140 protein-coding genes and 1 pseudogene (1 of these 141 only partly in view) are annotated in these 109224 nt (G+C 61.8%); 71 read left to right on the forward strand and 70 right to left on the reverse strand.

Annotated features, from left to right (window positions below; genetic code table 11):
* Window positions 1–800, reverse strand: partial view of an indolepyruvate ferredoxin oxidoreductase family protein gene (locus L5014_RS02180; protein ID WP_238461928.1) — the 5' portion only. Its footprint begins 2776 nt before the window's first position; only the first 800 of its 3576 coding nucleotides appear in the window; its start codon is at window positions 798–800; its stop codon lies beyond the left edge, outside the window.
* Between the two features lie 101 nt (window positions 801–901).
* Between L5014_RS02180 and L5014_RS02185 the strand changes: the two genes are divergently transcribed.
* Both L5014_RS02185 and L5014_RS02190 read left to right on the forward strand, forming a co-directional pair.
* Entirely contained in the window at window positions 902–1807 is a 906-nt protein-coding gene (locus L5014_RS02185) for a LysR family transcriptional regulator (RefSeq protein WP_238461929.1), read from the forward strand.
* On the forward strand, window positions 1808–2050 hold the full coding sequence (locus L5014_RS02190; protein ID WP_238461930.1) for a hypothetical protein: 243 nt from the start codon (window positions 1808–1810) through the stop codon (window positions 2048–2050).
* A 141-nt stretch (window positions 2051–2191) separates the two neighbouring features.
* On the opposite strand, the gene L5014_RS02195 is transcribed toward L5014_RS02190, so the two are convergent.
* From L5014_RS02195 to L5014_RS39190, 7 genes are all read right to left on the reverse strand, one after another.
* Complete coding sequence (locus L5014_RS02195; RefSeq protein ID WP_238461931.1) at window positions 2192–3400, reverse strand: nitrate/nitrite transporter; 1209 nt, start codon at window positions 3398–3400, stop codon at window positions 2192–2194.
* A 328-nt stretch (window positions 3401–3728) separates the two neighbouring features.
* Window positions 3729–6422 (reverse strand): nitrate reductase, encoded by a 2694-nt coding sequence (locus L5014_RS02200; protein WP_238461932.1) that lies wholly within the window; start codon window positions 6420–6422, stop codon window positions 3729–3731.
* A gap of 69 nt (window positions 6423–6491) precedes the next feature.
* Window positions 6492–6818, reverse strand: coding sequence for a nitrite reductase small subunit NirD (nirD, locus tag L5014_RS02205; protein ID WP_238461934.1), 327 nt, complete (start codon window positions 6816–6818; stop codon window positions 6492–6494).
* 14 nt (window positions 6819–6832) lie between these two features.
* Window positions 6833–9265 carry a nitrite reductase large subunit NirB gene (nirB, locus tag L5014_RS02210; RefSeq protein WP_238461935.1) on the reverse strand — a complete coding sequence of 811 codons (2433 nt, stop codon included), beginning with the start codon at window positions 9263–9265 and terminating at the stop codon, window positions 6833–6835.
* A gap of 403 nt (window positions 9266–9668) precedes the next feature.
* The gene (locus L5014_RS02215) at window positions 9669–10118 is read right to left on the reverse strand and encodes a hypothetical protein (protein ID WP_238461936.1); all 450 of its coding nucleotides are present in this window, start codon (window positions 10116–10118) and stop codon (window positions 9669–9671) included.
* Between the two features lie 89 nt (window positions 10119–10207).
* Window positions 10208–10669 carry a hypothetical protein gene (locus tag L5014_RS02220; RefSeq protein ID WP_238461938.1) on the reverse strand — a complete coding sequence of 154 codons (462 nt, stop codon included), beginning with the start codon at window positions 10667–10669 and terminating at the stop codon, window positions 10208–10210.
* 58 nt (window positions 10670–10727) lie between these two features.
* Window positions 10728–11648 (reverse strand): LuxR family transcriptional regulator, encoded by a 921-nt coding sequence (locus L5014_RS39190; RefSeq protein ID WP_476638953.1) that lies wholly within the window; start codon window positions 11646–11648, stop codon window positions 10728–10730.
* 563 nt (window positions 11649–12211) lie between these two features.
* Here L5014_RS39190 and L5014_RS02235 point away from each other — a divergent pair.
* Together L5014_RS02235 and L5014_RS02240 are read left to right on the forward strand one after the other, a co-directional pair.
* The gene (locus L5014_RS02235) at window positions 12212–12571 is read left to right on the forward strand and encodes a hypothetical protein (RefSeq protein WP_238461941.1); all 360 of its coding nucleotides are present in this window, start codon (window positions 12212–12214) and stop codon (window positions 12569–12571) included.
* Complete coding sequence (locus tag L5014_RS02240; RefSeq protein ID WP_238461942.1) at window positions 12568–12879, forward strand: hypothetical protein; 312 nt, start codon at window positions 12568–12570, stop codon at window positions 12877–12879. Before L5014_RS02235 ends, L5014_RS02240 begins: the two co-directional genes overlap by 4 nt.
* A gap of 34 nt (window positions 12880–12913) precedes the next feature.
* Here the strand turns inward: L5014_RS02240 and L5014_RS02245 are convergent, their stop codons facing one another.
* The 5 genes from L5014_RS02245 to L5014_RS02265 form a co-directional block, all read right to left on the reverse strand.
* Window positions 12914–14650 carry an MFS transporter gene (locus tag L5014_RS02245; RefSeq protein WP_238461943.1) on the reverse strand — a complete coding sequence of 579 codons (1737 nt, stop codon included), beginning with the start codon at window positions 14648–14650 and terminating at the stop codon, window positions 12914–12916.
* Between the two features lie 95 nt (window positions 14651–14745).
* Complete coding sequence (locus L5014_RS02250) at window positions 14746–15639, reverse strand: LysR family transcriptional regulator (protein WP_238461944.1); 894 nt, start codon at window positions 15637–15639, stop codon at window positions 14746–14748.
* A gap of 56 nt (window positions 15640–15695) precedes the next feature.
* Window positions 15696–15944, reverse strand: a complete 249-nt coding sequence (locus L5014_RS02255) for a hypothetical protein (RefSeq protein WP_238461945.1) — start codon at window positions 15942–15944, stop codon at window positions 15696–15698.
* Between the two features lie 119 nt (window positions 15945–16063).
* The gene (locus L5014_RS02260) at window positions 16064–16225 is read right to left on the reverse strand and encodes a hypothetical protein (RefSeq protein WP_238461946.1); all 162 of its coding nucleotides are present in this window, start codon (window positions 16223–16225) and stop codon (window positions 16064–16066) included.
* Between the two features lie 114 nt (window positions 16226–16339).
* Window positions 16340–16537: a hypothetical protein gene (locus L5014_RS02265; protein ID WP_213308335.1), complete on the reverse strand. Its 198-nt coding sequence runs from the start codon at window positions 16535–16537 to the stop codon at window positions 16340–16342.
* A gap of 731 nt (window positions 16538–17268) precedes the next feature.
* Between L5014_RS02265 and L5014_RS02270 the strand changes: the two genes are divergently transcribed.
* The 4 genes from L5014_RS02270 to L5014_RS02285 all read left to right on the forward strand — a co-directional run bounded on the left by L5014_RS02270 (window position 17269) and on the right by L5014_RS02285 (window position 23622).
* On the forward strand, window positions 17269–18837 hold the full coding sequence (locus L5014_RS02270; RefSeq protein ID WP_238461947.1) for a methyl-accepting chemotaxis protein: 1569 nt from the start codon (window positions 17269–17271) through the stop codon (window positions 18835–18837).
* Between the two features lie 195 nt (window positions 18838–19032).
* A complete protein-coding gene (locus L5014_RS02275) occupies window positions 19033–20187 on the forward strand; it encodes a branched-chain amino acid ABC transporter substrate-binding protein (RefSeq protein ID WP_238461948.1) in 1155 nt (384 codons plus the stop codon).
* A gap of 288 nt (window positions 20188–20475) precedes the next feature.
* Entirely contained in the window at window positions 20476–22038 is a 1563-nt protein-coding gene (gene hutH / locus L5014_RS02280) for a histidine ammonia-lyase (RefSeq protein ID WP_238461949.1), read from the forward strand.
* 186 nt (window positions 22039–22224) lie between these two features.
* Window positions 22225–23622 carry an amino acid permease gene (locus L5014_RS02285; RefSeq protein WP_238461950.1) on the forward strand — a complete coding sequence of 466 codons (1398 nt, stop codon included), beginning with the start codon at window positions 22225–22227 and terminating at the stop codon, window positions 23620–23622.
* A 460-nt stretch (window positions 23623–24082) separates the two neighbouring features.
* On the opposite strand, the gene wrbA is transcribed toward L5014_RS02285, so the two are convergent.
* From wrbA to L5014_RS02325, 8 genes are all read right to left on the reverse strand, one after another.
* Entirely contained in the window at window positions 24083–24682 is a 600-nt protein-coding gene (gene wrbA, locus L5014_RS02290; protein WP_238461951.1) for an NAD(P)H:quinone oxidoreductase, read from the reverse strand.
* 53 nt (window positions 24683–24735) lie between these two features.
* A complete protein-coding gene (locus L5014_RS02295) occupies window positions 24736–27681 on the reverse strand; it encodes a bifunctional diguanylate cyclase/phosphodiesterase (protein ID WP_238461952.1) in 2946 nt (981 codons plus the stop codon).
* Entirely contained in the window at window positions 27678–28913 is a 1236-nt protein-coding gene (locus L5014_RS02300) for an ABC transporter substrate-binding protein (protein WP_420800002.1), read from the reverse strand. The genes L5014_RS02295 and L5014_RS02300 overlap by 4 nt, the downstream gene beginning before the upstream one ends.
* Window positions 28914–29100: 187 nt before the next feature.
* Window positions 29101–30432 carry a protein kinase gene (locus L5014_RS02305; protein ID WP_238461953.1) on the reverse strand — a complete coding sequence of 444 codons (1332 nt, stop codon included), beginning with the start codon at window positions 30430–30432 and terminating at the stop codon, window positions 29101–29103.
* 731 nt (window positions 30433–31163) lie between these two features.
* On the reverse strand, window positions 31164–32288 hold the full coding sequence (locus tag L5014_RS02310) for a dihydrolipoamide acetyltransferase family protein (RefSeq protein ID WP_238461954.1): 1125 nt from the start codon (window positions 32286–32288) through the stop codon (window positions 31164–31166).
* Between the two features lie 4 nt (window positions 32289–32292).
* The gene (locus L5014_RS02315; protein ID WP_238461956.1) at window positions 32293–33273 is read right to left on the reverse strand and encodes an alpha-ketoacid dehydrogenase subunit beta; all 981 of its coding nucleotides are present in this window, start codon (window positions 33271–33273) and stop codon (window positions 32293–32295) included.
* The gene (gene pdhA / locus L5014_RS02320) at window positions 33266–34372 is read right to left on the reverse strand and encodes a pyruvate dehydrogenase (acetyl-transferring) E1 component subunit alpha (RefSeq protein WP_238461957.1); all 1107 of its coding nucleotides are present in this window, start codon (window positions 34370–34372) and stop codon (window positions 33266–33268) included. The genes L5014_RS02315 and pdhA overlap by 8 nt, the downstream gene beginning before the upstream one ends.
* Window positions 34373–34485: 113 nt before the next feature.
* Complete coding sequence (locus tag L5014_RS02325; protein WP_238461958.1) at window positions 34486–34812, reverse strand: hypothetical protein; 327 nt, start codon at window positions 34810–34812, stop codon at window positions 34486–34488.
* Window positions 34813–35004: 192 nt separating this feature from the next.
* Between L5014_RS02325 and L5014_RS02330 the strand changes: the two genes are divergently transcribed.
* Window positions 35005–35514: a DUF1269 domain-containing protein gene (locus tag L5014_RS02330; RefSeq protein WP_238461959.1), complete on the forward strand. Its 510-nt coding sequence runs from the start codon at window positions 35005–35007 to the stop codon at window positions 35512–35514.
* 71 nt (window positions 35515–35585) lie between these two features.
* Here the strand turns inward: L5014_RS02330 and L5014_RS02335 are convergent, their stop codons facing one another.
* Window positions 35586–35789, reverse strand: coding sequence for a hypothetical protein (locus L5014_RS02335; RefSeq protein WP_238461960.1), 204 nt, complete (start codon window positions 35787–35789; stop codon window positions 35586–35588).
* A 31-nt stretch (window positions 35790–35820) separates the two neighbouring features.
* Here L5014_RS02335 and L5014_RS02340 point away from each other — a divergent pair, with 31 nt between their 5' ends.
* Window positions 35821–36222, forward strand: coding sequence for a hypothetical protein (locus L5014_RS02340; protein WP_238461961.1), 402 nt, complete (start codon window positions 35821–35823; stop codon window positions 36220–36222).
* A 19-nt stretch (window positions 36223–36241) separates the two neighbouring features.
* Here L5014_RS02340 and L5014_RS02345 read toward each other — a convergent pair whose 3' ends face one another.
* On the reverse strand, window positions 36242–36454 hold the full coding sequence (locus L5014_RS02345) for a DUF1059 domain-containing protein (protein ID WP_238461962.1): 213 nt from the start codon (window positions 36452–36454) through the stop codon (window positions 36242–36244).
* A gap of 263 nt (window positions 36455–36717) precedes the next feature.
* Here L5014_RS02345 and L5014_RS02350 point away from each other — a divergent pair, with 263 nt between their 5' ends.
* Together L5014_RS02350 and L5014_RS02355 are read left to right on the forward strand one after the other, a co-directional pair.
* Window positions 36718–36798: a BBE domain-containing protein gene (locus L5014_RS02350; protein ID WP_238462135.1), complete on the forward strand. Its 81-nt coding sequence runs from the start codon at window positions 36718–36720 to the stop codon at window positions 36796–36798.
* Between the two features lie 50 nt (window positions 36799–36848).
* Window positions 36849–37142, forward strand: a complete 294-nt coding sequence (locus tag L5014_RS02355) for a GYD domain-containing protein (protein WP_238462136.1) — start codon at window positions 36849–36851, stop codon at window positions 37140–37142.
* Window positions 37143–37211: 69 nt separating this feature from the next.
* On the opposite strand, the gene L5014_RS02360 is transcribed toward L5014_RS02355, so the two are convergent.
* The 5 genes from L5014_RS02360 to L5014_RS02380 all read right to left on the reverse strand — a co-directional run bounded on the left by L5014_RS02360 (window position 37212) and on the right by L5014_RS02380 (window position 40340).
* The gene (locus tag L5014_RS02360; RefSeq protein WP_238461963.1) at window positions 37212–37589 is read right to left on the reverse strand and encodes a hypothetical protein; all 378 of its coding nucleotides are present in this window, start codon (window positions 37587–37589) and stop codon (window positions 37212–37214) included.
* Between the two features lie 175 nt (window positions 37590–37764).
* Entirely contained in the window at window positions 37765–38382 is a 618-nt protein-coding gene (locus L5014_RS02365) for a J domain-containing protein (RefSeq protein WP_238461964.1), read from the reverse strand.
* An 89-nt stretch (window positions 38383–38471) separates the two neighbouring features.
* The gene (locus tag L5014_RS02370; RefSeq protein ID WP_238461965.1) at window positions 38472–38735 is read right to left on the reverse strand and encodes a hypothetical protein; all 264 of its coding nucleotides are present in this window, start codon (window positions 38733–38735) and stop codon (window positions 38472–38474) included.
* 234 nt (window positions 38736–38969) lie between these two features.
* The gene (locus L5014_RS02375) at window positions 38970–39629 is read right to left on the reverse strand and encodes a response regulator transcription factor (RefSeq protein WP_238461966.1); all 660 of its coding nucleotides are present in this window, start codon (window positions 39627–39629) and stop codon (window positions 38970–38972) included.
* Between the two features lie 48 nt (window positions 39630–39677).
* Window positions 39678–40340, reverse strand: coding sequence for a response regulator (locus L5014_RS02380; protein ID WP_238461967.1), 663 nt, complete (start codon window positions 40338–40340; stop codon window positions 39678–39680).
* 821 nt (window positions 40341–41161) lie between these two features.
* Here L5014_RS02380 and L5014_RS02385 point away from each other — a divergent pair.
* From L5014_RS02385 to oxlT, 3 genes are all read left to right on the forward strand, one after another.
* The gene (locus L5014_RS02385) at window positions 41162–42310 is read left to right on the forward strand and encodes a porin (protein WP_238461968.1); all 1149 of its coding nucleotides are present in this window, start codon (window positions 41162–41164) and stop codon (window positions 42308–42310) included.
* 65 nt (window positions 42311–42375) lie between these two features.
* Window positions 42376–43368, forward strand: a complete 993-nt coding sequence (locus L5014_RS02390) for a YncE family protein (RefSeq protein ID WP_238461969.1) — start codon at window positions 42376–42378, stop codon at window positions 43366–43368.
* Between the two features lie 155 nt (window positions 43369–43523).
* Complete coding sequence (oxlT, locus tag L5014_RS02395; protein ID WP_238461970.1) at window positions 43524–44816, forward strand: oxalate/formate MFS antiporter; 1293 nt, start codon at window positions 43524–43526, stop codon at window positions 44814–44816.
* 155 nt (window positions 44817–44971) lie between these two features.
* Here oxlT and L5014_RS02400 read toward each other — a convergent pair whose 3' ends face one another.
* The 32 genes and pseudogenes from L5014_RS02400 to L5014_RS02540 all read right to left on the reverse strand — a co-directional run bounded on the left by L5014_RS02400 (window position 44972) and on the right by L5014_RS02540 (window position 63356).
* Window positions 44972–45181, reverse strand: a complete 210-nt coding sequence (locus L5014_RS02400) for a helix-turn-helix transcriptional regulator (protein ID WP_238461971.1) — start codon at window positions 45179–45181, stop codon at window positions 44972–44974.
* 54 nt (window positions 45182–45235) lie between these two features.
* Window positions 45236–45769, reverse strand: a complete 534-nt coding sequence (locus L5014_RS02405; protein ID WP_238461972.1) for a DUF1643 domain-containing protein — start codon at window positions 45767–45769, stop codon at window positions 45236–45238.
* Window positions 45757–46188 (reverse strand): ASCH domain-containing protein, encoded by a 432-nt coding sequence (locus tag L5014_RS02410; protein ID WP_238461973.1) that lies wholly within the window; start codon window positions 46186–46188, stop codon window positions 45757–45759. The genes L5014_RS02405 and L5014_RS02410 overlap by 13 nt, the downstream gene beginning before the upstream one ends.
* Complete coding sequence (locus tag L5014_RS02415) at window positions 46185–47279, reverse strand: phage Gp37/Gp68 family protein (protein ID WP_238461974.1); 1095 nt, start codon at window positions 47277–47279, stop codon at window positions 46185–46187. The genes L5014_RS02410 and L5014_RS02415 overlap by 4 nt, the downstream gene beginning before the upstream one ends.
* Window positions 47276–47566: a hypothetical protein gene (locus L5014_RS02420; protein ID WP_238461975.1), complete on the reverse strand. Its 291-nt coding sequence runs from the start codon at window positions 47564–47566 to the stop codon at window positions 47276–47278. The genes L5014_RS02415 and L5014_RS02420 overlap by 4 nt, the downstream gene beginning before the upstream one ends.
* Window positions 47556–48974, reverse strand: coding sequence for a phiTE_015 family protein (locus tag L5014_RS02425; protein WP_238461976.1), 1419 nt, complete (start codon window positions 48972–48974; stop codon window positions 47556–47558). The genes L5014_RS02420 and L5014_RS02425 overlap by 11 nt, the downstream gene beginning before the upstream one ends.
* Window positions 48975–48984: 10 nt before the next feature.
* Window positions 48985–49239 carry a hypothetical protein gene (locus L5014_RS02430; RefSeq protein WP_238461977.1) on the reverse strand — a complete coding sequence of 85 codons (255 nt, stop codon included), beginning with the start codon at window positions 49237–49239 and terminating at the stop codon, window positions 48985–48987.
* A 1-nt stretch (window position 49240) separates the two neighbouring features.
* The gene (locus L5014_RS02435) at window positions 49241–50467 is read right to left on the reverse strand and encodes a phosphoadenosine phosphosulfate reductase domain-containing protein (protein WP_238461978.1); all 1227 of its coding nucleotides are present in this window, start codon (window positions 50465–50467) and stop codon (window positions 49241–49243) included.
* 16 nt (window positions 50468–50483) lie between these two features.
* Window positions 50484–50666 (reverse strand): hypothetical protein, encoded by a 183-nt coding sequence (locus L5014_RS02440; RefSeq protein ID WP_238461979.1) that lies wholly within the window; start codon window positions 50664–50666, stop codon window positions 50484–50486.
* The gene (locus L5014_RS02445) at window positions 50663–52033 is read right to left on the reverse strand and encodes an RNA-directed DNA polymerase (protein WP_476638954.1); all 1371 of its coding nucleotides are present in this window, start codon (window positions 52031–52033) and stop codon (window positions 50663–50665) included. The genes L5014_RS02440 and L5014_RS02445 overlap by 4 nt, the downstream gene beginning before the upstream one ends.
* Window positions 52008–52304 carry a four helix bundle protein gene (locus tag L5014_RS02450; protein WP_338019253.1) on the reverse strand — a complete coding sequence of 99 codons (297 nt, stop codon included), beginning with the start codon at window positions 52302–52304 and terminating at the stop codon, window positions 52008–52010. Before L5014_RS02450 ends, L5014_RS02445 begins: the two co-directional genes overlap by 26 nt.
* A 97-nt stretch (window positions 52305–52401) precedes the next feature.
* Complete coding sequence (locus L5014_RS02455; protein ID WP_238461981.1) at window positions 52402–52863, reverse strand: DUF1566 domain-containing protein; 462 nt, start codon at window positions 52861–52863, stop codon at window positions 52402–52404.
* A 27-nt stretch (window positions 52864–52890) separates the two neighbouring features.
* Window positions 52891–53253, reverse strand: coding sequence for a DUF1566 domain-containing protein (locus L5014_RS02460; protein ID WP_238461982.1), 363 nt, complete (start codon window positions 53251–53253; stop codon window positions 52891–52893).
* 80 nt (window positions 53254–53333) lie between these two features.
* On the reverse strand, window positions 53334–54008 hold the full coding sequence (locus L5014_RS02465; RefSeq protein WP_238461983.1) for a 1-pyrroline-5-carboxylate dehydrogenase: 675 nt from the start codon (window positions 54006–54008) through the stop codon (window positions 53334–53336).
* Window positions 54005–54502, reverse strand: a complete 498-nt coding sequence (locus tag L5014_RS02470; protein ID WP_238461984.1) for a hypothetical protein — start codon at window positions 54500–54502, stop codon at window positions 54005–54007. The genes L5014_RS02465 and L5014_RS02470 overlap by 4 nt, the downstream gene beginning before the upstream one ends.
* Window positions 54502–55212 (reverse strand): beta clamp domain-containing protein, encoded by a 711-nt coding sequence (locus L5014_RS02475; RefSeq protein ID WP_238461985.1) that lies wholly within the window; start codon window positions 55210–55212, stop codon window positions 54502–54504. The genes L5014_RS02470 and L5014_RS02475 overlap by 1 nt, the downstream gene beginning before the upstream one ends.
* Before the next feature lie 34 nt (window positions 55213–55246).
* Window positions 55247–55864: a 3'-5' exonuclease gene (locus tag L5014_RS02480; protein ID WP_238461986.1), complete on the reverse strand. Its 618-nt coding sequence runs from the start codon at window positions 55862–55864 to the stop codon at window positions 55247–55249.
* A gap of 33 nt (window positions 55865–55897) precedes the next feature.
* Entirely contained in the window at window positions 55898–57379 is a 1482-nt protein-coding gene (locus L5014_RS02485) for a recombinase RecF (RefSeq protein WP_238461987.1), read from the reverse strand.
* A 168-nt stretch (window positions 57380–57547) separates the two neighbouring features.
* Window positions 57548–57715: pseudogene (locus tag L5014_RS38950) on the reverse strand (AAA family ATPase); the annotation flags it as partial.
* Between the two features lie 98 nt (window positions 57716–57813).
* Window positions 57814–59031, reverse strand: a complete 1218-nt coding sequence (locus L5014_RS02495) for a hypothetical protein (protein WP_238461989.1) — start codon at window positions 59029–59031, stop codon at window positions 57814–57816.
* 11 nt (window positions 59032–59042) lie between these two features.
* Window positions 59043–59843 carry a PD-(D/E)XK nuclease family protein gene (locus L5014_RS02500; RefSeq protein WP_238461990.1) on the reverse strand — a complete coding sequence of 267 codons (801 nt, stop codon included), beginning with the start codon at window positions 59841–59843 and terminating at the stop codon, window positions 59043–59045.
* Window positions 59840–60007, reverse strand: a complete 168-nt coding sequence (locus L5014_RS02505; RefSeq protein ID WP_238461991.1) for a hypothetical protein — start codon at window positions 60005–60007, stop codon at window positions 59840–59842. The genes L5014_RS02500 and L5014_RS02505 overlap by 4 nt, the downstream gene beginning before the upstream one ends.
* Entirely contained in the window at window positions 60004–60234 is a 231-nt protein-coding gene (locus tag L5014_RS02510) for a hypothetical protein (RefSeq protein ID WP_238461992.1), read from the reverse strand. The genes L5014_RS02505 and L5014_RS02510 overlap by 4 nt, the downstream gene beginning before the upstream one ends.
* A 1-nt stretch (window position 60235) precedes the next feature.
* Complete coding sequence (locus tag L5014_RS02515; RefSeq protein ID WP_238461993.1) at window positions 60236–60385, reverse strand: hypothetical protein; 150 nt, start codon at window positions 60383–60385, stop codon at window positions 60236–60238.
* Window positions 60385–60513, reverse strand: coding sequence for a hypothetical protein (locus L5014_RS38530; protein WP_274389185.1), 129 nt, complete (start codon window positions 60511–60513; stop codon window positions 60385–60387). The genes L5014_RS02515 and L5014_RS38530 overlap by 1 nt, the downstream gene beginning before the upstream one ends.
* A gap of 1 nt (window position 60514) precedes the next feature.
* A complete protein-coding gene (locus tag L5014_RS02520; RefSeq protein ID WP_238461994.1) occupies window positions 60515–60775 on the reverse strand; it encodes a hypothetical protein in 261 nt (86 codons plus the stop codon).
* 349 nt (window positions 60776–61124) lie between these two features.
* Window positions 61125–61505 carry an Lcl C-terminal domain-containing protein gene (locus L5014_RS02525; protein ID WP_238461995.1) on the reverse strand — a complete coding sequence of 127 codons (381 nt, stop codon included), beginning with the start codon at window positions 61503–61505 and terminating at the stop codon, window positions 61125–61127.
* Between the two features lie 52 nt (window positions 61506–61557).
* Window positions 61558–61680 carry a hypothetical protein gene (locus tag L5014_RS38535; protein ID WP_274389186.1) on the reverse strand — a complete coding sequence of 41 codons (123 nt, stop codon included), beginning with the start codon at window positions 61678–61680 and terminating at the stop codon, window positions 61558–61560.
* Window positions 61677–61850: a hypothetical protein gene (locus L5014_RS02530; RefSeq protein ID WP_238461996.1), complete on the reverse strand. Its 174-nt coding sequence runs from the start codon at window positions 61848–61850 to the stop codon at window positions 61677–61679. The genes L5014_RS38535 and L5014_RS02530 overlap by 4 nt, the downstream gene beginning before the upstream one ends.
* Window positions 61847–62161 carry a hypothetical protein gene (locus L5014_RS02535; RefSeq protein ID WP_238461997.1) on the reverse strand — a complete coding sequence of 105 codons (315 nt, stop codon included), beginning with the start codon at window positions 62159–62161 and terminating at the stop codon, window positions 61847–61849. The genes L5014_RS02530 and L5014_RS02535 overlap by 4 nt, the downstream gene beginning before the upstream one ends.
* Before the next feature lie 177 nt (window positions 62162–62338).
* A complete protein-coding gene (locus tag L5014_RS38955; protein ID WP_420800003.1) occupies window positions 62339–62596 on the reverse strand; it encodes a zinc-ribbon domain-containing protein in 258 nt (85 codons plus the stop codon).
* A complete protein-coding gene (locus L5014_RS02540) occupies window positions 62562–63356 on the reverse strand; it encodes a S24 family peptidase (RefSeq protein WP_238461998.1) in 795 nt (264 codons plus the stop codon). The genes L5014_RS38955 and L5014_RS02540 overlap by 35 nt, the downstream gene beginning before the upstream one ends.
* 32 nt (window positions 63357–63388) lie before the next feature.
* Here L5014_RS02540 and L5014_RS02545 point away from each other — a divergent pair, with 32 nt between their 5' ends.
* Window positions 63389–63814 carry a YdaS family helix-turn-helix protein gene (locus L5014_RS02545; RefSeq protein WP_238461999.1) on the forward strand — a complete coding sequence of 142 codons (426 nt, stop codon included), beginning with the start codon at window positions 63389–63391 and terminating at the stop codon, window positions 63812–63814.
* A gap of 11 nt (window positions 63815–63825) precedes the next feature.
* Here the strand turns inward: L5014_RS02545 and L5014_RS02550 are convergent, their stop codons facing one another.
* A complete protein-coding gene (locus L5014_RS02550) occupies window positions 63826–64161 on the reverse strand; it encodes a hypothetical protein (protein ID WP_238462000.1) in 336 nt (111 codons plus the stop codon).
* Between the two features lie 207 nt (window positions 64162–64368).
* Between L5014_RS02550 and L5014_RS02555 the strand changes: the two genes are divergently transcribed.
* The 44 genes from L5014_RS02555 to L5014_RS02770 all read left to right on the forward strand — a co-directional run bounded on the left by L5014_RS02555 (window position 64369) and on the right by L5014_RS02770 (window position 98343).
* A complete protein-coding gene (locus L5014_RS02555; RefSeq protein WP_238462001.1) occupies window positions 64369–64749 on the forward strand; it encodes a hypothetical protein in 381 nt (126 codons plus the stop codon).
* The gene (locus L5014_RS02560; RefSeq protein ID WP_238462002.1) at window positions 64746–67442 is read left to right on the forward strand and encodes a DEAD/DEAH box helicase; all 2697 of its coding nucleotides are present in this window, start codon (window positions 64746–64748) and stop codon (window positions 67440–67442) included. The genes L5014_RS02555 and L5014_RS02560 overlap by 4 nt, the downstream gene beginning before the upstream one ends.
* Entirely contained in the window at window positions 67439–68374 is a 936-nt protein-coding gene (locus tag L5014_RS02565; protein ID WP_238462003.1) for a hypothetical protein, read from the forward strand. The genes L5014_RS02560 and L5014_RS02565 overlap by 4 nt, the downstream gene beginning before the upstream one ends.
* Window positions 68371–69354 (forward strand): DUF1376 domain-containing protein, encoded by a 984-nt coding sequence (locus L5014_RS02570; RefSeq protein WP_238462004.1) that lies wholly within the window; start codon window positions 68371–68373, stop codon window positions 69352–69354. The genes L5014_RS02565 and L5014_RS02570 overlap by 4 nt, the downstream gene beginning before the upstream one ends.
* Entirely contained in the window at window positions 69347–70138 is a 792-nt protein-coding gene (locus tag L5014_RS02575) for a hypothetical protein (protein WP_238462005.1), read from the forward strand. The genes L5014_RS02570 and L5014_RS02575 overlap by 8 nt, the downstream gene beginning before the upstream one ends.
* Window positions 70135–70584 (forward strand): RusA family crossover junction endodeoxyribonuclease, encoded by a 450-nt coding sequence (locus L5014_RS02580; RefSeq protein WP_238462006.1) that lies wholly within the window; start codon window positions 70135–70137, stop codon window positions 70582–70584. The genes L5014_RS02575 and L5014_RS02580 overlap by 4 nt, the downstream gene beginning before the upstream one ends.
* Window positions 70581–71141 carry a hypothetical protein gene (locus L5014_RS02585; protein ID WP_238462007.1) on the forward strand — a complete coding sequence of 187 codons (561 nt, stop codon included), beginning with the start codon at window positions 70581–70583 and terminating at the stop codon, window positions 71139–71141. The genes L5014_RS02580 and L5014_RS02585 overlap by 4 nt, the downstream gene beginning before the upstream one ends.
* Entirely contained in the window at window positions 71138–71473 is a 336-nt protein-coding gene (locus tag L5014_RS02590) for a hypothetical protein (protein ID WP_238462008.1), read from the forward strand. The genes L5014_RS02585 and L5014_RS02590 overlap by 4 nt, the downstream gene beginning before the upstream one ends.
* On the forward strand, window positions 71470–71895 hold the full coding sequence (locus L5014_RS02595) for a recombination protein NinB (RefSeq protein WP_238462009.1): 426 nt from the start codon (window positions 71470–71472) through the stop codon (window positions 71893–71895). The genes L5014_RS02590 and L5014_RS02595 overlap by 4 nt, the downstream gene beginning before the upstream one ends.
* Window positions 71892–72236: a nuclease domain-containing protein gene (locus L5014_RS02600; protein WP_238462010.1), complete on the forward strand. Its 345-nt coding sequence runs from the start codon at window positions 71892–71894 to the stop codon at window positions 72234–72236. Before L5014_RS02595 ends, L5014_RS02600 begins: the two co-directional genes overlap by 4 nt.
* Complete coding sequence (locus tag L5014_RS02605; RefSeq protein ID WP_238462011.1) at window positions 72233–72448, forward strand: hypothetical protein; 216 nt, start codon at window positions 72233–72235, stop codon at window positions 72446–72448. The genes L5014_RS02600 and L5014_RS02605 overlap by 4 nt, the downstream gene beginning before the upstream one ends.
* Window positions 72445–72639: a hypothetical protein gene (locus tag L5014_RS02610; RefSeq protein WP_238462012.1), complete on the forward strand. Its 195-nt coding sequence runs from the start codon at window positions 72445–72447 to the stop codon at window positions 72637–72639. Before L5014_RS02605 ends, L5014_RS02610 begins: the two co-directional genes overlap by 4 nt.
* 45 nt (window positions 72640–72684) lie before the next feature.
* On the forward strand, window positions 72685–73275 hold the full coding sequence (locus L5014_RS02615; protein WP_238462013.1) for a DNA-binding protein: 591 nt from the start codon (window positions 72685–72687) through the stop codon (window positions 73273–73275).
* A 198-nt stretch (window positions 73276–73473) separates the two neighbouring features.
* Window positions 73474–73680 carry a hypothetical protein gene (locus tag L5014_RS02620; protein WP_238462014.1) on the forward strand — a complete coding sequence of 69 codons (207 nt, stop codon included), beginning with the start codon at window positions 73474–73476 and terminating at the stop codon, window positions 73678–73680.
* Between the two features lie 329 nt (window positions 73681–74009).
* Window positions 74010–74582, forward strand: coding sequence for a hypothetical protein (locus L5014_RS02625; RefSeq protein WP_238462015.1), 573 nt, complete (start codon window positions 74010–74012; stop codon window positions 74580–74582).
* 127 nt (window positions 74583–74709) lie between these two features.
* Window positions 74710–74934 carry a hypothetical protein gene (locus L5014_RS02630; RefSeq protein WP_238462016.1) on the forward strand — a complete coding sequence of 75 codons (225 nt, stop codon included), beginning with the start codon at window positions 74710–74712 and terminating at the stop codon, window positions 74932–74934.
* A 56-nt stretch (window positions 74935–74990) separates the two neighbouring features.
* Complete coding sequence (locus L5014_RS02635; protein ID WP_238462017.1) at window positions 74991–75767, forward strand: terminase small subunit; 777 nt, start codon at window positions 74991–74993, stop codon at window positions 75765–75767.
* Entirely contained in the window at window positions 75700–77187 is a 1488-nt protein-coding gene (locus tag L5014_RS02640; protein ID WP_238462018.1) for a terminase, read from the forward strand. Before L5014_RS02635 ends, L5014_RS02640 begins: the two co-directional genes overlap by 68 nt.
* Before the next feature lie 61 nt (window positions 77188–77248).
* Window positions 77249–78547: a phage portal protein gene (locus L5014_RS02645; RefSeq protein WP_238462019.1), complete on the forward strand. Its 1299-nt coding sequence runs from the start codon at window positions 77249–77251 to the stop codon at window positions 78545–78547.
* 66 nt (window positions 78548–78613) lie between these two features.
* The gene (locus L5014_RS02650; RefSeq protein WP_238462020.1) at window positions 78614–78922 is read left to right on the forward strand and encodes a hypothetical protein; all 309 of its coding nucleotides are present in this window, start codon (window positions 78614–78616) and stop codon (window positions 78920–78922) included.
* A gap of 55 nt (window positions 78923–78977) precedes the next feature.
* Complete coding sequence (locus L5014_RS02655) at window positions 78978–79187, forward strand: hypothetical protein (RefSeq protein ID WP_238462021.1); 210 nt, start codon at window positions 78978–78980, stop codon at window positions 79185–79187.
* Between the two features lie 53 nt (window positions 79188–79240).
* Window positions 79241–79495 (forward strand): hypothetical protein, encoded by a 255-nt coding sequence (locus L5014_RS02660; RefSeq protein ID WP_238462022.1) that lies wholly within the window; start codon window positions 79241–79243, stop codon window positions 79493–79495.
* 10 nt (window positions 79496–79505) lie between these two features.
* Window positions 79506–80930 carry a DUF6582 domain-containing protein gene (locus L5014_RS02665; RefSeq protein ID WP_238462023.1) on the forward strand — a complete coding sequence of 475 codons (1425 nt, stop codon included), beginning with the start codon at window positions 79506–79508 and terminating at the stop codon, window positions 80928–80930.
* 45 nt (window positions 80931–80975) lie between these two features.
* A complete protein-coding gene (locus L5014_RS02670; RefSeq protein WP_238462024.1) occupies window positions 80976–82034 on the forward strand; it encodes a hypothetical protein in 1059 nt (352 codons plus the stop codon).
* 94 nt (window positions 82035–82128) lie between these two features.
* Entirely contained in the window at window positions 82129–82413 is a 285-nt protein-coding gene (locus L5014_RS02675) for a hypothetical protein (protein WP_238462025.1), read from the forward strand.
* Window positions 82410–82802, forward strand: coding sequence for a hypothetical protein (locus L5014_RS02680; RefSeq protein ID WP_238462026.1), 393 nt, complete (start codon window positions 82410–82412; stop codon window positions 82800–82802). Before L5014_RS02675 ends, L5014_RS02680 begins: the two co-directional genes overlap by 4 nt.
* A 1-nt stretch (window position 82803) precedes the next feature.
* On the forward strand, window positions 82804–83742 hold the full coding sequence (locus tag L5014_RS02685; protein WP_238462027.1) for a hypothetical protein: 939 nt from the start codon (window positions 82804–82806) through the stop codon (window positions 83740–83742).
* Window positions 83739–84092 carry a hypothetical protein gene (locus L5014_RS02690; protein WP_238462028.1) on the forward strand — a complete coding sequence of 118 codons (354 nt, stop codon included), beginning with the start codon at window positions 83739–83741 and terminating at the stop codon, window positions 84090–84092. The genes L5014_RS02685 and L5014_RS02690 overlap by 4 nt, the downstream gene beginning before the upstream one ends.
* Window positions 84092–84913: a hypothetical protein gene (locus L5014_RS02695; protein WP_238462029.1), complete on the forward strand. Its 822-nt coding sequence runs from the start codon at window positions 84092–84094 to the stop codon at window positions 84911–84913. The genes L5014_RS02690 and L5014_RS02695 overlap by 1 nt, the downstream gene beginning before the upstream one ends.
* A 7-nt stretch (window positions 84914–84920) precedes the next feature.
* Window positions 84921–85100 carry a hypothetical protein gene (locus L5014_RS02700; RefSeq protein WP_238462030.1) on the forward strand — a complete coding sequence of 60 codons (180 nt, stop codon included), beginning with the start codon at window positions 84921–84923 and terminating at the stop codon, window positions 85098–85100.
* The gene (locus tag L5014_RS02705) at window positions 85097–85330 is read left to right on the forward strand and encodes a hypothetical protein (RefSeq protein ID WP_238462031.1); all 234 of its coding nucleotides are present in this window, start codon (window positions 85097–85099) and stop codon (window positions 85328–85330) included. The genes L5014_RS02700 and L5014_RS02705 overlap by 4 nt, the downstream gene beginning before the upstream one ends.
* Before the next feature lie 91 nt (window positions 85331–85421).
* Complete coding sequence (locus tag L5014_RS02710; RefSeq protein WP_238462032.1) at window positions 85422–87404, forward strand: hypothetical protein; 1983 nt, start codon at window positions 85422–85424, stop codon at window positions 87402–87404.
* Between the two features lie 56 nt (window positions 87405–87460).
* Window positions 87461–87895, forward strand: coding sequence for a hypothetical protein (locus L5014_RS02715; protein ID WP_238462033.1), 435 nt, complete (start codon window positions 87461–87463; stop codon window positions 87893–87895).
* Window positions 87896–87897: 2 nt separating this feature from the next.
* A complete protein-coding gene (locus L5014_RS02720) occupies window positions 87898–88275 on the forward strand; it encodes a hypothetical protein (RefSeq protein WP_238462034.1) in 378 nt (125 codons plus the stop codon).
* Between the two features lie 169 nt (window positions 88276–88444).
* A complete protein-coding gene (locus tag L5014_RS02725) occupies window positions 88445–88924 on the forward strand; it encodes a phage virion morphogenesis protein (RefSeq protein ID WP_238462035.1) in 480 nt (159 codons plus the stop codon).
* The gene (locus L5014_RS02730) at window positions 88921–91128 is read left to right on the forward strand and encodes a phage tail tape measure protein (protein WP_238462036.1); all 2208 of its coding nucleotides are present in this window, start codon (window positions 88921–88923) and stop codon (window positions 91126–91128) included. The genes L5014_RS02725 and L5014_RS02730 overlap by 4 nt, the downstream gene beginning before the upstream one ends.
* A complete protein-coding gene (locus L5014_RS02735; RefSeq protein ID WP_238462037.1) occupies window positions 91125–92132 on the forward strand; it encodes a LysM peptidoglycan-binding domain-containing protein in 1008 nt (335 codons plus the stop codon). Before L5014_RS02730 ends, L5014_RS02735 begins: the two co-directional genes overlap by 4 nt.
* Before the next feature lies 1 nt (window position 92133).
* Window positions 92134–93252 carry a hypothetical protein gene (locus tag L5014_RS02740; RefSeq protein ID WP_238462038.1) on the forward strand — a complete coding sequence of 373 codons (1119 nt, stop codon included), beginning with the start codon at window positions 92134–92136 and terminating at the stop codon, window positions 93250–93252.
* Entirely contained in the window at window positions 93249–93875 is a 627-nt protein-coding gene (locus L5014_RS02745) for a hypothetical protein (protein WP_238462039.1), read from the forward strand. The genes L5014_RS02740 and L5014_RS02745 overlap by 4 nt, the downstream gene beginning before the upstream one ends.
* 8 nt (window positions 93876–93883) lie before the next feature.
* Window positions 93884–94270, forward strand: a complete 387-nt coding sequence (locus L5014_RS02750; protein ID WP_238462040.1) for a hypothetical protein — start codon at window positions 93884–93886, stop codon at window positions 94268–94270.
* Window positions 94260–95435 (forward strand): baseplate J/gp47 family protein, encoded by a 1176-nt coding sequence (locus L5014_RS02755; protein ID WP_238462041.1) that lies wholly within the window; start codon window positions 94260–94262, stop codon window positions 95433–95435. Before L5014_RS02750 ends, L5014_RS02755 begins: the two co-directional genes overlap by 11 nt.
* Window positions 95435–96094 (forward strand): hypothetical protein, encoded by a 660-nt coding sequence (locus tag L5014_RS02760; RefSeq protein ID WP_238462042.1) that lies wholly within the window; start codon window positions 95435–95437, stop codon window positions 96092–96094. The genes L5014_RS02755 and L5014_RS02760 overlap by 1 nt, the downstream gene beginning before the upstream one ends.
* A gap of 63 nt (window positions 96095–96157) precedes the next feature.
* Window positions 96158–97786: a glycine-rich domain-containing protein gene (locus L5014_RS02765; protein WP_238462043.1), complete on the forward strand. Its 1629-nt coding sequence runs from the start codon at window positions 96158–96160 to the stop codon at window positions 97784–97786.
* An 8-nt stretch (window positions 97787–97794) separates the two neighbouring features.
* Window positions 97795–98343, forward strand: coding sequence for a hypothetical protein (locus L5014_RS02770; RefSeq protein WP_238462044.1), 549 nt, complete (start codon window positions 97795–97797; stop codon window positions 98341–98343).
* On the opposite strand, the gene L5014_RS02775 is transcribed toward L5014_RS02770, so the two are convergent.
* From L5014_RS02775 to L5014_RS02785, 3 genes are read right to left on the reverse strand one after another with little or no spacing between them, the layout of a single operon-like run.
* Window positions 98340–99467, reverse strand: a complete 1128-nt coding sequence (locus tag L5014_RS02775; protein WP_238462045.1) for an acyltransferase family protein — start codon at window positions 99465–99467, stop codon at window positions 98340–98342. The two genes, L5014_RS02770 and L5014_RS02775, sit on opposite strands and share 4 nt — an antisense overlap.
* Window positions 99468–99525: 58 nt before the next feature.
* Window positions 99526–100197: a hypothetical protein gene (locus tag L5014_RS02780; protein ID WP_238462046.1), complete on the reverse strand. Its 672-nt coding sequence runs from the start codon at window positions 100195–100197 to the stop codon at window positions 99526–99528.
* Between the two features lie 2 nt (window positions 100198–100199).
* Window positions 100200–100481 (reverse strand): XRE family transcriptional regulator, encoded by a 282-nt coding sequence (locus tag L5014_RS02785; protein ID WP_238462047.1) that lies wholly within the window; start codon window positions 100479–100481, stop codon window positions 100200–100202.
* Window positions 100482–100655: 174 nt separating this feature from the next.
* Between L5014_RS02785 and L5014_RS02790 the strand changes: the two genes are divergently transcribed.
* The 9 genes from L5014_RS02790 to L5014_RS02830 all read left to right on the forward strand — a co-directional run bounded on the left by L5014_RS02790 (window position 100656) and on the right by L5014_RS02830 (window position 104469).
* A complete protein-coding gene (locus tag L5014_RS02790; protein ID WP_238462048.1) occupies window positions 100656–100916 on the forward strand; it encodes a hypothetical protein in 261 nt (86 codons plus the stop codon).
* A gap of 2 nt (window positions 100917–100918) precedes the next feature.
* Window positions 100919–101275, forward strand: a complete 357-nt coding sequence (locus tag L5014_RS02795; RefSeq protein WP_238462049.1) for a hypothetical protein — start codon at window positions 100919–100921, stop codon at window positions 101273–101275.
* 2 nt (window positions 101276–101277) lie between these two features.
* Window positions 101278–101832, forward strand: a complete 555-nt coding sequence (locus tag L5014_RS02800; RefSeq protein ID WP_238462050.1) for a glycoside hydrolase family 19 protein — start codon at window positions 101278–101280, stop codon at window positions 101830–101832.
* Between the two features lie 73 nt (window positions 101833–101905).
* The gene (locus L5014_RS02805) at window positions 101906–102532 is read left to right on the forward strand and encodes a hypothetical protein (protein WP_338019254.1); all 627 of its coding nucleotides are present in this window, start codon (window positions 101906–101908) and stop codon (window positions 102530–102532) included.
* Window positions 102529–102741, forward strand: coding sequence for a hypothetical protein (locus tag L5014_RS02810; protein ID WP_238462052.1), 213 nt, complete (start codon window positions 102529–102531; stop codon window positions 102739–102741). The genes L5014_RS02805 and L5014_RS02810 overlap by 4 nt, the downstream gene beginning before the upstream one ends.
* Window positions 102738–103046 (forward strand): hypothetical protein, encoded by a 309-nt coding sequence (locus L5014_RS02815; RefSeq protein WP_238462053.1) that lies wholly within the window; start codon window positions 102738–102740, stop codon window positions 103044–103046. The genes L5014_RS02810 and L5014_RS02815 overlap by 4 nt, the downstream gene beginning before the upstream one ends.
* A 9-nt stretch (window positions 103047–103055) precedes the next feature.
* The gene (locus tag L5014_RS02820; protein WP_238462054.1) at window positions 103056–103517 is read left to right on the forward strand and encodes a hypothetical protein; all 462 of its coding nucleotides are present in this window, start codon (window positions 103056–103058) and stop codon (window positions 103515–103517) included.
* Window positions 103514–103885, forward strand: coding sequence for a ubiquitination-like system serine protease family protein (locus L5014_RS02825; RefSeq protein ID WP_238462055.1), 372 nt, complete (start codon window positions 103514–103516; stop codon window positions 103883–103885). Before L5014_RS02820 ends, L5014_RS02825 begins: the two co-directional genes overlap by 4 nt.
* Window positions 103882–104469: a lipase family protein gene (locus L5014_RS02830; protein WP_238462056.1), complete on the forward strand. Its 588-nt coding sequence runs from the start codon at window positions 103882–103884 to the stop codon at window positions 104467–104469. The genes L5014_RS02825 and L5014_RS02830 overlap by 4 nt, the downstream gene beginning before the upstream one ends.
* Window positions 104470–104481: 12 nt before the next feature.
* Here the strand turns inward: L5014_RS02830 and L5014_RS02835 are convergent, their stop codons facing one another.
* Together L5014_RS02835 and L5014_RS02840 are read right to left on the reverse strand one after the other, a co-directional pair.
* Window positions 104482–104643, reverse strand: a complete 162-nt coding sequence (locus tag L5014_RS02835; RefSeq protein ID WP_238462057.1) for a hypothetical protein — start codon at window positions 104641–104643, stop codon at window positions 104482–104484.
* A gap of 48 nt (window positions 104644–104691) precedes the next feature.
* The gene (locus L5014_RS02840; protein ID WP_238462058.1) at window positions 104692–105957 is read right to left on the reverse strand and encodes a tyrosine-type recombinase/integrase; all 1266 of its coding nucleotides are present in this window, start codon (window positions 105955–105957) and stop codon (window positions 104692–104694) included.
* 279 nt (window positions 105958–106236) lie between these two features.
* Here L5014_RS02840 and L5014_RS02845 point away from each other — a divergent pair, with 279 nt between their 5' ends.
* A complete protein-coding gene (locus L5014_RS02845; protein ID WP_238462059.1) occupies window positions 106237–106497 on the forward strand; it encodes a DUF4148 domain-containing protein in 261 nt (86 codons plus the stop codon).
* A gap of 127 nt (window positions 106498–106624) precedes the next feature.
* On the opposite strand, the gene L5014_RS02850 is transcribed toward L5014_RS02845, so the two are convergent.
* A complete protein-coding gene (locus tag L5014_RS02850) occupies window positions 106625–107242 on the reverse strand; it encodes a glutathione S-transferase family protein (protein ID WP_238462060.1) in 618 nt (205 codons plus the stop codon).
* Between the two features lie 93 nt (window positions 107243–107335).
* Window positions 107336–107701, reverse strand: a complete 366-nt coding sequence (locus L5014_RS02855; RefSeq protein ID WP_238462061.1) for a YciI family protein — start codon at window positions 107699–107701, stop codon at window positions 107336–107338.
* Between the two features lie 83 nt (window positions 107702–107784).
* Here L5014_RS02855 and L5014_RS02860 point away from each other — a divergent pair, with 83 nt between their 5' ends.
* Window positions 107785–108231 (forward strand): MarR family winged helix-turn-helix transcriptional regulator, encoded by a 447-nt coding sequence (locus tag L5014_RS02860; RefSeq protein ID WP_238462062.1) that lies wholly within the window; start codon window positions 107785–107787, stop codon window positions 108229–108231.
* A 113-nt stretch (window positions 108232–108344) separates the two neighbouring features.
* Here the strand turns inward: L5014_RS02860 and L5014_RS02865 are convergent, their stop codons facing one another.
* Both L5014_RS02865 and L5014_RS02870 read right to left on the reverse strand, forming a co-directional pair.
* Window positions 108345–108713, reverse strand: coding sequence for a DUF190 domain-containing protein (locus L5014_RS02865; RefSeq protein ID WP_238462063.1), 369 nt, complete (start codon window positions 108711–108713; stop codon window positions 108345–108347).
* Window positions 108710–109066 (reverse strand): DUF190 domain-containing protein, encoded by a 357-nt coding sequence (locus L5014_RS02870; RefSeq protein ID WP_238462064.1) that lies wholly within the window; start codon window positions 109064–109066, stop codon window positions 108710–108712. The genes L5014_RS02865 and L5014_RS02870 overlap by 4 nt, the downstream gene beginning before the upstream one ends.
* Window positions 109067–109224 lie beyond the last annotated feature (158 nt).

Below are 109224 nucleotides of genomic sequence, written 5' to 3' on the forward strand. Positions count from 1 at the left end.
TTCTCGTCCAGCAAGCGGGCTTCCTGCACCAGCGGGGTATCGGGCCAGCGGATATTGAGGCCGCCCGCCGGCATCGTGTAGTCGTCCGGCGTGACGATCTCCACGCGCCCCGGATCGAGATCGATCGACGCCGTGGATTCGATCACATCGGTCACGCACTTCATGGCCACCCAGAGGCCCGAGTAGCGGCTCATCGCCCAGCCGTGCAAACCGTAGTCGATGTATTCCTGCACGTTGGAGGGATAAAGCACGGGAATGCCGGCCGCGATAAACGCGTGCTCGGATTGATGCGCAACCGTGGACGACTTCGCCGCGTGGTCGTCACCCGCCAGCACGAGCACGCCGCCGTGAGCCGAACTGCCCGCCGAGTTCGCATGCTTGAACACGTCGCCCGTGCGGTCGACGCCCGGGCCCTTGCCGTACCACATGCCGAATACGCCGTCGCGCGTCGCGCCCGGCCACAGGTTGACCTGCTGCGAGCCCCACACGGCAGTTGCCGCGAGGTCCTCGTTCACGCCCGGCTGAAAAACAATGTCGTTGTCCTGCAGATGCTTTTTGGCTTTCCACAGCGACTGATCGAGCGCGCCCAGCGGCGAGCCGCGATAGCCCGAAATAAAGCCTGCGGTATTCAGGCCAGCCTGGCGGTCGCGTGCCTTCTGCAGCATCGGTAACCGAACCAGCGCCTGCGTGCCACTGATGTAAACCCGCCCGCGTTCGAGCGTGTACTTGTCGTCGAGCGAAACCGGGGTGGCCGGCGAGTCGGTCGTTACGTCCTGTGCAACAGGGTCGCGCGCATTCATGGGGATTTTGTCTCCGCGTGATGATCGTTTTCAGGCGAGTATAGAAAGCCCTGTTCGTATCGTAAAATCACAAATAGACAACTCTGATATGCGAAAAACAGATGGCGTTCGATCTCACTCTGCGGCAGCTCCGCTACTTCGTGGCGGCAGCGCAAACGGGCCAGTTCTCGATGGCGGCGGCCAACGAGCACGTCTCGCAATCGGCGATCACCAACGCCGTTCTCGCGCTCGAAAGCGGGCTCGATACGCGGCTGTTCGAGCGCCTGCCTCACGGCGTCGTGCTCACACCGGACGGTCAGGATTTTTATAATCACGCGCGCCGCGTGCTGGACGCCGCGCGTGATGCAGTGCACAAACCGCCGTTCCGGGCGCACGACATGCGCGGGACCGTGCGCATCGCCGCGACCTATACGCTGCTCGGCTATTTCCTGCCCGAATTGCTCGCGCGTTTTCGCGCGACTTATCCATTCGTGGATTTCGACTTGCAGGACCGCGAGCGTCCCGACATCGAAAAAGCGGTCCTGAACGGCGAGGTGGAAATTGGCGTGGTGCTGCTATCGAACGTCGAGCGCCTGAGCCGCTTCGGCAGCCAGGTGCTCAACCGCTCGCGGCGGCAGTTGTGGGTGGCGCCCTCGCATCCGCTCGCGCAGATCGACGCGCCGTCGCTCAAGGATATCGCCGCGCATCCCTACATTCTGATTACGGTGGACGAGGCCGAGCAGTCGACACTGCGCTACTGGAAAAAGAAAAGCGCCAAGCCGAATATCGCGTTTCGCACGTCTTCGATGGAAGCGCTGCGCGGGCTCGTCGCCCATGGCTTTGGCGTAACGGTGCTATCGGATATGGTGTTTCGCCCGTGGTCGCTCGAAGGCAAACGCATCGAGGCGCGGCCCGTGCTCGACGCGATTCCGCATATGGAGGCCGGCATGATCTGGCAAAAGGGCGTGCAAATGAGCGGGCCCGCCGCCGCGCTGCAACAGTTTCTGATTCATGCGTGCGGGACGTAAGTGCACAAGCGATGGCTGACGCCTTCAGCCACGGATGCCGTCGGCGCGATCGGCAGCAGCAAATCGATAGCACCGCTTTCTGTTTGCTTCCGATCAGCGCTGCCTTCTGCGGAAGTCCAGGGCAAGCGCGAACAGCATGACAAAAACAATGAAAACCGCCTTGGCGAAGCACTCAGCCTCTTTGGAAAATGGGCTGAAAGCAAAAACGGCCGAAACGACTGCAATAAGGAAAAATGCAATTGAATATATCACTTAGCGATCCAAAATTAAGGCTTCGCCTTTCCTATCGCGCGAATACCCGCCATGCCGTTGCAGATGACGACAAGACGGGGCTTGTTCGATGAGGATTGCCTTGGTTGCGATCCGGTTGTTTCGGGTTACGTACTAAATCCGTGCGGTCGCGCCCGTCCACGCTGCGCGCCAGCGCCCCTTGACATACACCAGGCCGAGTCCGCCGGCGAGCGCGAGGCCCGCGAACAGCCAGAGGCCCTCGGCATAGGAGCCGGTCGCCTGCCTGATGGCGCCGAGGCTCGAGGCAAGCGCGAAACCGCCCACGCCGCCTGCCATGCCGATCAGGCCGGTCATCACGCCAATGTCCTTGCCGAAGCATTGCGGCACGAGCTGAAACACCGCGCCGTTACCGGCCCCAAGGCACAGCATCGCGACCAGAAACAGCGCAAGCGCGAGCGATGGCGTGCCGACGCCGTAACCGGCGATGCCGATCAACAACGCGACCACGCCATACACGCCGAGCAGCGAGCGCGTGCCGCCAACCCGGTCGGCCAGCACGCCGCCGATGGGGCGCATGGCGGAACCCGCGAACACGCAGGCGGCCGTAGCCCAGCCGGCCGTCTTCGGATCGAAGCCGAACTGGTCGTGGAAGTAGCCCGGCAGCGAGCTGGCAAAGCCTGCGAAACCGCCGAATGTGAGCGCGTAGAAGAACATGAACCACCATGCGTCGCGGTTGCCGAGCATGCGCAGGTAGTCGCCAACGCGCTTGTGCTGTATGGCGCCGGGCGCGTCCTTCGCGCAGGCGGCGTAGAAGAGGAAGACGGCCGCGAGCGGGATGCAGGCGAGGCCGAACACGGTCTGCCAGCCGAACACGGTCGCGAGGACCGGCGCGAACAGCGCGGCCATCACCGTCCCCGAATTGCCGGCACCGGCGATGCCCATTGCCGTGCCCTGGTGGCGCGGCGGATACCAGCGCGAGGCCAGCGGCAGCGCGACCGCAAACGAGGCGCCCGCAACGCCGAGGAACACACCGAACACGAACGCCTGATGCAGACTGTGGATGCCGACCCGCCAGGTCACCAGCAGCGTGGCGATCACCACGGCCTGGCCGAGCAGACCGGTGCGGCGCGCGCCGATGCGATCGGCCAGCATGCCCATCGGCAGGCGGATGAGCGCGCCCGCGAGAATCGGCACGGCGACCATCATCGCGCGCTGCTGCGTGGTGAGCGCGAGCGTCGTCGCGACCTGGATCTGCAGGGGGCCGAGCAGATACCAGACCATGAAGCTGAAGTCGAAGTAGAAAAAGGCCGAGGCGAGCGTCGGGAGATGGCCACTCCGCCAGAAACTGCGGTCTACATCCATGAGGGGAAATCCATCGTCAGGCATGGCCGTTTTCATCGCAAACGGCTTGGCCGGCTGTCGAGCCACCGTTGCTCGACCCATTAAAAAACGACGTGCCCTCGCGCCGGTGCACGAGGGGACGTCGTTGTCCGTTAAGGGCCTGCGCGCCTTCGTCAGCCGCGCAAGCGGGTTGTGTTTCCTGCACCCGGCACCATTGCCGTGCGCCCCTAACATCAAGCAATATTCGCGCCAATGACGATAAATCGCTTATCGACAAGAGACCTCCCGGAAATGCACCGCTGTAAATGCATTTGCCGCACCGAAACCGTGCAAAGTGGCTCGATGCCGATTACAGCGCGGTACTGGGCACCCTTTCGTAAATGCGGCGGATTTCAGGCACACACGAACCGCATACGCTACCGCAGCCCAGCACCGACTTCAGCGCGGAGAGATCCGCTCCCGATGCGATCGCCTCCACAATCTGTTTCTCGGTTATCAGCTTGCAGTTACAGACGACGCGCTCCCGCTGCACGCGCGGCCCTTCGACGAACACCGCGTGACGCGGTCCCTGCCAGGGTGCCGCCTCACGCAGTCGCGCAAGCATGCTGGCTGCGCCATTCGCATCGCCCGACAGCAGGTAGCCATCGATCAGCGTATCGCGCCACGCGACGCGCTTCTGGTGCCCCCGCCTGGCGTCGCGGTACTCCAGCAAATCCTGGTCGCGCGCGAGGCCCAGCGCATCGTGCACACGTTCGACCCAATCTGGCGGTGGTCCGATGTCAGCAGCGGTGATCACCAAAATTTCGCAACCATCGTCGGCAGTCTCGATGCGCAGCGACGCATAACGTCGCTCCGCCAGCAGTGGCTGCACCGCAGCCTGCATATTGAGCGCGTCGCCGCTACGCCGGGCGGCCGAGAATCGCCAGGGCAGATCAACAGCCTGTACCGATACCGCCGAATGCTTTAATTCGGGCTGCCTGGAATAAGGATCGACGGCTGGAATCGTCGTCTCGTTGATGCCGCCGCTGCCGAGGAACTGGGCGTTCCAGTGCATGGGCGCGAACACGGTGCCAGACGCAACATCGTCGGACATCTGCACTGGCAGCACGAGCGCGCCACGCCGGCTCGCGATGCTCACAAGCGCGCCTTCGTGAATGCCTCGGCGCGCCGCATCAGCCCTGTTCATCGCGAGAGCGGGTTCCGGGGCATGCGCGAACAGCGCGCCCACGCGACCGGTACGGCTCATGCCGTGCCATTGATCGCGCAGACGCCCGGTGACGAGCCGGAACGGATACGGCGCATCCACCGGCTCGGCCACGGGCCGATATGGCGTGACAGTAAAGCGTGCCCGGCCATCTTCGGTGGCGTACCGGCCGGTTTCAAAACGGCGCGCATCGCCATGCGTTGCGCCCGCAGCATAGGGCCATTGCTGCGGGCCATCGCGCTCGAGCTTCTCGTACGAGAGCCCGCCGATATCCAGATCGCGGCCAACCGTGAGTTGGCGATGCTCGTCGAAAATGGCTTCTGGCGTATCGAACGCAAACAGATTTTCATCGGCCTGCAAGCGCTGTGCGAGCCTGCGGGCAACTTCATTCGCGATCCACCAGTCCGGCCTCGCCTCGCCCGGCGCCTCGACCGCCGCTCGCACGCGAGAGATGCGCCGTTCCGAATTGGTGACCGTGCCGGTCTTCTCGCCCCAGCTCGAAGCGGGAAGCAAAACGTCTGCGTAAGGAACGGTATCGGTGTGGGTGAAGGCCTCCTGCACGACCACGAACTCGGCCTTGTCGAGTGCTTCCCGCACGCGCGCGATGTCGGGCATGGAGTGGACCGGGTTGGTACACGCAATCCAGACCGCCTTGACCTCGCCGCGCCGCACGGCATCGAACAGCTCGACCGCAGGCAGGCCGGGACGCTCGGACAACCCGCTCACGCGCCACAATCCTTCGACTTCCTTACGATGTGCGGCGTTGGCGATGTCGCGGTGCGCCGCCAGCATCGTCGCCATGCCGCCCACCTCGCGGCCTCCCATCGCATTCGGCTGACCCGTCAACGAAAACGGACCCGCACCAGGCCGGCCAATCTGTCCCGTGGCCAAATGCAGATTGATGAGCGCCAGGCTTTTCTCGGTGCCGTGGCTCGACTGGTTCAGACCCATGCAGTAAAGCGAGAGCGCAGCCGGACTGGCCGCAAACCATTCGGCCGCACGCATCAAGTCCTGTTCTTCGATGCCGCAGATTTGCGCCGCCATACGGGGCGTGTACTCGCGCACGAGTGTCTTGAGCGCGTCGAACCCCGTCGTGTTCGCCTCGATATAGTCACGCTCGATCAGCCCTTCCCAGATGATGTGATGGAGCATGCCGTTGAACAACGCAACGTCGGTGCCGGGCTCTATCGCCAGATGCAAGTCGGCCATCGCGGCCATGTCGGTGCGGCGCGGATCGACCACGATCCAGCGCACGGAAGGATCGGACGCCTTCGCCTCCTCCAGCCGCCGAAACAACACCGGATGCGCATACGCCATATTGCTGCCGGCGAACAGCACCGTGCGGGCGATTTCCAGATCCTCGTAGCACGTGGGCGGACCGTCCGCACCAAAGGCCATCTTGTAGCTCGTCACCGCGCTCGACATGCACAACCGCGAGTTCGTGTCGATATTGTTGGTTCGGACAAGCCCTTTCGCCAGCTTGTTGAAGACGTAATAGTCCTCGGTCAGTAACTGACCGGAGATGTAGAAAGCCACTGCGTCCGGACCATGTTGTTCGATCACGTCGGCAAATCGCGAAGCGACGAAATCGAGCGCACTGGCCCAGTCGGTCTGTTCGCGCGTTGCGGTGCGTGTCCGGCGCATCTCCGGATGCAGCGCGCGGCCCGTTATGCTGCGCACGGTTAGCGGCAGCGTGCGCCCCTTCGTGCAAAGCCGCCCAAAGTTGGCAGGATGATCGGGGTCGCCTTCGATACCGGTAATGCGCCCCGCCTCGGCTTCGATCAGCACGCCGCAGCCCACGCCGCAATAGCAACAGGTGGAACGGGTCACTGTTTTCATGGGACGGCTCTCGTCAAGCGCAGGGTCATACTGAATACGGCAACGCGAAAATGCGGACATGCGGTGGGTTCAGTCAAGGGCGATAAACACCGCGCCGCCATCGAGCTTGATCGGGAAGCTTTGCGTGCAGCCATTGTCGGGGGCACACGCATGCCCCGTATCGAGCGCAATATTCCAGCCATGCAGCGGACAGGTGACGGTATTGCCATGCACGATGCCCTGCGAGAGTGCACCGGCTTTGTGCGGACATCGGTCGAGCAGCGCGAAAACCTGGTCCTGCGCGCCGCGAAAAAGCGCAACGTTGCCGAGCGCGCGTTCAAGTACGCGGCTGCCCAGACGCGGGATTTCCTCGACCTCGCACACGCGCGTCCAGTTGTCGGTAAGGGGCACATTCATGTCCGGTCCTCGGCTCAGGCAATGGATTTGATGGGGATATATTCGCGCTGCTGGACGCCGCCGATGCGGGCCTCCCACGGATCGGGCAATCCCTCGAGCGCGTACAGCAGACGTTCATAAAGCGCCCGACGTCCGGCTGCATCCTCAACCACGCGGCGCTTCACGTATTCCAGACCGACGCGCTCCAGGTAGTGCACCGTGCGGTCGAGGTAATGTGCCTCCTCGCGATAGAGTTGCAGAAATGCGCCGGTGTACTCCTTCACCTCCTCCGCCGTTTTCACCTTGACGAGGAATTGCGCGACCTCGGTCTTGATGCCTCCATTGCCGCCAACGTAGAGCTCCCATCCGCTCTCCACTGCGATCACGCCAACGTCCTTGATGCCCGCCTCCGCACAATTGCGCGGACAACCGGATACGGCAAGCTTGACCTTATGGGGGGACCACATGTTGGCCAGCATGGTTTCAAGGTCGATGCCCATCTGTGTGCTGTTCTGCGTGCCGAATCGGCAGAACTCGCTGCCTACGCACGTCTTCACGGTTCGGATCGATTTGCCATACGCATGCCCCGATTTCATCCCGAGGTCCTTCCATACGTTCACGAGGTCTTCCTTCTTGACGCCAAGCAGGTCAATACGCTGACCGCCCGTCACCTTGACCATCGGAATATCGTACTTCTCCGCGACATCAGCGATACGGCGCAGCTCGGCCGGCGTCGTGACGCCACCCTTCATCTGCGGCACGACGGAGAACGTGTTGTCCTTCTGGATGTTCGCGTGTACACGCTCGTTGACGAAACGGCTCTGCGGATCGTCAACGGCATCGCGCGGCCAGGTCGAAACCAGGTAATAGTTGACCGCCGGGCGGCAGGTCGCGCAGCCGTTCGGTGTGCGCCATTCGAGGAAGGCATAGACCGCCTCGTGAGTGAGCAGCTTGTGCTCACGGATCGCTCGGCGCACCTCGTCATGGCTTCGGTCAGTGCAGCTACACAAAGCCTTCGTGGTGGAAGGCTGCTGGAAATCCGTGCCGACCGTGCTCATCAGGATCTGCTCGCACAGCCCCGCGCAGGAACCGCATGAACTCGCGGCCTTGGTATGCTTTTTAACGTCGTCGAGTGTAAACAGACCTTTTTCCGTGATGGCCTTGACGATCGCGCCTTTGCTCACACCATTGCAGCCGCACACTTCGTCTGTGTCCGCCATCGACGCGGCCCGGTTGTGCCCGGCCACGCCCACATCGCCAACGCTGGTCTCACCGAACATGATGTGGTCGCGCAGTTCGCCAAGCTTGCGGCCTTCGCGCAGCAGCTTGAAGTACCATGCGCCGTCGGCGGTGTCCCCATAGAGGCAAGCGCCCACGAGCTGGTCATCCCTGATCACGAGCTTCTTGTATACGCCACCCGCTGGATCGGACAGCACGATCTCCTCCGTGCCTTCGCCACCGAGGAAATCGCCGGCGGAAAAGAGGTCGATGCCCGTCACCTTGAGCTTGGTCGAGAGCACTGAACCCTTGTATGTGCCAATGCCCATGAGCGCGAGGTGATTCGCGCAAACCTTGGCTTGCTCGAACAGTGGAGCAACCAGTCCGTAAGCGACGCCACGGTGGCTCACACACTCGCCCACCGCATAGATGCGCGGATCGTAGGTTTGCAGCGTGTCGTTGACGATGATGCCGCGGTTGCAATGCAGGCCAGCACGCTCGGCAAGCGTCGAATTCGGGCGGATGCCAACGGCCATCACTACGAGGTCTGCCAGAATCTCGCTACCGTCATTGAAGCGCACGCCCGCAACTTCTCCGAGATCATTGCCAACAATTTCCGTGGTTGCTGCCGACAGCAGAAACTTGAGCCCTCGATCCTCGAGCGATTTCTGCAGCAACGTTCCCGCTGTTGCATCCAGTTGCCGTTCCAGCAACGTCTCGGCCAGATGCACGACCGTCACTTCCATCCCGCGCAGCTTGAGGCCATTGGCCGCTTCGAGCCCGAGCAGACCACCCCCGATAACAACCGCATGACGCTTCACCTTTGCGGCGTCGATCATCGCCTCGGTATCGTAGATGTCGCGATAGGTAATGACGCCTTTCAGGTCCTTGCCGGGAACGGGCAGAATAAAAGGCGAAGAGCCGGTCGCAATCAGAAGCCGGTCGTAGGGTGCTTGCGTGCCGTCGGAAGCAACCACGGTGCGGCCGCTGCGATCGATCCTCTCGATCGTCTTGCCGAGGTGCAGGTGCAGGCCGTTTTCCTCATACCATGACAGCGGATTGAGCACGATGTCGTTGAAGCTCTGCTCTCCTGCAAGCACCGGCGAAAGCAGGATGCGGTTGTAGTTCGGATGCGGCTCAGCACCGAACACGGTGATGTCATAGAGATCAGGCGATAGCGCGAGCAACTCTTCGATCGTGCGAATACCGGCCATGCCGTTGCCGATCACGACGAGACGAGGCTTGTTCATGGTGAGGATCCTTACGTGCGCGACCTGAACGACAACGGCGTCAGCCGGTGCGAAAGCGCAAGGGGGGCGCCGCTATCCGGGTGACCGATTGCGCTACCGGGGAGGTGACGCAGTTATTTTGCCGTTCGTGATCTCGGCACCATTGCCGAGCACCGTGTACGTTAAGCAACACCTATGCCATAGACGTGCAGGCCGCTATCCGTGGAGGATCATTGAAAAGCTCTTACCAACTTGAACGCATTTTTGCACCGCAGCAGTGCCCGCCCAGGCGGCAGGCGCACTCTTTTAGCGCAGTCTCTTTTGCACAAACGAAGTGGGGTCACCATGAATCCCAGGACGCGGTCGATTTGAGCATGTGAGTGTTTCGTCACACCATTCGTCCCGCGCACGGCAACCGGGAACCTTACCCGCGGTCGTCGCAGTCGATTTTTTCAACTACGGCCAACCCGGCCCAGTGATGGGGCGAACTGGCCGGCGCATTACCGGTCGCTTGCCCGCGTGCGACTGCTGCAAAATCCGGTGTACTGGAACGCGTTCCCACCTTGGCGCTCCACGCGACAGGCATTTGCCGACGCCGGGTGAAAATGACTGCAAACGTGAGCAAACACATGAGCGTGTTGCCACCGTTCATCCAGAACATCCGATCTGGAATGCCATGATTCTGTTCAAGCAGCATCAGGGCGAACGTGGCGTTGCTCAGTGCCCAGCCCCCCCACGTCAGCAAGCTGTGACTGCGTACGTCAGCATCCTTTTTCAGCAGCATGACGATGGCCGGCACGTAGGTCAGCAGTCGCGCCGAGTTCCAGAACAGGAACATTGCCGTCAGCGACTGGACGTAGGTTTCATGAAGCATGATGAGTCCTGTTACCGTCCAACCGGGGAGGTTCGACGATACGGCATGCTGCGCAGGCTGATGCAGAAGGTGCATGCACGCTCGGTGCATCAAATGGGTCGATCGTCGATAACGAACCATCGGGCCGTGCGAGCCGCTCGGCCAGGCACGGCAATTTGCGTGGGCAGGCTGCCGATCACGCTCTTCACCTGGGCGCCAAACGCGTCACCTTTCGCCGACGCAAGCGAGACGGTTTTCAGGCCGCACTGCGCCGCCGTGTTCAAGCGCGAGTGAACGATGGTGAGCCACCCGTCCGTCATGGCGTAGCCGTGGTCGCGAGCTTCGATGCACGTCCGATAGTTCGAAGCGACAAACTTCCCCGCGTCACCCGAGGCCGCCACCACCGCCCACGCCTGCTCGTAACTGCCGCCAGCCCGTCCCGCTGCTTCCCCCTCCATCTGCTGCGTTTGCAGCCCATAGGCCACAGCGACGCCAGCAATGGCAACGAGTCCAGCGAGATGCATGGGATGATGCTTCGCTGCCTGGAGGCCCGCTTTCGGTATAGAAATCATGACATGATCCCCTTCGTTCGACGACAAGCTCTGGTCCCCGCATCTGTAGTTGTTATGGTCACCCTGCAATACAATTGCCGCCTCGATCTTCTACGGGATCGTAGATGATTCGCTGACGCCGGAACATAACCTGAACAGGTGAGCGCGTGCTTGCAACGCCGCAGCGCCTGCCGTTCGCTATCGCAACTTGCCGAGCCACAGCGCGGTGAGCGTTGAGCGATTCCGGACGTTGAATTTGGCGTAGATCGACTTGATATGGACGTGCGTCGTGTTCGGACTTTGGTCGAGTTTCTGCGCGATCTGCTTTTCCGTGAGTCCGTCGAGCAGCCCCAGCAGCACCCTTCGCTCGGCCGACTGTCAGGGGAGCGTCGGCGATGAGCAGGCCGTGGCTGAGCAGTTGCTGCCGCTTGAACCATCTCAGCCCATGCATCACGAAGCCCAGACGCTCGAGATCCTGTGCAGAGAAGCGAGGTGCCCGCACATCGCGAAACACGAAGAGATGAATCCGAACATCGTCGTTGAGCGAGCAACGCACCTGGATGCTGTCGCCGTGGCCGACTTCGAGATAGTGGCGCCGATAGTGCTCACCTTTAAACCATTCGGCGGGCATCGCCTCGAAGAGCAGATTGGCGCAGAACGGCTCATTCCCTGACGCGGCCACGACATGTGACGAGTCGACGTGGCCGGACCAGAGCGTGTCGTACTGCTCCTGCACGGAAGCGACCATCGCCGGTACCGGATGCAGGAGCCTGACCAGTCGCGGACGCCAGCCGAACAAAGGATCCTTTGGCACGAGCGAAGGAAATCGCACAACAACGGCCCAAAGCGCATTCTGGGCCTTGACCATGGCACAGAGCGTGGTTAGCAGATGGGACAGCGCGACATCGCTATCACCTGCTGAGAATTCGGCCAGCCGATCCCAGAGTGCATAGACGTCATCGTGGACCGGTGGATGGGTGGAATCCGCGAATGGAAGCATGTCGTCCCTAAGCAAAATGTGCGGATCACCGATCTTCGGTGAGCATGAGGGTGCCGTCTTTTATGAATTGAGTGGCGTGCCCAAGGAGTCCGGCGAATTCAAACGCCCAACGAGATCACGAGGGTCAGTCGACAATCTGTGCGTTTGAGCACATTCCGCTGCAAGAGCCGAAAGGGCATGTTTTCGTGCGCGTCTGTTTAGAAACATGATGCGGATCGAAGTCGGCCTGGCGTTGCCCGTCGAAAGCCGCGATCGAATTCACCTGGTAGCCTTTCCCGGCATTGCGATGGTTCGCCTTCTCTCGGACATTGAAGCGAGGTGCGATTTCTTCTATAACTCTCAACATCGACGTGAATGGGTATAGAGAGCCGGTCGGTGCCTCGTGAAAAATGCCGTTCATACGGCCTGAACAGAGATTTCCAGTTTTTGCAAAAACGCTACGGGAGTGGGAAATGGCAGCGTGCGAGCACACAGAAGCAGTAGTTGAATTAGGGTCAGCCGAATGGAACGCTGACGCGGAGTTGTGTAGCCGATACACGGGGCACGAACTAAGGAATAAGCGGATGGTCGTCTCGCTAGTCGTAACGTCACAATTTCCAACCCTTCAATACGGTCACGCCCATGTTTTTGAGTGGCGCGATAATCTCGATCACGTAAAGCCCGGCAAGGTAGAAAATTATCGTGAACGAGTCCATGGAAAAGCATACAGAAAGCATAAGGTCTTCCACTTGTTGCCCAAGGAGGACTTCAGCGGATTTGGGGTGGTTGGTCTGGTCGCCACCGGTTTGCTTGGCAAGACGGAGAGAGGCGAAATCAATCGGGGCAGGAAGTCGGCCAAAGAAGGCGAGCCAAAACAGACAGGACCTCATGCTGCAGAGTACGAGAGCGGTTTCTTCGATTATCAAAAAAAAAGAAGAGCATGACCGTACAATTTCGCAGCTGGTGCGTCGATTTTGATCAAGGGTACAAAGCATTTGAAGAGGCAAAAAAATTTTGTAAGAGCGGCGTTGATTTCCAGCTTGTCGGTACTGGCGCTGGCGACAATTGCTTGAGCTGGAGTAAGAAAATACTCAAAGTTGCAGGTATTGAAAATATTGATAGCGACTGTCCGCGCTTCTCTGTAAGCAGCGGCATGGAGTTCAAAGGGCAGAGCGAACTTGAAAAATTTAAGCCAAGCGAAGGACAATTGGCATACTGGGCCCGTGGGGTCCCTCCTCTCAAGATCGGGTAAGCGATCTTGAGAGGCTCGACTAAGACATATAAGCCTAATGTGAAATGCTTTCGAGCGATTTGCCGAGCGTGCGCGGGCCCATAACGCCGATCGCAACGATAACGAGCGCCATCGCGCCTGCGATAAAAACGAATACGCCCGTCACGCCGAATTGCTTGAGCATGAACGCGACCACGAACGAGCTGAATACGGCCGAGAGGCGGCTCCATGAATAGACGAAGCCCACTGCGCGCGCACGGATCGTGGTGGGATAAAGCTCCTGCTGATACATATGATAGGTGAACGAAATGATGTTGCCGGCGAGTGTAAGAAGCACGCCGAGCGTGACGATTGCAAGCGCCGACGCGACCTGACTGAACAGCAGCCCGCTCACGATATTCACCGCCGCCATGAAGACGATCACATGCTTGCGCTCGAAGCGGTCCGCGATCCAGTAGCCGAGCAGCGGTCCGAGCGGCGCGGCAAGGCCGATCACCGTGGTGTAAAGCAGGCTCGACGTGACGGTGATGCCCTGCTTGACGAGCAGCGTCGGCACCCAGTTCGCAAAGCCATAGAAGCCAACGGTCTGAAAGATGTGGAAAACCACGAGCATGATGGTCCGTTCTGCCGCAATCGCGCCGTTGAAATTCACGCGCAGCGACTGCGGCACGGTCATGCGCACGGCGCCGGTAACGAGGGCATTGGCCACGTCCGTGGTGCCGACGCCGAACGCCACGCAGCCGAGCGCGCCACTATGCGGCGTATGCGAATCGGTGCCCACGATCAGTTGGCCCGGCAAGGCATAGCGTTCGGCCATCATGGCATGCGAGATTCCTTCCGATCCTTCGCTGAACGCAGCATCGGTTTCGCTCAGATAGCCGTGATTCTTCACGCCGTATTCGCGCGCGAACGCACGATGTGCAGCACTGAGTTCGCGCACGTCGGGCAGCAATCCGTTTCGCACGTGCAATTCGCTCTTGTGCGCATACGAAAGATGATCCTCGAACGCGATAATCGTTGCGCGCTCATGCAATTCGAGTGGCTGACCGAAGGCCGCGTGGAGCATGTGCGTCGCCATGCCCGTGTAGTACTCGTGGATGAAGCGCCAGTCCGCGCGCACGAAGGCACCCGCGCCGGGCGCAAGGGTCTCGCCGATGCCACCGGTTTGCAGCGCGTGGCGTTCGAGAATCTTCTGCACGAGCGTGCGCGGCACACGGTCGGGCGTTTGCGCAGCGAAACGAATCTGCCGCATGGTGCGCGCACCGTAGCGCAGCAACCCGCCGCTGCGCAGGATTTCGGCCGCGAGACTATCGCGCGAGGCAACGAGTTCATCGATCTCGATGGGCTCGCCGCGCCGGATACGAGCGATCAGCCCGAAATCGGTCGAGGTGAAAAGGCCGAGATTGTCGGCGTTCTGCCGATAGATGCGCTCGAAGCTCTCAGCGATCACGAGGCGGATGCCGGCCCGGTATTCCGCAAGCGGACTATGCTCGCGCGACGAGCCCTTGCCATAGCGGTTGCCTGCGACCGTCACGCAAAAGCCGCCGGCGCGCACGGCGTCCATGCCAATCGGATTGCGATCGCCCACCCGCAAGCCGAGATAGGGCACGCGCCCCAACCGCTCGTCGAAACGCGTGAGCACGCTCATCGGCGTGATCTCGTCCGTCGAGACGTCGTCTCTCAACGCGTCCGCCGATACGTCGACGAGGTCCGTGCCCGCGAGTTGCTGCTCGATCTTGTCCGCGTCCGTGCAAAGAAACAGTATCCGGCCACTCAAATCCAGGGTTGCCATCCGATCTCTCCTTGAGCGGAAATCTAGACGGCGGCCCTACGCGTGCAAAGTGCTGGATCGGCAAAGGGGGCATCGCGGATGGCGATGCCCCAGGGTTAGACCTGAGTCCGTGTCAAGGCATCGATCAGCGCCTGGACTGCCTTGAGGCGCGAGGACTTCCTGAGCGCATGCACGTGCAGACTGCGGCTCATGGCCCATGCTTCGTCGAGCGGCTTGCGCACGAAGCCGCGCGATCCGGCAAATGCGGACGCGGCGCTGGTGGGCACGATGCCGATGCCCAGCCCCGCCTCGACCATGCGGCATTGTGCGTCGAAGCTGTTGACGGTGACCGCGAGTTTGAGCGGCGCGCGCATGGCGTCGGCGCGCTCCTTCAGGACCTGATCGAGCGAGCCGCCGGCCTGCAGCGCAACGAGCGGAAAACGCAGGACATCGTTGAATGTGGGCGCATCCATCGAAGCCAGTTCATGATCGGGCGGCAGCACCACCATGAGCGGGTCGTTGGCGAAGTGCCACGATTCGAGACCCGCAGGCGTCTTGCCACTCGCCGATACGCCAACGTCCGCGCGATCCTCCATGCAGGCCCGCACGACCTCGTCGCTGATCTGCTCGGTCAATTCGATCTGCACGAGTGGATAGTCGGCCTGAAACGCTTTGAGCCGTTCGGGCAGAAAGCCGACGATCGCGGAGGCGTTGGCAAAGAGGCGCACGACGCCCGCGATCTGGCCGCTGACCGACTGCACCTCGCGTGCGAACGACTGCAACTGGTCATGCAATGCCGTTGCGCGCGTGAACGCGTGACGGCCTGCTTCGGTCAACTCGACACCGCCATGGGAGCGAATGAGCAAGGGCAGGCCCACGGCGCTCTCCAGGTCCGCGATGCGCCGGCTGAGCGCCGAAGGCGCGATGTGATTGCGGCTGGCCGCGCGCGCAATGGAACCCTCCCGTACCACCGAGATAAAGAGTTCAAGGCTGTATGGGTCGATTCTCATGACAGAGGCTGGAGCAAAACCGCAAGCCGCAATATTAGCGCGCGATCAGTGGAGCGTCATGAGCTGGTTGCGCATCGGCGCAAGGCTTTCAGCCGGTCGAGACGCGCGAGCAGGTCTTTGGCCTGCTGCTGCGCGTGCACCGGCAGCGCCGGCATAGCCAGGATCGCGCGGACCCTGGCCTGCCAATAGTCGAGACGGGTCATCGGGCCAGTTTCAGGCACGCGCCCGCCCACCGCCGACTGCTCCAGATAGCAGAGAACATTGCCAATATGCGCCAGATCTTTTTCGGCGAAATCGTTGCTCAAGATAGATCCCCGTCGTTTGTCCCAGGACTACCCGCCCTGTCGGCGTCACTGCGATTGCGACGTCATTGCCGTTCGAAAGACGCAGTTGCCCTTTCCGCCATCTTGATGCTTCGTGATACTTAACGTCTGACTCGAACCCATCGACACCAATCGTGATGATCGAGATTGCGCAGCAGATCGGCGCGTCGCCGCTCGCGGCGATGCTGATGGATTGAAATCGCCGCGATTACAAGGGCAATCGGCACGACCGCCCCAACAATGCCCAGCCACGTCTGGTCCATCTCAGCCTCCCTCGATACCCCCGAAAGCACTGCCCCACGTGCGGGCCAATGCGTACTCTGGATATTAATTCGATGCCTGGACGCTATCCGTTGCCTGCCGCGCACGTAGCGCATCTAGCGCACACGCGCCACCGCGCGCAACAGCGCATCGCCGCGCGGCGTCACGCGCGGCAGCGGAACGCCGAATTCCGGCGGCCCGATGTCGATCAACTGAAGTTCGCGAAGCGCGCCAAGCTCGATCCGGTCCGGCTCGATCCAGTCGGGCGCACTCTTCACCAGCATCAGCGTAGCAAGCTCGTGAGGACTCAACATGACACTTCCTTCCACCCGTAAAGCCAAAAACAGATTGCACAAGCCCCTGCAGCGGCGGCTGCCTGTCAGCACTGTTGATGGAGCGCCGTGAGGCGCGGGAGACGTTGGCTATCCAGCCGGTACGCCACGCCCTCGGAAAAGGCGTCGTCGTTTTTGCGCGGCCAAAACCGATGCAGACGCAACGGGGCCGGCCAGGGCGAGCTGAACAACCGCGCTGGATTCCGGCGTAGTGGCAAAAGACGTTCTTTCAGGAACACTCACGCATCGTCTCCCGTTTCACACCAACAGGCTGGCCGTTGCCACAGCGGCCAATAATCGGCGCATCGATATTCAGGCAGCCAAAGTTCCGCGGGCTGAATATCGATGCGCCGATCAATTTAGAGACTTCATTCTAACTTTGTTAAATCTGTCCCGTTCATGCGTCGGGTTTGGGGGGTTTCCCCAATTCATTCCAGCGCCCACTCGTGATGCAAGCAGGCCGGGGCGGCCCGCTGGATATGGCGCCAGTCTTTACGGGGTCGGAACGACGCGGCCATACGCGAACCGACGTTTCAATGCGCAAAACGCATTACCAGACCGCTTTATTGCATCGTCATCCTGAATAATATGTGGCCCATTTTCATACGGGTTTAACACTATCAATCAACGGTTTGTCGTGCCGTTAGGAAAGGGGCGTAATGGGCATTCACACTATCAAGTCAATGGCATGACCTACCAGGAAATATTCCCCGATGTACACGCTCAGCTTCCGGCAAAAACTGTGGCTACCGCTCGTAGTCAGCCTGACCGCCTTGCTCCTTGTATCGATCGGTTCCGCATGGCTCTCCTATCAAACGCGTATGGAGGAGCGCCGTAATGATCTGAAGAATATTGCGCACGTCGGACTCAGCATCGTCGAAGAATATGCGGCGCTCGCGCAACGCGGCACGCTCGCACCGGCGCAGGCGCGCAAGGAAGCGCTGGAACGGTTGCGCGGGCTGCGCTACGGCAGCGACGGCTATCTGCTCGTAATCGATTCGACGCCCCGCATGATCATGCATCCCATCAAGCCGGGCACCGAGGGCAAGGACCTCTCTCAAGTCGTGGACGCCGACGGCCGGCACCATTACCTGAGCTTCGCGTCCGTCGCCCAGTCTCCGGAGGGCGGTTTCGTCGACTACGTGTTTCCGCATCCGAACGTCGTGCAGGCCAAGGCCGTCGACAAGCTCGGCTATGTGATTCGTTACGCGCCGTGGGACTGGATCATCTCGACAGGCGCCTACATCGACGACATCGAAGGCGCATTCGTCCAGTCGCTCTACGTCTCGGGCGGCGTATTCGCCGTGGTTGCGGCGCTGCTCGCGCTGATCGTCGTGTACACGAATCGCAGCATCGAGCACACCATTGGCGGCGCCCCCCGCACTGCGGCGCACATGGCTGGCGCGATTGCCGCCGGCGACCTGGCGACGCCTTTCGCCATTCGCGAGGAGGACCAGCGCAGCCTGATGTTCGCGATCAGGCAGATGCGCGATGCGCTGGCAACGACCGTCGCGCAGATCCGGGCAAGCGCCGGCAACGTCGCGTCCGCCGCGGGCGAAATTGCGAACGGCAATATGGACTTGTCCGCGCGTACCGAAAGCCAGGCCGCTGCGCTGCAAGAGGCGGCATCGAGCATGCATCAGTTGACCGGCATGGTCCGCAACACCTCGGAAAACGCCCGGGCAGCGAGCGAGCTGGCCGGCAACGCCGCGCAGATCACGAACCGCGGGGGCGATATGGTCACGCGCGCCGTCGCAACCATGCAGGAGATTCGCGACGAATCGCACAAGATGGTCGACATCATCGGCGTGATCGAGGGCATCGCGTTTCAAACCAATATTCTCGCGCTGAATGCCGCCGTGGAGGCCGCGCGCGCCGGCGAGCAAGGCCGGGGCTTCGCCGTGGTGGCAGCCGAAGTGCGCACGCTCGCGCAACGCAGCGCGAACGCGGCGAAGGAGATCCGCGCGTTGATCGGACAGGCGGTCGAGCGCGTGGGCAACGGTGCGGAACTCGTCGAGGCCACCGGCGCGACCATCAGCGAAGCACAACGCGCGATCGGACGCGTGACCAGCATCGTTCACGAGATCGCGGCGGCGGCGGCGGACCAGAGCAATGGCCTGGAGCAGATCAATGCCGCCGTCGCGCAGATGGACGACAAGACCCAGCAGAATGCGGCGCTGGTCGAGCAAGCGGCCGCAGCCACGCAATCGCTCGAGGAGCAGTCGCATCGTCTTCAGGAAGCGGTCGCGGTGTTCAGAACGGAGGCGGACGCGCGCGGCTAACGTGGCCTCGGGGGATCGCGGCGACTATGCCGAATTCGGCATCGGCACTGTTTATGTTCCACAAGACCTGGCCATGTCCGGCTTCGTATATTGCTCACAGCCGACCGTAAAAACGGAACGCGAGGAGACATGTGCCTGCAAGGCAGTCGAGGGTGCGGGCACCAGCACGATTCACCATCGAGGAGCATGACAAGAATGACGTTTCATCGGACAGCCATATCCGCCGCGTGTGCACTGGGCTTGACCCTGGCAGGCGCACCCTGCTCGTTTGCAGCATCGCCGGTCGATGTGAAGATCGGCTTCGCCGCACCGCTCACGGGCGGCCAGGCGCACTACGGCGCCGACTTCCGCAGCGGCGTGGAACTCGCCATCGAAGACATGAACGCCACCAACCCGGTCATTGGTGGCAAGCCCGTGCGCTTCGTGCTTGATGGGCAGGACGATCAGGCCGACCCGCGCACCGGCACCACGGTCGCGCAAAAGCTCGTGGACGACGGCGTCGCCGCCGTCATTGGTCACTACAACTCCGGCACGAGCATTCCGGCCGCACCGATTTACGCCAAGGCGGGCATCCCCGAAATCGCCATGGCCACGGCCCCCACCTATACGCGCCTTGGCCTGCCCACCACGTTCCGCCTGCTGACTTCGGACACGCAACTGGGCAGCGTGCTCGGCGACTATGCGGTGAAGGGTCTCAAGTTCAAGCGCATTGCGATTATCGACGACCGCACCGCTTACGGACAGGGCGTGGCCGAAGAGTTCACCAAGGCCGCGAAAGCTGCGGGCGCAACCATCGTCGATCAGGAATATACGAACGACAAGGCCGTGGACTTCCGCTCGATTCTCACGAAGATCAAGTCCGCGAACGTGGATGCCGTGTTCTACGGCGGCGCCGATACCCAGGCCGCGCCGATGCTCAAGCAGATGCGCTCGCTGGCCATCAAGTCGACGCTGATCGGACCGGACATGGTTCAGTCCGAAGACCTGATCAAGATCGCGGGCGAGTCGGCCGAAGGCACGCTGGCTGCATCGGAAGGTAGCCCGCTCGACCAGATGCCGGGCGGCAAGGCTTTTGCCGAGCGTTATGCGAAGCGCTTCAATCACCCGGTCGAGTTGTATGCGCCGTATGCCTACGACGGCACGATGGCGGTCTTCAATGCGATGAAGAAGGCGGATTCGGCCGAGCCGCATGTCTTCCTCGCCGCGCTGAAGACCACCAACATGAAGGGGGTCACCACCTCCGAACTCTCGTACGATAAATTCGGAGACCTGAAGTATGGCGGCGTGACGGTGTACAAGGTCCAGGGCGGCAAGTGGGTGCCGTTGCAGACCGTGGGCACGAAGAAGTAAGGTACGAAGAAGTCAGCACGGAAAACTCACGCGCCGCGCTCGCCTGACCCGCGAGCGCGGCTTTTTTATTAGCAAACGTCTCGCGTCAACTCCCCCCCAATTCTTCTTGAATAGACAACTTTCGTCTAACTTACGCGACGGCGAACCGCCACCCCGTTGAGGCAGTTCCGCTCTGCGGCACCTATGCGTAAACCCTCATATCCCCAAAGTTGTCTATACAATATGCTCCCCTCCCATGGCAGCAAACCCGGCTGCCTTAGCTTTCAATCTTTTATGTGGAGGAAGTCCGTGACTTCGCGTTGCCAGGATACCCATCAAGTTACGGCGCTGTGCATCACCCCCGGAACGCTCACGCTCTCGCAACTTCGCACGGTTCATCAGAACGCCGTGCGCCTCACGCTCGACGAAAGCGCCCATGCGGCCATCGATCGTAGCGTCGCCTGCGTCGAACAGATCATCGCGGAAGACCGCACCGCCTACGGCATCAACACCGGCTTCGGCCTGCTCGCTTCGACGCGCATCGCGCGCGAAGACCTCGAAAACCTGCAACGCTCGCTGGTGCTCTCGCACGCCGCGGGCGTGGGCGAGGCGCTGGACGACGCGCTCGTGCGCCTGATCATGGTGCTCAAGATCAACAGCCTCGCACGCGGGATCTCGGGCATCCGCCGCTCGGTCATCGAGGCGCTCATCGCACTCGTGAACGCCGAGGTGTATCCGCGCATTCCGGTGAAGGGCTCCGTGGGCGCCTCGGGCGACCTCGCGCCGCTCGCGCACATGTCGCTCGTGCTGCTGGGCGTTGGCGAAGCGCGCCATGACGGCCGCTGGATGCCGGCGCGCGAAGCGCTCAAGCTCGCCGGCCTCGAGCCGCTCAGCCTCGCCGCGAAGGAAGGCCTCGCGCTTCTGAACGGCACGCAAGCCTCCACCGCCTACGCGCTCAAGGGCCTGTTCCTCGCCGAAGACCTCTACGCCGCCGCGAGCGTGTGCGGCGCACTGAGCGTGGAAGCCATGCTCGGCTCGCGCGCACCGTTCGATCCGCGCATTCACGCCGCACGCGGCCAGCGCGGCCAGATCGACGCCGCCGCGGTGTATCGTCATCTGCTCGGCGCTTCGAGCCAGGTGGGCGCATCGCACGCGAACTGCGAAAAGGTCCAGGACCCGTATTCGCTGCGCTGCCAGCCGCAAGTCATGGGCGCCTGCCTCACGCAGATCCGCAACGCCGCCGACGTGCTCGAAGTCGAGTCGAACGCCGTGTCGGACAACCCGCTCGTGTTCCCCGAGGAAGGCGACGTCATTTCGGGCGGCAACTTCCACGCCGAACCCGTTGCAATGGCGGCCGACAATCTCGCGCTCGCGATTGCGGAAATCGGCTCGCTCAGCGAACGCCGCATCTCGCTGATGATGGACAAGCACATGTCCCAGCTTCCCGCGTTCCTCGTGGCGAACGGCGGCGTGAACTCGGGCTTCATGATCGCGCAGGTGACGGCCGCGGCGCTCGCCTCGGACAACAAAGCGCTCGCCCATCCCGCCAGCGTGGACAGCCTGCCGACCTCGGCCAACCAGGAAGACCACGTGTCGATGGCGCCCAACGCGGGCCGCCGTCTCTGGGAAATGGCCGACAACGTCAAGGGCATTCTCGCGATCGAATGGCTGGGCGCATGCCAGGGTCTGGACTTCCGCGAAGGCCTGAAGACCACCGACGCACTGGAAACCGCGCGCTACATCCTGCGCCAGACCGTGCCGTTCTACGAGAAGGACCGCTACTTCGCTCCCGACATCGAAGCAGCGAGCGCCTTGATTGCCCAGCGCCACCTGAACGCGCTGCTGCCGGCATCGACCCTGCCGAGCCTGTAACGGCCCGCAATCCGCATCAACGGCCTTGAGCGTCACCCGGTGATCCTGCGCGACACCGGGTGAACCGGTTGATACCGGGTAACACCGGGAGACACCCACGGCCGCACGAAAGAGAAGACGAAACGGGCCGGCAGACAGCATCGGTGGCGCAAGCCACTGTCGCTGGTCCGTTCAAGGAAAGAGACATTGGAAGCAAATCTGCAGCGTAACCTCGGAGCCCGCCACATCCGCTTTCTCGCGATCGGCTCCGCCATCGGCACCGGTCTCTTCTACGGATCCGCATCCGCGATCCAGCTGGCCGGTCCGGCAGTCATCCTCGCGTACATCCTCGGTGGCGCGGCGGTCTATATGGTCATGCGCGCATTGGGCGAGATGTCCGTGCGCAATCCGATTTCGGGCTCGTTCAGCCGCTACGCCAGCGACTACCTCGGCCCGCTCGCCGGATTTCTCACCGGCTGGACCTATATCCTCGAGATGATCATCGTCGGCCTCGCCGACGTCACGGCCTTCGGCATCTACATGGCCTTCTGGTTTCCGCACGTGCCGCAGTGGATCTGGGTGCTGGCGATCGTGCTGCTGATCTGCGCACTCAATCTGTGCAACGTGAAGATCTTCGGCGAAATGGAGTTCTGGCTCGCACTCGCGAAGATTCTCGCCATCGGCGCAATGATTATTGGCGGCGCCGCCATTATCGTGCTGGGCATCAGCATGAATGGCGAGCAGGCACACGGGCTCGCGAATCTCTGGACACATGGCGGCTTCGCACCACATGGCATGGGCGGCCTCATTGCCTCGCTCGCGGTGGTGATGTTCGCGTATGGCGGGGTCGAGATCATCGGCATCACCAGCGGCGAAGCAAAAAATCCCGAAGAGGTTCTGCCGCGCGCGATCAACGCGGTGCCCGTGCGTATTCTGCTGTTCTACGTGCTCACGATGGTCGTGCTGATGGCTGTGTTCCCGTGGAGCAAGATCGACGGCCAGGGCAGCCCGTTCGTGCAGATCTTCTCGGGACTGGGCATCAAGTCGGCGGCCACGATCCTCAATGTGGTGGTCATTTCCGCAGCCGTTTCGGCGATCAATAGTGACATCTTTGGCGCCTGCCGCATGATGTACGGCATGGCCGCGCAAGGCCAGGCACCGCGTATCTTCACGATCACGTCGCGTGCGGGCGCACCTTGGGTGACGGTGCTCGTGATGGGCGTGGCGCTGCTCGGCGGCGTGCTGCTCAACTATCTGATTCCCGACCAGATCTTCCTGATCATCGCGTCTATCGCGACGTTCGCCACGGTCTGGGTCTGGCTGATGATCCTGCTTTCGCAGGTGGCAATGCGCTGGCGTCTGTCCGCGGATGAAGTGCGCGCCCTGAAGTTCAAGGTGCCGCTGTGGCCTGTTGGTCCTGCTGTGGCTATCGCATTCATGCTTGCCGTGATCGGCGTGCTGGGCTATGAGCACGATACGCGCATCGCCCTGTTTGTCGGCATCGGCTGGATCGCGTTGATGACCGTGGGCTGGTGGCTGTGTAGCAAGCTCAATGGACCGAGCGGTCTCGTCGAGGAACGTCGCGAGATGGCTAAGCAGAACTAGGGCGCATTCTGGTTCTGTTTACAGCTGGTCATTTCCGTCGCGGTTTCTGTTGTTTCGTGGTGCCTGGTTTGTCGCGTTTCCTTGGTTTCATGTCGGTCTGCCAGCGTTGCCTCTGTGCGGGGCGGCCCCTACTTTTCTTTGCCGCGGCAAAGAAAAGTAGGCAAAAGAAAGCCGCTCACACCGCTAGTGTTACGCCGTCCACCTCTTGCCTTATATCGAAGTGGTTCCGGGGCTTCCGTCATCTCGCACCTTCAAACTCAGTGACAAAGGGCTCATCCATCCCGCTGCTCGCTACGCGCGCAGCGGTCGGGTATGCATGGGAAACCACATCTGCTGCACGCGCAAACGCAGCACATGCCGCCACACCTCTGCCCTCCTCTCGGCCAGCACAGAATCTGCTTAAACAGTCGCTAGCGACTTACATCTGAGCCCCCCTTCACCGAAACCTTCGCGGCCGGCTTTACCCGAACAGCTTGTTCGCGGTTTTGCCGATCAGCTCGCCTTGAAAACGCGCGCCTTCAAGCTCGATCGCGCTCGGCTGGCGCTGGCCTTGTCCGCCAGCTATGGTCGTGGCGCCATAGGGCGCACCGCCAACGATCTCATCCAGCGTCATCTGCCCCTGGTGGCTATACGGCAAGCCAACGACCGTCATGCCGAAGTGCAGGAGGTTGGTGATGATCGAGAAGAGTGTGGTTTCCTGGCCGCCGTGCTGGGTGGCCGTCGAGGTGAAGGCGCCCCCAACCTTGCCGTTGAATACGCCGCGCATCCATAGGCCGCCGGCCTGATCCAGAAATGCCGCCATCTGCGACGACATGCGGCCGAAACGGGTCGGCGTGCCCACGATGATCGCATCGTAGTTGGCGAGTTCGTCCACGGTCGCAATGGCCGCCTGCTGATCGAGCTTGAAGTGGGCGCCCTTTGCCACTTCCTCGGGCACGGTTTCCGGCACCCGCTTGACGTCGACCGTGGCGCCGGTCGAGCGCGCACCTTCGGCAACGGCATCCGCCAGCGCTTCGACGTGCCCGTACGATGAGTAATACAACACCAGGACTTTGGACATTTGCCACTCCTTTTGCGTGTATACGGCAAGGCACGCTGCCCGCCATTCATCATTTACTGGAATTCCTGTCGTGCTACTTCCTCGACGGCCCGCCACGCCCACGACTCGAACTGGCCGGGCGGCACGGGTTTCGAATAGAGAAAGCCCTGCGCGAAATCGCACCCCACCGCTTTAAGAAACGCCTGCTGCTCCGCGGTCTCCACACCTTCGGCAATCACCTGGATGCCGAGCTTGTGCGCGAGCACCACCATCGCTTCGCAGAGCGCCTGGTTATCTTCGTTCACGCTCAAATTCTGCACAAACGACCGGTCGATCTTCAGGTAATCGATCTCGAAGCGCTGAAGATAGGCCAGCGACGAATAACCCGTGCCGAAATCGTCGATTGAAATGCCGATGCCCGCGCGGCGGAACGTCAGCAGTTTTTCATCGATATTCGATTCCGACTGCAATAACAGCCCCTCGGTGATCTCCACGGCAACGCTGCCGCCCGGCATGCCTTCCCGCGTGAGGTACTCGGACCAGCGCGCGCATTGCATGCTGTCCTGGCGAACCTGCACCGGAGACATATTCACGCTCACCTCAAAAGCGTCGTCATACCGCTCGCGCCAGCGCCGTGCCTGCTGCACCGCCCGCCTGAACACCCAGTCGCCAATCGGCACGATCAGCCCCGTGTCCTCGGCCAGCGGGATGAATTCGAGCGGGCTGATCATGCCGCGCACCGGATGGCACCAGCGGATCAGCGCTTCGGCCTTGCAAACCTTGCCGGTCGCCAGTTCGATGATCGGCTGATAGAACAGTTGAAACTGTGTATCCGGCAAAGCGGCGCGCAAGTCGCTCGTGAGCCGCAAACGCCGTTCGGCGTCCACGCGCATGTCGGGCGTGAAGTAGCAGAAGCGATTGCGTCCCGCGTTCTTGGAGGCGTACATGGCCTGATCGGCATTCTTGAACAGCATGTCGAGTTCGCCGGCATCGTCGGGATAAAACGTAATGCCGATGCTCGCGGAAATGAATTCCTCGTCCGCGCCCAGTTTGAATGGCAATGCCAGACTGCCGTTGATCGTCCTCGCGATCCACTCTACCCGCTCGTCGTCGTCCAGTTCGGGAAGAATGACCGTGAACTCGTCGCCGCCCAGGCGCGCAACGGTATCCAATTCGCGCACGCACGAACTGATGCGCCTGGCCGCTTCCACCAGCAGCACGTCGCCCGTGTCGTGCCCGAGGGAATCGTTGACTTCCTTGAAGCGGTCGAGATCGATGAGCATCAGCGCCATGCGCCGGCCCGAGCGGCGCGAGCGCCGCGCTTCATGTTCGAGACGTTCATGGAACATCTGACGATTCGGCAGGCCGGTGAGCGCGTCGAAATTGGCCTGTCGCCAGATCGTCGCCTCGAAGGCCATGCGATCGGAAAGGTCGCGGCCAACAGCCATCACGGAATTGACCTCGCCCGAGCGGTCGATTTCCGGCGTGATGCGGATATGGGAGCATTGCTCCGCCCCCTCCTTGCCGATCCATCGCAGCTCGAATTGCGTGCTTTTCCCGCTTGAAATGACTTCGCGTATTTTCCCCTCGTAGACCAGCGCATTCGGGCCGCCGGGATGCTCCGACGGTCGCTTGCCGAGCGCCTCGGCCAGGCTGCTCCCCGACGACACACAAAACGCGGGGTTGGCGTAAATACGCCGAATATCTTTGTCGTAGCGGGTGATGGTGTCCGGCGAGTTTTCGATCAACATGCGCGATTCGCGCTCGCGCGCCACCAGTTCGGCCGTGCGTTCGATCACGACTTGCTCGAGCGATGCGTTGATCTCGTTGATCTTCTGTATTTTCTGGCCAATCGCGCCGCGCATTCGCTCGAAACGCAACTCGAGCCTCGCCAGTTCGTCCTGTCCGCTCGCCGCCGTTCCTGGCGGTGTCCCTTCCTCGAACGGCACGCCCGCATCGTCGCCCGTATCGTGCATCTTGCGCACCAGCTTGCTGAGCGGCTCCGAAATACTGCGCGAAATGAAGTACGCCAGAAACAGCGAGAGCAGAAAACCCGAGATGCCCACGAGCACGATCTGGTTGCGCACCGCTCGCGCTTCCATCGTCAGGCTCTTTTCCGCAATCGTGCTCACCACGACCCAGCTCGTACCGGGAATGCGCGAGTACGCGACGAGATAGCGCTCGCCTTGCATACCCGCAACGCTCAGGAAACTGCTCGCGTCGGCCGATGTCCCGTTGTGCGCGATGCTTTCGAGCAGCCGGGATACCATTTGCATTCCGCTATGGGCCCGCGCATCGTCGGCCCGAATGATGACCCGTTGATTGTCGCTGTCGAGAATGCAGATCTCGATGCCGCTTCGGGAGGCGACGTTGCTGAAAATCGCGGAAAAATATTCCGGCCTCACCACCAAAACCAGATTTCCGATCTTCTGGTCGTTGCTTTTGTCGAAGACCCCGCTCACCATCCCCAGGTTTGGTTCGCCGACACCGTTATCGTAGCTGCCCCAGTAGGTGCGCTCGTAGTGGGTCTCGGCGCGCTGAACGAGGTTTGTGACGCCACGCGTCAATTGCGCGAACGCCTGCGTATCCAGAATACGATGGTCCTTGTCGAGCAGATATTTCTGGTTGATGAAATCCACCGACCCGAAGTGTTCGAGCAGCAGCCGCGCCATGTCTTCACGTGCTTCGCTGCGGTGCTGGATACTGGCGCTCGTCGCGCCGGCAAGCGCACTTTGAAGACGATTCGACACGACGAGCAGCTTGCTCTCCGTCTCGATCTGCTCCATGCGCATATGCACGTTCTTGGAGACCTGCTCGACCACCTCCTTCGAGAAAACCTCAGCATTCTCCTTGATCGCCGCGACCGATTTCACATACGAGATGCAACCCGAAATGATCACGGGCAGCAAGCACAGCAGCACGAAAGCCGCCATGAGCCGGTGACGAATTTCGACGCGACGAAGCAGATCCTGCGACAGATAGTCGAACGCGAGGCGCAGCGGTGCGGGGATCAAGTTCATTGGTAGTGCATTTTCGCTTCGTTCTTGATCGATTGATCCAGCCGCTTCGCGGCTTCCCCTGGCGTGATTTTGTGGAGCAAGACGTCCTGCATCAGCCCATGCACATATTCGATGGTGTTCGACGGCAGCGACGAATAATACGGGCTCGCCGTGACTGGATAGCGACGGACCGCGTTGGTGTAATCGACGATTAGCGGGTCGCTCACAGCGGTCCCCGCGTTTTCCCGGAATGGAGAAATGTTATGCCGTTTCTTTTGCAGGATCAGGAAGCCTTTGCCCGACATGAATTCCAGAAAGCGCAACGCCGCAGCCTTTCCCGGTGTCTCGCACACGGCAAATCCCGTCTCGCTTCCCAGCACCGGCACGACCTGCGCGCCATGCGTATTCCACGGCGGCACGAATACGCCAGTCTCAAAGGCATTGCCGTGCAGCATCGAGCCGGCGGACCAGCTACCCTCGAAAGCCATCGCCACCTTGCCCTCCTTGAACAGCCTGATGCCTTCGTCGTAGCCCGTCGTCATGAAGGCGGGCTGGACGTATCCGCGTTGGGGAATCTGCGCCATTTTGGCGAAGATGTCGGCGACTGCGGGGGTGTCGAGATTCAATGTGCCATCGGCCATTTTGTTGCGCCAGTCCGGGTCGTTTGCCACCACGTCGTTAGCGAAGCCAGAAGCAAACGGCCCATTGCCGAGCATATTCGGAAAACCGCCGCTCCACATGATGGGCGTGAAGCCCGCCCGCTTGAGCTGCGCGCACACCCGCAGGAAAGCGTCGAAATCGGTCGGCAACTGGGTAATACCCGCCTTGGCGAACATTGCCCGGTTGTAATAGATCATGGTTGTCGCCACGCCGCCCGAAATACCAAACCCTTTGCCATGGCGGCTGGTCCAATCCGCCTTGAGCGGAGCGAGCATGTTATTCCACGCGGAGGTCTGCCGTAAATCGGCAAGAATCCCATGGTCCGCCAGACCGGCGGCATAGGCGTTGGGATTGACGCTCACGAAATCGGGCAGCGCGCCCGCCGCAACGCGCGGCTTGATATTCTCCTCGACCGAATTGCCGATCATGAACTGAACGTCCACGCGCACATCCGGATTGAGCTTGTTGAATTCGGCGGCGATCTGCAGCATCTCTTGCGGCCAGTCGGGCGCCCAGACCAACGCGGTAATGGTTGTCCGTGCTGCCGGGCGCGCGTTTGCTGTGGGGTCTTTTTGCGCGTGACAGCCAAACAGGAAAATCAGGGCGATCAGCCCGTATCGCCACCAGGAGAAGTTGACTCGTCCCACGCCACGCTCGCTTTCGGATTGAAACAAGGCGCACGCTCACAATGATGCCCAATCCGCATAACGGCAGAAAAAATCGGTCCTTTAATTCTCGACGCGCAGGCGGCAAAGCGCTGGCAGGCGAACCAGGCTCCGCTCAGTCGCTCAGCGCATTCAGCCGCTCGACAACATCATCGAACGAGGGCCGGCTTTCGACGTGCTCGTCCAGACAATCCGCAATCAGCGCGTCGAAACCAGCGGCGCGATCGGCCGCTTCCCCGGCCAGACGTTGCGCGAGTTCTTCGAGCAGGCAGCCGAACGCGCGCACCTCGATCCGCTCGAGTGCGTGCGCCCGGGTCCCATTGTCGGCATCATGAAACGACGCCGCGCCGAAGTCGCCGAGCAATGCATGCCCCGCGCCGTCATGGAGGATATTGTGGGCGTAAAGGTCGCCGTGCATGATCCCGCGGCCATGCAGATGCCGCGCCGCCGAAGCGATCCCTCGCGCGATCCGCAAGGCATCGGGCCGGGTGAATCGCACGTCGTTTGCATACACGTCGCGCGTGCACGAGTCCAGACTCGGCGGCCCCGCGAGATTGCCGAACGCGGGATCGATCAACGCCATCACGAGCCCATGCTCGTCGAGCGGATGCCCCGTGATCTTGCCGAGCACGGGAATGAGATTCGGATGCTGCCCCGCTTGCAGGCACGCGGCCATTTCGAGGTCCGGCAAACCGTCGCTCGTCACCGCGCCCTTGAACAGCTTGACCGCGACCGCCCCGGCCGGATGCCCATCGCGCAGAAGACGCGTCGCGCGATGAATCACGCCGGACGCGCCCTCGCCCAACGTCTGCCCGAGCGCGAGCGAATGCCAGTCGATATCGGGCACCGGCGCATCGGCCAGCGCCGCGTGCTCATGCGCGGCGTTAAACGGATTGCCGGCATAGGCGAGCCACGCGAGCCGCGGCAGGCGCAGCAGCCAAGCCGGCAAGGCTTCGAGATGGTTCGCGGAGATGCGCAGCAGCTCCAGACGGCTCAATGCAGCCATGGTGTCGGGCAGCGCGCGCAGCCGGTTGCCGGCGAGCATCAGCTTCTGCAAATTCGCACGCTCGCCAATCTGTGCCGGCAGTTCTTCGATGGCGTTATCGGTCAGAATCAGCCAACGCAATGGCGGCGGCAGCGCGCGCGCCGGCACATGGCGGATCCGGTTCGATTTGAAGCCCACCATGCTCAGTGATGCGCAATCGCCAAGCACGGCCGGCAACTCGGTGAACGGATTATTCGAGGCGAACAGAATGCGCAGCTTGTGTAGCCTCGGCAAATCGTCCGGGAACGCGGTGAGCGCATTGCCGGAGAGGTCGAGCACTTCGAGCGTGTCGGCGAGTTCGAAGATCTCGCGTGGAAATTCGCTCAACCCGCAGGCGAGCTTGAGTTGTCGTGCGCCGGCGAGTTGGCCGTCGCGCAATTGTTCGAGAGTGGAAGTCTTCACGCGTGAATTGAACGGGCCATGGCAAGGAATTCGGAAAGCGCTGGCGCGCAACGCCGCGCCGGCCGTGCGCAATTCTAACGGGTGATGGCTTGGGTCTGTTTATGATCTGGTTTGCGGTGGCTGGTTTTTTCGCGTTTCCTTGTGTTCGTGTCGGTCTATTAGCGTTGCCCCTGTGCGGGGCGGCACCTACTTTTCTTTGCAGCCGCAAAGAAAAGTAGGCAAAAGAAAGCGGCTCAAACCGCTAGTGTGACGCCGTCCACCTCTTGCCCGTTATCGAAGTGGTTCCGGAGCATCCGTCACCTCGCACATTCAACGTTAGTGACAAAGGACTCATTCATCCCGCTGCTCGCTACGCGCGCAGCGGTCGGGTCTGCATGGGAAACCGTGAGTACTCCCTGGGTAAGCGAATGCGCATGCGCCCCACTGGTTTTGGGTTATGCCCCACGGCGCGCGCAGCGCCGCCGGAGGAATGAGCCCTTTGTCACTCCGAAAAACGGCGCGTGGCGACAGACGCTCCGGAACCGCTCCGATCACAGGCAAGTGGTCCACTGCGTCACACTGGCGGTTTGAGCGGCTTTCTTTTGCCTACTTTTCTTTGCCGCGGCAAAGAAAAGTAGGTGCCGCCCCGCACAGGGGCAACGCTAATAGACCGACACGAACACAAGGAAACGCGAAAATCCACTCCCCACGAAATAAAAAAAACCACAACACAACAGACCCCAGCATACCGCTCATAGCGCCATTTCAAGATCCTTGATAACGGCAGCAAGAAAGCGCGCAGCCTCCCCGCCCGTGACCACGCGGTGATCAAAAGTGAGGCTCAACGGCAATATCCTGTGCACGGCGGGCGCGCCCTCATATGCCACGACCTGATCATGGATACGCCCCGCGCCAAGAATAGCCACCGTGGGCGGCACCACCACGGGCGCCGCATATTTACCGGCAATCATCCCGAAGTTCGATAACGTAATCGTATTGCCGCGCATCTCTTCAGGCGGAATCTTGCGTGCACGGATATCGGCGCGCATGCGATCGAGTCCGGCTCGCAAGCCCGCCGAGTCGCGCTGCGCGACGTCGCGCAGCACCGGCACGAACAGGCCCTCGGGCAGATCGACGGCAATGCCGAGATCGATTTTCGCGAGCACGTGGCGCCGCTCCATCTTCGCGTCGAACCATGCGTTCAGTTCCGGCTCCGCGCGGCACCCCGCCACCAGCGCGCGAACGAGGCGAATCGTGACATCGGTATGAGGGGACCACGCGTGAATGTCGGCGTCGTCGATGACGGTTGCGGCCGCCACTTCGTTCTGCGCGCGCGCCATGTTTTGCGCCATCGCGCGCCGCACGCCGCGCAGTACTTCGGGCGGTCCGAGTTCGGCGAGCAGCCTGGCCGCGCGTTGCACGTCGGCCGCCGTGACGACGCCCTCCGGCCCCGAAGGCGTCACCATCGCCAGATCGATGTCGAGCTTGCGCGCGAGCGCGCGCACCGCCGGCATCGCCTTGATGGCGCCGCCATGTCCCGCACCCGCGCCGCCGCCGAGCACGGCAGGCGCCTCTTCTTGCATCGCCTGTTTGCCCACCTCCATGTGGCCGACCACGGTGCCCGCGTCGGCATCGTCCGCGCCTTCGCCTTCGAACGCGGCCAGCGGCGCCCCCAGATGCACGATGTCGCCGGGCTTGCCGAACAGCTTGGCGATACGGCCCGCTTGCGGCGACGGAATCTCGACAATCGCCTTGGCCGTCTCGACCGAGACGAGCGGCTGATCCGCACGAATTTCGTCGCCGCTCTTGACGTGCCATTCGACGATCTCCGCTTCCTGGAGGCCTTCGCCCAGATCGGGCAGCTTGAAGATTTTCATGGCTTCACTGCGCCTCCAGCGCTTGCCTCACCGCCGCGACGATGCGCGTCGTGCCGGGCATATAGTGACTTTCGAGCCGATAGAGCGGAACCACCACGTCATAACCCGTGACGCGCTGCACCGGCGCCAGCAGCGAATAAAGACCGCGCTCGGCGATGCCGGCAGCAATCTCCGCACCCACGCCGCCCGTGCGCGAACCTTCGTGCACGATCACACAGCGCCCTGTTTTGGATACCGAAGCAAGAATCGTGTCCATGTCGAGCGGCTTGAGCGTGGCCACGTCGATCACCTCCGCGCTCACGCCTTCTTGCGCCAGCAGATCGGCGGCCGCGATCGCTTCCTGCAGCGCGCCGCCCCAGCTCACCAGCGTTACGTCCGCGCCCTCGCGCAGCACATAGCAGCAGTCGAGCGGCAGCGCTTCGCCGTTGTCCTCCACGGATTGCCTGAAAAGGCGGTAAAGGCGCGTGGGCTCGAAGAAGATCACCGGGTCCGGGTCGCGAATGGCCGCCAGCAGCAGCCCATAGGCACGCGCGGGCGACGACGGCGTCACCACGCGCAAGCCCGGTATGTGCGCAAACAAGGCTTCGGGGCTTTCGGAGTGATGCTCGGGCGCATGGATGCCCGCGCCGCTCGGCGCGCGCAGCACGAGCGGACACGCGAGCCGGCCGCGCGTCCGGTGCCGCAGACGCGACGCATGGTTGAGCACATGATCGATGGCCGGATAAATAAAGCCGCTGAACTGAATCTCCGCGACGGGCTTCAGCCCCATTGCGGCCATGCCGACCGCCGTGCCGCCAATCGCCGTTTCCGCAAGCGGCGTATCGATCACGCGCTGCGCGCCGAAGCGCGCCTGCAAGCCTGCCGTGGTGCGAAACACGCCGCCGTTCACGCCGATGTCCTCGCCAATCAGCACGACGTCCGGGTCGTGTTCGAGCGCCCAGGCAAGCGCCAGATTGATCGCCTCGACCATATTCAGATCAGCCATGGCCGTTCTCCGCTACGGGTGCAAGCGTCGCTGCCGCAGCAAATCGCTGCGCCATCGCCAGTTGCTCGCGCATGGCGAGCGGCGGGGTCTCGTAGAGATGATCGAACATCGCCGCCACATCGGGCGGCGCGACCGCGAGATAGGCCTGAACCGCCTGCTCGACCTGGGCGTGGCACGCCTTGCCGAGCTGCTCGTCCTGCGCCTTGTCCAGCACGTTCTTGCGCGTGAGGTGAGTGCGCAAGCGGCGCAGCGGTTCGAATTCCCACTGCTGGGTGAGCGCCTCGGCGTCGCGATAGCGCGTGGCGTCGTCGGCTGTCGTATGGTCGCCCAGGCGGTAGCTGAGCGCTTCGATCAACGTGGGCCCCTCGCCGCGCCGCGCCTTCGCGAGCGCCGCCCCCATCACCTGGCGCACGGCAATCACGTCGTTGCCATCGACCTGCAAGCCGTCGATGCCGGCGGCAATGGCTTTTTGCGCGAGCGTTTGTGCCGCGCTCTGCCGGCTGCGCGGCAGCGAAATCGCCCACTGGTTATTGTTGATGACGAGCACGAGCGGCGCGCGCCACGCGCCGGCGCAGTTCATCGCCTCGTAGAAGTCGCCCTTGGATGTGGCGCCGTCGCCGAACATCGCCACCGCGACGCGCGGCTCCTGCCGCAACAGAAATGCATAGGCCGCGCCCGCTGCATGGCAGATCTGCGTACCGATCGGCACGCAGTTCGGAAAATCGAGGCGCGGCACGCTGAAGTCGCTGCCGCGCTCGTCGCCGCCCCAGTAGAGCAGGCTTTCCGTCATGGTGACGCCGCGCAGCAATTGCGCCGCGTGGTCGCGATACGAGGGAAACAGCACGTCTTCGGGCCGCATCGCGCTGGCCACCCCCACGCCGATCGCCTCCTGGCCAACCGACGACGCGAAGGTGCCGAGCTGGCCCGTGCGTTGCAGGGCAACGGCCTTGGTGTCGAACGCCCGTGTGAGCACCATCGCGCGATACAGCGGCAAGAGCGCGGCAGGGTCGCTTGCGAAGGACGGCAGCGGATGAACGGGCTCGCCGTCGGGGCCGAGGTACTGCGTGTAGCCAATTTGAAAACTGGCAGCCGTGGTCATGACGGCCTCTCCTTGGTGTTTTCAAATATCGTAGGTCTTATCGCGCGTCTGTGCTTGTAACTGCGTTGCTTGTAACTGCGTTGCTGGTGCTGCCGCTTGTGCTTGTGCGTGCGCTACGCCGCACTAAAAACCACGGCGCCCTGATTGGCGACTTCGGTGAACGCCCGCACGAAGCGGTAAGTCTGCCCGCCAATGGTGAGCTCGTTGAACCCCGAGCGGGTCAGCGCCAACACCGCGCTCGCCATGGCGTTGCGAATCTTGCCGTGCCGTGTCCACTCCTCGGGCTCGCTCGCGTCGCCGAGGAATACGTCGCTACTCTCCGCGTGGCTTCGAACCAGAATCAGGCTCTTCCCCTTGTCGAGCAGCAGCTCGAGATATTCGACCAGGGTGGCCAATGCCTCGGCATCGGTGTCGTGAGATTCGCGAATAGTTGAGTTCATAGGGGGCACCTGCGCTGATTGGTACTGCACGGCACTGCGGTTTCTATCCTACACGGCCACGATGCCGTTGCGCGCGGACATGTGCATTCCATTAGTGCGCTCAATGAAAGAATGACGCTCCATTTCGCTGCAGCAGGCGTACCATCAACAACTACCCTGCGGCGAAAACCGCTCGATCAAAGGGGAGCCAACATGAGACGCCTCTATTTCCTGGCACCTGATATACCCACGGCCAAGGCCGTCGTGGACGACCTGCTGCTGGCCCGGGTCACATGGCGGCATCTGCACGTTCTCGCGAACCACACCGTCCAGCTCGATGAATTACCTGGCGCCTCATTGCTGCAAAGCAGCGACGTCGTGCATGCGCTCGAACGCGGCGTGGCGCTGGGCGGCGCGGCCGGCGCCATTCTGGGTCTCGCGGCACTGGTCTTTCCGCCCGCGGAACTCGTCATCGGGGGCGGCGCGGTGGTGGCGTTGACGTTGGCGGGCGCGGGCTTTGGCGCGTGGACAGCCGCCATGATTGGCGTGGACGAACCCAACGCCCGGCTCCAGCGCTTTCGCGATGCCATTCGCAACGGGCAGTTCCTGATCATGGCCGATGTGCCCGCCGCGCGCGAGGACGAAATTGCGCAGACGGTTGCAAAACATGTACCAAGAGCCGACCCGGAGGGCGCCGAGCCGACCACGCCGATTTTCCCGTGAACGCCACGAGTCGGCACAACGAGTCGGCACAACGAGTCAGCACAACGAGTCAGCACAACCAGCCAGCACAACTACTGGTCGCGAGACATCGCTTCGAGACGTGCATCTCCCGCGTCTTTCGCCGCGCGTTGATTGACGTAGGTTTCATCGGATACGAATACGCGGCGCACGTCTCGCGCGGCAAAGTCGACCAGCGAAATGACCCACACCCAGCCGCCGGTGTGCTCGGCCGTATGCACGAATGCGAGCACGTCGCCCTTGTTGTCAGTCTTCATGTGACCTCCGTTAAAGAACCAAGAGTACGCCATGAGAAGCGAATGGCAACACCGCATCAAGCTGTTTATCCAGCGCTTCTGGCAGCCAACCAGCGCATGCATGACCTGCATGCCGGGAAGCTGGGGCAACCTCATGAGTCTTGCCCACTGGGCAATCGCATTCAGGACCGGATTGCTCACCGGCGTGCTGGCCGTGCTGCTGACCTTCACGCCGGCGTCGAAGCTGTACGCGAATCGATATGGCAATGCACTGGTCGTCGGCTGCCTGACTGCGTTAGGCGACGCCTGGTCTCACACGAGCCACTATCGCATTCCCGTTCTCGAGCACCTCCTCACAGGCCTCATGTCGGGGTTGTTCGCACTCGCGGCGTCCTGGCTGCTCGAGAACCGTGCGCGCCGGATTCGCACGGCATGGCTGCGTTTGTTCGGATAATTTACCGCACTTAGATGCTTCATGCCGTCCGCGGAGCATCCGCGGGCGGTGTGCCCTCGTGGAATAGCGTGGCGAGTTGCGTGCGCAATTCCGGCGTATCGGCGTGCCGATGAATCGTTACCGCGTGCTGCACGGCGGCCTCGAGCAACTCCTTTTCCGAATCTGCGGAGATGGCCACCGTGCAGTTCATTTCGCTGGGAAACTCCCTGCAGTCAATGTACATTCGAGTCATGACGAGACTCCTCGTTAGTCAATTAAATGCATGTTCGCGGCCCACGCCGAAGCATGCAAACAAATTTTAGGTTCCCCGCATTCGGCTTGCTAGAATATCGAAGAAACGACGCACGCCACATTCTCAATGCGGCATTCGCAAAGCGGCATTCACAATGCGCGCTGCGCCGGACTCGGCCGGATATTATTCATATCTATTCAGGTTTGCTAATCATTTGAATTAGCCGAAATCTGAATACAACCCCGCCCTCTCACGAAACGTGCATCGTTGCGCTCAAGACCCGCTACGACCCGCACAATCTCTTCAGCCGTAACCAGAACATCCGTCCCGTCGCCGGTGCGTAGGGATCATGGAGCGTGAGCCGCTTGGGCAAACCGTGGTAAGGAGAAACGTCATGCCGACTTATGTGGTACTCGCGGAATTCACGGATCAAGGGATCCGCACGGTCAAAAACAGCGCACAGCGTGCCAGTCAAACCGCTGAAATGGCCAAGACCTTCGGCTGCGAGATGAAGCAGATTTACTGGACGCTGGGTCAATACGATATTGTCACGATCGTCGAAGCCGCCGACGAGGCGGGTTTCATGGCATTCGGGCTCGCACTCGGCTCCGCTGGCAATATCCGCACGCAAACGCTGCGTGCCTTCAACAAGGACGAATTCAGTGCGATGCTCGGCAAGCTTTCTTGACGCGCACCCGGTAATGCCATGTATGAGCAGGTAATGCGGCCAATGCGACCGATGCGACCATTATGTTCTTCAGACCGAGCGACTCGTGGGAGGCGCGCCGCTTCTGTTTGCTTGCCGCCTGCGCTTGCGCGCCCTCCAGCTCATGAAATTCGCCACGGCGGCCGCAATGAACGTGACGAACGTGGAGGTGGATGACGTGATGAGTATCCTTTCCTCAGGTTGCAGTGACGGCGTTGCACGTTGCGATCGGGACGCGGGTACGAACGGCCTGGCCAAGGCGCTTGCCGACGGGGTTTGCGACGCGCCTTCAGACTGCACGGCGGTGACTTGCTGAGGGTGAGTCACCGTCTTGTAACGCACGAAAAGAGCGGCGGTCACGCAAAAGAAGCCTACGAAAAGCCCAAGGAATAACCGGCAAAACAACTCCAGCCTGGCGGTGTTTTCCATGTCTGGCTCCCTCGTCTTCCACGCTTGCCGCACGTCTATATTGCACCGGAAACGTGCGCAGCGCGCATGCCTGGCATGAAAGACTGGAGGGCAAACGAGGCTCCGGTATCGGCACGATCAACTCGATCATCAATACGATCAAGCACGGAACTCGGTGACACGCGCATCCGGGCGTTCAAGAATGCAGGCCAAACATCCCGCGCCAGACTGCGCTGAAGAAGTCTACAGGGGTGCGCTCGGCGCTCGCACGAGGCTCGTCGCCATGCGCGCGCTCCGGAGCGGATCGCGGCCTTCCCTCTTGCGCCTGCCCCGCATCGCGAGACATAGCCTCCTCACCTTGCTCGTGCGGCGATGTGCTCGCCTGGCGCGACAGATGCAGCGCGTGCGCGCCATCGGCAATACGCCCGGCCAGTTGAGGTTCGCAATCGTGCCCGAGCAACACGCCGAACACGACATCGCGATTGTGGCCCTGCTCGGCAAAGCGCATTGCGACAGCCACGTGCCGCGCATACTCCGCGTCGCGAGCCGCCTGCACGCGCGCCGCTTCCTCGTCCCGCTCCCGTGCGAGACGTTCCGTCTCCTCGGCGTACACCGCGTCGTAGACGCGGCGCTGCTCCGGATCGGAAAGGATCGCGTATGCTTCCTTGAGTTCCTGGAACTGCGCATGCGCGGACGCTTCGCGCCCCACATTGCGATCTGGATGTACTTTCATCGCGGCCCGCCGGTAGGCGCGCTTGATTTCCGCGTCGCTCGCGTCTGCGTGGACGTTCAGCAAGTCATACAACGTCGCCATGGCTCACATAGATTGAAGTGGAGTCATGGCGATCGTAGCATGCGGCATGCTCCCAACGGAGCCGGCGGCCAATTGTGAACGTTGCAATCTCAGTCGTCGAATTTCCCGGCCTGGAGCGCCTCGTCGAAATCCGTGATCCACGGGGCGAAATGGTCGGTGTCGTAGATCTCCGTCTTGCCGTTGACGATACGTGTAACCGAAACCTGCCGGATGACCGCCTTCCCGTCGCCCGCCGAATCGTCGTCTTTATCCGTGATCTTGAATTCGCCGAGTTCGAACCCCCGGCTTAGAAGTATCGCCTTGACGTCTGCCTGTTCATCCCAGGAAAACTCGGCAAAGTCGTGGGCAGCCATGTTCATCTCCTCGGCGCGGCGCGCGCAACGCAAATATGCTGGCACGGTGACATGATGAAACCGATCGAACGATACGGATCATGACCGCTCTTGCCGACACATTGCCATTGTTCGGCCAAAGTTGCCATCGCGCGGAGCACGGTTTGTACGGTGGAAAAAATTCATACTTCATACGTTTGCCGATTTGCCGCTCGCCGCCCCTTCCGGCACCCAATCTGGACATGGCCTCCGCGCTCACGCGCTTTGGCACAACCGGTAGCCAACGCCTCTCACCGTCACGACCTTCTCTGCGCCCAGCTTGCGCCGCAAGCCGTGGACGACCACATCCACGGCGTTACCCAGCGCCGCGCGCGGGTGCCCATCGAGGTGCAATGCCAGCTCCGAGCGCGTGAATACCCGCGTGGGCTCGTTGACCAGCGCAATCAAAATACGGTATTCGCTGGGCCTCAATGAAACTGGCAAGCCATCGAGCAATACCGAACTATCGAGCGAATTCACCGACAAATTCCCGAGCGCCACCCTGCCTTGAACGCGGTGCGGACGCCGCATCGAAAGGCGAACCCGGGCCCGCAGATCCTCCAGCTCGAACGGCTTCATGAGGTAATCGTCGACGCCGGTGTCCAGCACGACCATGGGGCTCGCCAATAGACCTTGAGGGATCAGGGCAACGACAGCCGCGTGCCCTCCGCGCTTGCGATAGCGTCGCAAGAGATCGAACGAGTCCAGGCGGGCGCCCCCGAAGTCGAGAAGCACGAGATCGTGCGATTGCGATTGCAAACTCAGTTCGGCTTCGTATGCACTGCTCGCCCAGTCGACGTCATGTCCCATGAGATGCATCATTGAAACGATCTGCAGTGCGATTGAATCGTCATCTTGAACCAGTAGCACCCGCACGTTGGTCTCCAGTCATTCAGATGGTTTGCCCCTGCACCAGTCGTCGAGCTATGCGAGCGTCCCGATGCGATAGCCCACGCCTCGCACGTTATGGATGGCGTCGCTTCCCAGCTTTCGGCGCAGATTGTGGACATGTACCTGGATGGCGTTACTTTCGATCTCCTCGTTCCACCCGTACAGGCGCTCCTCGAGCTGCGAGCGCGTGACGACGATTGCCGGGTCGCGCATGAGCTCCTGCAACAACGCGAACTCACGCGTCGTCACGGGCACCTCCTGGTCGCGCAACCATAAGCGGTGTTGCGCAGGGTCGAGCCGCAGCGCGCCGACTTGCAGCAACGGTTGCACGCGCCCCGCCTGGTGCCGGTTCACCACGCGAATACGGGCCAGCAACTCGTCGAGCGCAAACGGCTTGACGAGGTAATCGTCGGCGCCGCCGTCGAGACCCGCGACCCCATCCGGAACAGCATCGCGAGCGGTAATCACGATCACGGGCGTCGCATCGTTTCGCTGCCGCAGCCTCGCGAGCAGCATGAGCCCGTCCTTTCCGGAGCGGCCGATGTCGAGCAGCACCAGGCCATACGAAGTCGTTCCAAGCGCCAGCATGGCCGACTCCCCGTGCTCCGCCCAGTCGACGGCGAAGCCCTCCTTGTGCAATTCGCGCTGCAATTCACCGTCTGTCGACGCGTCATCTCCCACGAGCAATATGCGCATGGTGTTCCCCGTATTTCATTTCATTGCCTGCCAATGATTTCGATACGCACGTTGTTTCCGGCGCATTAATTGAATGTGTTGAGAAAAGCGTCTCACAAAACAACCGCCACACAATCGAGTAGCGCGTTGCTGTCGTCGTGAACACCCGCTTCAAATGGCTGCGATCAACGAGGCTAGTGCACTGCGAACCCCGGACACAAACGGAAAAGGCTAGTGCCGCAAACCTTAAGGGACCATTAACGCTCGTATCCACCGCGACCGATTTGCAACAGCTTAAGGTTTGCGGAATTTTTTAAGGCGGACAAGCGCCTAGTGAATTCCCTGGCCAGCGGCCCGCTCCGGCAAATCCTTGTGCCGATACCTCTCTTGTCTCTTTACGTTTTCCTTTATGAAGATCGCATGAAACTCCGCGCTGCGCGCCGCCCGCAGCAATCGTCAAGAACGGGCGTCAGCCTCTCCACACGGCCCTCTCCGGTACGCGACCTGGTTATAGGCTCCCGAGGAAGACGGCGGCGCAGCATCCGGATCATAACCCTCCATCATTTAAATGGCTTACAGCCATAAGCTCTCTTTTATCGTCCGCATAAAATTATTCGATTGTCCTTAAGCTGGGCGCGCCGTCAAAGTTCGTTCCGGAACAGTTGATGCCCACTGCGTAGTCCCCGGCGAGCCGGGTTCAACGCAACGCCAAATCCGACCGCCGATGTGGCAGCGGAACGTTGGAGCTGGAGCACTTCCATGCGTTCCCATGCATCAAACTTCGCACCGAATTCTGCTTCAGAAATTCGCACCATAAACTACTACTAATGCAAGGAGATGTTGTGAGCAACTTCAGGTATCGTGAAATTTTCATCGGAGTACTGATCGTCTCCGCGTCGGCCGCAGCGCATGCACAGAGCAGCGTCACGCTGTACGGGTCGATCGACGAAGCGGCGGCCTACTACAACAACACGGGCGGCCATTCCCTCGTGGCGATGCAGAACGCCGACAACGGATCGTCGTATTGGGGCCTCAAAGGCAAGGAGGACCTCGGCGGCGGTCTGAATGCTGTCTTTACTCTGGAGAGCTCATTCGACATCACACACGGAACGCTGTCGAACAATCGCATTTTTGCGCACCAGGCGACGGTCGGCCTCTCCGGCGAAGCCTACGGCACGCTGACGATGGGACGACAGTTCGATCCAACGGTCGATCTGATTCAGCCGATTACCGGCGACAGCTTTGCAGGACCGGCTTTCACCACCCCAGGTGACGTCGACAACAACGACAACTCGGCGTGGATCAATAGCTCCATCAAGTACGCGAGCCCGACCTACGCCGGCTTCCAGTATGAACTGATGTACGGGGTTGGCGGCATCGCCGGCAATACCACCGGCGGCCACTCGTACGGTGCGGCCGCGTCGTACAACAACGGCGGATTGACGATCGCCACCGGCTATCTGTTCACGAAGAACGATGTGAACGGCACCGGCGCAGCGGACCTTAACCAGGATAACTCGGTCGTTCCGCTCTTCGGCGCGACGCCCATGTTCGGCTCACGGCAGATCGTCCAGGCCGCGGCGCAGTATGTCATCGGCAGCCTGACCGCCAATATCCGTTACAGCAACGCGCAGTACAAGCCATACACGAACTACGGCGCATTCAACCGCACCGAGACATACAACGTTGGCGGCGCGGCGCTTCAGTATCAGTTCACCCCGGCGCTGTCCGGCGCGCTCAATTATGTGTACACGCACTCGAGCGGCGCGTCTTCGGCCAATTACAACAACTTCGGTGTGAACGCAACTTACTCGGTGAGCAAGCGCACGAGCTTCTATGCGGACGTCGCGTATTCCCACGCGAGCGGCACGACGTTCAGCGAAGACGGCTCCGCCATCGTCGCGGCAGGCGGCACGGTGGGCGATCTTGCCGCGAGTTCGAGCACGCGCTCGCAGGTCGTGGCGATCATCGGCATCACGCACAAGTTCTGATGTTGGATTCACGTAGTCGATCAAACCCAGTAAAAAAAACGCGTTCATTTCCTTTTGGAGGCAACATGGCATTTTTCAGGCACAAGGCGTTGACGCTCAGTCTCGCCGCAATGGGGTTGTGCGCCGTCGCGACCTACGCTCAAGCGTCGCAGTACCAGCTCGTCAAGACGATCGATCTGCCCGGAGCCAAGGGCGGTCACGGCGACTGGGTCACCTACGACAAGGACACCCATGCGGTCTGGCTGGCCCAGTCGCCCAATCACAATGTGGTCGTGATCGATGCGAAGACCATGGCGATCAAGAAGACGCTCACGGGTGTCGATTCCGGCAACGGCATCGATTTCGACGCGAACCATGCCTACGTCACGGATGCGACCACGGGCAAGCTGATCGTCTATGACAAGCACTCGTTCGACCGCATCGCCGCTGTCGACAGCGGCGGCAAGACCCCCGACGGCGTGAATGTCGACACGAAGACAGGCGCCATCCTGCTCGCCAACGACGACAGCAACAACGAAGCCGTTTTTGAGCCGAAAGCGCCGTACAAACTCACCACGACGTTCAAGCTGAAGCCCGAAGACGACAAGGACGGACCGGACGTCGCGCTTTACGTCGCCGCTACCGACCGCCTGTATCAGCCCGTTGGCGGCAAGATCGACGTGATCAATCCGAATACCCATGAGATCGAGGCGGTGTGGGACTTCGGCGTGAAGGGCGCGGCCAAGGGCGGTGTCTACGACAGCAAAACGCATCACCTGATCTTCGGCACCAGCGACAAGAAGATGCTCGTGGTGGACCCGGCAACGGGCAAGCTCGTCACGACCATCGGCGTCGCGGGCGCCGTCGACCAGACGGCCATCGACACCGACAAGCGCCGCGCGTTTATCGGCGACAAAACCGGCAACCTCGAAGTGGTCGACCTGGACACGAACCAGATCGTCGATCACATCCAGACCGAGCCCAAGGTTCACACGCTGACAGTCGACACGGCAACCCATCGCGTCTACGTCTATCTCAACGAAAGCAACAAGGTTGGAGTGTACGAGCAGAAGTCCTGATATCGCACGCCGGTTTCGGGTGGCGCAGCGGCATGACTTTCTGCTTCACCCGGACGGTGCCTACGCTGCATGAAACACGGTGCGGCGCGCAGGATCGCGGAAGATCGCCTCCACGTGCGCCGTCACCCGACCTTTAATTTGTGGGAGAAGTCGTCATGTCATCCGCTGCCTCGCCAGCAGGCAAGCCCCTGTTGGGAAACCGGTGGACTCAATTGTTCATCGGCATTGCCTGTATGGCACTCGTCGCCAATCTGCAATATGCGTGGACACTCTTCGTTGTCCCGATGAAAACGCAGAATTCCTGGAGCGCCGCCGAAGTTCAAACGGCATTCTCCATCTTCATTCTGGTCGAAACCTGGCTCGTGCCGGTCGAGGGCTGGCTGGTCGACCGCTTCGGCCCGCGCCCCGTCGTCATGGCTGGCGCGGTATTCGTCGCGCTTAGCTGGGTGATCGATTCGGTAGCCACCACGCTGCCCGTGCTCTACTTCGCCTCGGTCATTGCGGGCCTCGGCGCGGGCTGCGTGTACGGCACCTGCGTCGGCAACGCGCTCAAGTGGTTCCCGGACCGCCGCGGGCTCGCCGCCGGCCTGACCGCTGCGGGCTTTGGCGCCGGCGCCGCGCTGACGGTCATTCCGATCGCGAACATGATTCACAATTCGGGGTATCGGCAAACGTTCTTCGTGTTCGCCATCATTCAGGGCATCGCGATCTTTATCCTGAGCATCTTGTTGATTCGCCCGAATCCGGGTCCGGGCATCAAGCCGGTCGCGCGCGTCGTGACGAGCAAGGTCGACTACACGCCGGGCCAGATGGTCAGAAAGCCGCTCTTCTGGATGATCTATCTGCTATTCGTGCTCGTGGCGGCCGGCGGCCTGATCGCCACCGCGCAGCTCGGCCCGATTGCGAAATCGTTCGGCTTCGCGAAACTTCCCGTGCAATTCTTCGGTGCGACATTGCCCCTGCTTACGCTGGCGCTGTCGATCGACAATCTGCTCAACGGGCTGACGCGTCCCCTCTGTGGTCTCCTCTCCGACAAGATCGGCCGCGAGAACACCATGCTGATCGTGTTCATTGGCGAAGGGCTCGCATTGCTCGGGATGAATGCCTACGGCCACGATCCCTATGCATTCCTGATCTTTGCGCCGATGATCTTCCTGTGCTGGGGTGAGATTTACTCGATCTTCCCCGCGATCTGTGCGGATACGTTTGGCAGCAAATACGCGTCGTCGAATGCTGGCACGCTTTATACCGCCAAGGGCACGGCGTCGTTGCTCGTTCCGATCGCGTCGCTGATGGCTGCGGGTGGATCGTGGGAGCACGTGCTGATCGGCTCCGCCGTGGTGTCGATCGTCGCGGGCGTGTCGGCCAAGTTCATTCTCGCACCCATGCGCAAGCGCTGGTTCGCAGGCATGGATGAAGGAGTTGCTCCGGTCCTCCAGACTCAATAAGCGGCACCGCCAGCTACGCGCTGGCGAATATTCCAGCACCCTTGGGGCGCCCGGCGACGCGGTGTTTTCTACCGCGATTGCCTGGCGCCCGTCAGCCGTTAACCTTTCCTTAAGTCGTCGCTAGCGGGCGATCCTTGTCTGGCGCAGGTTTGCGGCTATTCCTTCCCGCCATTTTGGCCCGTAGCTACCATCCTGGCTACCACAAACGCACGGATGCTCTCGTCAGTGATCCGGGACGAATTCTCCCCGATCTGGACCCTGGCCAGCTTCCCTTCGCGGGCAAGCCGGTAGATGGTGGGGCGCGATACGCCGAGCGCGGCCGCCGTGGCGTTAATGGTGTGGAGTTTCGGGAGAACGGTGCTCATTGTGCTGGGTCCTCGATTTTTCATGGATTGCGACGAGCGCGGCGGCGTTTTCAGTCAATTCGGTTCGTACAGCTTCGGCCGCGTGCTCGCGGCGATGTAAAGCGGGTGTTTGGGGCTGCCATCCTTGTTCAGGCCAAGGTGCATCAGACGGTTACGCCAGCCGATCATCCGGATCAGGTCCATGACGGCGGCAGCGCGGTCCGCGGCGGCAGCGTGCGCACCCCACGCGCAAATCACCGTGTCCGCGCGTTCGATCGCGTCGAGAATCGCACCATCGGCACTGATGCCACCGCCCTTCGGGCCGATGGGATCCGGGTGCTTCAGCAGCTCGTCGGGATCGGTCGCACGCAACGGGAACAGGTTCACGACGTCCAGGCGGCCGAACTTGCCCGCGACCGCGCGCGACATGCAGCGAGTAATCGTCGCGTCGTCGGTCAGGTGGTCAGCAGTGCTGGGGTTGAGCATCAGGAAGGCGAGCGTCGGCAGCGTGCGGTCCCATTCACGCCAAAGGCGATAGCGGTACGCGCCGCAGTCGCTCAGGATGCAGCCGCGCTCGCCGGCGAGATCGTTTTCGGTCAGGTATTGCACGCTGCCTCCTTCGGGCCATGCAGCGCGAGTAGGTGCGCGGCGATCTCCTTCGGCACGTCGAAGAACCCGAGCGCGCCTTTGCACGCGACAAATGGCAGCGGCTTGGCGTCGGCAATCTGGAAGCCGAACTGGCCTTCCATATGCCACAGCGACGCACGCATATCTGAAGGCGCGCAATGCGTAATGGTCGCCACGCCTACGATGCCGCCGCGCTCAATCACATCGAATGCGGGAAGTGTGATCTGCGTGAAATCATCAAGGAAGTCTTCGACATCCTCATACTCAGCACGCGTCATACCCTTGCTGGCGTGAATTAGCACGCGCCCGCGAAACTTCGTCGGCCACGTCCGGTTCTCGATGTCCTTGTATCCGTTGGCGATGAGCCAAGCCCAAGGCTGGCGAATGGATAGGGCCTTCATGCCGCACCTCGCGGGAATTCGTCGTGCGTGCGGCCGTCGAGAACGCGTCCCGCGTTTTTCTTGCCCACGCGATCCATGAGCATGCGGCCATCAAGTCGCACGTTTCCTGCTGCCGCAAGCCGTGCGCCGTCGTCAAACGGCGGCACATAGCCTTCGGTTGCGAGCAGAAAATCTCCGTTGGGCAATACGCCGGCAGTATCGCGCAGGCCCGCACGCTCGCCCCAATCCTCGTCGGTCCATTCGCCCCACTGCTTGTAGAGGAACGGCACGCCAGCAGCAGCGCACTGGTCGCGGAGAGCGCGTGGCCACGTTGGATGCATCGGCCGCGCGCCGGCCCCACTCTCGCCGCCGACGATCACCCAGTCGATCATGCCGGCATTGTCGGGATAGTGATGGTCGCGACCATCGAAGTGCAGAGGCTTAAGAAATACCTCCGGAAGGTTCACAGGACCAAGCAATGGCTCCATGCTGAGAAAGTGAACACGCGCCGGAGTGCAGAGCAGCTTCGGAATGTCCCGATCCGCTTCCTCCTGATTGACGATCGTCGCGCCGAGCCATACGTTCGACCACGGCCACGGCGTATTGATGCCGCGTCCAGAGAGTTCGAGCGCGCGCGAGATCATCTGACTGGCGTTGCCGATCCGTTTCGTGAGCAACAGCCAATCGAGATTCGGGGTTTTCCAGATCAGCTCGAACAGGTCAGCGCGCCACTCGTCTGGTACAGCATTGTCGAACACGTCGGCGAGCGACGAACAGAACACGCGCGGTCGCGCGCGCACGAGATCGAACGATGCGCAATGCCTGTTCGGGCATGCTGGCACGTCATTGACATTCGCCGGTCGCGCGCCGCGCCAACGGCATGCACGGCACTCGAAGAACCATTGGGCGTTCCACTGAAGTGGCTTACGCCAGTTGGGCGCCGACGTGCGGCGCCGGGGCGCACCGGGCCCCCAGTTGACCGCCGCGCCGCCGCTGAAGCGCGCGTTGCGCGTTTCAGCGTAGCAGTGGTCGCAGCCGGGCCCGACCTTCTGGCATCCTTCCCACGGATTGAACGTGTGATCGGTCCATTCGATTTTGCTGTTCTCGCTCACCACTCACCTCCCAATCCGTTCAGTTTCAGCAGCACGTACCGGATATTCGCGAGGCTCGACTCGCGATATGTGATGCATTTGATTGCGCCGACTAGGTACAGCAGGTAGATGCGCTGCGTCTCGCGCGTCCAGGCGTCAAGCTCGGGCTGCTTCGTTGGCATCGGCGCCGCGGGGTCGCATCTGGGGCGCAGGACTTCAGGGAGGGCAGCGATACGGTCTGCGTGCGTCTGGCCAACCGTCGCAACAGGGGCTTCGACAGGCGCCTCCGCGAACATGTCAAACTGCATCACTGGCTCCAGCGCGGTCGATGCGTTCGATCTCGGCGAGGATCAGCGCGCCGGCTTTGATGAGGTTTCGGCGATGCGTCGTCGGCTTCCACCAATCAGTGGCCCACGGCCATGCCGGCGGCGGATCGCCAGCGGGGTACGCGAGCGTGTACATGGCATAGCACCCTGCAGCGCAGGACATTTCGTGGTCGCGGTACTTTTCGTCATGCGCGGCCGTCCAGCCTTCCACGCTGACCTGCCGTGCACGCTCGGCGAGCACATCATGTGCGGCATCGCTCATGCGCTCGTCGAGCTTCGCGATCGCCTTGGGCAGCGGCGAGTGTTTCGGCTTCGCGGCCTGCTTCGCGCGGATCTTAGCGACCGTCTCGGACACGCTGATGCGCGCGAGCTCAGTCTCACCGGCGGCGTGCATATCCAAGCCGTTCGCGAGGCACAGCGCGGCCAGCGTCACCATCACCCCGCCCACCTCCTGTAAAGGCTCGCCAACCGGACGCCCGAACGTGTAGTCGACCAGTTGATGCGCTTCGCTCGCGGACATGCCGCAGGCCTGCACGAGCTCGGTCGCCTCTTCGAAGAAGCGGTGATTGCGCTCCATGCGGTCAGCCGCGATCTCGGCGCCGAAGCATTCAAGCATCCATGGCTGCACGCGCTGCTGAAACGGCGCTGCCACAGCAGGGGCGAAGGGGGCGGCAAGGAGCCCGGTATTCAAGCGATTGCAGACGCGCTGCGCCTCCGTTTCTGATTTCCATCGTTTAAGACGGCCGTCAGGCGCGTAGCAAACGGTGCAGCCGGTCTCTTCCCGCTGAAGAACAAACGGACGATGAAAAGCCAATCCGCCACCGGCTTGCGGATGGTTCACTACGCGCCACGGCGTATTTGCTCCGTCACCGATCAGCTTCGGCGCTTGCGCTGCGAAGGGAGCGGCGCGGAGCACCTGGTTCGCTTCTTTGCGTGCATCGTCCAGTTCGTAGAGTGCTTCTCGCATGCCGGGAATGGTCTCTGCCGCGAGATACGCTTCGGATGTGAGGAGTGCGGCGCGGCTTTGGCACGCATTTTCGAGGCGTTGAAGTGCGCGAATAGCCGCGCGCTCATCCGTCAGCGGCGCTTGCGCTGCGACGGGGGCGGCGAGAACGGTGTGGATCGCGCGCGCCGCGTAGCCGCAGGCCGGGTGATGCTTCTCGATCAGCTTGGCAGCGTCCAGCAGGTGCGAGCGCGCCTCACTGGTCAGCAGCGCTTGTGCTGCATCGGAAGGGGCGAGAGCGGCGAGCGCATCACGCGACGCGCGCCAGTAGTCCCACGGCTCTTGAATGAATGGGTTCCGGTAGTTGCCGAACTCGTCGAGCTCGAAATCCTTTTTGCCCAGCTGCGCGGCGTACTGCTCGAACTGCTCTCGGTGGTATTCCATCATTTCCCCGTTGTCAGAAGAGATCGCCCTGCTTCTTGCCGCTCGACTCCGCGAGGTGCGCAGGACAGAAGTGAACGTCGGCGCCGACCTGATGCGCGTGCACTGCGCACAGGTGCCGGTCGCAGGTCTTTCCCGGCTTCATCTGGTAGTCGCACTGGAAGCCGCTTGGCGCGTTGCAGCCTTCGACCGAGCAGCGCGATGTGCGCTTACGTCCGGTGCAGACGATTCCGTTGATGCCGCCTGGAAAGCGAAAGGGTGTGCAGGGCATATCAATCGCTCCCGAAAAGCAGCGGTTGCACAGCGCCATTCGCATACACCGTTTCGAGCACCACGTCGCCAGTCGGCTCGTCGCCTTCCCAGCCTTGTGGCCATGTCTCGGCGTCGATGAGTTCGCGTATGCGTGCCTCTTCCTCCGCGTCGATCAGGTTGATGAGCGGGCGCCCGGTTGCACGCGCGACGCGGTTGCATTCGTCCTGGATGGAAAGGATTCGATCGAGGCCCATCAGGCGTGCTTCGAAAACGAGCGGCCCGAGGCGTTGCGGATTCTTGGCGATCGAGCCGTCTTTGAGCCGCTCGAGACCGGCTTTGCGGAGGCGATGCTGCGGCTCGCGCAGCTCACGCCACAGCGGCTTGATGCCGCGCAGCGGCGCAAGGTATGACCACTGCGGATTGCGAAGTACCGTTTCCAGCGCCGTTTCCTCTTGCGCCAGCGCGCAGCCGATGCAGCCCGTGCGCGCGTTCAGCTCTTCCGCCTCGTCGCCGCCGTAAGCGTCCGCGATCGCCGCAGTCGACCAATCGCCGAACTCTTCCTCCGGCGCCCAATGCCGCAGCCATTCCCACACGTGGCAGACGCGCCAGTGAAGCAGCGGTGCGAGCGTCGCGATGCGGCCGCGCAGGCCTCGCGCATTCGGTAGCACCTGCTGATACCAGCCTTGGCCGCACTCGGCGCCGTCTTTTCCGCAGCTCATCTCGATGCGTCGGTCGCGAATTGCGCTCTCACCCTGGCGCACGCCGGTGATCATCAGGATGTTGCCGCCGAGTCCTTCGATGCGCTTCCGCAGCGCTTCCTCCATCGGATCGATCTTGATCTGGCGAGTGCACCAGCGCAACGTGTTGTTGTTCGGCGGCGGCACGCCGCGGCCGAGGATATACACCATGAAGCGCTTGTCGAGCGGCGCGCGCACGACCTCGACGGCGATGCCGCGCTCGCGCAGCTCGTCCATGATCTGCTCGGCGGAGATTGCGAGCGGCGTGAGCTCTTGCCGAGTATCGGCGTAGAAAACGGTCAACGTCTTCGGGCGCGCGAGCTTGCCGGTGTCGAGCAGCCAGCAAATGATCGTCAGTGTGGCCGTGCTGTCCTTGCCTCCCGACCACGCTACGCCCCAGTGATCGTGCGAAGGGCCATAGGCCTGCATCGACTGGATCGTCAGCTCAATCGATTCGTTCATCTGCAGACGCTGGGCTCCCGCAGCGAAGATGTCGATCTGGTGGCTCATGTTTCGTCTCACGAGATTAAAAAAGTTCGCCCTGCGCGGGCTGCTGTTGTTCATTCATCGACGCAGCTTGCAATCGGCGCTTTGCTGCCCACTTCAGAAGCGTCGCGTGCCATCCGTGGTGAATGCCCTGCAGGCGCACGACCATCGCCTGATGCAGGTAGGTCTTCGCCATGCGGATGTGCCACTCGCGCTCGCTCATGATGTGGAACGTCGGAACGTCTTCGTCATTGATCCGTCTACGGCATGGCCGCGAGAGCGCACGACATTCGCCAGACGCGCGCGGTCCTGATGGCTGGCCGTCGCCTGTCGCATCAGCCCGAAGTAACTGTTCGCCATTTCGTGGACGTCATCGGCGGCCGCGTGCGCAACACGGCGCAGCGCTTCATTGAACGTGCGACGGCGCGTATGGCGCCGCCACGGCTTGATCACCTGGCCGACGAAATCGATTCCCATGTCGACCGGCTGCAGGATCGTCTTGCGCGGGTTCAGACGCACGCCGAGGCACGCGGGCAGGAAAGCGTCGACGTCACGCAATGCCGCGTTGAGCCAATCGGCCGACTCGTGCAGAAACAGGAAGTCATCTACGTAGCGGATGTAATGCCGCGCGCGCAGCACGTGTTTGGTGCGCTGGTCGAGCACGTCCAGATAGACGTTGGCGAAAAACTGCGACGAGAGATTCCCGATCGGCAGCCCCAGGTGCGTCGGCTGGTTCATCAGCCGCTTGTGCGGCGGCACGAGGTCCGTCAAGCGCGGATCGCCGCGCATTTCGAAGTCGGTGCGCGGGTCGTGCATCAGCACCTTGTTGGTGAGATCCATCCACCACTGATCACCGATCCGCTCGGCAAGCAGATCGCGCAAGATGAGCTTGTCGATGCTGACGAAGAAGTTCGCCAGATCGCACTTCAGGTAGTACGCCGGGCGGCTCCAGTTCTGCGTGATACTGCGCACCTTGGCTTCGAGGCGTTGCGCAGCGTAGAGCGTGCCGCGCCCCTTGATGCAGGCGCAGCTATCGGCGATGAACGAGCGCTCAAAGCGCGGGCCGATGCGGTTGTACAGCAGATGGTGAACGATGCGATCGCGGAAATCAGCCGCCCACACTTCGCGCGGCTTCGGCCGGGTGACGACGAAGCAGATCGACCGGCGCGGCTGATAGCTGCCGTCGCACAGCTCATCGAAAAGCTCGCGCAGATTGCGCTCGAGGCTCACCTCGAACGCGAGCGCGCTGGGACGGTTGCGCTTGGTGCGCCGGCAGTCGAAATAGGCGGCGACGAGATCGCCGAAATTCAGGTCAGCATGTCCGGATAAATCTGCGGACGGCACGCGCGCGGCAATTGTTGTTGTCCTTGTGGTTGTTGTTCTGGTTGCCGTTGTTGAAGTTCTGATACCAGGCGAACGCGTACCAATCGTGCTTTCTACGTCGCCCGGTCGATTGCTCAGCTGGGAAACTGCGCCGGACGAAACCGGCTCTATGCCGGTGGTTTCCGTGATGCGCATGGCGTTGGCCTTGTGGGCCAGCGGCACGACCAGATTTAAAAGTCGCTCAGTCATGGCGGCCTTGACCTCCATGAAGCGGGCGAAGTGCGGACCTGCGCCACCCATTGGCCTGCTTTCCGATGCTCGTCGTGAGTTCGATCGCCTTCGCGTATCCGCGAGTCGAAAGGAAGCCCTTGTCGCGGGCGAGCCGAAACATCAACTCAACGACCTGCTGGCGTTCGATCAACTCCATCAGATGAGGCGCCTTGTCCTGCGCGACGTTGGCCCGGAAGATCAGGATCGTGATCTCGACGCATTCGTTGGTGATCTTGTCACCGATGGAGCGCTTGAAATCGCGTTGCATGTTCTTCACGAGACTCGTTGCAAAATCGAGCAGGTCATAAGCGACCTTGTAAATCGGAAGATGTGTATGGGTGGCCATGCTGATCTGAATAATTAAATTACTGAATTTCTAATCTGCGGACGGCACGCGCGCGGCAACCGTCGTCGCCCTTGCGGTCGTAGTACTGGAGGCCGTCGTAGAAGCTCTGAGACCAGGCGAACGCGGCATTCGACTCGTGCTCTTCGGCAGACCAGTACCAGGTCTTTTCGAAGTACTGCTTCAAATTCGCGAACAGCAGCGATTGCTCGCGCCGCGTCGGCAGTTCTCCACCATGCTCCGCTGCCCACGACTTTGCTGCGGCCCACGTGCTGCCTTCCGCATCGCCCGGCAACAAAATCAGGTGATGGCTCGGCTTTCCGTCATCGCCGAGGAGAATCCCCGCGTAGGCCTCGCCACTGGCGAGGTTCATGGTCGCGGCCGCGATCGAGATCACAGTGGTTTCATGCTGTCGCTTGAACTGCGCGATCAACCCTGCGAGTTCCGACTGCTTTTCTTCGAGTACTTCTAGCGTGAGCGTCATGGCTGACCTTGTGAAATTGATGAATGATTAAATGGGCAATCTGCGGACGGCACGCGCGCGGCAATCGTCGCTGCCCTTGCGGGTGAGGTCCTGGTAGCCGGTGTTGAAGTGCTGACACCAGGCGAACGCGTCGTTGCGGTGATACGTCTCGTTGCTCCAGTACCAGTCCTGTTCGAACTGGTCGCGATGGTTCGCCCACAGCATCGCTTGCTCGATGCGGTTCGGCAGATCGCCGCCGATGCTCCTGGCCCATTCGGTTGCGGACGCGTGCGTATCGCACTTGTGGTCGCCGGGCAGCAGAATGACGTGGTGGAAGTCGCCGTTCTTGTCGCCGATCGCACCGATGTAGATCTCGCCTTCAGCGAGCGGGGGAAGCTGGATCTGTTGCATTTTTATCCTCGGAAAAAACGGGGCCTATGCGAGCACCCCTTCAAAACCGGCGCGCGAGACAGGCGCCGGACGGGAGCAAATCAATTGGGACGCCACTCACTGCCGCGTACCACCCTGCCAACCGGTTCGCACACCAGTACTTCAGACTCCTTTTCGGATCGCACGAGTTGCGATGCACGGCGCTGCGCCTTCTCGATGGTCTTGTGACGCTTCGGCTTCGCATAACGGCCGACGGTCACGTAGACCTCGTTCGGCTTGAACTCGGCATCGACGATCGTGAGCTCGTCGATGCGCCGCTCGAGCGCCGAGTTGTTCTCGCGCAGTTTCGCGACGGCCCGTTTCAGTGCATCGTTTTCGACCTTGAGCTCGTCGCGCTCGGTTTCGATCTGCAGGCGCTCAGCCGCGGCGGCATCGCGCCGCGCGGTGAGATCATCGACATGGTTCTGGAGCGCGGCGATCTGACGTTCCATAAACTTGTGTTCGACCGGGTCGATGACTGTTGCGGGTGCCGAGTCAGTCTTCGCTTCGAGAGCGACAGGCTGGCTCTGCGTTTCCGGCGCCCGCTCCGTACGAGAAAGCCAGTAGTAGTACTCATTTCCAGCGCCATGCTTTTTCTCGCGTTCGACAAGACCGTCATTCAGCATGTGATTGAGCTCACGGGCCACGTCCAGATGATCCATGCCGACTTTCAAAGCGATGACCTTGGCGGTCGATTGCTGAACTGTGCCAAGGTACTTGACGATGTCTTCTCTCACGATGCCTCCACATATCCCCAGATGACCAGATCCGGCGCGATACCATCGTGGTAGACGGCCTCCACAATCCGGTCCATGTCGTGCGCCGGAACGTCCCGGGTCTTCGCGACCTGATCGATCGTGCGCTGCGCGATCACGCGGGCGCGATCGCGGGTCATGTCGATCCACATGCGCTGGCCAGTCGCCGGTTGATGATTCGGCGCGTAGGTATCACGGTTCCAGTCGACATGCTGGAGCTTCGGTTCCTTACACGACGGGCAGGCGCATCCGAACGGCGTGACGCCGTCGCGGCTGTTCCAGATTTGCTCGCGGTGGCCGCACTCGCACGCGTACCACATGAGGCAGAAGGCCTCGGTATGTCTATGGCCATAAGGCGTCAACAGAACTGGATCGGCGATCGCTGGTGCGACCCTCTGCTGCTTCGCCGCCGCGCGTTCGTCAGCGCGCCGCTGCTCGCGGCTGCTGGGTTGAGATTGCTTGTAGGGAAGGCTCATCAGTCGACCTTTCCGCGATAGCTATCGGACGTCAGATCGAACTGGTTCGACGGACGCGGAAACCACTGCGACAGTTGCTCGAACGAGTCGCGCACCTTCATGATCCCGCCGAACACTTCGAGATCTCCCAGGCCACCCACGACGAACATCAGCGGGCTGTCGGCGTCCTTCGTGAAGAATCGGATGCTTCCGAAATGCTGGCCGAGCAGCAGCGCGTCCTTCAAGTATGTCGGGTTGATCGCTCCCGAGATGCCCTCGCGGTAGCCGATAGCCGACGCGACGTTCTCGATACGCGGGAACGTGCCTTCGATCAGCGAGCGGCCCGGCTGAATGAACTGCGGCTGCCCCAGTTCGTCGTTGATCATTGAGGCGCCGTTCGACATCACGTCCAGGGTGCTCTTTGCGTTGCAACTCTTCAGCGAGTCCTTCTTCACCGAGACGATGATCTCGTTCTCGACGTAGCCGTGCTGATCGCGGATAACGATGTAACGGTGGCCATCCGTCGCGACGATCATTGCCGTGTCGTCTTCCAACGGCCGAATGTTCATGCCGTTGAGGTAATAGCGAATGTCGTTCTGCGGCATGAAGGGGAATGCCAGCTTGATCGTCATCGAGTTGACACGCGCGACCATGCGCGCGGGCGCGCTGAAATCGACGTCGGCCGGCGGCATGCCTTCGATCGACATCTGAGCCTCGTTCGGTACGTTCATCAGGGTTCCTTCTGGTGCGGGTGACGGGGATGAATCAGGCTGCTTTCACGGCGTGGCGCTTGATGCCGTAGTACACGTCGCGGCAGGCGGCCAGATCGACCGCGGCGTTATGCGCGCCCACAAGATCGTTGCCAGTGAAAAACTTGTACGCCTCGCCGAGGTTCGGCGACTTCGCGTGCTTGCGGCCCGCGGCAAGCATCTTGGCCGTCGGCGGCAGGTTGATGATCTTCGTGCTGCGACCCTGGGTGCAGAACGCGGCGCCGGCCTTCCACTCGTCATGGAACGGATCGTCGGCATCGAGCTCGCGGAAGTACTCGATGCGCAGCATCCGCGCGTCGAACGATTCGTTGTGCGCGACGCGCATCGTGCAGCGCTTCCAGAGGTCGGTGAACTGGCGCAGCGCGTCGGTGAGCGGAATGCCTTCGGAGACCGCCCGAGCCGTGGTGATGCCGGTCAGCTCCTCGAGCTCGGCCGGGATCGTCCAGCCGGTCGGCTTGATCAGCACATCCATGGACGCGATCACATTGCCGTTTCGCTCGTCGCATAGCTCGGCCGCGAGTTGCGTAACATGCGGCTGCGACGGATCCTCGGACGGCAGATTCCATTGCGGGACGCCATTCGTCTCCGTATCGTAGAAAAGGATGAGTTCCATGCGTATGCCCTTTGTTGGTTTGGGTTGCGACAGTCAAGCGGCTTCGGCGAGCCGGGCGGCGAGCAACTCGCCGTTTTCAATCCAGTGCGCGCGCGTCGTGGCGGGCAGGCCTTCGGGCACTTTCTTGAGCGTGCCGAACACCAGCGCCGTGCAGATCTCGCCCTGCGTGGCCATGTCATCCAGCAACGCGAGCAGATCGCCGCGGCCCTTCAGGTCGAGCACGTCGAAGCGATCGAAGAAAGCGATGCGCGTCTCGGACAGCACCGCGATCGTCAGCGCGATCAACGCGTCGACCCGGTACTTTTCGGACTCGCTCAGGAGCGAATAGAGGCGGCCGCCGGCGCGGATCGTCATATCGGAATCGAGTGAGGGCACAGCCCACTCGGCAAAGGCGGCAAGTTCGGCGAGGCGCCCGTTTATGGGAGCAATCGCCTGGGCGAGCATCTCGCCGGGGATTCCGTCCGGTGCCAGCGCGCCGGCGATTTCGAGCCACTGAATGATGTCGACGTGGTGCGCGGCCGCGGCCTTCGTCTTGTCGGCTGCAGCGTCGGCGGCGCGCTTGGCATTGTTCAAGCGGTCGAGTTCGGTGCGCAGCGCGTCACGCTGGGCGGTGGCAGCGGTCACCGTCGTGCGCGCGCCGCTCACCTGCTCTTCCGTGACGGCCTCGACGTCGGACTTCAGCTTGAGCGCCTCGGTGGCCGCGCGCGCCGCGGCGAGATCGCGCTCGTCGTTCTCGACGGCACGCTTCATCATGTCGCGCGCTTTCGTCAGCTCGGGCAGACGGGCGCGCGTCTCGGCGTCGCCACCGGTCTGCGCCAGCGGCCCGTACTGCTCTTCATAGGCCTGCAGCGCATCGGCGATCGCCGTCAGGTCGAACTCATCCCATTTCGCGATTTCACCGTTCAGGTGATAACCTGCGACGCCGTCGGAGTCGGCCATGATGTTCGCGAACTCGCCGACGCCGCGCGCCAGATCGTGCACAAGGCCCTCGCGGGGCGCCACGCCGGCGCGCTGCTGCGCTTCGGTCAGTGAGGCCTCTGCGGCTTCGAGATGCAACTTGTCGGTGGCCAGCTTCGCTTCGATGCGCGTCACGCTCTCGGCCAGGTCAGCGCTGCGCGTCGCAGCCTCGCGCGAAGCCTGGTACGTGCGGTGCTTTTCCTGCAGGGTGCCGAGTTGAGTGTTCGCTTCAGCGACGCGCCCCTCGACCGCCTTCAGCTGCTCGCTGATGTCGGCGTGCCGTTTCGCGTCGAACTGCGGTATTTCCGCTTGCCAGTCTTCGCCTTTCTCGCTGCCCCACTGCTCACCGGTCACCGATTTCCACGCGCCCTTCGCTTCGCGCGCCTCGTCCTCTGCGAACTTGACCGCCGCCGGGAATCCAGAGCGCAGCATCGGCAGTACCTTCTCGACCTTCTTGCCATCGAGCTTGCGCGCGGCCAGGAGAGCCTTGATCTTTTCCGGCGTGGCGCGCAGACCGGTGAGGTCGAACAGGAATGTGCGACGCTCGTCGGCCTTCATCTGCGCGAAGCGTTCCGGAGTCGTGAGGTACGGCAGCGCGCCAACGTAGGCCTGAACGGCTACATGTTTGCCGTCCGGCAGTGTGAGGCTCGCGGGACCCGCGTCAGTGTCCAGCGACACCACGGCCTTTTTGGCGCCCTCGCTGACCATCGACGGATATTCCTTCTTGTATTCGACACGCGAAACGTCGCCGGTGAGCGCCGCAATGATGGCCTCGCGAAGGCTGCTCTTGCCCGCGCCATTCAGGCCGGCGAACAAGGTGACAGGCGTGTCGATCTCGACGTCGATTGAGCGCGCGCCGGCGAAACTCTTTGCAGTGATGTGCTGAATCTTCATGTCAGGTTCTCGGGTTGGGTGGGACTCGCCGACAGCGGGGGCGTAGATCAACGCTCGGGGGCTAAATACGCCGTTGCCACCGGGAGTCCCATAGACGGTTACTCAACGCTCGGCGCGGCGCCGCGCGCGCGGCGAGCGGTGCGTTCGAACTTCTGGCGAAGTGAAACGGCGATGGCAGTCAGCCGCTCCTCGGCATCCGGATCCGGCACATCGGCGATCAGCGCGATCGCGGCGTTGAGTTCGTCGCTGTTGCTCGCGGCATTCAGGCGCTCGGCGATCTTCGCCTCGGGCAGCGGCTCGGACTTCGCGACGGTCTGCGCAGGAGCCGCGCTCTGGCCATCCGGGCTGGTCGTTTCGCCATGCTCGGCGCCCTGCTGATGGACTTCGCTTGCCGGATCGGGCTGCTCGGTGCTTGCCGCAGTTTGCTGCGCCTGTTCGGCGCGCTGCGCTGCGGGCGAGATGTTTGAGCGGCGCAGCGATTCAACGTCAACGGCATAGGAGCCATCGGGCTGCTGCGTCACATCGATCGTGTCGACCGCTTCCTCGGTCGTGTGACCCATGCCCATGACGATGTCGGGCGCGTGAATGTTTCCGAAGAACGAGCCGGCGCGGTACTGCAGCATCAGGTACTTCATTTCCGTCTGCCACTTGCTGCCCGGCTTCGCATACCAGCCTTCCTCGACCGCCATCTTCATGCTGACGGGCGCGGACTCGATGATCGGCAGCTGGACGTTGCGCGCCTGCGCGAGCGTCTGCACATTTGCGGGCAGCGCGATCGAACGCGGGATCGTCCAGGCGACGCACACGAGGTTCTCAATCTCGACCTCGTGCTCGGTCATGTCATAGCGACGCTGCTGTTTGTTGTAAGCGCCCTTTTCCTTGTATGTGGCCTTGATCATCCCCTTGTTGACGATGTCGAAGCGCAGCGGGTGGAAGCGGCCCGAAGCATTGATCGCGGCGATGACGAACTTGCCGGACCAGCGGAGCTTGCCCTCGATCACGTCGGCGTTTTGCATCACCGCGGTCACGGACATGCGCACGGCCTGCGCAACTTCGAGCGCGACCAGACCGTTGCCGACTGCTGACGGGTTGGGGACTTCGACGTCGACGTAGTCTTCGCCTCGACGCTCACGCTTGATGATGGTCGAACGAAACTGCGCAGGCACAGCGTTGCTCGATGCGAAAGCCGTCGCGATACGCTGCGCGAGCGCGAAGCCCTGCGCGGAGAACATGTCGACGCTGACATCCGTGGCGCCGAGCCCATGCGGCTTCTGCGCTACTTCGGCCAGCGGCCGCGATTGATTCGGTGCGTTCATGGATTGCCTCGTTATTCGTGGTAGATGCAGGTTTCCCAGCGCGAGCAATATGTCTTGCTGCACAGGTACGACTGCGGATTCGGTGGGAACAGCCCCGCACGGAACATCTCGGCGGCCAGATGGATCAGGCCTGGCGTCTCGTCATTGCCGATCAGCACGCGCCGCGCATCGAAAACCCGGCTCACTGCGATCGGCGTCTTCGAGGTCGTGCCCAGCCCGATGATTTGCGCGCCGACCGTGCGCTCGCCGGTCGTCTGCTCGTACATCAGCTGGTACGTGCCGGTCTGCGCCGAGCGCGCCTTGATGTTCGCCTCACCGTTTGTGACGACGCGCGCGCCCGTCTTGACGTCGGGGATGATCGAACCATCGAGCGACGACGCAACGCGCGCTCGGTCCATCGTGCCGGTCAGTGTGATCGTCGTGCCGCCGCCGCAATCGATCGTCAGCGGCTCGAGCGGCATCTCCACCGCCGTGTACGTGAACAGCGGCGCGATCTCCGTGCAATACTTCGAAGTGAGCGCCAGACCGATGCGCTCGGCTTCCGCGAACTTGATGTTGTCGTTCGAGAAATCGACGTCGTATTCCGGGTGGTGAAGCGTGTCGACGAACGCGCCAGCGGCTTCGTCCGGCGTGATTTCATTGCCGTTCAGGCGCGCCGAGTCGAATGCGGCCGTGCCGGCGTGCACGCTCGTGCCGAGCAGAGCGCGAAGGCCTGCGGGCTTGCGCTTGCCGAGGAGATGTTCACCCTCCCACGAATATGCGCAGTCGAAAAACTTGCCGAACGACGAGGCCCGGATACGAAGGTCGCTCACGTCGTGCTCCTCGAGGTGGCCATCTGCATGCGAAGCGCCTGCGTATCGCTCGCGCCCCAACCATGAGCTACGAGTAGCAGCGCGAAGCAAATTACGATGCCGAGCCAGTACGCGAGCAGCGTGTTGCGCGCGACCCAGCGGTCGAAAGCGCGGAGAAACTTCATGCCAGACCTCGCACATTCGAATGGGTGAAGACGCGTGCGATGCTCGGCGGCACGTAACCGGTGCTGATCGGCGTGCACGGCAACACACCGCGACGCACAAGTGCCTCCTTCGCCTCGCGCTGACGACGCGCTGTGCGCGAGCACAACGCCTCGTACTGCAGCTCGCGCACTCGCTCACGGGTGATGCTCGGCGCACGATGGCGGAAAATGGTCAGTCGCAGTTTCATGTCAGTTCCAGAAAGGAAACAGCACATTGATCAGAGGCTGCCCAAGCACGTTGATCAGCACTGCAACGGCGAAAAGCACGCCGAAGACAATGCAGATTGCCGTGCGAATCGCGTGGGCCATCTCAAAGTCCGATTGGGTATAGGTATTCATCACAGCAGGCACACTTGCTTCATCAAGTCGACCGTACGGCGGTAGACCGTCTTGTTGAGCCACGGAACAAAGCAGTACTCGTCGTATGCGTTGCAGCCGATCACGAGAAAGGTGTGAAGACGGTTCATTTCAGACCTCGTCAAAGAGGCGAACGTGTCGAGCAACCGGCTCGTCAGCACCATCCTTCGGATCTTGCAGATCCTCGCCGCAGTTCGGGCAGACATCGCGCCAATCGTGATGTACACCCTTATTGCCCCAGTATTCGAATCTACCGATGCCGTGGTCCGCGCGAACTGCATGCACGTTGTGCTCGCAGTTCCAGCAGAAGCCGTAACGGCCTTCGACAGGTTCAACATCGGGCTCGGCAAACAACATGTGAAATGCGCTCATGATCTGCACTCCGAAATTAGTGCCGGGCATCCCACCCGAACAAGGCACTCTTGTGAGCCGTGCTGGCTTTGCGTTGCCACCCTCAGAAGTGATCGGTCAGCGCTCGTATAAGGCAACGTTGCGCCGCGCTCTCGTGTCCTGGAAGCGTTTCACCGGGGCCCGGCCGGTGACGCCAACCGATCACTGCTGAAGGTGCCGGTTACCCTTCGTCCGGCGCCGCGTGTGTTCTCTCCTACTGCGGCGGGTGACCGACAGACCCCTCCTGTCGGCTAGAGGCCCACGCCTGCAACTTCCGCGTGGGTGCTGCGGGGAATCGCCCCTTTGAGTTCGATTGGAAATTGATAAATGATTAAATGGGCAATCTGCGGACGGCACGCGCGCGGCAAAGGTTGAGGACCTTGTGGCTGATGAGCTGGTTGCCGTTGCCGAAGAGCTGACACCAGGCGAACGCGTCGCTGTATTCCTCAATCGACCAGTACCAGTCTTCCTCGAACTGCTCGCCCAGATTGGCGAACAAAAGCGATTGCTCGCGGCGCGTGGGCAGTTCGCCACCAATCGAAGCGGCCCACTCCTTTGCGTTGTGCCACGTGCCATCGTCGATGTCGCCGGGCAGGAGGATCACGTGATGGTTCGGTGCGCCATCCTTTCCGAGCAGAACGCCTGCGTAGTGCTCGCCCTCATCCAGCTTCGGAAAATTGATCGATACGGTCTCGCTAATTTGGTTTTCCATGACTTCTCCGTAGGACTACAAATCGAAATAGATAAAGCTCGGGGCGAATGCTTTAGAGACCGCCGAGTTCGGGAAAACAACCAGCTGCGATAAGGGACGCCGCGATGCGGCGAAGCTCAGGCGAGTTGGGTAGGTCGGCGCGTAGCTCGATCAGATCCCGTGCGTTCTGGCTCATGACTTCTCTCCTGCTGGAAGCTTGCGATAGACCTTTGCCTCGGGGTACGAATTCAGCAGACAGCGCTTTGCGGATTCGATCTCACGTGGCGTATCGCGAACGGTGATCGAGCACACCAGCTTTCCGCTCAGGAACGCGCCGATCGTGACGATTTTTGGCTGCTCGTTCACGCTGCGAGCGCCTGGAGTCGTGCGCACACTGCAGCGTTCGCCGCGACACGCGCGACTTGAGCCTGCGCACGAGCTGCGCGCGCTGCGGTGATGCGCTTCGATTCTTCGCACATCTCGACGGCCTGCTCATCGCTGATCTTGCTCAGACCGTTGTGCGGGATGAACGCGTACAACTGCGTGCCGTTGGTGAGGATGTAGGCGCCGGGCTGGCCGTCGCCGGTTGCTTCGAGGCCGGCGATGACCGTGAGGCTCAGAAAGCCGACGCGCACTGCCTGACCGACTTCCCACGATTGCTTGCTGTTCTTGACCATGTCCCGCTCCCGCGTTGTGTTGTGTGCTGCCTTGGAACGAACAATAGCAAATGCTTTTGCTTAACGCAAGCAAAAGCTATCGTTCACGCGCAAATTTTTTTGCCTCTGGTCGGGATGTGGTCGTGGATATGAAAAAGTCCGCGCGCGGCGTACTGAGAAAAAAATCTAAGGGACGCGTTAGTGAGTGCTACAACTCGCGCTCACTAAGGTGAAGACAACAAGCATGGCGTATGCGCCGAGCGCAAGAGTGGCGAGCCCTATGATTCCTGCGATGAGCGGATGCCGCGAATAGAACGTCTTTGGCCAGCCGGCTTCTGGTTTGGCAGCGCCGCAACCCGGACAACTCGCGGCAGTCGAGGAAAGCTCTTTGCCGCAATCGGGGCATTTATGTTCGAGAATTTTAGTTCCCTCCAGCCATTGCCGACCCCGAGCGATAGATCACTTCGCCAACGATCTTGACGAGTTCCATACTCTCGGCCGGCACTTCCCGATCCGGGTACTTGCCGTTGTAAGAGTGCAGCACGATGCTGCCTCCGACCTGTTTGAAGACCTGCTTTACGAGTGGCTCGTCCTCGAAGTAGATCGCATAGACCTTACCATCGCGCACGTGCGTCCTGGTGGAATCCACCATCATCATGTCACGGTTGAACAGGAAAGGCTCCATGCTGTCCCCGCGCACCGTCAGCAACTTGCAATCTTTGGGCTTTGAGCCGAGCGCTTTGAAGAACCCGATATCGAACGGCAGCGCCTTCTTCTGCCTGACTTCCCATTGGATCAAGCCTGTCCCCGCCGAAAAATGATAGTCATAGCGGTCGATCCAGACTCGATCTTCATCGGGCTCTAGGTCTTCTGGCCGCTCCCATGTGACGACGTTACCCTTATCGTCTGGAAGCAAACGCTTAATAAGCGACTGATCTTGACCTGTTACCTGGGCACCAGCCTGCGGCGAGTTGTGCTCTTCGATTGCGAAGCCGAAGTCGAAGTACATCTTCGCCAGCCCAAGCTCTTCTTCGAAGCGACGCGCGGCGCGCTCACCGAATGATTGCCCTTCTCGATAGTTGGGATTCAGCACCTGTCGGACGCGAGCCGCATCTTGGTTGTGGTTGCGGGCGAACTCGGCAACGTTCCCTTTAGCCGTCTCGTCGGCATCAATCAGCGCTCGCAGGCGCCGGCGGCGGTGCTCGTGAATATCCATGGCGCAATTAGAACCGAAAACTAGCATTTGCTGTGATCGCAAAAGTTATCAATTGCGCAAGCATTTGCTTGCTCTTTGCGAAAGCAAATGCTATCGTTTTCGCCATGGATACCTTTCACGCCTACTTCAAGTCGCTGGCCAAAGCCGAGCGCGAAAAGTTTGCAGAGGCTGTTGGTACGTCGGTGGCCTACCTCTGGCAAATCGCGTACAAGCAGCGTCGCTGCAATGAGTCTTTGGCCATCGAAATCGAAAAGGCGTCTGGACAACAAGTCCGCGTCGAGGATCTTCGGCCCGACGTCGATTGGGCCTATCTCCGCAATTCTGCAGAGTCGATTGCGAACAGCCCTCCGATCACGGCGAGGAATGGCGTGGCGAATCGCATCTCTTCCAGCGACGACACCCAACCTCCAGTCGGCGGCTCGAGTGGTGGGGAAAAGCTCTCGAAGATGGTGGCGTGACGTGGGCTCAATCACTTCCCGTATCGCGCGTACAGCGGCGCGAATAAAAAACGTTGTATGGCCCACGTGGCTATCTTGCGGTAGCCCTTCAGATACAGAAGAAGCATGGCTCCAAAGCTTACGCCAACGAATGCAAGAAGCCGAAATGGCGCAGTTCGAGCGGTGGTTCGAAGAAACGAGGCGACGTCTGCAGGCTGAAGCCGCCAATACCAGATCGCCCAGAGCAACACCACGGCGACGACCAGGTGCAGCGCCGCGAAGATTGTCCAGACGAGCAATTCGGCAAGCTGCCGATGAATCGTAAATAGGACTTCGATGGCTTGCTGTGGTGTACCTGGATGGTTCATGCGAGCCCCGCTGTGTGAGGGTTGAGAAGGTCAGAGAGCTTGATTCTCGCACGACGTGGGCTCGCTCCCGTTCCGGGGTGCTGTAAACGATATGCAGGCAGTTTGTGTAGCGCATAGCAGTCCTTTCTTTTTGTTGGCGTCCTTGTGACGCCTTTATTTGGCACTTTTTTAGCCTCTCAACACCACTCAACGAGGATGGGCGCAGTTGTGAAACCCAATCAAATCAGCCTCCCGCTTGAGGTTCGCCCCGAAGAGGTCATGCGCAAGCAAAGCCTCGGCTCGGCGATTGAGTTGTGCGCTGAGCTCGGCGGATATGCTCTGGACAAGACGCTGCAGCAGGAGCTGGAAGTCGACAAGGCTCAATTTTCGCGCTGGCAATCCGGTACCGAAGGGATCGTCTGGCCGAAGTTCGTGCGGCTCATGGAACTGTGCGGGAACGATGCGCCCTTGCTCTGGATGCTCCATCAGCGCGGCTATGACTTGCACAGCATTCGCCGCCGAGAAACCGAGACGGAACGCGAAAACCGTCTGCTGCGCGAGGAAAACGCCGCCCTGCGTCGCGTGCTGAGCGGAGCGGCCACGGCATGAACGCGCCAGACTACACGTCTTTCCTGAAGTCGAAGGTCCGCATGGCGGAATCGTTCGGCTTCGAGATTGACGATTCGGAAATCAATCCCCTGCTCAAGCCGTTCCAGAAGGCCACCGTCAGGTGGGCGGTCGTCGGGGGGCGCCGCGCGATCTTCAAGCGCTTCGGTCTGGGCAAGACATTCGACCAGATCGAGGTCGTGCGCATCGTGCGCGAGCGCGCCGGCGGTATGGGTCTGATCGTCATCCCGCTCGGCGTGCGCGTCGAATTCATGCGCGACGCCAACACGCTCGCGACCGGCGACAGTCCGGTCATCACTGACGAGCAGCGGGCCCAACTGCGCGCGTGGCTCGTGGACCATCCGGAGCGCGCGCCGCGGCTGAAGTTCGTCCGATCGATCGAGGAATGCGACGACCCGGAAGGCCTGTACCTCACGAACTATGAGACGGTGCGCGACGGCAAGCTGGATCCGCGCCACTTCACGGTGTCAAGCCTCGACGAGGCCGACTGCCTGCGCGGCTTCGGTGGCACGAAGACCTTCCGCGAATTCATGGCGCTGTTCGCGGGCGATGATCGCCGCGACATGAGCAACCGGATCGTGACCGAAGGCGTCCGGTACCGGTTCGTGGCCACGGCGACGCCCAGCCCGAACGAATACATCGAACTGCTCGCCTACTGCGCCTACCTCGGCATCATGGATGTCGGCCAGGCGAAGACGCGTTTCTTCAAGCGCAACAGTGAGAAGGCCGACCAGCTCACGATCCACCCGCACAAGGAACGCGAGTTCTGGCTCTGGATGGCCAGCTGGGCCCTCTTCGTCGAGCGGCCGTCCGATCTCGACCCGAGCTTTTCCGACGAGGGATACGACCTGCCGGCGCTCGATGTGCGCTGGCACGAGATCCCCGCGGACCACTCGGACGCGGGTACCGATATCGGCGGCCAGTTGCGCATGTTCAAGCAACAGGCGATCGGCATTGTCGACGCGGCGCGCGAGAAGCGCGACAGCCTGGGCGTGCGGGTCGCGAAGATGCTCCAGATCCGCGCCGAGGATCCCGACGCCCACCGGATTGTCTGGCACGACCTCGAGGCCGAACGTCACGCGATCGAGCAAGCGATTCCCGGCATCACGACGGTCTATGGCTCACAGGAACTCGACGAACGCGAGGCCTCGATCATCCAGTTCTCCGATGGCGAGATTGCCGAGCTCGCAGGCAAGCCCGTGATGCTGGGCTCCGGCTGCAACTTCCAGCGCCATTGCCATTGGGAAATATTCCTCGGCATCGGCCACAAGTTCAAAGACATCCTGCAGGCGATCCATCGCGTTCACCGCTTCCTGCAGCGTCACCCCGTGCGCATCGACTTCATCTACACCGAAGCCGAGCGCGCGATCCGCCACAACATCGAACGCAAGTGGCAACAGGACACGGAGCTTCGCAAAAAAATGACCGAGATCATCCGGGAATTCGGGCTGTCGCGTGCCGCGATGGCGTCCGTGCTGACGCGATCGCTCGGCGTCGAGCGCGTCGAGGTGAGCGGCCGCGATTATGTGATCGCTAACAACGATTGCGTCGACGAGACGCGCCGCATGGAATCGGACAGCGTCGGCCTGATCCTCACGTCGATCCCGTTTTCCACGCAATACGAATATTCGCCAAACTACGCTGACTTCGGCCACACAGACAGCAACGAGCACTTTTTCGAACAGATGGGCTACCTGACGCCCGAACTGTTCCGCGTGCTCGCGCCCGGCCGCCTCGCCGGCATCCATGTGAAGGACCGGATTGTGCCGGGCGGGATGACCGGCCTCGGCTTTCAGACCGTCTATCCGTTCCACTGCAAGACGATCGAACATTTCATGAAGCACGGCTTCGCCTATATGGGCATGAAGACCATCGTGACGGATGTTGTTCGCGAGAACAACCAGACCTACCGACTCGGATGGACTGAACAGTGCAAAGACGCGACGAAGATGAGCGTCGGCATGCCGGAGTACTTGCTGATATTCCGCAAGCCGCCCACCGATCGCACGAACAGCTATGCGGATACGCCGGTCCAGAAGCTCAAGCCGTTCAGCCTGGATGCCGACGGCAACATGATCCCGTTCGATCGTGAACTGCCAACGGCTGTCGGCACCGGCTATTCACGCGCCCGCTGGCAGATCGACGCGCACGGCTTCACGCGATCTTCCGGCCAGCGATTGCTAACGCCCGAAGAACTGCTCGCGCTGCCGCACGACGTGATCTTTAAACTTTTCAAGCAGCACTCTCTCGAAAACATCTTCGACTTCGAGCACGACGTGCGGATCGGCGAAGTGCTTTCCGCAGCAGGCAAGCTGCCGTCCAACTTCATGCTGTTGCAGCCGCAAAGCTGGTCCGAAGAAGTCTGGACCGACGTCACGCGCATGCTCACACTGAATGGTGCGCAGTCTGCCAAAGGCAAGGAAATGCACCTTTGCCCGATGCAATTCGACATTGCTGACCGCGCGATCGCGCAGTGGTCCATGCCCGGCGAAGAGATCTATGACCCGTTCGGCGGCCTCATGACGGTCCCCTTCCGCGCGGTCAAGCTCGGTCGCCGCGGTCGCGCGGCTGAACTCAATCCAGCGTACTTCTTCGACGGTGCGGCGTATTGCAAGATGGCCGAGCAGGAACGCTCGACGCCGTCGCTGTTCGATGCATTCGAGGTGGCAGCATGAAGCGCGACCTCCTGACGCCCGACGTCGACACCAATCTGCGCCGCTGGGCGCATGACGACCTCGCTCACGACCTTGCCGCCCACCTGCGCGGAATGACGGACCGCCGCGTCTGGGTCGACATGCAGCTCGGACCGGTCGGGAGCACGCGGCCCGACGTCTACACGATCCCGTGCAGCTTCACCCGGTTCACTCCCCTAGCCTATGAATGCAAGGTATCAGTCTCCGACTTCCGGGCGGACGTGACGAAGGGCAAATACACCGATTACCTGGCGTACGCGAGCGGCGTCATCTTCGCGTGCCCCTCCGGGCTACTGCGGAAGGAAGATATTCCTGCGGGGGCCGGCTTGATGACGCGCGGCGGGGACGGCTGGCGCACGGTGAAGGCGCCAACGCTGTCGAAGTGCCCCGATCTGCCGCGCGCTTTCTGGCTGAAGCTGCTGATGGACGGTGAGCGTCGCGACCACGAACGCGAAGCACACATGCTTCAAGCAGCTCGTCGTGACCTCAACGAATGGCGTGCGGCTGCAAGGATCCGTGAGCAATACGGCGAGGTCGTCGCAGCAGCCGTGCAGCAGCATCGAGACCAGACAACCGGTCGGCTCGAGCGCCTGCGCGCCAATCTCGAACTCGAGATCGCACGCACGGAGGGCGATCTGAAACGCGAGCGTGACCGCCGGCGCGCGGAGCTTCAGTCGGCGGACAAACTAGCCACCGAAGCGCTGTGCAAGCTAGCTCTCGCCGTCGGCGCTGCGCCTGATTGCGAAGACGTCTATGAGATGCGGGCTCAGCTCGACAAGCTCATCACGCTCGCGCAGCAGGACTCCACGGTTAAGGAACTGATGAACATCGTCCGCAATATCTCGTGGGGTGTGAAACAGTTCAACGAAATTGAAAAGGCGCTCGCGCCGAAGGACCAGCGGGAGGGCGCTTGAAAGATTTACCCGCACCACTGACGACAGCAGATTGCGACCTGCGTGATTTTCCATTCATGCCGGTCGACATCGCGCGTCTGTTCAATTCCGAGTTTCACGCTCGCAGCGATGATCCCGTGTGGCGCGCTGGCGTCACACTGTGGTTGAAGTCGTTCCACCAAGTACCGGCGGGTTCAGTGCCTGACGATGACGTGGCGCTTGCACGCCTGGCAGAACTGGGCCGGGACGTGAAGACGTGGAGGAAGCTGCGCGCTGGCGCGCTCTATGGCTGGGTGCAATGCGCCGATGGCCGCTGGTATCACCCCGTCGTGGCAGAGAAGGCTGTCGAGGCGTGGAACGGCAAGAAGGCCCAGCGCGCTCGAACATCCAAGGCTCGACTTCAGGCTCTCATTTCCCGTCTGTCACAAGCTAAGGACTCCTTCGACGCGGCTTCTATCGAGGCCAGCATACAGACTCTGTTGGGATCTCTGTCACACCTTCTGTCACAGAATGAATTTCGCTCTGTCGAAGCTTCTGTCACAGAGTCGACGACAGAAGCCAAGAGAAAGAGAGAGGGAGAGAGAAAGGGAAAGGGAGAGGGAAAAGTAAACCTACAACCTTCCGTTCCTGACGGAACGGGCGCTGACGCGCCTGACGATCCGCCTCCAGCCAAGACCGTCGACCAGCTCACGAAAGACGAGCTCTGGGCTGCCGGAAAATCCCTGCTCACGCAGGGCGGCCTACCTGCCGCACAGTGCGGGAGCTTCGTCGGCAAGCTCGTCAAGGACTACGGCGACCGGATCGTGATCGACGCCGTGCGGACCGCCGTTGTCGAGCGTCCAGCCGATCCAACGTCGTTCCTCAAGGCCACGTGCCAAACCCTCGCTGGCCAACGCGGGCGCCGCGCCCCGGGTGCGCCAACCCAAGCCGATATCGACGCCGAAAACGCAAAGGCGAAGTCGATGCTCTTCGGCGATCCCTCGGAGGTTGTCGATGCTTGAAGCCGATTTTGATCCCTTCGTCGAGCTGCTTGATGCGGCGTATTCGCTGCACGGCAAGACGCTCCCAGCGATGGCCAAGGCGCTTTTCTTCCGTGCCCTGGTTGCCCATCCCCTTCCGGTCGTGCGCAAAGCGATCGATGCACACGTGAAGGATTCGCAGCGCGGCCAGTACGCACCCAAGCCCGCCGACCTGATCGCGCAGATCGAAGGCGCTGCGTCCAATGACATGCGCCCCGGTCCCGAAGAGGCGTGGGCAATTGCCGTACAGGCCTTCGACGAGGACGCGACGGTTATGCTGACCGATGAGATCTCCGAGGCCCAAGGTATCGCACGGCCGATCTTCGAACTTGGCGACGAAGTCGGTGCGCGCATGGCGTTCCGCGAGGCATACGGTCGACTTGTGACGCAGGCGCGCGCAGCGGGCGTGGCCGTCAAGTGGTGGCCGTCGCTCGGTATCGACCCTGATGGGCGCAAAGAGGTGCTTGAGCGCGCGGTCGCGCACGGATTGTTGCCTGCGAATGCACCGGCTCTCAGCGCTCTTCCGCCACCCGCCGATGCTCCGCTTCTCGAAACCATGATCGAAGCCGCGGCGCCGACCAAGGCTGATGCTCGCGAGACCCTCGACAACCTCCGCAAGCTGCTCGAGCGCGATCCCGAGTCGATCGAGTGTGAGCGGTTGGCGCGCGTCCAGCGCGGGCACGACGCGACGGCCGCACGCAAGCAGCAGCTCCAGCGGCAGGCTGACAGCCGTGGCAACGACTCCGACTCGCAGGCGGCGGCATGACCACGATCAGTTTCGTCATCCTCGGCGAGCCGGCAAGCAAGGCGAACAGCCGGAAGCTCGTCACGATCGCTGGCCGTCCGTCGACGATCAAGAGCGACAAGGCGCACAACTTCGAGGCAATGGCGCTGCCGCAGATTCCGCCGCGAGTGCGTGTTCAGCTGAAGTGCCCGCTACGCGTGACCCTGCGGATTTTCTACGCCAGCGAGCGACCAGACCTCGATGAATCGGTCGTCCTCGATGTGATGCAGGACCGCTACAAGACGGTCGGCAAAGGCGATGCGAAGCGTCGCGAACTCGTACAGCGCGGCGTCTACGTGAACGACCGGCAGGTGCGTGAAAAGCACGTCTTCCACGCCATCGACCGTGCGAACCCACGCACGGAGGTGACGATCGAGCCGCTCGCCAGCCTTACGCATCAGCCGAATCTTGACTTGGAGATAGCATGAGAAATGATTGGCTGATGCCTGAAATCACCCTCCTGCGTGAGAATTACGCGACCGCACGGTCCTGTGAAGAGTTGATGGCGCTCTTCCCGCGCCACACCCCCAACTCTGTCCGGCGCATGGCGCAGAAAGAGAGATTGTCGCGCCCGTTCGCTGGTGTCGTGAAATTCCGCCCAGGGCGTGATCGCCTCCTGAAGCTGCTCGAGAAGTATGGATCGCTGACTACTGAGCAAATCGCCGATCATCTCGATCTTACCCATCGCGGCGCTGCCAATATCGTGCGCGAATACCGTGTCGATCTTCGCGTGGTTGGATGGGTACCGCCGCCGCAAAAGGGAAAGTGGGCCGCCAGGTTTGCCATCGCGAACGGTCTACCCGATGTGCCAAAACCGTTCGCGCCGAAGGGAACGAGAAGCGGCGGCGGTCGGCGGGCGAATCCATTCGCTGCTGCTGCCGGTCTGGTAACTGTACCAACTGGACAACCCGGTCGCATCTACGAGCAAGACATGACCGGAGAAAGTCTCCAGGGTCGATCCAGAAAGTTGACGGAGGCAGCATGAATACCAGATTCAAGTCGGGGTCCTTGGCAGTCGTGATCCAGGCCGGCGATCCGCACATCACGCCCGGGCTCGTTGACCGGATCGTGGAAATCGTCCGACCCGCAATCGATGGCGAGGAATTTATATCAATCGATGGCGTGGTGGTCACGTGCAGGGATAGCAGGTCGATATGGGTCGTAAAAAGCCGTTCACCGTTGCCGTGGATCTGCGTGCAGGGAGCGGATGCCGGGAAAGTTCGCCTGTTCCGCGAACGCGCAATCGCCGATCAATACCTTCGCCCGATTAGCGGCGTGCCGGTGACCAGAGATGTGAAAGATGAGGTGACCGCGTGAGTACGAGCGTGTCGATCCATCAGGAATTCGTTCTCTGGGATGGCGGCGTCTGGTCGAAGCTAGTCGAGTTCGTCAAGGCTACCGCGCCGGATCTCGCCGACAAAGGCACGCCGCTTCGCGTAATCGTCACCGAAGAAGAAGCGGACCGTCTGGATGTGCAGATCCGCTACTACTTCGGCGTGACGGTGAAGACGATCGCCGAACAGGCGTGGATCAACGGGCGCCAGTTCGACAAGGATGCTTGGCACGAGGAGCTCGCGAAGATGTTCCTGCCGACGCGCGAGATCGTCACGCCGAGCGGCGAGATTGTGCTCAAGCGCAGTTCGGTGGCGCGTGGCCACATCAGCGTGAAGCGGATGGCGAAGTTCACGCAAGAGGTCGAGGCGTACGCGACCTCCGAACTCGGAGTCGTTTTCGAATGACTGCGCGACTGATCGGACTCCCGAAAGTTCTCACCTATCGCAACCAGCGCATCCGCGATTCGGCGCGCGACGAGGAATGTCTCGTGCGGCTGCCCGGCGCGTGCACGCACGATCCGCGCACGACGATCTGGAGTCACTACCGCGGCGAGGCAGGCGGCAAAGCGGGCGCCCTGAAGGCCGACGACCTCTGCGGCGCGTACGCGTGCACGGTGTGCGACGCGATCTACGACGGTCAGCGCAAGCCGCCGAAGGGCATGACCTACGCCGACGTGGTGATGGCGTGGTTCGAAGGGCACATCCGTTCAATCGTGCGCTTGCACGCAAAGGGGATTCTCAAGTGAGCCAAACCATCACCTTCGAACGCTGGGAAGGCAACCATCCTCGCCTCCAGTGCGTGTGGAACGACGAACTGCGGTTCTTCCCGAACGAGGAAGCGGCGCGCGCGTGGGCGCATCGGCAGGGATTCAGGGCGGTATTTCCCGAGACGGCTGTCGCCGAGCTGCGCGGCGTTGCGTATCAGTTTCTGGGCATAACTGGCGAGGAGCAGGCGTGAGATTTGAGGCGCTCCTTCCGAAGCTGGAACTGAATCAGGGATCGGCCGGTGCGACGCGGCGCATCTGGAAGAACCGCGCCTATGTGGTGATGGGGTATAGCAGCCGACTGTACATCGTCGTCGGCGCCAGGAATCTGCCCTACGCCCTTTCTTTCGAGGACGCGATCGCAGACGACTGGATGCTGATCTGACTGAAAAAATACAACTCACAATTCAAAGCGTGACCAAGGAGTGAAATGAACGAGATCGAATTCAAATCGGCCTTTGATGCAGTGCGGTTCGCGCTTTCTTACTCGTCGCAGCAATACGGTGAGAGCCCGATGGCGAAACGCATGCGCGGGGAAGCGGCCGAGCCCGGCATGGGGCTGATTGGCCTCACCGGCGCCGGGCAGGCGGGCCTCATCCGTCGCGAGATGTGGGAATTGCCGGACCTGCATCTGTCCGTGCTCGTCGCGCGCGCAGCACCACACGATATCCCATGTTCCTGCGGCGCTGCGTGTTGTTCTGGCCGCGTGCCCAATGTCGAATGGGTGACCTCGGTCTCGTGGCTCACCGCTGCGTCGGCCGCGCACTGTTCCGGGTTCTCGCACTACCGCGTGCGTCGCGCAATCATCGAACGCATATTTGGCGTGAAATGCAGCCTGGTCGATATCGCGAAGGAATATGAGGCGCACGCGAACACGGTGAGCAATCACAACACGGCGGTACGCCGCTGGCTCGAAGGCAACAAGAAAACCGGTGAGCAAGGTGTGTGCGATGTAGCATGGGCTGCGATGGAACGACGATTGGATGAATTGGGAATCCTTAAAGCTCCAGAAAACGCTTGACAATGTGATAAACACCCACAATAATCAACGGTATTCGATACACGTCGAAGTTGCCTCTAAAGCCCGCAGCCCTCACCGGCGCGGGCTTTTTGCATTGGAGCGTCGCGATGCCGATCCTGCCGCTCCCCTACCTTGTGGTCAGCGTCTGCATCTGCGCGGCGATCCTCGGCGCCATCATCATTCGCGAATTCCTGCGGCATGATTGAGATGGGCGATCTCTCCGACGCCGAGCTCGCGAAGCTCACTGAATGGACGCGCGGCGCGTTCGACGCTGCCGTCGCCGCAGGCTACGTTGTCCCGCCATGGCGTCCGAGCGCCGGGATGCACGACGCGCTCGCCGGCTACTACCGCGCCGGCCTGACGCCTTCTGAGGGCGCCGAAGCCCTCTTCGCTACACGCCAGTGAGCCGACCATGAACCCGAACCACCTCGCCGCCCTCTGGTTCAACGAGTGGGCGCGCGCCGCGCACCTGTGGTCGAAGTGGTGCGATTCGATGGCGCTCGCCCTATGGGGCATGTGATCAACCCACGCCGATGGGAACTCGGCAGCTGCCCCTGCGACACGGGCACCCTTGCCGAAGCGCGAGACTGCCGTCGTGGATGGCCAAGCGGGCCCAATTAGCGGCCAACGGGTTGCGCGTTTCGGCGAGGGTTACCTCACCACGTCTCCTCCAGCGATGAGAGTCGCAGGATTCGCCCGGCTCCGCGCCGGGCTTTTTTATTCAAGGTGTGCCCATGCGATTCGAAGAAGTCTTGCCCGCGCTGCGGGAAGGTAAATGCGCGCGGCAGGAAGGTCATCGCTTCCCATGGGCGTACATGAAGATGATCGATGGTGCGCTGCACTGGTGCAACTTCGGTCCATATCGTGAGCCGTTCAAGGCTCATGATCTGCGCATGGAAGAGCTGCTCGCCGACAACTGGCAGGTCGTCGATGAGGCTGAGCAGCGTGCTGCCGCGCCGACTGGTACGCACTTCTGCGGGCGCCGCGGGGTCGACGACGGGAGCAAGCCCGATTACTTCCACAATCTCGGCGGCGAAGAGCGGTGCAGCTATTGCGGCTCGGTCTCGGGTGACAGCTTCCTGGCCTTCATCGAGGCCGGCGGCGAGGTCGGCCCGACCGACAAGAGCTACAAGGCGTATCTGCACGGCAATGATGCCGTCCGCGCGCCGGGCCTGAAGTTCTATTTCCAGCACCTCTCGCCCGAACAGCGCACGCGCTTCATCGCGCTGCTGAACGAGCGCAAGGTGAAGATCGGCATGCCCGGTCACTTCTACGTGCTGCCCTACTTCGTCACGCGCGAGGTCTGAGTTGGCTGGGTAGGCCGTGAGAGCCCTCACATCCACGGCAGCCGCTGACGTGGCGTAAGCCTCCACCTCCACCCGGGATGCTCGGGTCCAACGGGCGACGGGCGGCGGCAACCTCCCGGGATCACGCATGAACAACAAGCGCTACCGAATCGTCAGCGACGGCACTCCGCGCGGTACGAAGATTTACGAACCAGATGGCCGTGAAGTGGACATGAACTGGATCACGAAGGTGGAGTGGTCGGTTGACGCGGGCGGTATCGGCGTCGCGCGCCTGACGTTCATCAATGTTGAGGTGGACATGGTTGGCGGTGAGGCAGAACAATCCGATCCTCTCACGGCGACCGGCGAGTGAAATTCGCTCCACGCCCGCGCCCCCGAAAGAAACGAATCACTCAAAAGGAAAGATTTATGGCGCTGACCGACAAACAGCGCCGCTTTGTGGACGAGTATCTAGTCGATCTCAACGCCACGCAGGCGGCGATTCGAGCTGGATACAGTAGCAAGCGTGCTTCCGAGATCGGTCACCAATTGCTACAGAAAACTACAGTCCAAAAATTTTTGGCTGAGCGTCAGAGGTCACTCCAAGCGCGCACCGAGATCACGCAGGAGATGGTGCTCAAGCGGTACTGGGATATCGCGACGGCTGACCCGAACGAGCTCGTGCAGTACCGGCGCTTCTGCTGTCGCCACTGTTGGGGCAAAGGCCACGCCTACCAGTGGACCGAGACTGAGTTCGTGAAAGCCCAGCTTGAAGCTGGCGACGAGCCACTCGACGCGAGCGGCGGCTACGGCTTCGACATGAACCGCGAGCCCCATCCTGCGTGCCCCGAGTGCGGCGGCGTCGGCAAGGGGAAGGTCCATGTCACCGACACGCGCAAGCTGCGCGGCGCATCGCGGCTTCTCTATGCGGGCGTGAAGGTCGGCAAGGAAGGCCTTGAGGTGAAGATGCACGACCAGCTGAAGGCTCTGGACGCTGTCGCGCGCCACATCGGCTTTGACAAGTCGAAAGTGGAGATATCCGGGCCGAATGGTGGCCCCATCGAAACCCATGAGCTTTCAGACGCCGAACGAGCTGCGCGAGTTACTGCCCTTCTTGACGCCGCAAGAGCGCGCAGAGATGGACAGACTTCTGGCGGTAAAGGCCAAGTGGACCCCGCTTCCGGGCCCCCAGACACAGGCATATGAATGTCTGGCCGACGTCATCCTGTACGGCGGCGCGGCCGGTGGTGGTAAGACGGACCTCGCTCTCGGCAAATCACTCACGCAGCACCAGCGCGCGCTGATCCTGCGCCGGGAGTATCCGCAGCTCTCCGGCATCATCGACCGTGCCAACGACCTGTACAGCGACTATGGGATCTTTAATTCCGGCAAGGGTGTCTGGCGCTGCACATTCGAGGGAAAACGCCGCGTCATTGAGTTCGGCTCAGTCCAGCACGAGGACGACAAGCTTAAGTATCAGGGGCGCCCGCACGATCTGAAGGTCTTCGATGAGGCGGCCAACTTCCTCGAATCGCAGGTCGAATTCATCGCCGGTTGGAACCGGAGCGAGGATCCATCGCAGCGCTGTCAGGTGCTGCTGTGCTCGAACCCTCCGACCGACGCAACAGGCGACTGGTTGATCCGCTGGTTTGCGCCGTGGCTTGACCCGAACCATGCAAATCCAGCCAGGCCCGGTGAGCTGCGTTTCTTCGCCACGGTGGGCGGCCAGCAGTTCGAATGCCATGATGGGCGTCCGTTCCTGATTGTTGAGCAGGAGAACGGCGACCAGGTGATGGTGTACGACTTCGATCCGGCTACGGTCGATCCGGTCGATATCATCCGGCCGCTCACGCGCACGTTCATCCCGGCGCGCGTGACGGACAACCCGTTCTATTCGCAGTCTGGCTACGTGGCGAAGCTGCAGGCGCTGCCCGAGCCGCTGCGCTCCAAGATGCTGTACGGCGACTTCGCAGCGGGCCGCGAGGACGATCCATGGCAGATCATCCCGAGCGAGTGGGTTCGCCTCGCGCAGGAGCGCTGGCGCGTGCGGCCTCGACCATACATCCCGATGACAGCGCTTGGCGTCGATGTGGCGCGCGGCGGTGCAGACCAGACGATCCACACGCCGCGCTACGCGAACTGGTTCGATGAGCAGGTGTGCTTCCCCGGCACTGCGACGCCCGACGGGTTTGTCGTTGCACAGCAGATCTTCAACATGCGCGAGCCGACCACGCTGGTCAACATCGACGTCGTGGGCGTTGGAGCCAGCCCGTTCGATCTGGTGCGCGCGGCGATCGGCGACAAGATCTGGGGTGTGTCTGGATCAGCCGGTACCGACGAGCTGGACCGCAGCGAGCAGTTCGGCTTCATCAATCTGCGCGCGCTGCTGTGGTGGCGCATGCGCGAAGCGCTCGACCCTGTGAACGGTGAAGACCTCGCACTGCCGCCGGATGCCGGGCTGCTCGCCGACCTGTGCGCACCACGCTACAAGAAGGTCGCACGCGGCGTCCAGGTCGAATCGAAGGAAGAGATCAAGAAGCGCATCGGCCGCAGCCCCGACAAGGGTGATAGCGCCGTGTACGCGCTCGCAGAACGGACTGGCGGCTTCGCCTTCGGCTCTATCTAACGGACCTTTCATGGATCACACGAAGCTGCATCAGCGACCGCCGCCTTCGCGCTGGACGCGAATGAAGCGTGCAGTCGCGGGCGCAGTGCGCGCGATCCGCGCCGGCCGCAAGCGCCACGAGCCCGAGCGCGAGACGACGAAGTACGCGCGCATGAAGCAGGTCGGCTCGTGGAACTTGCGCGACTCGCGGCCGCTGATCAAGCCGGTACCGGCGAACCTGCGCTACTTCTCGCGCACGCCATACGCCACGCGCGCGATCCAGTTCTATACGCGCTCGATCGGCTCACTCGAATGGGCCATCAAGGTCAAGAAGGACGTCACCGAGACGAGCGAGATCAAGCGGCAGATCGACGTCACATCGGCCTGCTTCTTCAGTCCGAACCACGAAGACACGTTCGCGACGCTGCTGCAGCAGATCATCGAGGACATCTGTGTGTGCGGCGCTGGCGCCGTCGAGCAGCAGATCGGCGGTGACAAGATCCGCCCGCTGTGGATGTGGCCCGTCGACGCTTTGTCGATCCAGATCTACGCGGACTGGGATGGCGACGAGTCGAAGCCACGCTACTGCCAGACGTACGGCTACGGCAATGTGGGCGTCGCGCAAGGCAAGGACCTGCTCAATCGCGAGCTGGTCTACCTGCGCGATCGCATCACGACCGATTCGCCGTTCGCGTTCGGCATGCTTGAGGTGGCGTTCCAGTCGATCAACCGCCTGCTCGGCGTAGCCGAGTACGCTGGCGACATCGCGGCCAACGCGCACCCGGAGAACCTGATTTTCCTCCAGGAGGCGGATCAGACCACGATCGAGGCATTCCGCGGCTTCTGGCGAAACGACGTCGAAGGCCAAGGGCAAATCCCGATCGTCGGCGGCAAGAAGGCGGAAGTCCTGAAGCTGCGCGGCGTCAGCGACGAAGCGCTCTTCCTGAAGTATCAGGAGTTCGTGATTCGCGAGATCGCAGTGGCATTCGGCATCAGCCCGCAGAACCTGGGTGTTGAGCAGAACATCAACCGCAACAACGGCGAGGTGGCCGAGGACCGCGACTGGGATCTGTCGATCAAACCGATGGCGACGGCGATCGCGTCGTACTTCAACCGCGAGGTGATCTGGGGGCGGCTCGGCTTCTCGCAGATCGAACTCACTCCCGGCGGCCTCGATCGCGAAGATGAGAAGGCGACAGCCGACATCTACCAGATCGAATACAAGAACAACGCCATCACGCCGAACGAGTACCGCGCGCGCCGCAACATGCCGCCGCTGGAGAGCAAGTTCGGCGACATGGTGCAGGCTGACGCGCTGATCGCGATCGAAGCTGCGAAGGGCGCGAAGACTGCCAACCCCGCGCTGACCAGCATCGAATAGCAGGCCGAACGCCTGCATCTCGCCGCAAGGCATCCCTCTGGGCGTTCGCCCTCCACTGGAGCATTCATGAACCTTCCCGTTCATACCCTCGACGTCGCACCGGGCAGCAACCCGCTCGCGCAACCGGACCGCGTGCTCATCGCGCTGCTCGAAGGTGTCGCCACGGCGGCCGGCGGTAGTGCTGGCGCAGCTGTCGTGACGGCCATCGCCGGTTTGCAGTTGCCTGCCAGCTACGCCGTGCAGGTCACGCCGAATCAGGACGCCACCGCGTTCGTGAGCGGCAAGACGAACACGGGCTTCAATGTGACGCTGAATCCGCGGCTTGCGGCCAACACGCTCGCCGCCGGCACGGTCGACATCGCGATCTTCGCGTAACCCCTCGCGCCTCGTGCGCACCTCGTAGTCCCATCATCACGCACAGGAGAACGCCATGGGCGTCCGCACCACTCTGCTCGCAATCACTCCGCTCGCGGCTGAAACGTCGACGTGCGCACAAAACGGTCAGGATCTGCCCGGCATGCTGAACTTCGCCGCGGAAAAGGTGGCTGACGCGATTCAGGTTCTCAACGCCATCGCCGACTTTCTGCCGGCCGGCTCGAACCTGACGTCCATCAACGCCCAGATCACCGCGCTGACGTAAGCACGGATTCTGGCCACCGCCGCGCGTTCGATGCGCGGTTTCGAGGAGTACTCATGGCGAAAGCTACCACCGACACGCTGAAGAGCGCCGCTCCAGAGGCAAAGGATGCCGAACAGGCACCGAGCCTCTATCACGCGCTCGATAAGGCTTCGGAAAAGGCGCTCGCGAGCGGCAATCACGCTGCGTACGCGGCGCTGCACCCGGTTGTCGTTGCATTGGCGGGCGTGAAGTTCGCTGCCAGCCAGGCCACGCACGAGCACGTGAGCGAAGAAGCACGCGAGCTGCTGGACCGCATCAAATCGCTGTAAGGGGAACACGATGCCGCTCTCGAAAGAGGAACGCGACAAGCTGCCAGCGGAGCATTTCGCCGTGCCCGGCAAGCGCAAGCTGCCGATCAACGATGAGACGCACACGCGCCTCGCGTGGGACATGGTCGATCGCACGCAGGGCCTGACGGAGACCGAGCGCAAGGAAGCGCGCACTCATATCCGGCGCCGCGCGAAGGAGCTCGGCATCGATACCTCGGACTGGGACAAGGTGCATGCCGCAGCGATGACGCTGTGGGGCATGTCGCTCAACGTCCCGGAAGTCGCGAACCATCCTAACCGCATGCCCTTCTCGGGTGTGCTCACGTTCGTGAATCAGCCGTCGGACCTGCCCCCGGGCGGATCTGGTGGCAAACGCACCTATCTACCGAAGGATGTCGCCGAGAAGGCCCTGGAAAGCCTGCTTGGCATGGCCGTCGACTTCTCCGACGACCTGAGCGCCCACGATGTCACCCAGAAGATCGGCGTGATCACGGGTGCTGAGATCGTCGGCGATGAGGTGCGCATCGAAGGTTTTTTCTACGCCGCGGACTTTCCGCAGGAATGCGCCCGCATTCAGACCGAGAAAGAGGACTTGGGCTTCAGCTATGAAGTCCGGGCTCAAACTCGTCCGATGGGTGACCTGCTTCAGATCGTGAGCTGCGTGTTCACTGGCGCCGCCGTCCTCTATAAGGACAAGGCCGCCTATCAGTCAACGTCGCTGGCCGCCCAGGCCGAACAGGATATCGAGATGACCAAGGAAGAAATGGAAGCACTGCTCGCCGGCGCCCTCGGCCCGATCACGACGCAGCTCGCCGCTGTCACCACGCAGGTCAATGCGCTGAAGGCATCGACCGAGACCGCCGTGCAGGCTAACGCCGCGATGCGCGATCGTGTCGCGCCGCACGCCACCGCGCTGCGCAACTGCGCTGCCGCGATGGAAGCCGCTGGCATTGGCCTGCACAGCTCGCGCGGCCACGTGAAGATGCTGCACAACATGGCTGCATCGATGGAAGCGGAGGCTGCCGGCGGTCATCTGCCGCACATCTACCGCGATCACGACTGGTCGTTCGCCGCTGGTGCTGAAGGCACCCCATTCGCTGCCGCCGCCGCACCGGCCGCTGCACCTGCTGCCGCCGCTGGCGCCGAAAATCCTGCGATCAAGGCGCTGACGGATGCGGTCGCAGCGATCGGCACGCAGTTGACCGACCTGAAGGCCTCGGCGTTCACCAACGTGCAGGCGCCGCAGCGCAAGAGCATGTCGTCCGAAGTGATCGCGCTGCTCGCCAAGGGCAACCTCAAGCCCGAGGAAGTCAGCAAGGAAGGCATGACCGAAGACCAGATCGACACGATGCTCAGTGCAGCCGGCGTCACGAAAATCTCGGACCGCATTGCCGCCAAGCAGAAGATCGCCGCTGAAGGCCTGCTGCGCAAGTAAGCGCAGCGCCAACGCCCTCCTCATTCAGCCTTCACAGGAACAGTCATGACGAAAATCATTGCACGTTCGGCGGATACGTCGGACGACCTGGCGCTGCTCGCGCTCGGCAATACGCTCGGCGCGCGCGGCAGCAGCATGCAGGCGCTGACCGCCGCAGCTGACTACAGCGGCCCCGGCGCCCTCGAGGTGCCGCAGTTCGAACGCGAGATCGTTGACCTCATCCGTCGCACGTCGGTCGCACTGGATCGCACCGAGCATGTGCCGGCCACTGGTCACCCGCACCGCTACTTCGAACAGATCGCGATCGCGCAGGCAAGCTCGAACGATCCGCGCAACCTCGCGGCCACTGCATCGGGCCCGACGCGCGTCGAGCGCGCCGCGTTCATCAAGGCCACGGTCGCCCAGTCGAATCTCTCGCTGTTCGACCGCGACGTGACCGAGCAGCAAGGCCAGTTTGAGACGCTGCAGGCGAAGGACGTCGAAGACATCATCACGGCGATCATCGTGCTGCGCGCGCACATGTACTGGAACGGCACCGACACGTCGCTGCTCGTTCCGACGACCCTCCAGTGGGTGGGCGCACTCGAGCAGATCACGCAGCAGGCGACGATCCCCTCCGGCTCGTCCATCATCGACGGCCTGAAGACGATGGTCGCCACGATGATGGCGAACGTGACGTTCAAGCCGAAGCCCACGGCGATCTACATGAACCCGCTCCTGATCGACAAGATCGAGAAGGAAGCGAAGGCTTCGCACATCGAACTGAAGACGATGAACGTCACGGTCGGCGTGTCGGTGAAGGCCATCGCAACGCAGGCGGGTGATCTGCCGCTGATCCCCGATCCGTACATGCCGACCGACTCGACCGGCAAGTATGGCTTCGCGAACCCGGGCTCCGGCCTGAACAACTACTACGCGGCGATTGTGACCGAAGACATGATCGAGATCGCGTATATCGGCAAGGGCACGAACGGCAAGCCGCGCATCTTCCAGCTCGGCCTGACCGGCAACCTGGCTGGCCAGTTCGTCGGCGTGCAGTTCGACGCGCTGATCTGTAAGGGCTACAGCTACGCCCACGCCGTTGTGGCCGTGGTGGGTACGTAAGCCATCGCGCTGATCCAGTGAGCCGTCTGCGGGCGGCTTCGGACGAAGGGCACCTACGGGTGCCCTTTTTCATTTCTCCAGCCAAAGGACAGGCGTGAATCTCTATCTCACCACCGGCAAGCGCGACCATCTCGTCATCTGCCAGCCCGGCCGGGATTTCCCGACGTCGGACTTCATGGGCGAAAACGGGGAGCCACTCACGTTCTCGGTCAAGTTCATCGACGGCAAGGCATCGAATGTGCCGAGCAACGTCGGGGAGTACTTGGTCGACAAGGGTGTGGCACAGCGCTCGCCGATCATGACGGACCTCGCGATGGCGAAGCGGCTCGAAGTGCATGACGAGCGCGTTCGCACGCACATCCTGCTGACCTCGCAATGACCCAACGATCCGATATCTCCGGCGCCGGCGGCGAGTTGGGCCCGGCGCTTCAGTGCCTGCAGAACGCGGCGCAGCTAGGCCTTAACGCGAGCGTGCCCGCGAGCGGCAACCTGCCTGGCAACGTCATCGTGTCGAACGGCTGGAAGCTGTTCTCGGTCGGCCTCAAGAGCACGCAGGCGGGCCAGATCAGCATCCAGCGGTTCCTCGATCTCGCCGGCACCGTGCCGCAGGGTGCCGCTGTGACCGCTGCGCTGACGGCCGGCACCGCCGCCTATGCCACGGTCGGCACCGATGGACTGCCGTTCGCGAGCGTGCAGGTCACTGTGAGTAACAGCGGCGCGAGCGCCGCGACGCTTTCGAACGTGCAAGGCCTCTTCCAGGCGTCGTAACATGCCCTCTTCCTATCTGACCTCCGCCGACTACGCGACCTACGGCCTGCCGACGTCGACGACGTCCGCGCAGGTCACGCAGGCCTCGACGCTAATCGACCTCTACCTGAAGCGCCCGGAAGGTCTGGTGTGGCTGCCGGATGGCAACGGCTCACCGGGCTGGATGGCCGCGCTTTCGCCGTCGAATACGTACCAGTGCGCCGGACCGATCGCACCCGGCCAGAACGTGGTGGTCGAACTCACCGGCGGCGTTGCACCGATCAACGTTGGCGACGTGCTGATCCTCGATCGAGCGAATTCGGCCATCGCCGAGCCGGTCGCAGTCGTCTCACTCGGAAACGGGCTGCAGTCGATCGCTGGTGTTACGCCGCCCGTGCAGGTGACGCTGCAGAACGTGGTATTCAACCACCCGGGTCCGTGCACGCTAGACGCGGGCATGGTGATCAAGCAGCACAAGTTCATGCCTGATGGGCGCCCGGTGACAAATCTCGCGTTCACGCCGGTCGCGCGGCTGCTCGCCGGACAGGGCCGCTACGGATACGGGCGCCGCGGCGCGTCTTCGCGCTATCAGGTCGACGAGTTCAACCTGCTCGCGTCACTGTCGCACTTCGGCGGCCCGCCGGTCTGGGAATTCTTCCCGATGGTCAACACGGGTGTTGATTTCGAGACTGGGCAGATCTGGGTGCCGGCGGGCGTGATGCTCGCGTACTACAGCGAGATCAACATCTGGTACGTAGCTGGCTTTCCTGCTTCTGGCATCCCGCCTGCGATCAAGATGGCGTGTGCGAACGTCATTCAGGCGATGGGGATGGTGCCGCAGATGGGCGCTGTCAAGTCGTACAAGGCGGGCGACACCGCGCTCGAGCGTTTCTCCGCGACGCAACTCGATGACGACACGAAGGCGATGCTAGCGCCATTCCGCGCAAAGGCTTGGGCATGAGCTTTGTCTATCCGCGCACGGTCGCGGTCACGCGGCCGGCCAGCGACGTGGCAGTCGGCTACCAGCCGAACTACAGCGGCCTGAATCCGGCGGCGGAAACGGCTGTGGCGAGCGGGCTGCCGGCCTCGATCCAACTCAAGAAGGAACGCGGCAAGCCTGATCCTGGGCTGCCCAGTGACGCGGCGGCGAAGTCCTTCTGGACCGTGTTCATCCCGCGTGGCTCCGCGGCGCTAGGCCTGATCCAGGCCAATGACGTAGTGACGGATGACCTGGGTGTACGATACCAGGTCACCGCGCCCTACTGTAATTCACTCGGGCACGCGCTTCTCGTCGAGCGTCTGGAGCCGTAATGGCCGATATTTCCGATGTAATCAACACGTTGGGTAGCCTCGCGGGCGCCGCGATGTACCCCAACGGCAATACTCAGCCCAGTGTCGTGAACACGGCCGTCGTTGTGCGGTCAGGGTGGCCAGTGGCTCAGCAACTGAAGGCGCTGATGGCCGCTGGCGACGTCATGGTCACCATCTACGGCATGCCCGGGATGGGCAAGAACACGACGCGCTTTCTCGGCGATGACGATGCGCAGGCAACCATCCCGGCGCCGAACCTCGCGATCACGATCTCAGGCAATCAGGTCACGATCGGCGGTGCGATCAAGGCCGGTGAGGCCGCGACACTCAAGGTCAACTATCAGCCTTACAGCTACGCGATTCAGGCGAGCGATACGGTCAACACGATCGCGGCCGCGCTCGCCGCGTTGATTCCGCAAGCCACGGTGAACGGTGCCGTGATCACGCTATCCGCAGTGTTCGACATCAAGGCGGCAATCTCCGTCCCGGTCGCCGTGCAGCAGGAAATCGGGCGTCAGGCGCAGGTCTTCATGATCGTCATATGGGCGCCGACAGAACCATTGCGCGACGCCGCGGCACGCGCGCTCGAACTCTCGTTCAAGCAGCAGCCGCGCATCGTGATGCCCGACAACACGTGGGCGCGGCTGCTGATGCGTGGCGTGACGCAGACGGATGGCTCCGAAAAGCAGCAAATCTACCGTCGCAACCTTCTGTATGAGGTCGAATACGCCCTCACGGAGACGGTCATCGAGAACACGGTGACGCACCTCGGCGTGAACATCGCGCCAGCCAATGGCGCGTCATTCAACGTCAACATCTGAGGTCCTCATGGCAAAGACGCAATCCGACGCGGCTGAAGAGCAGCCCGTGAATACGCTCGGCTACAGCCTGATTGTGCGCCACGCGTTCGATCAGTACCGCAAGGGCGACATGATCCGCGACCAGGCCGAGATCGAGCGCGTGCTCGGTGGCTTGAACCAGCACAACGTGCACAAGGTGGTCGGGTGAACCCGGGCCGCCACCGCGCCGCCGGCGCCGCTCTCAAGCTCGCCGTCGCACGGTTCGTTGGACAGGAAGCGACGCCGGCTGTGTGCGTGCGCATCAAGAAGGCATTTATCCAGATCATGCGTGAGCAGTTCGATGTCGACTGGAGCCGGGACGCCTGGCAGATTCAGGTCTGGTTCGTGAACGGCAAGACGCCGAACGTGAAGATCCCGCCGCGCCTGCTTGGCGCCTGACCGTTTTCATTGCCTGACACAGGGCGCCTTCGGGCGCCTCTTTTCATTTCTGGCCCGCCTTGTGCGGGCTTTTTTGCGACCGGAGCAAACGATGCCCGTTTATCAAGCAGGGTCCCTGAACACGACCGCACTGCAGGCGCCGGACCTGTACGTGATCATTCAGCCGCCCGGCGTTGCCTACGTGAACGGCGTTCCGACGGACGGTCTCGGTCTGGTCGGCGTTGGCTCCTGGGGGCCGGTGAATGCGCCGATGCTGGGTATCGGCGGCAACACGCAGGCCCAGAACATGGTGGGCGGCATCACGTTTCGCCCGCACGACATTGCGACGGCCGTCGATATCGGCCAGCAGAACGGTGTGCAGAACTTCGCGCTCGTGCGCGTCTCGGACGGCACCGACACGGCAGCCAGTGCGCAACTGAAGGATACGCAAGGCTCGCCGGTGACCGGCATGACTCTGACTGGTCTCTACACTGGTATCGTCGGCAACACGATCACGTCGGCCATCACAGCCGGCACGGCCGCGAACACCTACAAGCTGTCAGTGCAACGCGCAGGCTTCACGCCGGAGGTGTACGACAACGTCGGCATGGGCGTGAGCGCCGGCACTGTCACGGCGGGCACTGGCTACACGTCGGTGCCTGCGCTGTCGATCTCGGCACCGCAGAACGCCAATGGCGTGCAGGCGACCGGCACGATCAGCCTCAAGGCGCTGTCGGCCACGATCGCGGCCGCAGGCACCGGCTATACGACGGGCGACACGCTCACGCTGCCGAATGGCGTCATCCTCGGCGTCACGGCCACGTCCGGAGCGATCACGGCGCTGACTATCCAGAACGCTGGCGCGCTCACGGGCGGCTCGGTGCCGACGAACCCTGTCGCACCCACGGCGACTTCCGGCAGCGGCACGGGCGCCACGGTCACCCTGACATGGGGCCTTGGCGTCTTCACGGTGGTCAATCCGGGTAGCGGCTATACCAGCGCGACGGCGACGCTCACGGGTGGCGCCGGCACGGGTGGCGCGATCGCCCTGAACGTCAGCGTATGGCTGAATCTCGTCAACGCCGTGAACAACGGCCAGACGGGTCTGCGCGGTCCATCGCAGATCGTCATCGCGTCGCTCGGCACGTCGTCCAACGCGCCGAACATCACCGCGACCTACGCGCTTTCGGGTGGCACGGACGGCACCGCCGGCGTGACCGACAACACGCTGCTCGGCTCGGACGGTTTGACGCGCACCGGCATGTACGCGCTGCGCAAGTCGGGCGCGCAAGTCGGCAACCTCATTGACTGCCAAACGTCGACCACATGGACCTCGCAGCTCGCGTTCGGGCTGCAGGAGGGCATCTACTTCCACAGCGCCAACCCGCCGGGCACCAGCATCACCAACAGCACCGCAGCGCTCGCCAGCGCGGGCGTCGACGGCTACGGCTTTGCGTGCCTCGTCGGCGACTGGTCGTATTACAACGACACGGTCAATGGCGTGCAGCGCATGGTGTCGCCTGCAACGTATTCGTCCGCAAAACAGGCCGCCACGAGCCCCGAGCAGTCGATCCTGAATGCGTCGATCAACGGCATCATCGCGACGCAGCGCAGCCTGCAGAACCTGCCATACAGCGATACCGAGATCGGGCAGGCCGCGCAGGCACGCCTCGAGGTGCTCACACTCGGGGCGCCGGCCGGTTCGATCTTCGCGTGCCGCACGGGCCGCAATGCGAGCAGCGATTCGAGCCGCAACGGCGACAACTACACGCGCATGACGAACTACATCGCGTTCACGATCGCGAGCGCGTATGGCTATGTCCCGGGCAAGGTGCAGACGATCAACCTGCGTCGCAACACGAAGGGCTCGATGGATGCGTTCTTCTCGAACCTCCAGACGAACAACATGATCGGCGACGTCAACAACCCGACGAAACCGGGCTGGTCGGTGCAGATCGACGCGAACAACAATCCGACGAGTCAGGTGGCGCTTGGCTACATGGTGGCGACCGTCAAGGTCGTCTACCTCTCGATCGTCCGGTACTTCCTCGTGAATATCCAGGGCGGCCAGACCGTCTCCGTCACGCCTCTCTAACCATCCCTGTCCAATCAGGCCACCCGTGGGTGGCTTTTTCACTTCTGGAGTAAGCCATGCCGCAAAACGGCTTGAACCTGGGGCGCGACTACAAGTTCGACATTTACACCTCGACTGGCCCCCTCGTGCTCCCGACGCTGCTGAACTTCAAGCGCCGGAAGATCAATCACCGGGTGACCGTCAAGCCGCTCAACGGTCTGCCGATCATGCTGAATTTCCAGGAGGGCGGCTGGGAAGGTTCTTTCGACGTCTCACGCGCGGACGGCACGCTCGACTCGTACTTCGCCTCGAATGAAGCCGCTTACTACGCCGGCATCAATCTGCCCACCGGCGTGATTCAGGAAACGATCGAGGAAATCGCCGGCGTAGTGAGCACATTCCAGTATCAGGGCGTCGTTCTCTACTTCGACGACCCGGGCGAAGCCGAAGCCGAGAAGAACGTCATCCAGCGCGTCTCGTTCGCCGCTGCCACCCGCATCCAGCTCAATTGATCATGGACGAACTGAACGTTACCGAAACCAGTGGCGAGAAGCCGAACAACGAGCTCGTCATCACCGGCGACACGCTGAGCGTGCCGGTTGGCGATGGCCGGACGCTGACGCTCACCTACCCCGGGCCGCTCGCGCAGTACGACCTTGTCGACGCAATGGGTCCCGCTGCTGCGGACAATGCACGCCTCGTGCGCATGTACCTGCCGATGATCTACCTGACCGGGATCGATGAGCAGAAGCTCACGCCGTGCACGTCGCTGCGCGAGATGCGCGGCCTCGTGACGCGCCTGGGTCACAAGGGCCTCGCCGCGCTCCAGCGTGGTGTCGCTGCCTTCGATCAGCGCGACGAGCAGGGGCTGGCCGAACAGGCAAAAAAATAAGCCGGGACCCTGGCCTGCGTCAGGTTTTGATGCTGACTAAGGCTGGCGTCCCGTGGGAAGTCGCCACCAGTCTCTCGCGCGCGAAGCTGCTCGGCTTCTGCGTGGCCACAGGTGAGCTGGAAGGCCGCAAATGGTCGTGGTCCCGCATGGAATGGCTATCCCCTGAATCATGAAGACCTACAAGTCCTTCGGCGCATTCGCGCGCGCGATGGAGCGCGCCATCACCGAGCTGGAGCCGGCCTATGCGGCTGCCATGGAGACGGGTGCGCTGCTCGTCGCCACGGAAGCGCGTGCGGAGTTCGGCCACTACCAGCGCGAGGACATGGGACCGCTCGAACCGTGGGCGGAACTGAAGGACGAGACAAAGCAGCAGCATATTCAGGCGATCGTCGACGGTGAAGCGGCCGAAGACGCGGGCCCGAACACGCCGCTGCTGGTCAAGGGCGGTCTGCGCGACAGCATCGAACACGAGTTCGGTCCGCGCGAGTTCGTCGTGGGTAGCGAGTCCGAAATCATGGTGTGGCAGGAACAGGGCACCCCGACCATTCCGCCGCGCCCGGTGCTCTCGACCGCGATGTACCGGAACACGGACAACGTCGTGAACCTCGTCGGACAGGCCGTCGAAGATACTCTGGCAGGCAAGAAATGATCAACGCTTACGCGATCGGAGTCGGCGCGACGCTGGAGGACAATGTCACGCCCGGCCTGATGCGCATCGCCGAATGGGCCGACAAGGCGAACGCATCGCTGCTCAAGCTCAGCGAAAACGTGCGCGGGATGTCGTCGGGTTCGGCGGCTCTCGCGCGCAATCTGGAGAAGGCGGCTCGAGCAGCAACGGCTTTTGGTGATAGCGCTGGCGCCCTCACGCGCGCGAGCTATGTGCTCGATACGATGGTGGCGAGCAGCGAAGCCCTTGCACGCAATATGGCTGCCGCACGTGCCGAAGCAAATTCGATGCACCCTCCGCGCTGGGGTGGCGGGGGTGGAGGCGGAAGTGGCGGCAGCGGCGGTGGAGCGAGCGACGTTCCCCGCGGTGGCCCCCTTGTGGCCCGTCGTTCGGGCGGAGGAATCGTCAGGCAAGATGTTCCTGGCGGAGCCCTGGTCGTTGGCAGCAGCGGCGAACGATTCCCCTCGGATGTCATTGATGGCGAGGGGCTGATTACCGAAGTCCCCTCTGGTGGTGGCAGGCCTCCCGCGGCTGGCGTATCGCCGCGCTCCGGCGGCAATACAGGCACCGCAACGGGTGTCGCAACGGCCGGGATGCTATTCGGCGCGTATGAGAATGCACGCCTGACCGACCAGAACGTGAAGGCCGTTGCGACCTCGCAAGTTCCGTTCGACCAGTGGCAGCCGAGCATCGAGAACCTGCGCAATCGCGAGATGGAGTACGCGAGCAAGTATGCGTTCGCGACGGGCGGTCATATCGAGCCGTTCGGCGAATCGATACTCGAGGGCTCGCGCCTGCTGCGCACTCTGTCTGCCGCGAAGCAGAAGGAGATGATGGACTTCGCGATGCCGTATATCGCGCTGGAGTCCAAGCTGAAAGGCGTATCCATGCCCGAAGCGACTCAGGCATTTATCGGCCTCTCGCACATGGCTGGCGCCTACGATCCAAAGCAGGCCGAACCACTCTACGAGTCGATGCTTCAGGCGTCGCTCACCTCGCACGCGTCGCTCGGCCAGATCGCGCGCGCCGCGAGCTATGCGTTGCCCGCCCTTCACGCTGCCGGCGCGAACTCCAGCGATGTGATGCTGCTCGTCGCGACGATGATGCAGGGCGGCATCATGAACACGAAGAGCGGTACGTGGCTCAATGCCATGGCGATGAACTCGCTGCCGAACACGCTCGGCAGTGGGCTGTTTTCGAACAAGAAGCAGAACGAAGCGCTTCAGCAGCTCGGTCTCTATAAGGGCAACCAATCGCAGTTCTATGCGAATGGCAGCATGGACCTGATGAAGATCGTGTCGATCCTCGCCGAAGACCGGCGGAGGATGGACCCGCTCAAGTTCAACGCGATGCTGAAGCTGGCTTTCGGCACGCAGGGTCAGCGCGGCGCATCATTCTTCAGCGAGGACTCGACCCTTTCGAATCTGCATGCCCTGTCGGACCTGAAGAACTTCTCGCAGGCGCCGATGGATGTCGGCCAGATGATGCGGCAGATGAGCACGGTCGCGCTCGCGGACCAGACTATCGCGAACGCCAACATCACGCTGATGAACGGCTCGCAGACCTTGATGGGGCCAATCAACGCCGCGCTCAGCACGATGGGCTCATTCTTCGGCGCGACGGCCGGGTTCACGAAGAATCACCCAGTCGCCGGCGGCGTACTGGACTTCGGGATGCTGTTCGGTGGCGCGGTAGCCGGACTGGGCGCATGGAAAGGCGCGAAGTCCGCCGTGGGATTCGCAGAAAAGAGCATCGTCGGCCTGACCAAGTACCTCGCGCGCGGCGCGGCAGGTTTGATTGCCGAAGCGGCCACAGCCATCACCGGCGAAGCAATTGGCGCGGCCACCGTCGCGGCGATCGGCGGCGAAGTCGCGCTCGGCGCGGCGATCCTCGGCGGCATCGCGTACGTCATCCATCACGCGATGGACAAGGTAACGTCGAAGATGTCGCCGGACGATCAGACTCGCTTCTATCAGGACGTCGCCGGCGGCGAGCCGCTGTTCGGCTCAGGCGTCACGAAGCCCGCACCGGCGCAGAAGCACGACACGCACGTGACTGTGAAGGTCGATAGCCACGACGTCGCCGCGCACGTCGAAAAGAAGCTAGTCCCCGCCAAGACGACCGGGCCGACTGGCTTCAATCCTGATGCCGCAGCTTACTCACCAGGAATGGGCGTTTATCCATGAACCCTTTTGCGACCCTCACGCTGGACACGCCCAACGGCACGTTCACGTTCACTGGCGCAGAGGTTCCGGAGCGTATCGCGTTCGGCGGCGCGCAGTTGCTCGACGTGCGCAAGATGATCGGCGGCCGGCGACGCATCAATGCGATGGGCGCAGACGATGCGCCGCTCGGTTGGTCTGGTCTCTTTCTGTACGCGTCCGCCGTTGATCGCGCACGTTTCCTCGACAGCGTGCGCCGCGAAGGCCTGCAGTGCACACTGTCGTGGGACGCGTTCCGGTACTCGGTCACGGTTGCGCAGTTCCATGCCGAGTACAAGTACCCGTTCAGGGTCCCCTACTCGATCCAGTTCGAGGTCATCGAGGACCAGACCGCGACCGTAGATTCGGTGCCGGCAGTCACGCCAGTACAGGCGTTGGCAACGGACCTCTCGCGGATGAATTCGCTGTCGAACTGCATCGGCGATTCGACGCTGAATGGCCTCATCGGCAGTCTGGGCACGGCACTCAGCGCGGTGCAGGCGGCCGCGCAACCGATCGCGAATGGCCTGAAGGCGGTCACCTCGTTCGTCAGTGGCGTAGCCAACTGTGCTGACCAGGTCGTCAATACGGTGGAAGCCGCGGTGACGGCGGCGGCCACGCCGCTGCTTGCAGTGACCTCGCGCGTGCAGAGCATGATCACCACCGGCGAGAACGTGATCGCGAACACCGCCGGCGTTGTCGCGGGCGCACCGGCCGCGACCAACGTCTATAACTCGCTGGCGAAGATGAACTCGGCATTGCAGTTGCCCGAGCTGTACGAGCTGCGCAGCCTGTGCGGCCGCATGCAAACCAATCTGCCGCTCGTGTCCACGCCGACCAGCGCGAAGACGATCACCGTGGGCGGCGGCAACCTGTATGCGATCGCCGCGCAGCAGTACGGCGACGCCCAGCGCTGGACCGATATCGCGAATGCGAACGGCCTTTCCGACCCGATGCTGACTGGCATCAACACGCTCATCATTCCCTGACATGCTGAACCAGCTACCAACCGCAGGCACACTCGTTGCGCCGCGGTCGATCCTTATGGTCGGCTCGAAGGTGATCGACTGGACGGATTGGTTCGCAGGGCATAACGGGATCTATGAGGCTGGCACGCTGCGCGTCGAGGTTCCCGCCACGTTCGCGGAATGGGCATGGTGGACGCAACAGACCGAGATCCTGATCGACGTCTATGTGGGCTTCCCGCAGGACCCTCAGAACTACTCGGCGAGCGACCTCACGCTGCTGCAAACCTATCGCGTCGATTCCATCCGTCTGGATGCGATGACGCAGGCGATCTCGCTGAGCTGTCGCGATCTGACAGGACTGCTCACCGACAGGAAGGTCGACATCAAGTTCCAGAATCAGACCGCGAGCCAGGTGGCGACGTATCTCGCCGGGCTGGTCGGCTTGACGCCCAACGTGCAGGCGACGAAGACCCTCGTCGGGCACTTCTTCACGCTGGACCACGTCAGCCTGCACCACCAGCAGAGCATCTGGACGATCCTGACCTACCTTGCGCAGCACGAGGGCCTTCAGTGCTTTGTGCTGGGCCGCACGCTGTATTTCGGAGCATTCGGCAGCGCGCTGTCGAGCGATCCCTATGTGATCCAGTACGACCCGCCAACGGCCGACCGCCCGTATCCGCAGTCGAACGCGACGAGCCTTGAGTTCGAGCACGACCTGACGCTGGCGAATGACGTGTCCGTGCGCGTGCGCAGCTTCCACGGCATGAAGAACGCCGTGTACACGTCCATCGCGACGTCCAGTAAGACGACGAAGCGCATCGAGCGCGACGCGGATCTGGCGCAGAGTCTCCAGCAGTATGACTTCACGTTCGCCGATCTCACGCAGGCGCAGTGCGACGCGAAGGCGCAGCAGTTGCTCGACCAGATCAGCAAGCACGAATTCAAGATGGAAGCGAAGCTGCCTGGCGACGCGATCATCTACCCGTGGACGCCCGTGCAGGTTCAGGGAACCGCGACTCCTTACGACACGACGTACCAGAGCGCGCGCATCATGCGCCGCTGCTCTGTGAGTCCGCCCCGCTTCGATGTGACCGTGCACGGCAAGACGGCGACGGATGCACAGACGGTGACGCTCACATGATCGACTACATCAAGCGCGCCGTTTCCGAGTTCCTCGCGACGTTCGCGACAACGAAGCGCGGCCAGATCAGCGCGTACAACCCGAACGACTACACCGTCAAGGTGATCCTCCTGCCGACAATGGAGGAAACCGGCTTCCTGCCTCTCTCGGCGCCGTGGGTCGGCAACAACTTCGGTGCGGTCTTCGGGCCCGCAATCGGCGACATCGTGCGGCTCGATTTCGTCGACGGGCGGATGCAGGCATGCCTCGCCGGCAGTCGCTTCTTCAACGACAAGGCGCGACCACCCGTCGTGCAGTCAGGACAGATGGCGCTCGTCGACAGCAAGGGGGCCTACGTCAAGTTGAACAACGACGGAACGATCACACTCGGTGCGCCGACGGGCATCACGAGTACGACACCTCTGCTCAAGCAGGTCGGCAATTTCGAGGTCGACGGCAACACGACGCTGAATGGCGATATCACCCAGACCATCGTAAACGGGACCGGCACGGCGACGCTTGCGGGCAACCTGACGGCTCCAGGGACGATCACCGGCACCACGGATGTCGTCGGCGGCGGCAAATCGGTGAAAGGCCACACGCACCCCGATCCCCAAGGCGGCAACACCCTCCCGCCGAACTAGAGCAATCCATGACCGACGCATTCCACTGGTGGGGCCAGGACATTCAGTTCTCGGCCTCAGGGGACGACTTGACCGCGAGCGGCGTGACCGAGCTGAACCAGCGCATTGTCCGCGCGCTGCTCACGCCACCCGGCACCTATCTATCGCATCCGGAGTACGGCGCAGGCCTCGGCAGGTTCGTCGGCCGCGCGCTCTCGTCCGAGCAGTTCACCGAGATCAAGTCGCTGATCCAGAGCGTGCTCAAAAACGAGCCTGACGTCCAGAAGCAGCCCGCACCAACCTACACGTACCAGCACGACGCAACAGGCCTTCTGAGCGTGACGATCAACTACGTGTACGTGCCGACCGGCGTTCCGCAGACCCTCTCTTTCAACGTGCCCGCGTATGGCTCTTAACACGCAAAGCTTCACGAGAATCGTCCAGCAGCAGGTCGCCGCGATTCAGGCTGCGGTGACGGCCGTCGGTGGGCCTGTCCTGTCGTTCATCGTGGGCTCGCTCGAGCTCGCGCGCGTCGAGGCAGTCGCGGCCGTTTCGATGTGGTTGCAGTACCTGATCATGGCGGTACTGAACATCACGCGCCTGTCCACGTCGAAAGGTAACGACGTCGACACGTTCATCGCCGATTTTTCCTGCCCGCCGCGTGAGGCGGCTGTGTCCGCTTCCGGCCAGGTGACCTTCTCGCGCTTTACGCCGACATCACAGGCGGTCATTCCAGCTGGCACCTATACGGCGAATGCGAATGGCTCAGGCGGCACATATGCCGGCGGCGCGGCGGTGCTCACTGCCGACGGCACGCAGCCCTTCCAGGTCATTCCGGATTCGACCCAAACCTACTGGAATGCCGCGCAAAACGCCTACGTCATCCCCGCCGGTGTGACGAGCGCGCAGGCGACTGTGCTGGCGCAGAACGCGGGCACCCAGGGCAACGTCGCGGCCAACACGATCACTACCATCTCGACGGCGATCCAGTACGTCGACACAGTGACGAACCCGAACGCTTTCTCGAACGGCGTCAACCAGGAGAGCGACACCGCCGTGCAGGCGCGATTCCAGACCTACGTGTCTGGCCTGCGCGCGGCGATCATGTCTGCCGTTGAGTCGGCAATCGAAGGTGTCCAGCAGAACGTCCAGTACCAGATCGTTGAGAACCAGACGCTCGCGGGTGTGAGTCAGCCGGGCTTCTTCTACGTCGTCATCTCGCCCTACTCGAACGCGCTGCACGACGCGATCTACTCGGCCATCAACGCGATACGCGGACTGTCGATCACGTTCGCGGTGTACGCGGCGACCAACCTGACGGCCAACGTCACAGCGACGATCACGGCAGCATCCGGATACACGCTGGCCAATGTCGAAGCTGCAGTGCAGACGGCGATCCAGAACTTCATCGCCTCGATTCCGCTCGGCGGCACGCTGTCATGGACCGAACTCTTTTCGGTGATCTGGGCAGTTCCGGGTGTGGCATCGGTGGCGAACACGATGACGCTCAACGGCGGCAACGCTGACCTTGTAGCAACCGCGAATCAGGTGATCGTCGCGGGCACGATCATGGTGAACTGATGGCCATCGGCGACATCAACGACATTTTCACGAGGCTGAAGGCGCAGATCCCGGGATCGTGGTTCAAGCTCTCGCCGAACTTCGATGCGACGTTGCAGGGGCCCGCATGGGCGCTCTCGTCGATCTATGCACAGATCACCTACGCGCAACTGCAGACACGCATCGCGACGGCGACCGATGGATACCTCGACCTTATTGCGAACGACTTCTTCGGCTCGAACCTGCTGCGGCTAACGAATGAGACAGACGGCGCGTACCGTGCGCGCATCCTCGCTAACCTGTTCGTGAAGGGTCCGACGCGAGCCAACATGTCCGCCGTGCTCAAGCTCATCACCGGACGCACGCCGGACATCTTCGAGCCCAGCAATACGACCGATTCGGGTGGCTGGGATGGCGGCTTCTACTGGGATACCGGCGTCGGCAAGTGGGGCGCGCCGATGCCCTACCAGAGCTACGTGACGGCCTACCGGCCGATCACGAACACGCAATCGCTGGGTGAACTCGATTCGTGGCGATGGTCGTTTGACTCGTACGGAGCGTGGTCCGAAGCGCCTGTGACCGCTGTCACCGACGCCGCAATCATCGCTGCAGTGGAATCGACGCGCATGACCGGGACCATCGTCTGGATGCGCATCGAGAACAACCCCGTTACGCCCTGACCTTCTCTCAATCTGCTTTCAAAGGCTGCCTTCAGGCGGCCTTTTTTGTTTTCTGGAGCCTGAATGGATCGCGCAACCGTCTATACACAGGAACAGGGCCGCAGCGTCGACTTCCTGTTCGCGCAACGCGCCACGATGATCGGCCTCGCCAAGCTCTCGCAGGCCGCGTTCGGCAGCGGCACCGTGGTGCGCGGCCTCGCCGTCACGCCGAACTCACCAGCGGCGTTGAACGTATTGGTCGGCATCGGCGAGATCTATACGATGGCTGCCGTTGATGCGACGTCGTGGGGCGCGCTCCCCGCTGACACGACCGACATCATCCTGAAGCAGGGCCTCAACATGGCGGCCCAGACCATCTCGACACCGGCGCCGTCGACGAGCGGGTACAGCATCAACTACCTGATTGAGGCGCAGTATCAGGATCAGGACAATGTCCCGGTCGTGCTGCCGTTCTACAACAGCAACAACCCGCAGATTCCGTTGAACGGTCAGGGCGGCGGTGGCGCAACGCTGCCCACCGAACGTCAAGGCGTGTGCGTGATCCAGGCGAAGGCAGGAATCGCGGCCACGACCGGCACGCAGACCACCCCGTCCGTTGATGCAGGCTGGACGGCGCTCGCCGTGGTGACCGTGGCGAATGGCCAGACGACCGTCACATCCGGCAACATCTCCGTGCCGGCCGGTGTGCCGCAGCTCACGAGCCTGCTGCAGATGATGCAGACCGGCTCGACCGAATACGCGGTTGACACCAGTACCACGGCGAACGTCATCTCGATCGCACTCACGCCGGCAATCACCTCGTACTCCGATGCCCAACCGGTCACGTTCAAGGCTGCAAACAACAATACCGGCCCCTGCACGCTCAATTTCGGCGGCGGCGCCGTGAATCTGGTCGGCGCGGCCGGCGCGCTTCAGGGCGGTGAGATTGTCGCTGGAAACATGTACACCGGCCTCTACAGCGCATCGCTCAACGAGGTCGTGCTGAACAGCCAGACGGCGGGAGCACTGCAGGTCAACCCTGCGACGAAGGGCCAGCATGCGGCACAACTGAGTCAAGTTGGCTTCCAGAATATCGCTGTGTATGAAATCATCGGCGGAGTTCAAAAAGTATCGGTCAACGGCGCAGCATTTACGACGACGGGCGCAACGACCTTCACGGTTCCGGTCTCAGGAAGATTCAAGGCGCGCGTCTGGGGTGGTGGGGGTGGAGGCGGTTCGGGAGTAACCTCCGCCGCAGCAACCGGTGGCGCTGGAGGCGGTTACACCGAAGGGGTATTCTCTGTAGCGGGCGGCACTTCCGAGGCCATTACGGTCGGAGCGGGTGGCGCGAACGGCACCGGATCCGGGAATGGATCCGCAGGCGGTAGCTCGTCTGTCGGGGCACTGGCCACGGCAACGGGCGGCGGTGGCGGAGTTGGCTCTGCCAGCGGCACATCATCCGGCAGTTCAGTGGCTGGCGGCACTGGCTCGGGGGGCTCTTTAAATATTACCGGTCAAGGCCCTGCTAGCGCCTACGCAATTGGTAGTTCGCTGATTGCTTCTGGCGGTGGCGGGGCTTTTGGCACTCCACCTTCCGCCATCAGCGTTGGGTCTGCCACTGGCGCAACCTTTCCGGGCGGTGCGGGTGGCGGCGGAGCGAACAACAATATCGGCGCACCCGGCGCGGGCGGTTGCGTCATCATCGAGTACTGATCTGAACTATGAGCGTCTATGTGAGAATTCAGAGCGGGATCGTTGCAGAAATCATCGCCCCAATGCTCGATGGATCTGGCGTGGAAATTCCAATTGCCAGCCGGTTCTACCCGCTCGTCGCGGCGACTCTCGTGGACGTCACCGCCTATGCCGTTGAGCCGCGGCCTGGGTGGGTCGCCACTGAATCTTCCGGGGCTTGGGCGTTTTCAGCGCCAGTCCCGGTAGCTCTCTCTGGCGCACAACAGGCGGCTGTCGCGTTCTCCGCAGGGATTCAGATCAAAAGCACGGCAACTGCTTCATTGAATGGCACGTACAGTATCGATACTCTCAGCCAGTCAGATATCATTGCCATTGAGACAGGTCTGAACGCGGGAAAGGGATTCCCCGATGGCTCAACGATGTTCAACTATCCTGACGCATCCGGGATCATGCATAGTTTTTCGGAGGCGGATTTTTCGAATTTTGCCGCAGCCGTAAGGGATTATGTATATGCGTTGCGGTCTGCGGTGGCTGGCATATCAACAAGCCTGCCGTCGCCTGCTGCAACAATCCCTTAAACCGGATTCCGTGTATTCGTCGTCGATCTGAACCGGGATGCGAGTCTCGCATAACTCAGGAGCGGCATTTCAATCTTTCGGTGCACGAAAATACCGATAACTGCACAAATTGCCATGAAGAATGCGAACGCTACAGGTCTCATTAAACCAGACATTTCTGGATACCGTTTCAAGGTCGTCTCGACTATCACAGCGACAAAGGGATGCGTGAGGTAGATTGAGAATGAAGCCTCTCCGAGCAAAAGAATCGTTCTGGATGACGCGCACAGCCCCTTGTTATTCAGGAAAAGTGCAAAAAGAACCGTCGCGAACGGAAGCATGAAATAGAGAAACATTGCCGGAGCGTAGCCAATAAGCGCCTTTATTTCCCGGAGTGGGAAATAGTTAAAGGTGGAAAGAGCGATGGCGATGACGATACCAATTGTCCAGCGATGAGTGACGACCCAATTCTCAAACGAAGCTGGACGAACATGCCAGATGTAGTACGTTGCTATGCCCAGCACGAAGAACCCCGTATAACGATCGCCATAAAACATCAGGAGTTCGCCTGGGTCTATTGTAATCCAGACAGATAACTTCACGAATAAGATGACAATCGCGGTCAGAATAGGCGCCCACCGCGTGTTGATCATCAGGCATACGGCGAAGATGACGTAGAAGTACATCTCAAGGTTGAGTGTCCAGCCTACACCAAGCACGGGGAACATGAAGCCCTGATCGTTCCTGAAAGGAATGAACGTCAAACTACGGACGAGTTGGCCAACAAGCTGACCATCAGTGAAACCTGTCTTATGTTCTAGATACCATTGCAACGTGGTGCGATCATGTAATAGCCATCCCCATATCTGAGGGATCTTGTAGATGGGATTCATCAACTCAAGGTTGATCAACATGAAGAATGCGATCGTGCACACCCAATAAAGCGGTACAACGCGGGTAATGCGATTTACCATAAACCCATCAGCGCGCGATCGCGAGATGTGAGTCATGATGAATCCGCTCACTACGAAGAAGATCGCCACCGCCTTAAGGTCAGTGTGCACACCACCAAAGATATAGCTGCCGTGGAAGTACACGACAGCCATCGCCGCCAGTGCGCGCAACAGTTGGATATTCGAGATCATGCGGATTGCATCGGATGGTAGAGGCTACTGGATTTTACCAGCCATGCCTAGCAACCCCTCAAAACCTCCACCGCGCCATCAGAACGTGGGTATTCGACCAGATCGACGGGAAGTGATCCGAACTCGATACGGGCGTGCCGTTCTTGAAATACTGATACGACACTGAAAAGTTCTTGTAACCGACAGAGGCTCCGATAACCCAGCCCAGACGCCACTTCGGGTTGTTGTGGACGCTGACGTTCATCGGGGTGGCGTCAGGCGACGGAACCCAGCCGATCACGTCCTCGGTCCAGGTCGATCGGTGGATGTACGGTCCACCTTCTACTCCAAATCGCCAGCCGCCATAGTCGTAGTGCGGCTCAAGTGTGAGCAGGATGCCCATGTCGTGCCCGGACCCGAGATAGTTCGCGAGTGGCCAGCACTTGCCATTGCAGCCCTTCGTGACAGGGTTGTAATTGGCATCGTCTGGTGTGGCGAGAGCCTGGGTGTGGATCGTCCCAAGCCAAGCCCAGTCAGCGTGCCATGAGATGCCCCAGTGCTCCGACTGGTAGATATCGCCAGTGAACCCGGCTTCGATGGCCGGCGCGGTGAGGTCAAATCGGTGTTGGAATCCGTCCTGAAACCACAAACCATTGGCCCCGTGCTGGTAAGCTGCCCCACCGATGCCGGCTTCGACCTGAAAGAAGTCTTCGGCGTGCGCTTGGGAAGCCGCCGCGCAGCCGAGCGTCATCGCTATGGCTGCTGCTCTCCATCGGTATCCGGGTCGACAACCGCGCCGACACTTCGGCACCAGTCGAACACCTGATCGACGGTCGCGGTGCGATTGAGGAGCGCGCCCGCAAGGAACAGCATCGGCAGACTCATGGCGCGCGGCTCCTGACCGCCCGTGTACTTGCGCCATTGATTGTTGCCGGCCAACCCGAACAGGCTGGCCATCTGCTCGCCGGTGTAGCCGAGCTCGATCTTGAGGTTCCGGAGATCTTCCGGAGTTGGCGGCGTATATCGAATGGACATGCCCGAGAGCGCGCAGAACGCGCGCGCGAAATGTGGTCTTCATGGTCTTCCTTTCGGAGGTAGCAGGCTGCGCGCAATGCGCTACCCAACGCCTTCAATTTAGCCCCTTAAGGGCTATTAGTCAAGAACAATCACCTGCCGCCTCCGGGCGGCTTTTTCATTTCCGGGGCCCCAATGAACCAGATCGACCCGATCGAATTCGGTCGCGTGCTCGCACGCCTTGATGAACAGGATCGACAGAGCGCGGACATGCGCGAGGAAATGCGGAGGAACCAGAAACAGGCGAATGACGAGATCGCCAAGCTGCGAACGGACATTCAAGCGCTTCTGGCTCTCGCCAACCGTGGCAAGGGTGCCCTCTTCACGCTGACATCTATCGGAGCCGCAGTCGGGGCTGTGCTGGGTGCGCTGGGGCATCACATTTTCGGGAAGTGACGATGAAATACGAAATCAAGTGGCTTCGTGAGCCTGAGGAGCACGACTTTCCTGCGGCTGAGTCTTTTCTCGCTCTTGTGTTCGACGAGAGCGATGCGGCCGTGCTGGTGAAGAAGCTGCGCGATGCGCGACTGTCGCACTTCAAGGCCAAGGACATTGCGCGCGCATCCGGCCTGACGCTGCTCGGCCGCGACAACCGGCACGTCGCACACAACCTTGAAAAGATTCACGAAGGCAAGCAGCTTTCGCCGCTCCTGCTCGTGCGCGGTCAAACGCTCATCGTGGCAGATGGCTTCCATCGGCTCAGCGCGGTCTATTCACTCGACGAAGATGCCGAGATCCCCTGCAAGATCGTCTAGCCATGAACCTCACACCCGAGATCGTCGCCGCTGGAACCGGCGCGACGCTGGCGCGCGCCACGATGTTTGCGCCGTTCATGCAGGCTGCGTGCGAGACCTATCACATTCTCGATCCGCGCGACATCGCGGCTTTCCTCGCGCAGACCGGTCACGAATCTGGCCACCTGGTCTTCACGAAAGAGATCTGGGGGCCGACGGCTGCGCAGCGCCAGTACGAGCCGCCATCGCAGAAAGCGAAAGGCCTCGGCAACACGCAGCCCGGTGATGGTGAACGCTTCTGCGGTCGCGGCCTGATCCAGATCACCGGCCGGCGCAACTACACGCTTGCCTCGATCGGACTGGAGCTCGACCTGCTTAACCACCCCGAGCTGCTCGAGGATCCTGAACACGCCGCGATGTCCGCCGGCTGGTTCTGGTGGAACAACAAGCTGAGCGCGCTCGCGCTCGCTGGACAGTTCACGACGCTCACTGAGCGCGTCAATGGTGCCTTGAGCGGCCTCGCCGATCGACAGGCGTTGTATGCCATGGCGAAGAAAGCGCTCGGCGCTGCCACATAGCTTTCAGATTTCCGAATTTCGAAATTTCGCAACTTGCCGCCTTCGGGCGGTTTTTTCGTTTCTGGAGCAACGAATGACCCGATGCAGTCATGACGTACCGCTCGAGCAGCCATGCAGTAAGTGCACCGCCGAAGGCCTCGCGCGCGTGCCGGCGCATGAGCATCTCATGAAAGAGACCGTGGTCGAGGTGGAGTATTACCCGGACCACGAAGCGCGCACCGAGTCAGCAACCTTTCGGCGCACGAAGGCCGCTGGCCACAAGGCAGGTCTGCGTTGCTCTATCAGTGGCCAGCCGAATCCGGAATACCACCACTTCTGGTGCGAATGGGCGGATGCCGATGCCGTCGACTGGACCGTCGTGAAAGCGATCGCGGTCGGCGAGATCACCGAGATTCCGGTGCTTGACGAAATCACCGACCAGCCGACGGGCGAAACTTTCCCGGCCGAACAGTCGGCCATCTGGATGATCTGCCAAATCACAGCGCTCCGCGGCTTCGACTGGCACGCCTTTGACCCAGCCAAGCCCGAGACCTTCATCGACAGCCCGCAAAACATGCTGCAGCTCTCGATCAAGTTCCATCGCTCGTCGACGCACGGCATCCACCACCGCACTTTCCCGACCTTCGTGTTTCAGGGCTACCCCCGGCGCGCGGGCTTTGTTTTTTCACCGGACGAGATCGTCCAGAAGGAGAAGGCATGAACCAAACCTCCAGCATCCAAACCGGCGCGATCACGCTCACCGCTGCCTCTCTCGTGCCGATCATCGATTGGGCAGCGCAAGCGATGAACATCAAGATCCCGATGGAAGCGCAACTCCAGATCGCGGCCTTCCTGATCACTGGTGGTCACGCTGCCTACAACTGGCTGATGGCGCGCGCGGCCGCGAAGAAGGCCACGGCGACGCAATGATGCGTGCCGCGCTGCTGCTCTCAATGCTGCTCGCTGGCTGCGCCGGTCAGGCGACCTACGACATCCGCCCGTTCTATGACGAAGCTTCGAAGCAGGTCCTCTGTTGTGCCGCGACCATCACGAACGGCAAAGACATCGCCACCGTCAGTGTGCACGCCAAGAAGACAGCAGACGGCTACACCCTCGACTTCACCGAAACCGGCGTCGGCGCGACAGCGCCAATCACAGCTCAGTCTCAAGCCACCGCCGCTGTAGCTGGCGCTGTTTCCAGCGCCGCCGCTGCGGCTATCAAACTCGCTCCCTGAAGGAATCCCATGAAACGCACTCTCATGCTGCTTGCGGCAGGTCTCATCACGTCCATTCTGACCGCATGCGGCGCACACGCGCCGACACTTCCGGCGCTCACCTTCCCGCAACAGGTGGCTATTGCCTGTGGCGCGGCCAACGGCGAGATCGCCATCCTGAAAGGCGATGGCGTGTTCACTGGAGGCGCGGCCGACACGCTCACGAAGACGATCCAGCCAGCCGTCACGAAGGTCTGTGCGGCCGGCGCAACGGTGGCGAAGCCTGATCTCCAAACGCTCGTCAACACGACCCTGCCGCTCGTCAAGACCTTCGTCGATTCGTCGTCTCTCGCTCGGGACAAGAAGAACGCGGCGGACGCAGGTATCGACTCGGCCGTCCTTGCCTTCAACGTTGCAGTCAGCCTCGCGCCGGCAACGCTGGGCGGTGCAGCCACGCCGTCGACGACGCTTGATTCGGCGCCGCTGCAATGAAAGCCAAAATCGTCCGCGACAGCGAAGGGCTGTTCTATGGCATCCGGTTCGATTGCCCGGGATGCACGTGGGAAGACGGAACGCCAAGCCCCAAAGTATTGCCGGTGAATTGGTTGCCACCCGGCGAGACGCAAGAATCGCCGCACAACGCAGGCAAGCCGCATTGGTCATTCAATGGCGACTTCGAGCGTCCTGTTCTCGGACCGAGTGTCCTGCAATGGCGAGGCAATGAAGGCGACGAGCATTTCCGGCGCTGCCATTCCTTCGTCGGCTGCAACGGCGCGCAGCCGGGGCAAATCATCTTCCTCGGTGATTGCACGCACGCGCTCGCAGGGCAAACGGTCGATCTGCCGGAGATTGAGCCGTGAACCTCCTGCCGCGCGACTACGCCCTGATCGCGCAGGAAGCCTATGCCGTCAAGCCCGATATCGGACGCGCCCCGGGGCCGTCCTGCGCCATCGTGCGCGATACGACCGATGGACTTGTTATCGCCTTCCCGGGCACGGACAGTATTGCCGATCTGCTCGCGGACTTCGACGTGACGCCGACTGCTGTTCCTCCGCTCGGGAGGATTCACCAGGGCTTCTACAAAGCATGGAGTGCGATCTCGGCGCAGGTTGAGAACGCTGCTGGCGACGCGCCAGTGACGTTCGTCGGCCATTCCCTTGGTGCGGCCTTGGCTCTGATCGCCGGAGCTTCGCGCGTGGCCGCTGGCAAGCCAGTGCAGGCCGTGTACGGGTTTGAACCGCCCCGGGTGAGCCCGGAACCGACTATCGGCAATGTGCTTTCGAAGACGTCAGTCATTCTCTACAAAAACGGGAACGATGCCGTGACCGATGTTCCGCCGCTCTGGCCGCAGAGTGCGCAACTGATCGGCATCGGGAAGCCGTGCTATCCGTGGCCCAACCTGCGTGATCATGCGCTCGCGCGCGTCATTGCCGCTCTCACTTAACCCCGGGCGCGCCTACGGGCGCTCCCGCACCTTCCCCTGCGCTATCGAGCACAGTTTGGCAACAAGCCAAAAAGGGGAGGCCATCACAAAAACGATAACCAGCGCCAGCAGGAAAAAGGCTAAGCCAATTGGGCTTCTTGGGTCGCCCTCGCCGCCGAACTTGTTTGTGAACATCGCCCCTCTCTAGCCAGCCGATTGCGGCTGCGCATCAATCATACGGCGCTACGCCGCCCTTCTCGGTTTGAACTGAACCACATTCGTCGACTTTCCGCTTTCGGGTGCGTATCCGTCGCTGCACTCGGCGATGAATCGCGCCCATGCCTCCATGGCCGCCCGGCGCTCCGGGATTTCCTCGCGCACGTCATAGACTCCTTCGATGCCTTTGAGTTTGTGATTCAGGGCGATCTCGCTGATTTCGCGCGAGAAGCCCATGTTGCGCAAATGCCCCTTGGCGGTTGAACGCGTGTCGTGAGGCGTGAACCGGCGGATATCCAGGCCGCGCTCGTCGAATGCTTTTTTGACCGCATCGCGCAACACCGTGCGGCTCACATGTCCCGCCCCTTTGGTCTTTGCGCGCGCTGGACACAGCCATTTCGAATCGCCTGACAAGGCGATAAGTTCGCGAAACCATTCAATTACAAGCGGTGCCAACGGCACGAGAAACTCCTGCTTCGTCTTGGTCGCTTCTGCCCTGACGCGCCACGATCCGTACTCAAGATCGACCAGATCCTTCTCAGCGGTGATCAGTTCAATCGATCGCACGCACGTGGCCAGCAGGATGCGGAACATCAGCCCGTTAGTTCGGCCCATCAGCTTGTCGATATCGGTCAGCAGGACCGTCATCTCATCCTTGAGCAACATGACTCGCTTGCGCTTGGGCGGCGGGTCGCCAAGGACGGATTTGAGGTCGATGCCCGTGGCCGGATTGAAGTCGATCTGGCGGCGCGAAACGGCATGGCCGAACACAGTGCGCAGCAGGACCAGCATCGTGCTGCACACTGACCACGGGCGCCCACAATTCTCGATCATGTAGACAACATCGGCTGGGGTTACCGTTTCGACGTTGAGCGAGCCGAGCTTCGGCCGAAGCACACCATCAATCAATGCGGCGTACAGAACAGTCGTGCTTTTAGACAGGATACCGAATCGCTTGTCGATATAGTCGTCGCATAACTGGTCGACGGTCATCGCTTTGCGTGCGCGTGCCTTCTCGACCTTCTTGTCGGAGGCCGGGTCTTTTCCATCGTCGACCTGGACGCGGAGCGCGCGGGCCCGCTTGCGGGCTTCGGCCAGTCCCATATCGGGGTAGTTGCCGAGCGTGATTTCTCGGCGGCGCGGACCACGACTGTATCGAAGCACCCAGGTAGCCGTCCCGAACTCGGACAGGGTGAAGGTCAGGCCGTCGCCATCGGCGCGGGAAAGCGGCTCTTTCGCGGCGACCCAGCGGCGCAGCTGGAGGTCATCGAGCGCATGGTGAAGGCGGGGCATTTTTTGGTCTCAGGAGAGGAACCCCGATTATTCGCGACCGAAAGCTACCAGTCTAGCTACCATAAATTCGTGATTCACAGATTTACACTCGTTTCCGCAAGACTTCGATAAACCCTTGATTCCTATCGGGTAATTTCCAGACCGCGATTCACGCCTTTCCACGAAAAAACACTCATAGCGTTAACCTTTCCTTAAGTCTAGGCCGTCAAGCTAGCGATGCCAGCCGCTGCCCCGCCCCGGGTCCGCAGCGCTGAACCTGATTAGCTAGAGGCACAGACTATGAAACACACACTTAGAATGGCCGCCCTTGCGGCCGCATTGCTTATTCCGGCCCTTTCTTTCGCTCAAGCATCCAATGGGCCTGTCACGCGTGCCCAGGTGCGCGCAGAATTGGCCCAGCTCCGGCATGCCGGCTACCGATCGACCGGGCGCGACAACCAATATCCTTCCAATCTGCAAGCCGCCGAGGCACGTATTGCTGCGGCCAGCGGTATGGCGCCCGGTCAAGCCGCTCCCACGATGGCCCCGAATATGCAGTGAGATTGATGCGTTCTCGTGAGGCCGCGCCGGCGTGAACCTGCGCCGGCAAAATTCCTGGGCGTGCTCTCGCCCGGCCGGATTGTTCATCCGAACCAGGCCTCATCGAGTCAGATTCATCGAGTCAGACTCATGCCGCCTTGCGCGCATCGGCAATGCGCGGCGGCGCCTCGGGCCGGGCATACAAGCGCTCCAGATACGCCTTCAAACGCGGAAACCCATCGATCAACTGGAATTCATTGGCCCAGTCGATCAGATAAGCCGTCACGCAATCGGCCACCGTGAGGCTGTTGCCCACAATGAATTCACGCGCTTCGAGATGCTTCTCGAGTACCGTCGCCATGGCCGCAAATTCGCCACGCGCCAGCTCGATATCGGCCGGCAGGCGCTTGTCCGGCGGATAAAGCATCGAGTGCCGCGTGATTCGCCAGAGCGGCTGCTCGATCTCGGTCACCCCAAACAGCGTCCAGCGATAAACCTGCGCCCGCTCCTGGAGATCGGCAGGCATCAATCCTTTCTCCGGGTATTTGTCCGCGAGGTACAACACAATCGCCGCCGACTCCGGAATGATAAGGTCGCCGTCGACCAGCACGGGGACCTTTCCCGCCGGATTGATACGCAGGAATTCCGGCCGCTTGTGCTCGCCTTCGAGCAGGTTGACCGATATGAATTCGAAATCGGCATCGACTTCCTTGAGCCCCCATAGCGCGCGTTGCGAACGGGTTCCCGCGAATCCGTAAAGTTTCATCACGATCCTCCAAAGTGTCCTGTCGAAAAGTGTTGGCGTCGCGGGCAGCAGCCATAACGACGCTTGCAGCGTCCGCCGCCTGGCAGCCGGCGCTCAGCCAGCAGGAATCGGCAACACGGGCATCACATCGATGGAATCTCCGGGGAAGATCGTGAAATGCGGGTGGCCTTCGAACAGCTTGACCGCTTCCTCGTGCGAAGCGCTGCGCACGACCGTGAAGCCCGTTAGCGCGTTGGACGTATCCTTGACGCCATGCTCGCCAACGGTCTTGGTCTTGCCGAGCGGGCCACCGAAGTCGACGATATCCGCCCTGTGCTTTTCCACCCACGCCTTCCATGCCGCGATACCTTCCCGTTCGCGGGCGTGCCGCGTCTCTTCGGGAAGCGCCCACCACGCCTGCGAGCGCGGGTTGTCCTTGCTGCCGAGAAACACGGCGAGAAACAATTTCTGATCGCTCATGCGGCCTCCGCCTGCTGACGAGAGCAACGGGATGTTGCTCATCCGACGTTGACAATATAGGTTGATACCAACATAATTGCAACATGGCACATGCAAAGAAAATCCCTTTCGATACCACGCTAATGGTGCGCGATTGCTGCCTGTGTCTGCATATGCAGCGGGCGGCGCGCAATCTCGCGCGCATTTTCGACGAAGCCTTGCGTCCGCTGGATCTCACGAACGGCCAGTTCTCGCTGCTGATGTCGCTCAACCGGCCGCATCCGCCGGCGATGAAAGACGTATCCACGCTGCTGGCGATGGATCGCACCACGCTAACCGCCGCGCTGAAGCCGCTCGAGCGTCGTGGCCTCGTCAGCATCGCGCAGGATCCGGACGACAAGCGCAGCCGCCTGCTCAGCTTGACGCCCGATGGCCATCGCCTGCTCGCCGAGGCGTTCCCGATATGGCAGCGCACGCATACGGAAGTCGAGGCACAACTTTCCTCCAGCGAAGTTGATCGGCTGCGCCGGCAATTACGCGCGCTTTCGTAGTTTCGCGCGACTGGGCAGTGCAAGAAGCCGCAAACGGATTTCCGTGAAGCGATTCAATCTGTTGCGCGATCCAGTTGGCGGGCGCCCTCTATCTGATCTGGCTGGGCAGTGGCTCACTGCGGCTTGTGCCGGAAGATCGAAAAATGCTTTTTCTCGCCGTGCGGTGCATCGCCACCTAGCACGCCGAATTCGATGGGCGAGCGCGTATAGAACAGATGCACTTGCGCAGCCTTGACCACATCGAGCATACGTTGCGCCTCATCTTCCGTGACAGCGAGGATGATCTGTACGGGCTGATCAGTGAGCTTGAGCACATGGGCCGCGTGGTGCGCGCCCGCATGGCCCGTGCCTTCCGCACAATTGATCACAGTGGCGCCGTGAATGCCCAGTTGCTTCGCCTCATGAAGCAGCCATTCGCACACCGTACGCGGGCCGTGACGACGACTCTGTTCCGTATAAAACGTGAGCTGATAGCCGTTCATGTTGCACTCCGCCGCCCGTCCGTTTCATCGGATTCGTCCACACCCAGCGTGTCGTATTCGATTACCGTGCGCGTATAAAAAAGACGAATGCTGCCCTCATGAAGTTGGGTCAGCAACTGGTCGATAAGGCCATCGCCGGCGACCACCGTGACGGCAACCGATTGTTCCGCAAGCTCGAAGAAACGCGCCGCGTGGTATTTGCCGTTCGCATCCACGCCTTCGGCAATTTCCACTACCGTCGCGCCCTGAATGCCCATCTGCTTCGCCTCGTCGAGAATCCATTCGACGACGGGCAGATGCCCCACGCGATGATTCTGGTTGGCAATGTAGACGGTGAGCTGACTGCCTCGCATGTTCGCCTCCTGCATTCGTCACTCGGGCCGCGCCATTTCCTCTCCGACTCTACGCTGTGAACACCCGCCGTACAAGCCACCGTACAGGCCGCGGTGAAGTACCGGCATTTTCTCGTCATCAGCGGCAATCGAAAGGCCGATCGGCGATTGCTGCATCG

It is taken from the genome of Paraburkholderia tagetis (assembly GCF_022213065.1).
In the GTDB taxonomy this organism is placed as follows: Bacteria; Pseudomonadota; Gammaproteobacteria; order Burkholderiales; family Burkholderiaceae; genus Paraburkholderia; species Paraburkholderia tagetis.

Coding starts and splice junctions, on each gene's coding strand:
- L5014_RS02795 (WP_238462049.1), top strand. CDS start 100,919: ATGAAATACGAAATCAAGTGGCTTCGTGAGCCTGAGGAGCACGACTTT.
- L5014_RS02475 (WP_238461985.1), bottom strand. CDS start 55,212: ATGAACGTACCGAACGAGGCTCAGATGTCGATCGAAGGCATGCCGCCG.
- L5014_RS02700 (WP_238462030.1), top strand. CDS start 84,921: ATGGCAAAGACGCAATCCGACGCGGCTGAAGAGCAGCCCGTGAATACG.
- L5014_RS02260 (WP_238461946.1), bottom strand. CDS start 16,225: ATGGACCAGACGTGGCTGGGCATTGTTGGGGCGGTCGTGCCGATTGCC.
- L5014_RS02710 (WP_238462032.1), top strand. CDS start 85,422: ATGCCCGTTTATCAAGCAGGGTCCCTGAACACGACCGCACTGCAGGCG.
- nirD (WP_238461934.1), bottom strand. CDS start 6,818: ATGAATGTGCCCCTTACCGACAACTGGACGCGCGTGTGCGAGGTCGAG.
- L5014_RS02845 (WP_238462059.1), top strand. CDS start 106,237: ATGAAACACACACTTAGAATGGCCGCCCTTGCGGCCGCATTGCTTATT.
- L5014_RS02790 (WP_238462048.1), top strand. CDS start 100,656: ATGAACCAGATCGACCCGATCGAATTCGGTCGCGTGCTCGCACGCCTT.
- L5014_RS02690 (WP_238462028.1), top strand. CDS start 83,739: ATGAGCTTTGTCTATCCGCGCACGGTCGCGGTCACGCGGCCGGCCAGC.
- L5014_RS02325 (WP_238461958.1), bottom strand. CDS start 34,812: ATGAACTCAACTATTCGCGAATCTCACGACACCGATGCCGAGGCATTG.
- L5014_RS02650 (WP_238462020.1), top strand. CDS start 78,614: ATGAACCTTCCCGTTCATACCCTCGACGTCGCACCGGGCAGCAACCCG.
- L5014_RS02635 (WP_238462017.1), top strand. CDS start 74,991: ATGGCGCTGACCGACAAACAGCGCCGCTTTGTGGACGAGTATCTAGTC.
- L5014_RS02735 (WP_238462037.1), top strand. CDS start 91,125: ATGAACCCTTTTGCGACCCTCACGCTGGACACGCCCAACGGCACGTTC.
- L5014_RS02360 (WP_238461963.1), bottom strand. CDS start 37,589: ATGGAAAACACCGCCAGGCTGGAGTTGTTTTGCCGGTTATTCCTTGGG.
- pdhA (WP_238461957.1), bottom strand. CDS start 34,372: ATGACCACGGCTGCCAGTTTTCAAATTGGCTACACGCAGTACCTCGGC.
- L5014_RS02560 (WP_238462002.1), top strand. CDS start 64,746: ATGAACGCGCCAGACTACACGTCTTTCCTGAAGTCGAAGGTCCGCATG.
- L5014_RS02440 (WP_238461979.1), bottom strand. CDS start 50,666: ATGAGCGAGCGCGAGTGGCACATCCGCATGGCGAAGACCTACCTGCAT.
- L5014_RS02240 (WP_238461942.1), top strand. CDS start 12,568: ATGACCGTACAATTTCGCAGCTGGTGCGTCGATTTTGATCAAGGGTAC.
- L5014_RS02575 (WP_238462005.1), top strand. CDS start 69,347: ATGCTTGAAGCCGATTTTGATCCCTTCGTCGAGCTGCTTGATGCGGCG.
- L5014_RS02275 (WP_238461948.1), top strand. CDS start 19,033: ATGACGTTTCATCGGACAGCCATATCCGCCGCGTGTGCACTGGGCTTG.
- L5014_RS02870 (WP_238462064.1), bottom strand. CDS start 109,066: ATGCGAGGCAGTCAGCTCACCGTCTACATTGCCAACCAGAATCATCGC.
- L5014_RS02865 (WP_238462063.1), bottom strand. CDS start 108,713: ATGAACGGCTATCAGCTCACGTTTTATACGGAACAGAGTCGTCGTCAC.
- L5014_RS02850 (WP_238462060.1), bottom strand. CDS start 107,242: ATGAAACTTTACGGATTCGCGGGAACCCGTTCGCAACGCGCGCTATGG.
- L5014_RS39190 (WP_476638953.1), bottom strand. CDS start 11,648: ATGCTTCCATTCGCGGATTCCACCCATCCACCGGTCCACGATGACGTC.
- L5014_RS02730 (WP_238462036.1), top strand. CDS start 88,921: ATGATCAACGCTTACGCGATCGGAGTCGGCGCGACGCTGGAGGACAAT.
- L5014_RS02520 (WP_238461994.1), bottom strand. CDS start 60,775: ATGAGCGCATTTCACATGTTGTTTGCCGAGCCCGATGTTGAACCTGTC.
- L5014_RS02695 (WP_238462029.1), top strand. CDS start 84,092: ATGGCCGATATTTCCGATGTAATCAACACGTTGGGTAGCCTCGCGGGC.
- L5014_RS02860 (WP_238462062.1), top strand. CDS start 107,785: ATGGCACATGCAAAGAAAATCCCTTTCGATACCACGCTAATGGTGCGC.
- L5014_RS02525 (WP_238461995.1), bottom strand. CDS start 61,505: ATGGAAAACCAAATTAGCGAGACCGTATCGATCAATTTTCCGAAGCTG.
- L5014_RS02445 (WP_476638954.1), bottom strand. CDS start 52,033: ATGGAGGTCAAGGCCGCCATGACTGAGCGACTTTTAAATCTGGTCGTG.
- L5014_RS02425 (WP_238461976.1), bottom strand. CDS start 48,974: ATGATGGAATACCACCGAGAGCAGTTCGAGCAGTACGCCGCGCAGCTG.
- L5014_RS02840 (WP_238462058.1), bottom strand. CDS start 105,957: ATGCCCCGCCTTCACCATGCGCTCGATGACCTCCAGCTGCGCCGCTGG.
- L5014_RS02365 (WP_238461964.1), bottom strand. CDS start 38,382: ATGGCGACGTTGTATGACTTGCTGAACGTCCACGCAGACGCGAGCGAC.
- L5014_RS02760 (WP_238462042.1), top strand. CDS start 95,435: ATGGCCATCGGCGACATCAACGACATTTTCACGAGGCTGAAGGCGCAG.
- L5014_RS02645 (WP_238462019.1), top strand. CDS start 77,249: ATGAAGCGTGCAGTCGCGGGCGCAGTGCGCGCGATCCGCGCCGGCCGC.
- L5014_RS02785 (WP_238462047.1), bottom strand. CDS start 100,481: ATGTCCATTCGATATACGCCGCCAACTCCGGAAGATCTCCGGAACCTC.
- L5014_RS02600 (WP_238462010.1), top strand. CDS start 71,892: ATGACTGCGCGACTGATCGGACTCCCGAAAGTTCTCACCTATCGCAAC.
- L5014_RS02725 (WP_238462035.1), top strand. CDS start 88,445: ATGAAGACCTACAAGTCCTTCGGCGCATTCGCGCGCGCGATGGAGCGC.
- L5014_RS02640 (WP_238462018.1), top strand. CDS start 75,700: ATGGACAGACTTCTGGCGGTAAAGGCCAAGTGGACCCCGCTTCCGGGC.
- L5014_RS02770 (WP_238462044.1), top strand. CDS start 97,795: ATGAGCGTCTATGTGAGAATTCAGAGCGGGATCGTTGCAGAAATCATC.
- L5014_RS02340 (WP_238461961.1), top strand. CDS start 35,821: ATGAGAAGCGAATGGCAACACCGCATCAAGCTGTTTATCCAGCGCTTC.
- L5014_RS02485 (WP_238461987.1), bottom strand. CDS start 57,379: ATGAAGGCCGACGAGCGTCGCACATTCCTGTTCGACCTCACCGGTCTG.
- L5014_RS02620 (WP_238462014.1), top strand. CDS start 73,474: ATGATTGAGATGGGCGATCTCTCCGACGCCGAGCTCGCGAAGCTCACT.
- L5014_RS02470 (WP_238461984.1), bottom strand. CDS start 54,502: ATGAGCCTTCCCTACAAGCAATCTCAACCCAGCAGCCGCGAGCAGCGG.
- L5014_RS02355 (WP_238462136.1), top strand. CDS start 36,849: ATGCCGACTTATGTGGTACTCGCGGAATTCACGGATCAAGGGATCCGC.
- L5014_RS02855 (WP_238462061.1), bottom strand. CDS start 107,701: ATGAGCGATCAGAAATTGTTTCTCGCCGTGTTTCTCGGCAGCAAGGAC.
- L5014_RS02780 (WP_238462046.1), bottom strand. CDS start 100,197: ATGACGCTCGGCTGCGCGGCGGCTTCCCAAGCGCACGCCGAAGACTTC.
- L5014_RS02810 (WP_238462052.1), top strand. CDS start 102,529: ATGAACCAAACCTCCAGCATCCAAACCGGCGCGATCACGCTCACCGCT.
- L5014_RS02390 (WP_238461969.1), top strand. CDS start 42,376: ATGGCATTTTTCAGGCACAAGGCGTTGACGCTCAGTCTCGCCGCAATG.
- L5014_RS02630 (WP_238462016.1), top strand. CDS start 74,710: ATGAACAACAAGCGCTACCGAATCGTCAGCGACGGCACTCCGCGCGGT.
- L5014_RS02665 (WP_238462023.1), top strand. CDS start 79,506: ATGCCGCTCTCGAAAGAGGAACGCGACAAGCTGCCAGCGGAGCATTTC.
- L5014_RS02510 (WP_238461992.1), bottom strand. CDS start 60,234: ATGAAACTGCGACTGACCATTTTCCGCCATCGTGCGCCGAGCATCACC.
- L5014_RS02430 (WP_238461977.1), bottom strand. CDS start 49,239: ATGCCCTGCACACCCTTTCGCTTTCCAGGCGGCATCAACGGAATCGTC.
- L5014_RS02315 (WP_238461956.1), bottom strand. CDS start 33,273: ATGGCTGATCTGAATATGGTCGAGGCGATCAATCTGGCGCTTGCCTGG.
- nirB (WP_238461935.1), bottom strand. CDS start 9,265: ATGAACAAGCCTCGTCTCGTCGTGATCGGCAACGGCATGGCCGGTATT.
- L5014_RS02755 (WP_238462041.1), top strand. CDS start 94,260: ATGGCTCTTAACACGCAAAGCTTCACGAGAATCGTCCAGCAGCAGGTC.
- L5014_RS02195 (WP_238461931.1), bottom strand. CDS start 3,400: ATGGATGTAGACCGCAGTTTCTGGCGGAGTGGCCATCTCCCGACGCTC.
- L5014_RS02460 (WP_238461982.1), bottom strand. CDS start 53,253: ATGCAACAGATCCAGCTTCCCCCGCTCGCTGAAGGCGAGATCTACATC.
- L5014_RS02625 (WP_238462015.1), top strand. CDS start 74,010: ATGCGATTCGAAGAAGTCTTGCCCGCGCTGCGGGAAGGTAAATGCGCG.
- L5014_RS02265 (WP_213308335.1), bottom strand. CDS start 16,537: ATGTTGAGTCCTCACGAGCTTGCTACGCTGATGCTGGTGAAGAGTGCG.
- L5014_RS02590 (WP_238462008.1), top strand. CDS start 71,138: ATGAATACCAGATTCAAGTCGGGGTCCTTGGCAGTCGTGATCCAGGCC.
- L5014_RS02565 (WP_238462003.1), top strand. CDS start 67,439: ATGAAGCGCGACCTCCTGACGCCCGACGTCGACACCAATCTGCGCCGC.
- L5014_RS02420 (WP_238461975.1), bottom strand. CDS start 47,566: ATGCAGTTTGACATGTTCGCGGAGGCGCCTGTCGAAGCCCCTGTTGCG.
- L5014_RS02270 (WP_238461947.1), top strand. CDS start 17,269: ATGTACACGCTCAGCTTCCGGCAAAAACTGTGGCTACCGCTCGTAGTC.
- L5014_RS02740 (WP_238462038.1), top strand. CDS start 92,134: ATGCTGAACCAGCTACCAACCGCAGGCACACTCGTTGCGCCGCGGTCG.
- L5014_RS02380 (WP_238461967.1), bottom strand. CDS start 40,340: ATGCGCATATTGCTCGTGGGAGATGACGCGTCGACAGACGGTGAATTG.
- L5014_RS38535 (WP_274389186.1), bottom strand. CDS start 61,680: ATGAGCCAGAACGCACGGGATCTGATCGAGCTACGCGCCGACCTACCC.
- L5014_RS02615 (WP_238462013.1), top strand. CDS start 72,685: ATGAACGAGATCGAATTCAAATCGGCCTTTGATGCAGTGCGGTTCGCG.
- L5014_RS02680 (WP_238462026.1), top strand. CDS start 82,410: ATGACCCAACGATCCGATATCTCCGGCGCCGGCGGCGAGTTGGGCCCG.
- L5014_RS02455 (WP_238461981.1), bottom strand. CDS start 52,863: ATGACGCTCACGCTAGAAGTACTCGAAGAAAAGCAGTCGGAACTCGCA.
- L5014_RS02750 (WP_238462040.1), top strand. CDS start 93,884: ATGACCGACGCATTCCACTGGTGGGGCCAGGACATTCAGTTCTCGGCC.
- L5014_RS02250 (WP_238461944.1), bottom strand. CDS start 15,639: ATGAGAATCGACCCATACAGCCTTGAACTCTTTATCTCGGTGGTACGG.
- L5014_RS02745 (WP_238462039.1), top strand. CDS start 93,249: ATGATCGACTACATCAAGCGCGCCGTTTCCGAGTTCCTCGCGACGTTC.
- L5014_RS02540 (WP_238461998.1), bottom strand. CDS start 63,356: ATGGATATTCACGAGCACCGCCGCCGGCGCCTGCGAGCGCTGATTGAT.
- L5014_RS02345 (WP_238461962.1), bottom strand. CDS start 36,454: ATGACTCGAATGTACATTGACTGCAGGGAGTTTCCCAGCGAAATGAAC.
- L5014_RS02800 (WP_238462050.1), top strand. CDS start 101,278: ATGAACCTCACACCCGAGATCGTCGCCGCTGGAACCGGCGCGACGCTG.
- L5014_RS02495 (WP_238461989.1), bottom strand. CDS start 59,031: ATGAACGCACCGAATCAATCGCGGCCGCTGGCCGAAGTAGCGCAGAAG.
- L5014_RS02535 (WP_238461997.1), bottom strand. CDS start 62,161: ATGGTCAAGAACAGCAAGCAATCGTGGGAAGTCGGTCAGGCAGTGCGC.
- L5014_RS02715 (WP_238462033.1), top strand. CDS start 87,461: ATGCCGCAAAACGGCTTGAACCTGGGGCGCGACTACAAGTTCGACATT.
- L5014_RS02245 (WP_238461943.1), bottom strand. CDS start 14,650: ATGGCAACCCTGGATTTGAGTGGCCGGATACTGTTTCTTTGCACGGAC.
- L5014_RS02775 (WP_238462045.1), bottom strand. CDS start 99,467: ATGATCTCGAATATCCAACTGTTGCGCGCACTGGCGGCGATGGCTGTC.
- L5014_RS02220 (WP_238461938.1), bottom strand. CDS start 10,669: ATGATTTCTATACCGAAAGCGGGCCTCCAGGCAGCGAAGCATCATCCC.
- L5014_RS02585 (WP_238462007.1), top strand. CDS start 70,581: ATGAGAAATGATTGGCTGATGCCTGAAATCACCCTCCTGCGTGAGAAT.
- L5014_RS02685 (WP_238462027.1), top strand. CDS start 82,804: ATGCCCTCTTCCTATCTGACCTCCGCCGACTACGCGACCTACGGCCTG.
- L5014_RS02670 (WP_238462024.1), top strand. CDS start 80,976: ATGACGAAAATCATTGCACGTTCGGCGGATACGTCGGACGACCTGGCG.
- L5014_RS02515 (WP_238461993.1), bottom strand. CDS start 60,385: ATGAATACCTATACCCAATCGGACTTTGAGATGGCCCACGCGATTCGC.
- L5014_RS02410 (WP_238461973.1), bottom strand. CDS start 46,188: ATGAAGGCCCTATCCATTCGCCAGCCTTGGGCTTGGCTCATCGCCAAC.
- L5014_RS02370 (WP_238461965.1), bottom strand. CDS start 38,735: ATGGCTGCCCACGACTTTGCCGAGTTTTCCTGGGATGAACAGGCAGAC.
- L5014_RS02200 (WP_238461932.1), bottom strand. CDS start 6,422: ATGAAAACAGTGACCCGTTCCACCTGTTGCTATTGCGGCGTGGGCTGC.
- L5014_RS02580 (WP_238462006.1), top strand. CDS start 70,135: ATGACCACGATCAGTTTCGTCATCCTCGGCGAGCCGGCAAGCAAGGCG.
- L5014_RS02720 (WP_238462034.1), top strand. CDS start 87,898: ATGGACGAACTGAACGTTACCGAAACCAGTGGCGAGAAGCCGAACAAC.
- L5014_RS02550 (WP_238462000.1), bottom strand. CDS start 64,161: ATGAACCATCCAGGTACACCACAGCAAGCCATCGAAGTCCTATTTACG.
- L5014_RS02235 (WP_238461941.1), top strand. CDS start 12,212: ATGGTCGTCTCGCTAGTCGTAACGTCACAATTTCCAACCCTTCAATAC.
- L5014_RS02450 (WP_338019253.1), bottom strand. CDS start 52,304: ATGCAACGCGATTTCAAGCGCTCCATCGGTGACAAGATCACCAACGAA.
- L5014_RS02215 (WP_238461936.1), bottom strand. CDS start 10,118: ATGCTTCATGAAACCTACGTCCAGTCGCTGACGGCAATGTTCCTGTTC.
- L5014_RS02835 (WP_238462057.1), bottom strand. CDS start 104,643: ATGTTCACAAACAAGTTCGGCGGCGAGGGCGACCCAAGAAGCCCAATT.
- L5014_RS02805 (WP_338019254.1), top strand. CDS start 101,906: ATGACCCGATGCAGTCATGACGTACCGCTCGAGCAGCCATGCAGTAAG.
- L5014_RS02820 (WP_238462054.1), top strand. CDS start 103,056: ATGAAACGCACTCTCATGCTGCTTGCGGCAGGTCTCATCACGTCCATT.
- L5014_RS02310 (WP_238461954.1), bottom strand. CDS start 32,288: ATGAAAATCTTCAAGCTGCCCGATCTGGGCGAAGGCCTCCAGGAAGCG.
- L5014_RS02435 (WP_238461978.1), bottom strand. CDS start 50,467: ATGAGCCACCAGATCGACATCTTCGCTGCGGGAGCCCAGCGTCTGCAG.
- L5014_RS02660 (WP_238462022.1), top strand. CDS start 79,241: ATGGCGAAAGCTACCACCGACACGCTGAAGAGCGCCGCTCCAGAGGCA.
- L5014_RS02765 (WP_238462043.1), top strand. CDS start 96,158: ATGGATCGCGCAACCGTCTATACACAGGAACAGGGCCGCAGCGTCGAC.
- L5014_RS02655 (WP_238462021.1), top strand. CDS start 78,978: ATGGGCGTCCGCACCACTCTGCTCGCAATCACTCCGCTCGCGGCTGAA.
- L5014_RS02295 (WP_238461952.1), bottom strand. CDS start 27,681: ATGAACTTGATCCCCGCACCGCTGCGCCTCGCGTTCGACTATCTGTCG.
- L5014_RS02505 (WP_238461991.1), bottom strand. CDS start 60,007: ATGAAGTTTCTCCGCGCTTTCGACCGCTGGGTCGCGCGCAACACGCTG.
- wrbA (WP_238461951.1), bottom strand. CDS start 24,682: ATGTCCAAAGTCCTGGTGTTGTATTACTCATCGTACGGGCACGTCGAA.
- L5014_RS02815 (WP_238462053.1), top strand. CDS start 102,738: ATGATGCGTGCCGCGCTGCTGCTCTCAATGCTGCTCGCTGGCTGCGCC.
- L5014_RS02335 (WP_238461960.1), bottom strand. CDS start 35,789: ATGAAGACTGACAACAAGGGCGACGTGCTCGCATTCGTGCATACGGCC.
- oxlT (WP_238461970.1), top strand. CDS start 43,524: ATGTCATCCGCTGCCTCGCCAGCAGGCAAGCCCCTGTTGGGAAACCGG.
- L5014_RS38530 (WP_274389185.1), bottom strand. CDS start 60,513: ATGAACCGTCTTCACACCTTTCTCGTGATCGGCTGCAACGCATACGAC.
- L5014_RS02825 (WP_238462055.1), top strand. CDS start 103,514: ATGAAAGCCAAAATCGTCCGCGACAGCGAAGGGCTGTTCTATGGCATC.
- L5014_RS02185 (WP_238461929.1), top strand. CDS start 902: ATGGCGTTCGATCTCACTCTGCGGCAGCTCCGCTACTTCGTGGCGGCA.
- L5014_RS02400 (WP_238461971.1), bottom strand. CDS start 45,181: ATGAGCACCGTTCTCCCGAAACTCCACACCATTAACGCCACGGCGGCC.
- L5014_RS02480 (WP_238461986.1), bottom strand. CDS start 55,864: ATGGAACTCATCCTTTTCTACGATACGGAGACGAATGGCGTCCCGCAA.
- L5014_RS02330 (WP_238461959.1), top strand. CDS start 35,005: ATGAGACGCCTCTATTTCCTGGCACCTGATATACCCACGGCCAAGGCC.